A 114285-nucleotide genomic window follows, 5' to 3' on the forward strand; every position below is an offset into this window, starting at 1 on the left:
CCCTCGTCGTTCTCGATCAGCGTGCTGGAGCCATCCGACTCACCCGGGGGCTTCACCCAGACGTACGCGTCGATGCCCGTCTCCGGGGCGGCCTTCGGCCGCTCCCCCAGGCCCGCGCCGGACTGGTTGCACCAGTTGCCGGCGTGGATCCGGCGGTCGATCCGACCACCGTTGACGTAGGTGTCCACGTTGGTCGTCGCGCCCGGGCCGGTGGGCCGGGCGGTGCCGCCCCAGCCGTTGCGGGAGGTGTCGATCAGCATGCCGATGCCGGACTCGAAGCCGACCGAGACCAGCTTCTGCCGGAACGCCTGCGCGAACGAGAGCTCGTCGACGTACTGGTTCCAGTCGATCCACTTGGACTGCCGGACGGTCTGGCCGTTCACCGAGTCGGTGACCTTGACGTACGGCTCGCGCAGCGCCGAGTAGTTGGCCGTGTTGACGATGAAGCCGTGCACGTTGCGCACCGTGCTGCCGGAGGCGACGGCGGCGGACTTCAGCATGTCGGCGGTCGGGCCGAAGTTGCTGTCCCAGCCGATCCAGCCGTGGTGCGCGGCGTCGATGTAGTTGTAGACGTTGCCGATCGCGCCCAGCTTGGCCAGGGCGTAGCCGACGCCGTTGACGTAGGCGCCGTTCGCCTTGACCGTGTCGCACATCGTCGTGCCGCCCGGCTGGCCGGAGGTGTTGGTGACCAGATTCGGCAGTGAGTCGATCTCGATGATGTTGATGATCCGCAGGCTGGCGTACTTCGGGTCGGCCTGGATGGCGGCGATCGGGTCGATGTACTGGGCCTTGTACCTCGGCAGCTCGTCGGGGCCGAGCTCACCGTTGCTGGCGAGCGCGGCGCAGTCCCGGCCCGGCAGGTTGTAGATCACGAACTGGATGTAGCCGGCACCCTGCCGCAGCGCCTCGTCCAGGTGGTCGCGGACCCCGAACGCTCCGTTGGAGCTGCTGTCCGGAGTGCCGTTGATGGCGGCGATCCGGTCCAGCCAGACCGCGGTCGGGTTGCTGGAGATCCGGCTGCCGCCGGGCTCCGCGTCCGCCTTGGCCTTCCACTCCGGGTTCACGTAGCCCCGCGCCCCGGCGTACGGGTTGTCGACCTTGGTGCCCGGCGGCGGGTTCGTGGGTGGCGGGTCGGTGGGCGGCGGGTCGGTGGGCGGCGTGCCGCCGTTGCACGTCACCCCGTTGAGCGTGAACGAGGTGGGCTTCGGGTTGCTGCCGCTCCAGGCGCCGTTGAACCCGAGGCTGGTCGAGGCGCCGGTGGCCAGGCTGCCGTTGTACGACAGGCTACGGGCGGTGACCTGGCTGCCGGTCTGGGTGAACTCGGCGGACCAGCCCTGCTGCACCCGCTGGCCGGAGTTCGGGAACGTCCAGCCCAGCGTCCAGCCGTTGATCGGATCGCCGATGTTCTTGATGGTGATGCTCGCGGTGAAGCCACCCGGCCAGTCGTTCGTCGAGTAGGCGACGTCGCACTGGGTCGCCGCGTGCGCCACGGTGACCGGAATGGTCACCAACCCGCCGGCGACCAGGGCGCCCGCGCCGGCGAGCGCGAGTGCCCGGCGGGGGCCGGACAGTCTTCTCCACACATTCATGCCACTGATCTCCTTGGGCGAGACCGGGCCCGCGAACGGCCCGGCGGGTGGCCCGGTGGACGCCCTGGGGGCGGCCGCCGGTGCCAACGGGATGTTTCGGGGGGTGCCCGACCCGGACGGGCTGTGGTGGTGGTGCGAGCGACCGCCGGAGACAGCGCCGGTCGGTCGGTGGCGGGATGTCGTCCGGCGGGACCGGATGCCCTCGACACCTGCCTGCGCGGTGTGGCTCCCCGAACCGCGTGCAGCGATTCTCGCATGGGAGCGCTTCCATGGCAATGCCTCGATGCCTTGCGGTCGGCCGGCCGCCCTGGATCCGCGGGGCCGCCGGGGCGTCGCGGGACCGGGGTGACCGCTGGGACGGCCGCTACCCGGACGATGCCGGCCGACCGGTCCGAGTACGGCAGCGACTTACCGAGCCGGCGGCAACCCGGCGTCCGGGCGGGAACGCCACGGCCAGCAGTTAAAGACGCGTACCAGGTCTAACGGGCTTAATACCGATGAACGTAGAAACACGAATCTTTCCCTGCATAGGTCGTGAAACGGTCTAACGTCGGCCTTAGCTCGGGTGTCGCCGAGTAGAGGACAACAGGGATGGAGTGACGCAGGTCATGGCTAAGAAGATGCTCGGAAAGGTTGTCGCGGGCGCCGCCCTCGGTGGCGCGTCCCTCCTGGTGTTCGCGCCGGGGATCGCGTTCGCGGACGGCCACCACGACGGCAAGGACCGCGACGGCAAGGTCCTGGCCAAGCCGCACGTCGTGAAGGCCGGCGAGAAGGTCAAGATCCTGGAGATCTGCTCCGAGGAGCAGGAGCACGCCTTCGTCTGGTCGAAGGTCACCGGCAAGGTCAAGCTCAAGCCGGTGGACGACCGCGGCGACGACCGCAAGGACTGGCGGGGCGAGGAAGACTCCCACGACCGTGACGGCAAGGACGAGCACGGCAAGGACGACAAGGGCAAGGACGAGCACGGCAAGGACGACAAGGGCCGTGACCACGAGGGCAAGGACGAGCACGGCAAGGACGAGCACGGCAAGGACGACAAGGGCAAGGACGAGCACGGCAAGGACGACAAGGGCCGCGACCACGAGGGCAAGGACAACAACGGCAAGGACGAGAACGGCGAGAACGGCGAGAACGGCGAGAACGGCCAGCCCCCGGCCTACGACGGACAGCCGAACGGCCAGGGCGGCGGCCTGCTCGCCGACGGCGGCAAGGACGAGGACCGCAAGGACTGGAAGGGCGAGGAGCACGACCAGGCCGGCGACCGTGGCGACAAGGGCCACAAGGACGACGAGAAGGGCCACGACGAGAACGGCTCGTGGGACTCCAAGGACCGCGAGAACGGCCGCGAGGACGAGAACGGCTCCGACGAGTACGGCTCGGACTCGAAGAAGGACGAGAAGGGCCACGACGAGTACGGCTCGGACGAGAACGGCTCGTGGGAGTCGAAGGACCACGAGAACGGCTACGGCTCGGACTCGAAGGACGAGTACGGCTCGGACGAGAACGGCTCGTGGGACTCCAAGGACCGCGAGAACGGCCGCGAGGACGAGAAGTCCCGCGACCACGGCAAGGACGAAGACCGCTGGGAGCACAAGCGTGACTTCGTCTACCTCGGCGAGGCCAAGGTCGACAAGGACGCCAAGCCGGGCCGCTACGAGCTCAAGGGCTCGTGCGGCGAGGGCGAACTGGTCGTCCTGCCCCGGGGTGGGGTCGACGGTGGTGACGGTGGCGCCAGCACCGGCGCCGACCGGAACCTGGCCGCCGGTGGGGCCAGCCTGCTGGGCGCCGCGGCGCTGGGCGGGATCGTGCTGATGCGTCGCCGGCGGACCAATGAGTCCCTCGTCTGACGAGACGGCGACACGGGCCGGCGGCCGTCACGGGAAACCGTGGCGCGCCGCCGGCGCCGCCGTCGTCGTACTCCTCGCCCTGGCCGGCGCCGGGATGATCGGCGTATCCCTGCAGACCGACCCCGCTCCCCGCCCCCCGCAGCCCCTGGCCCAGGCCGGCCCCGAGGGCACCGGGCCCGCCGAGGCGGACCAGCCGGCCGAGGACGCGCCGGCCCCGGCCGCGCTCCCCCGGTCCGTACCCAGCACCATCACGATCCCCCGGATCGGGGTCGAGGCGAAGATCATGTCTCTCGGCACGAACCCGGACGGCACGGTCCAGGTGCCCCCGCTGGACCAGGCCCAGCTGGCCGGCTGGTACGAACCGGGACCCAGCCCCGGCGAGGTCGGCAACGCCGTCATCGTCGGGCACGTGGACTCGGCCAAGCTCGGCCCGGCGGTCTTCTTCGACCTCGGAGCGATGCAACCGGGAGACACTGTGACGGTGAACCGGGCGGACGGCCGGGCGGCGACCTTCCGGGTCGACTCGGTGAAGTCGTACCCGAAGGACTCGTTCCCCACCGAGCTGGTGTACGGCCCGAGTGACCGGCCGAGCCTGCGGGTGGTCACCTGCGGGGGCCAATTCGACGAGGCCGCGCGCAGCTACCTGAACAACGTCATCGTCTTCGCCAGCCTGGTCGGCTGAGCAGACCGACGCGGTCCGGCCGATCGGGGTCTCCCGATCGGCCGGACCGCGTCCGGCGTCGTCGATCAGGCCGCGGCGGAGGTCCGCACCAGGGTGCGGATCTGGCGCAGCAGCACCGACAGCGCGGCGAGGTCCGCCCGGGACTCGTCGAACTCGCCCATCGCCCGTTGTGCGCGGTGGATCGAGGTCTCGTTCGACTGCTCCCACTGCTGCACCCGCTCCTGCGGCCGCAGGCTGTCCGGCGTGGAGCCCAACACCTCCGCGGTGAGCGCGGCCAGCGCGGCGTACAGGTCGTAGCGCAGCGCCATCCGGGCCAGCGTCTGCCACCGGTCCTCGCGGGGCAGCAGGGAGATCTTCGACAGCAGCGAGTCCACCCGGAACAGGTCGGAGAGCACGAAGTAGACCGAAGCCACCTCGCCTACGTCCCGACCCGTGCTCGTCGCGGTCTCCACCACGTCCATCAGACCGAAGCTGTACATCAGCCGGGTCGCCTGCTCGGCCAGCTCGCGCGGCAGCCCCCGCTCGGTCATCGAGTCGATGTGCGCCGTGATGGACTCCCGTTCGCTGCCGTAGAAGAGGCTCTCCAGCCCCGGCAGCAGCCGCGCCACCCCGTCGCGCAGGCGGGTGATCTCCGCCGGCACGTCGATCGGCGAGCGGCGGTTCGTCACCAGCCACCGCACGGCCCGGTCGAGCAGCCGGCGAGTGTCCAGGTAGACGGTGGTCTGCAGCTCCGGCGAGACCTTGTTGTCCAGGGCCTCCACCGCGTCCCACAGCTCGCGCAGCCCGAAGACCTCGCGGACCACCACGTACGCTCGGATCACGTCCGCCGCGGAGGCGGCCGTCTCCTCCATCACCCGGAACACGAACGAGATGCCGCCCCGGTTGATCGCCTCGTTCACCAGCACCGTGGTGACGATGTCCCGGCGCAGCCGGTGCCGCGACATCCGGTCGGCGAAGCGCTCGCGCATCGGCGTCGGGAAGTAGTTGACCAGCACGTCGCTGGTCCACTCCTCGTCGGCCAGCCCCTCGGCGAGGATGTCCCGCTCCAGGACGATCTTGACGTACGCGAGCAGCACCGCGAATTCCGGCGCGGTGAGGCCGGACTCGATCCGGACCGCCAACTCCTCGTCCGGCGGCAGCGCCTCCAGCGACCGGTCCAGCGCGCCGGACCGCTCCAGGTCGTTGATCATCCGTCGGTGCACCGGGAGCAACGAGGCGGCCTGCGCCTGGGCGTTGTTGATCGCGCGGGCCTGGTCGTAGTTGTCCCGCAGCACCAGCTCGGCGACCTCGTCGGTCATCTCAGCCAGCAGCTCGTCCCGCGCCTCGGTCGTCAGCTCCCCGTCGCCGACCGCGGTGTTCAGCAGGATCTTGATGTTCACCTCGTGGTCGGAGGTGTCCACCCCGGCCGCGTTGTCGATGAAGTCGGTGTAGATCCGGCCGCCGGTCAGCGCGTACTCGATCCGGCCCAGCTGGGTGAAGCCCAGGTTGCCGCCCTCGCCGACCACCCGGCACCGCAGGCTCTTGCCGTCCACCCGGATCGCGTCGTTGGACTTGTCGCCCACCTCCGCGTTGGTCTGGCTGGACGCCTTGACGTAGGTGCCGATGCCGCCGTTCCAGAACAGGTCCACCGGCGCGGTCAGGATCGCCCGCATCAGCTCCTGCGGAGAGAGCTGGGTGGCGTCGTCGTCCAGGCCGAGCGCCGCCCGGACCTGCGGCGTGATCGGGATGGACTTGGCGGTACGCGGGAACACGCCGCCGCCGGCCGAGATCAGCTCGGTGTTGTAGTCCTCCCACGACGAGCGCGGCAGGTCGAAGAGCCGCTTCCGCTCGGCGTACGAGGTGGCGGCGTCCGGGTCCGGGTCGAGGATGATGTGCCGGTGGTCGAAGGCGGCCACCAGCCGGATGTGCTCGGAGAGCAGCATGCCGTTACCGAAGACGTCGCCGGACATGTCGCCGACGCCGACCACGGTGAAGTCCTCGCTCTGGGTGTCGTGCCCCAGCTCGCGGAAGTGCCGCTTGACCGACTCCCAGGCGCCCCGGGCGGTGATCCCCATCTTCTTGTGGTCGTAGCCGGCCGAGCCGCCGGAGGCGAACGCGTCGCCGAGCCAGAAGCCGTGCGCCGTGGAGATCTCGTTGGCGATGTCGGAGAAGGTGGCGGTGCCCTTGTCCGCCGCGACCACCATGTACGGGTCGTCGGTGTCGTGCCGGACCACGTCGTCCGGCGGCACGATCTGACCGCTGACGATGTTGTCCGTGACGTCGAGCAGCGCCGAGACGAACTCCTTGTAGCAGGCGACCGCCTCGTCCCGGTCCCCCGGCTTCTGCTTGAGCACGAAGCCGCCCTTGGCGCCCACCGGCACGATGACGGTGTTCTTCACCATCTGTGCCTTGACCAGGCCGAGCACCTCGGTACGGAAATCCTCCCGCCGGTCGGACCAGCGCAGCCCACCCCGGGCCACCGGCCCGAACCGCAGGTGCACACCCTCGAACCGCGGCGAGTAGACGAAGATCTCGAACTTCGGCCGCGGCGCCGGCAGGTCCGGGATGGCCTGCGGGTCGAGCTTGAACGCCACGTACGACTTCGGCCGCCCGTCGGAACGCCGCTGGTAGAAGCTGGTCCGCAGGGTGGCCTGCATCAGCGTCAGGTACGAGCGCAGGATCCGGTCCTGGTCGAGGCTGGCCACGTCGTCCAACTGATCGCGGATGGTCTCCACCAGCTCGGCGCTGCGCCGCTGCCGCTGCTCGGCGTCGGCCGAGCCCGGCGCGAACCGGGTCTCGAAGAGCTGCACCAGCAGCTCGGCGATCCGCGGGTAGGCGATGAAGGTCTGCTCCATGTAGTCCTGCGAGAAGACCGTGCCGGCCTGCCGCAGGTACTTCGCGTAGGCGCGGAGCACCACCACCTGCCGCCAGGTCAGCCCGGCGCGCAACACCAGCTCGTTGAAGCCGTCCACCTCGGCCTCGCCCCGCCACGCCGCCGCGAAGGCGTTCTCCACGTGCGGGCGCACCTCGGCCAGCTCCTGGTGCGCCTCGGGCAGTCGCAGCCCGAAGTCGTAGAGGAAGACCCGACCGTCGATCCGGTCCACCTCGTACGGGTGCTCGTCGACCACCCGGACGCCGAGCGAGTGCAGCACCGGCAGCACCGCCGAGAGCATCATCGGCTCGCCGTACCGGTAGACCTTGAACCGGACGTCCATCGTCTCGTCCAGGTCGGCGCCCGGCATCCGCGCCCCCGCCCGGGGGGCGAGCTGCTTGCGGAACAGGTGCATCTCCAGCTGGCCGGGCTCCTCGAGCAGCTCCAGCTTGGCCAGGTCCTTCATCGCCTCGTACGGCGTGTGCCCGTCCTTGTAGCCCTCCGGGAACGCGTCGGCGTACCGGGCGAAGAGATGCTTGGCCTGCTCGTCGCCGAGCTTGCGCTCCAGCACCAGCCGGTAGTCGTCGTCCCAGAGCCGGGTCGCGTCGGCCAGCTCCTCGGCGAGCAGGTCGGCGTCGATGTCACCCGGCGGCTTGGTCGGGTCGGTCCGGACGATGAAGTGCACCCGGGCGAGCATCGACTCGGTGACCCGGGTCGTGTAGTCCACCCCGACCCCGTTCAGCTCGCGCAGCAGGATGTCCTGCATGCGCAGCCGGTTCTGAGTGGTGAACCGGTCCCGGGGCAGGTAGATCAGGCAGGAGATGAACCGCCCGTACGCGTCCTTGCGCAGGAAGACCCGCAGCTGCCGGCGGCCCGCCATGCGCAGCACGCCGATCACCGCGTGGTAGAGGTCGTCTGTCTTGATCTGGAAGAGCTCGTCGCGCGGGTAGGTCTCCAGGATCTGCAGCAGGTCCTTGCCGGAGTGGCTGCGCTGGCTCAGCCCGGAGCGGTCCAGCACCTCGGCGACCTTGCGGCGGACCACCGGCAGTTCCCGAACACTGGTGCGGTACGCGGCGGTCGAGAAGAGACCCAGGAACCGCCGCTCGCCGATCACCTCGCCGGCCTCGTTGAAGATCTTGAACCCGATGTAGTCCAGGTAGGCCGAGCGGTGCACGGTGGCCCGCGAGTTGGCCTTCGTGATGATCAACAGGCGCTTCTCCAGCACCTTCTCGTGCGCCTCGGGGGGCATCGACGACAGCGCCCGCGCCTCCGGCGCGTCCTGCCGCAGGATGCCCAGCCCGGTGCCGAGCACCGCCTCCAGCGCCTGGCCGCCCTCGGGCGCCCCGACCAGCCGGTACTCCCGGTAGCCGAGGAAGGTGAAGTGGTCGTGGGCGAGCCAGCGCAGCAGTTCGACCGAGTCGGTGATGTCCTTCTCCGGCACCGGCGGACGGTTGTCGCTGGTGCGGGCGGCGGCCAGCTCGTCGGCGAGCGACAGGGCACGCTGGCGCATCTTCGGCCAGTCCTCCACCGCCTCCCGCACGTCGGTGAGGACCCGCTGGAGTTCGCGGCGCAGGCGGTCCCGTTCGGCGGCGTCGCGGACCGGATCGATCTCGATCCGCATCCAACTCTCCACCAGGTCACCGGAGATGGCGTCGTCCGGCTCCACATCGGCGGCCACCTCGGTCAACCGCCCCAACGGCTCCCGCCGGACCACCACCAGCGGGTGCACCAGCAGGTGCACGTCGAGGTGGTGCGAGTTGAGCAACGCGGTCACCGAGTCGACCAGGAAGGGCATGTCGTCGACGACGATCTCGATCACGCTGTGGTGCTGCTCGGCGTCCGGCTCGTGGATGCGCAGCTTCAGCTCGCCCGGCACCCGCTGTTGGGCCAGATCCCGGTGCGCCCGGGCCGCCTCGATCATCTCCTCGGCGGTGAAGCCGATCAGCTCCTCGTCCGGCGCGAATCGCCAGAAGCGGCTGACCAGGGTCGCCGCGTCGTGGTCCTCCCCGGCGAGCGCGACCGCCTGAGCCACCAGGCGCTCCGCGTTGGGTACCGGCTCGTCGAGCTCGGCGTCCTCCGCGTCGTCAGCCAACGCCTCGGTCGGAAGACCGAGATCGTAGATGGTGTCGATACTCGACCCGGTCAATCCGGTGACCCCGGTGTCGAGTCGGCCGTAGCCGTCACCGTCGGTCACCGAATCGAAGCTGTCATCGTCCCGGCCGGTGTCATCCTGCCGGAGGTCGGGTTCCGGTTTGATCGCCGGACGCCGGTCCATCGGTGCCACTCCCCTCGACCCACCGCGTTGTGGGTCACTCTGCCGCCCAGCCTAGGCCTGCCGCCCTGCGCCGTTCTCGGCGGACCACCGGCCGGACGTCCGGATCGGGACTCTGTCCTTTCACCCGTTGCGGGTCCGAGGTTGGCCGCTTGCCGAGTACCCCGCCCCGCGATGTTCATCACACTGTCGCGGGTCCGTCTTTACGCACGTCGGCTCCCGTTCGGGGACGATAGGGACGGCGTTCGCGTACTACCGTGCAGGGCAGCCCGAAATCGGAGGGAACTCGCTCCATGCACCTGTCGTACCCACCGCGCCGCCACCGCTACTCATTCCGGCGTCCGCTCGCCGCCCTCGCCGCCACCGTCCTCGCCGCCGGCGCGCTCGCCGGCTGCTCGGGCGAGGACGGCCCGGAGCGCAGCGTCGACACCTTCCTGGCCGGCTGGCGGACGGGAGACCTCCAAGCCGTGGGCTTCGTCGACGCGACCGGCGCCAAGATCCCGGCCGCCGACGTGGCCCAGCAGCTCAAGGAGCTCTCCGGCGAGCTGGCGGCCACCCCGCCCAAGCTGACCCGGCAGGGCGACCCGAAGATCACCGCCAACACCGCCACCGCAGCCATCCGGGTGGAGTGGGCCCTGCCCGGCGACACCCGCTGGGCGTACGACCGGCAGGTGCGGCTGAGCCGGGGCGGCGACGACCAGTGGCAGGTGATCTGGGAGCCGCGGCTGGTGCAGGAGAATCTCACCAAGGGTGACCGGCTGGGTCTGCGCCGGGACGCCGGCCCTCGGGCGGCGGTGCTCGACGGCGCCGGCCAGCCGATCGTGGCGCCCCGGCCGGTGGTCCGGGTGGGCATCCAGCCCAACCAGGTGCCTGACGTCAGGGGGCTGGTCGAGAAGCTCGACGCGGCGTTCCGGGCGATCCGGCCGGCGCTGGTGCCCGCCGTCGACCTCGCCGACCTGCCCAAGCGGCTCGCCGAGGCCGACCCGGGCGCGTTCGTCGAGGTGGTGACGTTGCGCGAGGAGGCCTACCGGCAGATCAAGCCGCGCATCTACGACCTGCCGGGCACGAAGTTCCAATCCGAGAAGCTGGACCTGGCGCCCACCCGCGAGTTCGCCCGGGCGCTGCTCGGCTCGGTCGACCCCGCGCAGGCCGACGACCTGGCCGCGCACCCGGACCGGTACGCCGCCGGTGACCTGGTCGGCCACGGCGGCCTGCAGGGCCGCTACGACGACCGGCTACGCGGAAAGCCCGGGCTGACCGTGCTCATCGAGCGGCCGGGCGAGGACGGCAAGCTGGTGCCGACCGGCACCGAGGTGTTCCACCACGCCCCCGAGCCCGGGCAGGCGGTGAAGACCACCCTCGACGTGGCCGTCCAGAACGCGGCCGACTCGGCGCTGCGTGCCGAGAAGCGGCGGGCCGCACTGGTGGCGGTGCGGATCAGCGACGGCGCCGTGCTCGCCGCCGCGAACGGCCCCGGCCCGGCCGGCGAGAACCTGGCCTTCACCGCCCAGGTCCCGCCCGGCTCGACGTTCAAGATGGTGAGCGCGCTCGGCCTGCTGGACAAGGGCGCGGTGACGCCGGACGCGACCGTTGACTGCCCGAAGACCTTCACGGTGGAGGGTCGGTCGTTCAAGAATTCCGACAACTTCGCACTCGGTCGGGTGCCGTTCCGCACCGACTTCGCCAAGTCCTGCAACACCGCCTTCGCCGCCCTCGCGCCGAAGCTGGGCGGCGACGGGCTGGCCGTCGCCGGCCGCTCGCTGGGCCTGGAGGCGAAGTGGGACGTCGGCGTCGACGCGTTCAGCGGCAAGGTCTCGGTGAACGGGTCCGCGGCCGAACAGGCCGCCGCGGCGTTCGGGCAGGGCACCACCGTGGTCAGCCCGCTGGCCATGGCCGGCGCCACCGCGGCCGTCGCCCGGGGGCGCTTCGAGCAGCCGAAGCTGCTGCTGGACCCGGCCCCGGCCGCGCCGGCCGCCGCCGGACCGGACCTCAAGCCGGAGTCGGTCGAGGCGGTACGGGCGATGATGCGCGAGGTGGTCACGGCCGGCACCGGCAGCGCGTTGAAGGACGTCCCCGGCGACCCCGTCCACGGCAAGACCGGCACCGCCGAGTACGACAACAACCCGGCGCACACCCACGCCTGGTTCGTCGGCTGGCGGGGCGACGTGGCCTTTGCCGTCTTCGTCGAGCAGGGCGGCTCCAGCACCGCCTCCGCTGTCCCGATCAGCGAGCGCTTCCTCCGCGCCCTGCCCCGCTGAAGGCTCGGGAGCTGAGTCGTTGGTGACATCAGCTCCAGACGGACCGACGATCCACCGCAGGGCCGCCGGCCACGACTCGCCGCACTGTCGAACTGCCCCACTTATGGGACACGGCAGTCCGGGAAACAGCTGGCCGAGGTACCGGAGATGGTGGTGGGCGCGAGCGCCGTGCTCACCCCGGAGCAGGCCGCCGAGGCGGGTGAGGCCGGGGCCGGCGGCACGGCGCTACGGCTCCGCGTCCAGCGGCGGTCTCAAATATGGGGCAGTTCGACAGGGTTCGGCGGCACCCATCGGTTCGGGCCACCCGGCCGGAGGTGGTCAGGCGATGCCGGCGGCGGTGCGGGGAGTGTCGTCGTCGTCATCCGCCGGCGGAAGCGGCGCTTCCGACTCGCTTCCCTGAGCGGGAACCGGGCCGGGCGTGGCGGCCGCGGCGGCGGCGGCCGGAGCCCGACGCAGCAGGCCCGGACCGGCCGCGGCCGGCGGGCCGACCGGCTCCAGCCCGACCGGCTCCCCGGTCAGCACGCCGAGGGCACCGCGCGGAACCGCCGGCGCCACGGCTCCGGGGCTGTCCGCGTCCCGCTCGTCCGCCTCAACGGTGGGGCGCACGGTGGCCGGAACCGGCGGGATCGCGGCGGGAACGGCCGGGCGGCCGTTGCCACGACGCGGTCCGGGCGCGGCCGACGGGCCCGGGAGCAGCCGGGGCGGCACCGCCTCCGGGGCGGTCACCGGGGCCAGGCCGGCCACGACGGTGTTGACGATCTCGGCGGCGTAGGTGCCGTCGGGGTCGTAATCGGGGTCGAAGACGGTCAGCTCCACGCCGAGGCAGTGCGGGGTGTCCACCAGCCCGGCGAGCAGGATCTCCAGCTCGGCGAAGGCGATGCCGCCCGGGTCGGGGGCGTCCACCGCCGGCATCACCGCCGGGTCCAGCACGTCCACGTCGATGTGCACCCAGTAGCCGGCGCAGTCGGCGAGCTGCTCGTGCGCCCACTGAGCGGTGCGCGCGGCGCCCTCGGCGCGCAGCGCCGGCACCGGCCGGGTGGTGATCCCGGCGGCCTGCAGGTCGAGGCGGTACTCGTCCTGTGCGCGGATGCCGAGCACCACCACGTCGATGTCCCGGAAGTATGGCCGGCGCCCCTCGATCGCGGCCAGGTCGGCCTGCCCCCGGCCGGTGACCAGGGCGAGGTCCTCGCCGGCGGCCGCACCCACGTACGAGGCGTTGCCCGGGTGCCGGAAGTCGGAGTGTCCGTCGACGAAGACCAGCCCGATCCGGCCGCCGACCGCCTCACCGAGCCGGTGCATGGCCAGCGCCGAACCGATCAGGACGGAGCAGTCGCCCCCGAGCACCAGCGGAAACTCGCCACGGTCGATGATCGATCCGATCCGCTCGGCGAGCGCCGCGGAGTAGTCCGCGATCTCCCGGGCGTGGCAGACGCCGTCGCCGGGTCGCCAGTCGCCCGGGTCGTACCGTGGCGCGGTGACGCAGCCCGCGTCGCGGGCCCGCAACCGGGCCAGCAGGTCCTGGTCACGCAGCGCGCCGGGCGCCTTGGCGCAGCCGGGCACGGAGCTGGGCGTGGGTGGGCGCAGACCAAGGTTTGTCGGCGCGTCGAGGACGGCGATCCGGCGCATCATGGGCTCCCGTCCTCGGTGGTCGGGCGGGCCGGCCGGAACGCCGGCCCGCGCTGGCGTGCTACGTGCTCGGAACCGTGTCGTTGCTCAGAACAGGGCGCTGGCGAGGGCCCGCCGGGCCGAGGCGACCGCCGGGTCGTCCGGACCGGCCATGGTGAAGAGGCCGACGAGGTGCTGACGTACCTTCTCGCGCTCGTCGCCGGCGGTGCGGCGGACCACGCCGACCAGGCGCTTGTAGGCCTGCTCGGCAAGGCCGCTGAGCACCTCGATGTCGGCGGCCAGCAGCTGGGCGTCGACGTCGTCGGGGTTGGCCTCGGCGGCGGCCAGCGCCGCCCGCGGGTCGGCGCCGGAGACCCGGCGGGCCAGGCCGACCTGGGCCAGGCCGGCCTCGGCCGCGGCGTCCGCCGGGGCGTCGGCCAGGATCTTCCGGTACGCCCGCTCGGCGGCGTCCAGGTCGCCGCTCATCAGGGCGTCGTCGGCCTCGTCGAGACGCGGGTCGACCGGCTCGGCGACGCTGACGCCGCCGGCCTTCAGCACCGCCTGGATCCACTGCCGCAGCTGCGCCTCGGGCACCACCCCGGAGAAGGCGTCGACCGGCTGGCCGCCGACCACCGCGTAGACCATCGGGATGCCCTGCACCCGGAACATCTGAGCGATTCGCGGGTTGGCGTCCACGTCGATCTTGGCGAGCACCCAGGCCCCGCCGCCCTCGACCGCCAGCCGCTCCAGCACCGGGGAGAGCTGCTTGCACGGCTCGCACCACTCGGCCCAGAAGTCGATCACGACCGGTGTCGTCAGCGACCGTTCCAGCACCTCGGACTGGAAGGTCGCCTCGGTCACGTCGATGACCGTGGCGCCGCCGCCGACGGCGCCCCCCGGCGCGCCGGCGGGCGGACCGGCCTGGGCCGGGGTGGAGGACGGGGCAGGGGTGCGCAGCGCGCTGAGGTCGACCGCGCCGCGGGTGAAGATCGACGAGGTGATCCGTGGGTCGCTCATGGTTACCTAGTCTCGCACGGACCCCGCCGAACTCAGATCAACCGCGACGGCGACAGTTGCAGTTCTCACCCTGCTCACCGGCCCCCTCCGGCCCCGCCCCGATCAGAAGCGGGCGGGCTCGCGGTAGGTGCCCCACTCGGCACGCAGCGCGTCGCAGATCTCGCCCAGGGTCGCCTCGGCCCGGACGGCGTCGAGCATCGCCGGGATCATGTTCCCGTCGGTGCGGCTGACCTCGACCATCCGGGCGACAGCGGCCTTGACCGCGGCGTCGTCCCGGCCGGCCTTCCGCTCGGCCAGCACCCGCCGCTGCTCCAGCTCCACCTCGTGCGAGATGCGCAGGATCTCCAGGTCCTTGGCGACCGTGCCGGTGTGACAGTTCACCCCGACGATCTTCTTGTCGCCCTTCTCCAGCGCCTGCTGGTAGACGAACGCGGACTCGGCGATGTGGCCGGTGAACCAGCCGTCCTCGATGCCGCGCAGGATGCCGGAGGTCATCGGGCCGATCTGGTGCGGGCCCTCGCCGCCGAGCTGGCGGATCCGGGCGAAGATCTCCTCGGCCTCGGCCTCGATCTTGTCGGTGAGCGCCTCGACGTACCAGGAGCCGCCGAGCGGGTCGGCCACGTTGACCACCCCGGTCTCCTCCATCAGCACCTGCTGGGTACGCAGGGCGATCTCGGCGGACTCGTCGGTCGGCAGCGCGAGGGTCTCGTCCAGCGCGTTGGTGTGCAGCGAGTTGGTGCCGCCGAGCACGGCCGCCAGGGCCTCGACGGCGGTCCGCACCACGTTGTTGACCGGCTGCTGGGCGGTCAGCGACACCCCGGCGGTCTGGGTGTGGAACCGCAGCCAGAGTGCCTTCTCGCTGGTGGCGCCGTAGACGTCGCGCAGCCAGCGGGCCCAGATCCGGCGGGCGGCCCGGAACTTGGCGATCTCCTCGAAGAAGTCGACGTGCGAGTCGAAGAAGAAGCTGAGGCCCGGGGCGAAGACGTTGACGTCCAGCCCGCGCGAGAGGCCCAGCTCGACGTAGCCGAAGCCGTCCGCGAGGGTGTACGCCAGCTCCTGCGCGGCGGTCGAGCCGGCCTCGCGGATGTGGTAGCCGGAGACCGACAGCGGCTTGTAGCGCGGGATCTCCCCGGCGCAGTACTCCATCAGGTCGCCGATCAGGCGCAGGTGCGGCTCGGGGTCGAAGAGCCACTCCTTCTGCGCGATGTACTCCTTGAAGATGTCGGTCTGCAGCGTCCCGTCCAGGGTGGACAGGTCGGCGCCCTGCCGCTCGGCGGCGACGAGGTACATGCAGAAGACCGGCACCGCCGGACCGGAGATGGTCATGGAGGTGGTGACGCCGGCCAGGTCGATGCCGTCGAAGAGTGCCTCCATGTCGGCGGCGGTGTCGATGGCGACGCCGCAGTGCCCCACCTCGCCGAGCGCCTGCGGGTCGTCCGAGTCGCGGCCCATCAGGGTCGGCATGTCGAACGCCACGGAGAGACCGCCGCCGCCGGCGCCCAGGATCATCTTGTAGCGCTCGTTGGTCTGCTGGGCGTTGCCGAAGCCGGCGAACTGCCGGATGGTCCAGGTCCGGCCCCGGTAGCCGGTCGGGTACAGCCCCCGGGTGTACGGGTACTCGCCCGGCCAGCCGATCCGCTCGAAGCCCGGGTAGGCGACCCCCTCGGGCGGCCCGTAGACCGGGTCCACGCTCATCCCCGAGAGGGTGGTGAAGTCCGCGTCCCGCTTGCGCGCGGCGTCGTACCGGGCCTGCCAGCGGGCCCGTCCGGCGGCGATCTCGTCGGCGTTCATAGCGGGGCTCCTCCTCGAGTCCTCGACTGCACGTCGAGTGTAGAGCCCCTGCCTGAACGATCGCTAAGTAAGCTGGTACCGGCGGGTAACCTGATCAGGCCGTCGGCGCGGCCGGGCCACCCAGCGCCACGTCGTCGACCCGCAGGTTGACCTCGTCCACCCGCAGCCCGTACGCCTCGACCGCCGCGGTCACCGCCACCCGGACCGCCTCGGTCACCTCGGGCACCGTCCGGCCGGCCTCGATCACGATGACCAGGTTGATCACCGCGGCGCCGTTGGTGACGTGCGCCGAGCAGCCGCGCCGGGCGTCGCCGACCTGGTCCAGGCCGACCTTGTCGAGGACCGCGTTGAAGAACCGCGCCACGTCGCCACCCAGCTCGGTCACCCCGGGCACCGACCGGGCGGCGGCGACCGCGATCTTCTCCACCACCTCGTCGGAGACGGACGTCGTACCGCCCGCCACCGCCTGCGGCGTCACCGACAGCTCCTGCGTCGCCTCGTCAGCCATGGTCTCCCCAAAACCGTCGCACCGCCCCACGGGTCCGTGGCGCGGTGCGAGCGTACTAGGCGGGCGGGTCCGCAGTGGACCGGTCAGGCGCCGAGCTGGGCGAGCAGTTCGTCGGCCGCCGCGTACGGGTCGATCGCCCCCTCGGCCACCTTGGCGGCGAGCGACGGCAGCTCCGTACCGTCGCGCAACGAGCCGATCCGGTCGCGGAGCACGCCGAGCGCGATCGCCTCGATCTCGGCGGCGGCCCGCGCCTCCTGGCGGCGGCGCAGCTCGCCGTGCTCGACCAGCCAACCGCGGTGCTTGTCGATGGCCGCGGCGATGTCGTCGATCCCCTCGCCGCGGGCCGCGACCGACCGCACCACCTGCGGTCGCCACTGCCCCGGCGCGCGCTCGCCAAGGGCGATCATGCCCTGGATGTCGCGGACGGTGGCGTCGGCGCCGTCCCGGTCGGCCTTGTTGATCACGAAGACGTCCGCGATCTCCAGGATGCCGGCCTTGACCGCCTGGATGGCGTCGCCCATGCCCGGGGCGAGCAGCACCAGCGTGGTGTCCGCCAGCGAGGCCACCTCGACCTCGGCCTGACCGACCCCGACGGTCTCCACCAGCACCACGTCGCAGCCGGCGCCCTCCAGCACCCGTACCGCCTGCGGGGTGGTCGCGGCCAGCCCGCCGAGGTGGCCCCGGCTGGACATCGAGCGGATGTAGACGCCCGGGTCGGTGGCGTGGTCCTGCATCCGCACCCGGTCGCCGAGGATCGCGCCGCCGGTGAACGGGCTGGACGGGTCGACCGCCAGCACGCCGACCCGGTGCCCGCGCGCCCGCAGCGCCCGGACCAGCTCGTTGGTGGTCGTGGACTTGCCCACCCCGGGTGAGCCGGTCAGCCCGACCACCTGGGCCTGACCGGCGTACGGCGCCAGCGCCGCGGCGACGTCACGTAGCACCTCGTCGCCGTTCTCCACCAGGGTGATCAGCCGGGCCACCGCGCGGGGATCCCCCGCGCGGGCCCGCTCGACCAGCATGGGTACGTCCCGGCTGCGCCGCACCGAGCCGGTGGCCGCAACCGGGGCGTTCGCCACGACTTCGCTCACTCGCCGGCTGCCGGAACGTGGATGACCAGCGCGTCGCCCTGCCCGCCGCCGCCGCAGAGCGCGGCCGCGCCGGTGCCGCCGCCGCGGCGCTTGAGCTCCAGCGCGAGGGTGAGCACCAGCCGCGCGCCGGACATGCCGATCGGGTGGCCCAGCGCGATGGCCCCACCGTTGACGTTGACCTTCTCCGGACTGATCCCCAGCTCCCGGGTGGACTGGATGCCGACCTGGGCGAACGCCTCGTTGATCTCGATGAGGTCGAGGTCGGCGACACCCAGCCCGGCCTTGCGCAGGGCGTGCAGGATCGCGTTCGACGGCTGCGAGTGCAGGGAGTTGTCCGGGCCCGCGACGTTGCCGTGCGCGCCGACCTCGGCCAGCCAGGTCAGCCCCAGCTCCTTCGCCTTGGCCTTGCTCATCACCACCACGGCGGCGGCGCCGTCCGAGATCGGCGAGGAGCTGCCGGCGGTGATGGTGCCGTCCTTGGTGAACGCCGGGCGCAGCTTGGCCAGCGACTCGGCGGTGGTGTCCGGCCGGATCCCCTCGTCCTCGCTGATCACCAGCGGGTCGCCCTTGCGCTGCGGAATGACCACCGGGGTGATCTCGTCGGCGAAGTGGCCGTTCTTCTGCGCGGCGGCGGCGCGCTGGTGGCTGGCCGCGGCGAAGGCGTCCTGCTCCTCGCGGCTGATGCCGTGCTTCGCGCCGAGCCGCTCGGTGGACTCGCCCATCGAGCAGCAGTCCCAGGCGTCGGTGAGCCCGTCCAGCGCCATGTGGTCCTTGATCACCACGTCGCCGTACTTGTAGCCGGCGCGCTGGCCGAGCAGCAGGTGCGGGGCGTTGGTCATCGACTCCATGCCGCCGGCCACGACGATGTCGAACTCGCCGGCCCGGATCAACTGGTCGGCGAGGGCGATCGCGTCCAGGCCGGAGAGGCAGACCTTGTTGATGGTCAACGCCGGCACGGACATCGGCACGCCCGCCTCGACGGCCGCCTGGCGGGCCGGGATCTGGCCGGCGCCGGCCTGCAGCACCTGTCCCATGATCACGTACTGCACCTGGTCGGGGCTGACGCCGGCCCGCTCCAGCGCCGCCTTGATGGCGATGCCGCCGAGCTTCGTGGCCGGGAGGTCCTTGAGGTTGCCCAGCAGCCGCCCCATCGGGGTCCGTGCGCCGCTGACGATCACCGAAGCCATACCTGCCTCCGAGGGGGGTGCCGACCTGTACGCCTTAACGATTATTCGGCCAGACTAGCGCCATGACCGAGAACTCCCCCGCCGAGCCCGCTGCGGAACACGTCACAGACATCGGGTTGCGCCGAATCGACCACGTCGGCATCGCCGTGGCCGACCTGGACGCCGCGATCGACTTCTACCAGCGGACGTTCGGCATGCGCTGCGTGCACACCGAGACGAACACCGAACAGGGCGTCCGGGAGGCGATGCTGGCCGTCGGCCCGAGCACCGACGGCGGCTGCCTGCAACTGCTCGCCCCGCTCACCCCGGAGAGCACCATCGCGAAGTTCCTGGACCGCAACGGCCCCGGCGTGCAGCAGGTCGCGTACACCGTCGTGGACATCGACGCGGCCTGCGCGGCGCTGCGGGAGCGCGGGATGCGGCTGCTCTACGAGACGCCACGGCGCGGCACCGCGAACTCCCGGATCAACTTCGTGCACCCGAAGGACGCCGGCGGCGTCCTGGTCGAGTTGGTCGAGCCGGCCGCCGGGCACTGAGACATCGGCCGGTGCGCACGTCGGTGCGCGGTTCAACGTTCACCCGGGCACCTTCACGCATCGGCCGATGCAGTTTTTCACAGAGGACTTCCCGCCCTAGCTACCGTTCAGTAACGTCCGCGCAACAGGAGCCCGACCGGCGCCCGATGTGTCGGTTGCCGACATGGCGGCCGGTCGCACCGGCACCGACGATGGCAGCACCCAGACCCGTACGCGCGGGTGCCGACGAACGGGAGGTCACCGTGCAGGACATCCTCGAAGCGATCATGGCGGCGGACGAGTCGAGCGACCCCGACCGCGAACTCGCCCGGCTCGCCGACCTGCCGGTTCCGGAGAGCTACCGGGGCGTGGTCGTGCGCGCCGAGGAGGCCCGGATGTTCGACGGGATGGCGACCCGGGACAAGGACCCGCGCAAGGCGCTGCACGTCCAGGAGGTCCCGACGCCGGAACTCGGCCCGGGCGAGGCGCTGGTCGCGGTGATGGCCAGCGCGATCAACTACAACACCGTCTGGACCAGCATCTTCGAGCCGCTGCCCACCTTCAAGTTCCTCCAGCGTTACGGCCGGCTCTCCGAGCTGACCCGCCGGCACGACCTGCCGTACCACGTGGTCGGCTCGGACGCGGCCGGCGTGGTGCTGCGTACCGGCCCCGGGGTGACCCGGTGGCAGGCCGGCGACGAGGTAGTCGCGCACTGCCTCTCGGTGGAGCTGGAGGACGCGGCCGGGCACGACGACACGATGCTCGACCCGCAACAGCGGATCTGGGGCTTCGAGACCAACTTCGGCGGCCTCGCCGAGCTGGCCGTGGTCAAGGCCAACCAGCTGATGCCGAAGCCGCGGCACCTCAGCTGGGAGGAGGCGGCCAGTCCCGGGTTGGTCAACTCGACCGCGTACCGGCAGCTCGTGTCGCACCACGGGGCGAACATGAAGCAGGGCGACGTGGTGCTGATCTGGGGCGCCTCCGGTGGGCTGGGCGGCTACGCCACCCAGATGGCGCTGAACGGCGGGGCCATCCCGGTCTGTGTGGTCTCCTCGCCCGAGAAGGCCGAGCTGTGCCGCCAGATGGGGGCCGAGCTGGTCATCGACCGGGCGGCCGAGGGGTTCCGCTTCTGGTCCGACGAGCAGACCCAGGATCAGGACGAGTGGCGGCGCTTCGGTGAGCGGATCCGCGAGCTGACCGGCGGCGAGGACCCGGACATCGTCTTCGAGCACCCCGGGCGGGAGACCTTCGGTGCCAGCGTCTACGTCGCCCGGCGCGGCGGCACCATCGTCACCTGCGCCTCCACCAGCGGCTTCCAGCACCAGTACGACAACCGCTACCTCTGGATGCACCTGAAGCGGATCGTCGGCAGCCACTTCGCCAACTACCACGAGGCGTGGCAGGCCAACCGGCTAGTGGCGCTGGGCAAGGTGCACCCGACCGTGTCCCGGACGTATCCGCTGGAGCAGACCGGCCAGGCCGCGTACGAGGTGCACCGCAACGCCCACCAGGGCAAGGTGGGCGTCCGCTGCCTCGCGCCGCGCGACGGCCTGGGGGTACGCGACCCGGAGCTGCGGGCCCGGCACGAGACGGCGATCAACCGGTTCCGCGGTCACTGACCACCGTCCGCCCCGGCGCCGGCGAACGTCCGGGCTGGACAGCCCGCCGGGGTGGCGGGCTGTCCACGCCGGGGCGCGCTCAGGCGGCCGGCGCCGGGCGGGCCGTCCGGAGGAGCGCCGGATGACCAATCCGGTGAACCCGATTGCCTTTCGCACGGGTCGCCGAAGGCCCATTCGAGTGATCTCCACCGGAGCCGGACAAAGGGCCGCGAGCTGCTCTCGCGGCCCTTTTTCGTGCCGCACTCGGCACCGTCCGGCCTGCACCGGGAGCTGCCAAGATCGGCGTTTGGTCCGGCGAACCGACCCGACGAAGTTGACCATGTAAAGAGGACCCGAAAGCTGCGCACCGCTCTTGCGAAGCACCCTGGGGCGTCTGCCAGTATGTCCCAATGCCCCAGCAGCAGTCCTCCCCTCTCGCGTTCTTCGATAACGCGAACTCGCAACCCGACTTCACCGTTGGCCTGCGCGGCTACAACGTCGGGCAGGTCGATGACTTCATCGGTCGGCTGACCGCCGCGCTGACCCAGTCCGAGCAGGCCCGTGCCGAGGCCGAACAGCGGATGAACGACGCACAGCGTCGGCTCCGCCAGGCCGAGCAGCGCATGAGCGCGCTGGAGCAGAAGCTCGCCGAGACCAACAAGCAGCTCGAGGAGAACAGCCGGCCGACCCTCTCCGGCCTCGGCACCCGCGTCGAGCAGATCCTCCGGCTGGCCGAGGAGCAGGCCAACGACCACCGCAACGAGGCGAAGCGCGAGTCGGAGGGCATCCTCTCCGCCGCCCGCCTCGAGGCGCGTGAGATCACCGACAAGGCCCGCGCCGAGGCCGCCGCGATGAAGGCCACCGCCGAGCGGGAGGCGGGCAACCTGCGCACCGCCGCCGAGCGGGAGGCGGCCGAGGTCCGGGTCCAGGCCCGACGGGAGGCCGACACGCTGCGCGCCGACGCTGACCGCGAGACCAAGCAGCTGCGTACGGTCACCGCGCACGAGGTGGCCGAGCTGAAGTCCACCGTCGAGCGGGAGGTGGCCACCCTCCGGGCCACCGCCGAGCGTGAGATCACCCAGCAGCGGGCCAAGGCCGCTCGCGAGGCCGAGGAGAAGCGCGCCGAGGCGACGAAGCTGCTCACCGACGCCCGCGACAAGCGCGACAAGGACCTCCAGGCCCTGGAGCTGCAGCTCGCCGAGCGCCGCGAGAAGGCCGAGCGCGAGGAGTCCGAGCGGCACGCCGCGCAGGTGTCGCAGACCCAGAAGCTGGTCAGCGAGGCCGAGCAGCGGGCCCGGGCCGCCCAGGAGCGGGCGAAGGAGATCGAGCAGCGCGCCGAGGCCCGCCGGGTCGAGTCGGAGCGCACCGCCGCCGAGACGGTGGAGAAGGCCAAGGCGCTCTCGGAGAAGACCCTCAACGAGGCGAAGAGCGAGTCGCAGCGCCTGCTCAACGAGGCGCGCACCGAGGCGGAGCTGACCACGCAGGCGGCCCGCCGCGAGGTCGAGGACCTCACCCGGCAGAAGGACGCCGTCACCTCGCAGCTCGGCCAGATGCTCTCCGGGCTCGCCGGCATCGTGCCGGGCGTGCCGCCCGCGCAGGCCGCCACCGCCGCGGCCGCCAAGCCGGCGGCCGACAAGGCCGACGGCGGCAAGGTGGCCGCGGAGACGGCCAGCTGACCCATCGCCAGGCCGGGGCATGACACGGCGCGGGGCGGCACCGGGCGACCGGTGCCGCCCCGCGCTGTACGCGTTTCCCGACAGTCCGTAGCCGTCGGCGCGACCGGAGTGAAGTAGCTCCCAAGAGGGGCGTCCGTATCGCCCCAGCAGAGGCCGATGCGTGTGAGGATGGGGGCATGTCGCACGGCGAGGAACTGTTCGCACTCGGCGGGGACGTGGCAACGGAGCCCAGCTTCGAGTCCGCTCTGCGGGGATACGAGAAGAAGCAGGTTGACCGCTACGTCGCCCGCGCGGAGCACGAGATCACAACCCTCGCGGCGGAACGGGAACAGGCGTACACACAGATCCACAAGCTGGCCGGCCAGGTCGAGGTGCTCCAGCGGGATCTCGCCCAGGTGCGCAAGCAGATCGGGGTGGTGGACCGCGCCTCGTTCCGGCACCTCGGCCCCCGCGTCGAGCAGATCCTCACCATGGCCGAGGAGCAGGCCGACGAGATCGTCAGCGCCGCCAACCAGGAGATCGAGTCTCGCCGGGCCGCCGCCGAGCACATCATCGAGGATGCTCGCGAGCAGGCCGCGAAGGCGCTGAAGGACTTCGAGATCGCCCTCGCCGCCCGACGCGCGGAGGAGGAGCGGCAGAGCGCCGCCCGCCGGGCCGAGTCGGAGGCCACGCTGCGGTCGGCCAAGGAGGAGGCCGCGAAGCTGCGCCGGACCGCGCAGGACGAGTTGGCTCGGGCCCAGCAGGAGGCCACTCAGCTGCGGGAGACCGCCAAGGAGATCCACACTCGCGCCCAGCAGGAGTCCACGAAGCTGCGCGAGGCCGCCCGGGAGGCGCTGGCCAAGGCGCAGCAGGAGGCGACCCAGCTGCGCGACGCCGCCAAGGAGGTGCACGCCAACGCCCAGCAGGAAGCCAAGCGACTCGTCGACCAGGCGACCGAGGCCGGGCGGGCCACCCACGCCAAGGCGCAGCGGGAGGCCAAGCAGATCATCGACGACGCGTCGATGGCCGGCCGGGCCACCCGGGCGAAGGCGCAGCAGGAAGCGGAGCGGCTCACCACCCAGGCGGCCGAGTCGGCCAAGCGCAACCGCACCGAGACCGAGGCGTACGTCCAGCGGATGCGCACCGAGACCGAGGCGTACGTGCAGCAGGCGCGGGCGCAGACCCAGCAGGAGCTGGGCGCCTGGCGGGCCGGGGTGGAGCAGGAGGTGAACTCCCGCCGGGAGGCCGCCGACCGCGAGCTGGCTCAGCGCCGCGCTGCCGCCGAGCAGGAGTTCGCCAAGCGCCGCGACGAGTTGGAGAAGAAGTACACCGCCCGCCAGCAGGAGTTGGAGACCAGCTTCACCGGCCGGCAGAAGGAGCTGGAGACGGGTTACGCCAGCCGGAAGCAGGAGCTGGAGTCCAGCTTCACCTCCCGGCGGGACCAGCTGGAGGCCGAGTACACGGCCCGCAAGAACGAGATCGAGCAGGGCGCCGACCAGATCCGGCAGACCGCCGAGCGGGACGCCGCCACGCTGCGGCAGCAGGCCGAGGAGCAGTCCACCGAGCTGCTGCGCCAGGCCGAGACGGAGTCGGCCGAGAAGCGCCGCACGGCCGACGAGCACGTCGCCACCTCCCGGCGGCAGTTCGAGGAGTACGCGGCGACGACCCAGCAGCACCTGGCCACCACCCAGCAGCACCTCGCCGCGACCCAGCAGGAGGCCGCGGCCGGCCGGCAGCAGCTCGCCCAGGTGATGCTGGAGATCGCCCAGGCCCAGCAGCAGCTCGCCGACCTGCGGCAGGAGACCTGGAAGTCCCGGCAGGAGTTCGACGACGTCCAGCGGCAGCTCACCGAGGTGCGGATGCAGGCCGCCACCGGGCCGGGCGGCACCGACGGGCCGACGTCACCCGCCCCGGCGGGAACCGTCGGCCCCGCGTCGGCCGCCGGACCGGCCGTGGCGGCCCGGCCGGTCGAACCCGGGCGGGGTAAGAGCGCCGACCCGACGGCCAAGCCGGCCGGCACCCGACCGGGCGACCCGAAGGCGGAGCCGGGCGCCGGCCAGCCGGTCGGCGCGACGGCGAAGTCCGCCGACAGCAAGGCCCAGCCGGTCGGCGCGACGGCGAAGTCCCCCGACAGCAAGGCCCAGCCGGTCGGGGCGAAGGTTCAGTCCACCGACAGCAAGGCCCAGCCGGGCGCCACGACGGCGCAGCCCGGCGGCGCCAGCACCGCCGGCGCGACGGCGGAGCCGGCCACCGCCGAGAGCGAACCGGCACCGGAGGCAGCCGGCGAGTCGAAGGCCCGGCCGGTGGCGGAGCCGGTGACCACGGTGGACGACGGCGCCTCCGGCGCGGCCGTGGACGGCGAGCCGACGGTGGCCGCGGTGCCCGGCGAGGGCGGTCGGGGCGCCACCCCCACGAAGATCACCAGCACCGGCGAGAACGGTAAGCGGCCGAGCAAGCCGACCACCGACGAACGCGCCGCCAAGCCCAGCACGGTCACCGTCGAGAAGGACTGACCGCGCGCGGCCCGCTCCGGTAAGAGCAGCTTCGTTGTCTCCGAGCGTGATACCGCTGAGTCATATTGATGCCTCAGCGGTATCACGCTCAAGATGACATCCGGTGCCCCGCCGAAACTCCAGGTTCGGCGTGCGGCGAGGCGAAAGCGGGTCGGCTGGCTGGGCGGGCGGCCAGTAGTCTCCCGGGCAGGGCCGGAAGGCCGGCCAGGGCCGGCTGGACGGGATGGGGCGGCCAGGCCGCCGGACTCGCCGGAGGACGTGGTGACGCAGGACGGGCCGACGACCGACGGACCGGGCCCGGAGCACGCTGGCCCACCGGACCCCGCCGACGCGGAGCCGGCCGGGACGCATCGGCACACCCCCGACCCGCGCACCCAGGACCCACCGCACCCGGTGGCGACGACGCCCGCCGGCGGGTCGGCGGACGATCCGGTCGACCCGCCACCGGCCACCGGTTCAGGCCGGTTCGGGCCACCGGGGCGACCCCTGCGCCGCAGCAGCTTCCTGGTCGGCTTCACCGGGGCGCTCGGCGTGCTGCTGGCGTACACCCTCTATCTCGGCGTGCGCAACGCCGCCGGCATCCTGGTCCTGGTGGTGATCGCGCTCTTCCTCGCGGTCGGCCTCTACCCGGCGGTGGCCCGGCTGCGCTCCTGGGGCCTGCCGCACGGGCTGGCCGTGGCGCTGGTCACCACCGCCGTGGTGCTGCTGCTCTGCGGCGGGGTGGTGGCGCTGGTGCCGCCGATCGTCACCCAGTCCGGTCAGTTCGTCGAGCAACTCCCGAGCTACGTCGAGGACCTGCGCCGCAGCGAGACGGTCAACGACCTGGTCGAGCGGTACGACCTGGTGCAACGGGTGCAGGGCGCGGTGAACGCGGACACCCTGAGCCGGGCCCTCGGTGGGGTGCTCGGCGGGGCGCAACTGATCTTCGGCACCATCTTCCGGATCCTGACCGTGCTGGTGCTGACCATCTACTTCCTGGCCTACTTCAACCGGCTGCGGTCCCTGGGCTACGCCCTGGTGCCCCAGTCCCGGCGGGAGCGGGTGCAGCTGATCGGCGACGAGATCCTGGCCAAGGTCGGCGCCTACATGGTCGGCGCGCTGAGCATCGCGGTGCTGGCCGGCGTGAGCACGTTCATCTTCGCGCTGATCGTCGGGCTGGCGTACCCGATCGCGCTGGCCGTGGTGGTCGCGGTGACCGACCTGATCCCGCAGATCGGTGCCACCCTCGGCGCGGTGATCGTGAGCCTGGTCGGCTTCGCCACCGACCTCCCGGCCGGCATCGCCTGCGTGGTCTTCTTCCTGATCTACCAGCAGGTGGAGAACTACCTCATCTACCCGAAGGTGATGCGCCGCTCGGTCGAGGTCAACGAGGTGGCCGCCCTGCTCGCGGCGCTGCTCGGGGTGGCGCTGATCGGCGTGGTGGGCGCGCTCATCGCCATTCCCACGGTGGCCGCCATCCAGCTCATCCTGCGCGAGGTGGTGCTGCCCCGGCAGCAGGCGCGGTGACGTCGGTCAGCCGGCCTGCGCCTGCGGCGGGCCGGGCACCGGCCGGTCCGCGAACGACGCGACCGTCCGGTCCGCGTACGCGCTGACGTCGCCGGTCTCCATCGGGCCGTCCCAGGTGGTGGGCAGCGGCACCGCTGCGGCCGGGTTCACCCGGCGGACCACCTCGTCGAGCACCCGCTCGGCGTCACCGACCCAGAGGTGCTTCGCCCCCGGCACGCCCACCACCTCGGCCTGCGGCACCGCCGCGAACCGCTCCCGGGCCTCGTCCGGGCGCAGGTAGTCGTCGAACTCGGGCACCAGCGCCACCAGCGGGCGACCGGAGTTCGCCCAGCTCGTCAGGTCCTCGGGGGCCGAGTAGCGCAGCGGCGGCGAGAGCAGGATCGCGCCGGAGATGGCCGGGTCACAGCCGTACTTCAGGGCCAGATCGGTGCCGAACGACCAGCCGAGCAGCCAGATGTTCGGCAGCTCGTGGAACTCGGCGTACTCGATCGCGGCGGCCACGTCGTAGCGCTCGCCGACCGCGTTGTCGAACGCGCCCTCGCTGGTCCCACGCATGCTGCTGGTGCCCCGGGTGTTGAACCGGAGCACCGCGAGGTCGGCCAGCGCGGGCAGCCGCCAGGCCGCCTTGCGGAAGACGTGGCTGTCCATCATCCCGCCGTGCGTGGGCAGCGGGTGCAGGCAGACCAGGGTGGCCACCGGCGCCCGGTCGACCGGGCGGGCCAGCTCGCCGACGAGCCGGAGCCCGTCCGCGGTGTGCAGCTCGATGTCCTCCCGGTGCCCGGGCAGGATGGACGACGCGCGGATCGGTGTACTCACCGCTCAAGTCTGGCGCGAAGTCGCCGCTGCCGCCCCGCCGGGGAGCGAACAGGGTGATCCAGATCGCTCAGCCGTAGCGCGGGGCGCTACGCCCGCGCTGGATCGCCGGGCCACGCCGGTCCCGGGCCCGCCAGCAGCCGCTGTGCCAGTGCCGGCGGTCGGTCAGGTCACCCCGACCGTCCGCCGGCCAGGCGACCAGGTGCGCCACCCCGGGACGGATCTCCTGCTCACAGCCGGGGCAGCGGTACGTCTTCACCGACGCACCGCCGCTGATCCCGCGTACCTGCCACTCGCCGTCGCGCCACTGCTGGACCGACTCGACGCCCTGGCGGGCCCGGTCGGCGTCCAGGTGGGCGGCGTCGTCCCGGCGGGGACGGTTACGACGAGGACTCACGTAGCCAAGGTTACGGTCACTGCCAGGTGGTCGGCTCGCCAAGGTCGTCGGCCACCCGGAGCCCCCCGATCAGCGTCTCGACCTCCGCGTCGGTGGGGGGTCGCTGCCAGCGGTTCTCGTGCCCCAACGACAGGTCGGTGTGCGGTATGCCGAGCACAGACCAGAAGTCGCCCATGTCGAACACCGGCCGGCCGGCGATGGTGCGATTGGCCTTCTGCCGATCGTCGACCGGACGCGGCGAGTACCGCAGGCGCACCGGCATGCTGGCCTTGGCGTCGAGCGCGACCGTCAGCGTCGCCGTGGTCTGGTCCACGGCCCGGGCGGGCATCGGCGTCGGAGTCGGTGACTGCGCCCTGGTCAGGACCCCGGGCCAGGCCAGCTCCCGCGTCGCCACCTCGCACCCGGTGATCCGGGCGCCCTGGGGCAGGGCGGTCAGCCGGATCGGCGCGACGCAGCGGCGCGTCTCGTCGAACCGCAACGCGGCCGCCGCCCGGCGTACCTCGGCGTCGGTGTCGCCCAACGTGGCGACCCGGGCGTAGAGGCCGGGGACCGGCTGCCAACGGAGCACCCAGCCGTTCGTGACCCGGTCGAGCCGGTGCGCCAGCCCGTTGAACGCCGAGGCTTTCGCCAGACCGCCACCGATTTCGAACAGCTGGCTGGAGTCGCCGATCTCGGCCACCTCCGGGTCGGCAGCGAGAACGACCATGGCCTGGCGGCCGCCGCCGAGGTCCAGCCGCATGCTCTCGACGCGGGCCGCGGAGCGCCAGGCCACCACCTCGGCCGCCGCCGGGTCGACCCCGAAGTGCAGCAGCCCCGGATCGGTGCCGACCAGGTCGGGCCGGGCGGCCGCCCCCGGCACCCCCGGCGCCCGGGGCGGGGTGACCACGGTCGGGCTGGGCGTCACGGCCGGCGTCGGCGGGGCCGGCGAGGGCGTGCGCAGGGCCACACCGGCGCCCAGCGCGACCGCGACACCGAGCGCGGCGCCCAGCACCGTCCGCCGACGGCGCCGACGGGCCCGTCCCCCGTTCACCGCGGCCGACATCAGCCGATTGGTGTCCACGGGCCCGTCGGCGTGGTCCCGCAGCACCCGGGCGATCCGCTCGTCGAGGTCGGTCACGACCGGCTCCCGTTCGTCATCGGGAGGCCGTGGCGCTCCCGCAGCTGGCTGAGCGCCCGCATTGCGTGGGTGCGGACGGTGACCGGGGAGCAGCCCAGGATCTGGGCGATGGTGGCGTCGTCGAGGTCCTCGTAGTAGCGGAGCACGAGCACCGCCCGCTGGCGGTCGGGCAGGCCGAGGATCAGCCGCCACATCTCGTCCCGGTCGGCGGTCTCGCCGCCCAGGTCGCCCCGGCCGGGCCGTTCGGCGAACTCGGCGGTGGCCAGTTCTCGACTGGACCGGCGGCGCCACCAGGAGGTGTTGGCGTTGACCAGCATCCGGCGCACGTACACGTCCGGCCGGTCGGCCCGGCCGATCCGCCGCCAGTGCACGTAGGCACGCGCCAGCACGTCCTGGGTGAGGTCCTCGGCCCGGTGCTCGTCACCGGTCAGCAGCCGGGCCAGCCGGACGAGCGCCGGCCCGCGGCTGCTGACGTACTCCTCGAAGGTCACACCAGTCAGACGCCGTCACCGGTGCCGGCTGTTGACACCGGTCAGCGGTGGGTGTGGTCCCGGAAGCCGCGGCCGGTCTTGCGGCCCAGGTAGCCGGCGGTGACCAGGTGCTCCAGTAGCGGCGCGGGGGCGAAGCCGGGCTCGCGCAGCTCCAGGTAGAGCTCCCGCTGGATGGCCAGCGAGACGTCCAGGCCGACCACGTCCAGCAGCTCGAACGGGCCCATCGGGTAGCCGCAGCCGAGCTTCATCGCGTGGTCGATGTCGTCCGCGGTCGAGTAGCTCGCCTCCAGCATCTTCACCGCGTCGTTCAGGTACGGGAAGAGCAGGGCGTTGACGATGAACCCGGAGCGGTCCCCGCAGACCACGGCGGTCTTGCCGAGCGCGGCGCAGACCGCGCGGGCGGTGGCGGTGGCCTCCGGCGAGGTACGGATGGTCCGCACCACCTCGACCAGCGGCATGATCGGGGCCGGGTTGAAGAAGTGCAGCCCGACCACGTCGGCCGGCCGCTGGGTGGCCATCGCCACGTCGATCACGGGCAGCGAGGACGTCGTGGTGGCGAGCACGACACCCGGCTTGCAGATCTCGTCCAGGCTGGCGAAGAGCGCCTTCTTCACGCTCAGCTCCTCGACCACCGCCTCGACCACCAGGTCGACGTCGGCGAGGTGGTCGAGCGTCGCCGACCAGGTGATCCGGCCGAGCGCGGCGTCCCGGTCGTCCTCGCTGAGCTTGCCGCGCACCACACCCTTGTTGAGCGAGGTCTTCACCGCCTCACAGACCCGCCCGGACTTCTCCGCGCCCCGGGTCACCGAGACCACCTCGTAGCCGGCCTTGGCGAAGACCTCGATGATGCCGGTGGCCATCGTTCCGGAGCCGACCACACCCACCTTCGCGATGGCGCGGGCGCCGTCGGCGAGTGCGGCCCCGGTGGCGACCGGCGTGGCCTCGTCCGGCACGACCACCGGGGAGCCGGGCCGCTCGTAGGTGTAGAAGCCCCGGCCGGACTTACGGCCGAGCAGCCCGGCGGTGACCATCTGCTTGATCAGCGGCACCGGTGCGTGCCGGCGGTCCCGCCCGCCGCGCCGGTACATGGTGTCCAGGATCTCGTACGCGGTGTCCAGGCCGATCAGGTCCATCAGCGCCAGCGGGCCCATCGGCAGGCCGCAGCCGAGCTTCATCGCGGCGTCGATGTCCTCCCGGCTGGCGTAGTGCGACTCGAACATGCCGACCGCGTGGTTGAGATAGCCGAAGAGCAGCGCGTTGGCGATGAAGCCGGCGCGGTCGTTGATGGTGACGTCGACCTTGCCGAGCCGGGCGCAGAGCGCCTCCACGTCGGCGACCACCTCGGCCGAGGTGACCACGGTCCGGACCACCTCGACCAGCTTCATCACCGGCGCCGGGTTGAAGAAGTGGATGCCGATGACCTGGTTGGGCCGGTGCGTGGCGACGGAGATCTCGGTGACGCTCAACGAGGAGGTGTTGGTGGCCAGGATCGCCTCGGGCTTGCAGACCCGGTCCAGCTCGGCGAAGATCCGCTGCTTCAGGTCGAGGTGCTCGGGCACCGCCTCGATCACCAGGTCGACCGAGTGCAGGGCGTCCAGCCCGACCGCGAAGTGCACCCGGCTGAGCAGCGCGTCGCGGTCCGCCGGGTCGAGCTTGCCCTTGGCGACCGCCCGGTCGGTGGAGCCGGTCAGGGTGACCCGGCCGCGCTCCACGGCCGGCTCGGAGATCTCCACCGCGACGACGTCGATGCCGTTGCGGGCGAAGACCTCGACGATGCCGGCACCCATGGTGCCCAGTCCCACCACACCGATGGTGTTGAACTCGCGCGCCACGACCGGCCTCCCCAAAGGCTCCGCACGGCCACATGAACGGCCGCTAAGGTTATGCGCGCGAGTCTGCCACGTGACGCTCGGTTGTCGAGACGCCGTGGCATATTTCACCCACCGCGCCCGCGCCCGGCCATGCCACCCGGCCACGGCCCCTCCGGGGTCGGGCCGCCCGGCTTCGGGTGGGCTCGGGCGGCCCGGGTCCGGGGGCGGTCAGACGGCCGGGACGGCGGTCAGCGCCAGCAGCTCGGCCACGAACTCGGCGGGCCGCTCCAGGTGCGGGCTGTGCCCACAGCCCGGGAGCACCACCTCGCGGTACGCGCCACCGGCGGCCGCGTACCGGTCCAGCACCGCCCGGGTCTGGCCGATCATCGGCTGCGGCGGGCACTGGGCCTCGCCGGGCCAGCCGGGCAGCACGCCCAGCGAGCCGAGGTAGGCCAGGTCGAAGAGCGAGGTGTCCGAGACGATCACGTCGGAGTCGCCGCGTACCCAGGTGACCGGCGGCTTCCCGACGACCTCGACCAGCTCGTCGGCGACCCGGAAGTACGTCGGCGCGAGAGCGTTGAGCACCCCGCGCTCGCCGGGCGCGGTGCCCGGCCAGTTCGCCGAGGCGACCGCGGTGCCGGGGTAGTTGTCGTCCCCGGTCGCCGTGGACAGCACGGTGTCCAGCAGCAGCTCCTCGTCCGCACCGAGCGAGGCCGGGTCCGCGACATAGGTGGCCCGAAGCACGTTGCGGGGGCTGGCCTGGGCGTCGTCGCCGCGGTCCTGGGCGGCCAGCCGGGCGACGAAGTCGGGGTTGGCGGTGCCCGCCCCGGTACCGGCGAAGTCCGGTGTGGTCGGGGTGCCGGTCACGTCGCGGGTGCCGCCGAAGCCGTACGGGGAGACCGGGGCGGCGAGCAGCAGCCCGGCCACCCGGTGCGGGTGGTCGACGAGCAGCTGCATCGCCACTCCACCGCCGAGCGAGTGCCCGACCACCACCGGGCGGGCGTCGGCGGCGAAGAGGCCCGGTTCGTCGAGCAGGGCGGCGACGTCGTCGGCGAAGTCGCGCAGGCCCCGGGTGGCGTCCACCGGGGCGGTCTGCGTGTCGCCGTAACCGCGCAGGTCGGGAGCGACCACCCGGAGCGTGTGCGGCAGCCGCCGTACCAGCGGCTCCCAGAAGGCGGCCGACGAGCAGTTGCCGTGCACCAGCAGCACCGGCACGCCGTCCGGCGGCCCGGCCACCCGTACCGCCTGGGTGATGCCGTTCGCCGTGACGATCCGCTGCTCGGTCTCCATCGGGCGCATGCTGCCAGCTCGCCGGAGGCTGGTCCATGTGGCCCGCCCCCACCCCGCGGCGACCCCTGGTGTGGCGGGCCGCCGGGTCGGTGCCCGGCTCAGCGCAGCCTGGTCGGCGGCGTCGCCAGCGGCAGCGGCAACGTGGGCCGGTGGTCCCGGCGGGGCGGGCCGAAGCTGATCCCGACCGGGTCGGTACGCGCCACACCCGGGTCGAAGAAGCGCAGCTCGGTGCGGCCGAGGCGGATCACGTCGCCGTCGGCGAGCCGGGTCACCTCGCTGATCCGCTGGTCGTTCAGCCAGGTGCCGTTGGTCGAGTCGAGGTCGCGCAGTGCGGCGCCGTCGGGCGCCAGCCAGACCTCGGCGTGCCGCCGGCTCAGATGCGGGTCGTGGACGACCACGTCGACCGTCGGGGCCCGGCCGATCACCTGTGGATGGAGGCCCAGCCGGAAGCTCGCCCCGCGCATCGGGCCGCCGGCGACCGTCAGCAACGGCAACAGTTCGGAACGCTCCTCCATGGACCCCTCAGCCCTCCACCCGGCACCGTCACTCCGCGCGTCAGCCTGCCATCAGACGGTAGTCGCCATCCACCGCCGCGCGGCCACCTCCGCGTCGCCGGCCGGACACCTTCCGTTCCCCGATTCGGGCGGCCGGGCTGGTCACCTCCATCCTGTCGCCGCCGCGGCCCCGCGCCCGTCGGACGCGCCGCGGGATGCCACATTTCGGCCGTTCGTCGCCCTACCAGCGAGTAATCTTCGGGTCTAGACTTCCGCCATGACGGCTGTGCATGTCCCGGGCGCCCCGGTCATCTCCGACGGCATGCTGGTCTCCACCAGCCCGGCCACCGGCGCCGAGGCCGGGCGGTTCCCGGTCGCCACCGCCGCCGAGGTTGCGGCGACGGTCGAGCGGGCCCGCGTCGCCGGGCAGTGGTGGGCCGGGCTCGGCTTCGCCGGCCGCCGGACGCGGCTGCTGCGTTGGCGGGCTCTGCTCGCCCAGCGGATCGAGCAGCTCGCCGAACTGGTGCACGTCGAGGGTGGCAAGCCGGTCGCCGACGCCATCGTCGAGATCGTCACCGCGATCGAGCACATCGACTGGGCCGCCCGCAACGCCCGCCGGGTGCTCGGCCCGCGTCGGGTCCGCTCCCGGCTGATCCTCGCCGAGTTCTCCGGCCACCTGGAATACCAGCCGCACGGGGTGGTCGGCGTGATCGGCCCGTGGAACTATCCGGTCTTCACCCCGATCGGCTCGACCGCCTACGCGCTGGCGGCCGGCAACGCGGTGGTCTTCAAACCCAGCGAGTACACGCCGACCGTCGGCCAGTGGCTGGTGGACAGCTTCGCCGAGGTGGTGCCGGAGCAGCCGGTCCTCGTCGCGGTGCACGGTCTCGGCGACGTCGGGGCGGCGCTCTGCCGCTCCGGGGTCGGCAAGGTGGCCTTCACCGGCTCCACGGCCACCGCGAAGAAGGTGATGGCCGCCTGCGCCGAGTCGCTGACGCCGGTGCTGCTGGAGGCGGGCGGCAAGGACGCGATGATCGTCGACGCGGACGCCGACCTGGACGCCGCCGCCGAGGCCTGCGTCTGGGGCGGGTTGACCAACGCCGGGCAGACCTGCATCGGCATCGAGCGGGTCTACGCGGTCGAGCCGGTCTTCGACGCCTTCGTCGAGAAGGTGGTCGCCCGGGCCGGCCGGCTGACCGTCGGCCCGGACGGCGCCGACCTCGGCCCGATCACCATGCCCGACCAGCTCGCGGTGATCCGCCGGCACATCGACGACGCGCTGGCCCGGGGTGGGCGGGCGGTGCTGGGCGGCGCGGACGCGGTGCAGCCGCCCTACGTACGGCCGACGGTGCTCGTCGACGTTCCGGAGGATTCGGCCGCCGTCCGGGAGGAGACGTTCGGCCCGACGCTGACCATCAACCGGGTCCGCGACGCCGACGAGGCCGTCGCCAAGGCCAACGCCCTGCCGTACGGCCTGGGCGGCTCGGTCTTCGGCCGGCGGCAGGCGGTGGCGATCGCCCGGCGGCTGCGCTCGGGGATGGCCTCGGTCAACTCGACCCTCACCTTCGCCGGAATGTCCACGCTGCCGTTCGGCGGGGTGGGCGACTCGGGCTTCGGCCGGATCCACGGCGAGGACGGGCTGCGCGAGTTCGGCCGGGCCAAGGCGATCACCCGGCGGCGGGCCCGTTCGCTGCTGCCCTCGATGACCTTCGAACGCACCCCGGCCGACGTGGCCCGACTCGTCAAGGCGATCAAGGTGATGTACGGCAGGTGAGCGCCGGACCGCCGATCAGAACAGCGTCAGCTCGTCGCGCTCGATGCCGCGCAGCTTGTCGTAGTCGACGACCACGCAGCGGATCCCCCGGTCGGTGGCGAGCACCCGCGCCTGTGGCTTGATCTCCTGCGCGGCGAAGACCCCGGCGACCGGGGCGAGCAGCGGATCACGGTTCATCAGTTCGAGGTAGCGGGTGAGCTGCTCCACCCCGTCGATCTCGCCGCGCCGCTTCACCTCGACGGCGACCGCCCGGGAGTCGCCGTCCCGGCAGAGCAGGTCCACCGGGCCGATCGCGGTCATGTACTCGCGACGCACCAGCGTGAACCCCTCGCCGAGGGTGCCCGGGTTGGCGGCCAGCAGTTCCTGGAGGTGCGCCTCCACGCCGTCCTTGCGCAGCCCCGGGTCGATGCCCAACTCGTACGAGGTGTCCTGGAAGATCTCCTCGAGGGTGATCCGCAGCTCCTCGCCGGCCTTGTTGACCACCCGCCACACTCCCGGCGCCTCTTCCAGCCGGCAGGGCGGACTCATCCAGTTGAGCGGCTTGTACGCACGGTCGTCGGCGTGGATGGAGACCGACCCGTCGGCCTTCACCATGAGCAACCGGGTCGCCGGCGGCAGGTGCGCCGAGAGTCGTCCGACATAGTCCACCGAGCACTTCGCAATGACCAACCGCACCCGACGAGGGTAGCGGAGGGACCGGCGATCGCCACCGAGCGGCACTGGCGCGCCGATGGGATGCTGAGACCGTGCTCGAACTCCTCACCGGAACCGGCCTCGCCGCCTCGGCGGGACTGAACGCCTACATCCCGCTGCTCATCATGGGTCTGCTCGCCCGGTACACCGATCTGGTCGACCTGCCGGGCGGCTGGTCCTGGCTCGGGAACGGCTGGGTCATCGCCATCCTGGCGGTGCTGCTCGCCGTCGAGGTGGTCGCCGACAAGGTGCCGGTGGTCGACCACGTCAACGACGTGGTGCAGACCGTGGTCCGGCCGACCGCGGGAGGCCTGGCCTTCGGCGCGGGCTCGACCGCGGAGACGGTCACGGTGAGCGACCCGGGCAGCTTCTTCTCCTCGCACCAGTGGGTGCCGGTGGCGACCGGCGTGCTCATCGCCTTCGGCGTGCACCTGCTCAAGTCGGCAGCCCGGCCGGTCATCAACGCGACCACCGCCGGGGTCGGCGCCCCGGTGGCCAGCACCGCCGAGGACGCGACCAGCGCGCTGATGTCGGTCGTCGCGATCCTGCTGCCGGTGCTGGTGCTGCTCTTCCTGGCCGGACTGGTGGTCTTCGTCTTCTGGTTCCGGCGCCGCCGGGGCGACCGCCGCCGGGAACGGCAGGCGGCCCGGGCTGCCGGTTTCCGCGTCTGACTCGGACGGCCGCCGTCGACCCGTCGCCTGGTCGGCCACGACACGCGAAGACGCCGCTGGCCGGCACCCCGGGTGGGGTGCCGGCCAGCGATCAGATCGCTTTGCGGTTGTCAGCTGTTCCAGTACTGCGCGACCAGGTCAGCGGCCTGCTGCTCCCACTGGGCGTAGGCGTCCGGGTAGGCCGACACCTGCACCGTCTGCGCGGCCTCGGTCAGCGGCATGTCCTGCCAACCATCAACCTGCTTCAGACCCTTCTGGAACGCCATCGTCGAGTACTCAGGATCCGTGATCTGCTCCGGCGTACCCCAACCACTGGACGGGCGCTGCTGGAACAGACCCAGCGAATCATGGTCGTTCATGTCGCCGAGGTGGCCCAGGTTCTCCAGCTTCGACTCCTGCAGCGACGTGGCGATCGAGATGACCGCGGCCCGCTCGTCCAGACCCGACTTCTTCGTCGCCGCGATGATCGCCTTCACATTCTTGGTCTGCTCGTCGTTCAGGTCGATGTGGGACTGCTCGCCCTGCACGCCGTGCGGGATCAGCTTGGCCTTGTCCACACCCGGCTTGTCGACCTGCAGCACCGCGACGGGCTTGCTGTCGACCGGCTGCGCGTCGTGCGCCGCGATCGGACCACCGATCACACCACCGGCGAAAGCCAGACCAGCAAGACCGATAACACTCTTACGCATGATCGTGTTCATCGGGAAAGCTCCAATTCGGGGGTAGACACCCACACCACCGACGGGGGTCGGGGTTCACGCGCGGGTGTGAAGCACCTCGACAGGGCGCTCATGAATCAAAGGGGGAAAAGTCTTCCGGCCGGGCCACACCAGCAGGGCGGCTCATCGGCCATCCGGCGTGCGAGGCCGGGGGGCCTCACGGTGCCGGGTCCAGATGTAACGACCGGGGGCCCGCCATCATTCCGGGGGGCCGGGCCACCGGCCGGGACCAGATGTAACGACCGGCAGCCCGCCATCATTCCGGGGGGCCGGGCCCGCGCCGCCGACCGGCTGACGGGGCTGCTACCTCGGCCGTCGCGGATATTCAACGACGCCCGGCCACCCATCATTCCGGCCCCCGGATGCCCCCGGTCACACCGCAGACGTGCGCAATCCGCCCAGGTCACACCGGATGGCACAGCGACCCGCGCCGCGGAACCGGACAGTCACCCCAGACGTGTCGCCCGCCGACTCGGCCAAGAGCCAGACTTGCTCGATCTTCTCGGGTTCAAGGAGGTCGGCGTATCCCGGCGACCCGGACACCCCGACATTCATCGGACCCGGGTCGGATCGGGGCCGGCGCGGACATCGGGGCCACCACGGGACGGGCGGCGCTGCGATCATCTCCCGGTGCCCGTGAAGAAACTCCGCGTTCCGCTCACCGCGATGCTGGCCGCTCTGGCCGGCGTGGCGGCCCTGCTGACCGGCCCACTCCCCCGCCACGAGCCGGTGAACGCAAGCCTGGCCCGACTGCCCGGCACCGACCGGGCCGAACACGGCGCACCCGGCACGGGTTACCTCCCGGACGGCCCGGGCCCGACCGGGACAGTTGGGGCGGGCGGCCCGGGTACGCCGGCGTCACCCGAGCCGGCCACCGCCTCGCCGCCGGCAGCCGGGGCGAGCTTCGGAGCACCGCCCGGCGCGACCCGACCCGGCATCCGGCCGCCCGTGGTCGACCACGGGCCGCGTACCGGCAACAAGGTGGCACTCACCTTCGACGCCGACATGACCGACGCGATGCGGCGGCAACTGCGCAGCGGCGCGGTGCGGTCGTACGCGAACCTGGCGATCATCGACCTGCTGGAGCGGGAGCAGGTGCCCGCGACGTTCTTTCTCACCGGCAAGTGGGTCGAGCAGTACCCGCAGGTGACCCGGCGATTGGCCGGCAACCCGCGCTTCGAACTGGCCAACCACACCTACGGACACCTGGCCTTCACCCCGGACTGCTATCAACTGCCCCGGATCCGGGAGCGGGAGATGACCGCCGACGTGGCCCGGACGTTCGACGTGATCGCGCCGTACGGGGGCCGGCAGACCCGGTACTTCCGCTTCCCCGGCCTCTGCCACGACCGCACCGCACTGGCCGCCCTGGCACCACTCGGCGTCACCGTGGTGGACGGCGACGTGGTGAGCGGCGACCCGTTCGCGACCTCGTGGCGGCCACTCGTCCGGGCGGTCCTGTCGCAGGCGCGTCCCGGTTCGGTGATCATCATGCACGTCACCGAGGCGAACGCGCCGATGACCGACGAGGCGCTGCCGCACATCCTGGCCGGCCTGGCCGAGCGGGGGCTGCAACCGGCGCCGCTCTCCGAGGTGCTCGCCGACCCGCTGCGGTGACGGCGGTCGGGCAGCCCGGCGGGGCGGGCGATCCACAGCCAGCGGCCTGGCAAAAGCCTAAAATTTAGGCAAAAGCCCGAGGAGGCCGGCATGACCACAGCGATGCAGATGCCCCGCGTCGAGGAGTGCGTCGTAGCGGCGTGCGCGTACAACCAGACCGGCGACTGGCACGCCTTCGCCATCACCATCGGCAGCGCCGACCACGCGCACTGCCACACCTTCGTGGAGCTGCCGGTGCGCGCGGGTGTGGCCGACCTGATCGCCCAGGTCGGAGCCTGCCAGCGGGCCGACTGCCGGCACAACGCGCAGTTGGAGTGCCGGGCTCCGGCGATCCGGGTCGGCCCGGACAACGACCTCGCCGACTGCATGACCTACGACGAGCGCTGACCCCGGCGCGGGCCGGTGCGATCTCGGTCGGCTCAGGCCAGGCCGTTGGCCTCGCGGATCACCGTGACCAGCTCGTCGATGATGCCGGTGAGGGCGAAGTCCTTCGGGGTGAAGACCCGGGCCACGCCGGCGGCGCGGAGCTGGTCGGCGTCCCCGGCCGGGATGATGCCGCCGACCACCACCGGCAGGTCGCTCCGGCCGGCGGCGCGCAGCCCGTCCAGCACCGCCGGCACCGCCGCCAGGTGCGAACCGGAGAGCACGGAGAGCCCGACCAGGTCGACGTCCTCCTCGACGGCGGCCGCGACGATCTGCCCGGCGGTCAGCCGGATGCCCTGATAAACCACCTCGAAGCCGGCGTCCCGGGCCCGCACCGCGATCTGCTCGGCGCCGTTGGAGTGCCCGTCCAGGCCAGGCTTGCCGACCAGCAACCGCAGCCGGCCGCTGCCCAGCTCCCGGGCGGTGGCGGTGACCCGGTCCCGCACGTCGACGAGCCCCGCGTCGGCGCCGGCGCCGGCACCCCCGGTCAGCCCGGTAGGCGCCCGGTACTCGCCGAAGATCTGGCGCAGCGCGCCCGCCCACTCGCCGGTGGTCACCCCGGCCCGTACACATTCCAGCGTCGCCGGCATCAGGTTCGCGCTGGTCGCCGCGTCGGCGCGGAGCCGGGCCAGCGCCGCGTCGACCGCCGCGCCGTCGCGCCCGGCCCGCCACCGGCGTACGCCGTCCGAGGCGGCGGCCTCCACCGCCGGGTCCACCTGCTCGACCGCCTCCGCGCCGGCCGCGGTCAGCGGTGACTCCTCGGTCTCGGTGAACCGGTTGACCCCGACCACCACGTCCGAGCCGGCCTCCATCCGGCGCCGCCGGTCGGCCAGCGAGGCGACCAACGCGCTCTTCAGGTAGCCGGTCTCCACCGCGGCGACCACGCCGCCCATCTCCAGCACCGCGTCCAGCTCGGTCCGGGCCCCGGTGACGATCTCGTCCACCAGCGCGGTCATCACGTGTGAGCCGGCGAAGAGGTCGGGGTATTCGAGCAGGTCCGACTCGTACGCGAGCACCTGCTGCATCCGCAGCGACCACTGCTGGTCCCAGGGCCGGGGCAGGCCGAGCGCCTCGTTCCAGGCGGGCAGTTGCACCGCGCGGGCCCGGGCGTCGCGGGAGAGGGTGACCCCGAGCATCTCCAGCACGATGCGCTGGATGTTGTTCTCCGGCTGGGCCTCGGTCAGCCCCAGCGAGTTGACCTGCACCCCGTAGCGGAACCGGCGCTGCTTGGACTCGGTCACGCCGTACCGGTCCCGGGTGATCTCGTCCCAGAGCGCGCCGAAGGCGCGCATCTTGGCGATCTCCTCGACGAAGCGCACCCCGGCGTTGACGAAGAACGAGATCCGCTGCACCACCTCGCCCATTCGCTCGGCGGGCACCTGGCCGGAGTCGCGGACCGTGTCGAGCACGGCGACCGCGGTGGCCAGCGCGAAGCCGACCTCCTGCACCGGGGTCGCGCCCGCCTCCTGCAGGTGGTACGAGCAAATGTTGACCGGGTTCCACCGCGGCATCTCGCGCAGCGTGTAGGCGATGACGTCGGCGGTCAGCCGCAGCGACGCCGCCGGCGGAAAGATGTGCGTCCCCCGGGACAGGTACTCCTTGATGATGTCGTTCTGGGTCGTCCCGGCGAAGCGGGTCGGCTCGGCGCCCTGTTCCTGGCCGACCGTGGCGTAGAGGGCGAGAAGCCACATCGCCGGCGCGTTGATGGTCATCGAGGTGTTCATCTCGCCGAGCGGGATGCCGTCGAAGAGGGCCCGCATGTCGCCGAGATGGGCGACCGGCACACCGACCCGGCCCACCTCGCCGGCGGCCAGCTCGTGGTCCGGGTCGTACCCGGTCTGGGTGGGCAGATCGAAGGCGACCGACAGGCCGGTCTGCCCCTTGGCGAGATTGCGACGGAAGAGGGCGTTGGTCGCGGCGGCCGAGCTGTGCCCGGCGTAGGTGCGCATCACCCAGGGGCGGTCGCGCTCCGGCAGCCGCCCCGGGAGGGCCTTCTCGTCCATGGCCGGAGTCTAAGTTACCGTTCAGTCACCTGGGCTGTGGAAAACCACACAGGTCCATGGAGGGGACGTCCGGGCGCGAAGGGCGCGACATGGCGGCGACCACCACACCCCGCCCAGCTCACCGCCGTGGTCAGGCCGCACACTTGACCCATGGATGACGAGCTCGCGATCTCGGTGCGAGGGCTGCGCAAGGCGTACGGCGACAACGTCGCGGTGGCCGGCCTGGACCTCGACGTCCGTCGCGGTGAGGTGTTCGCCCTGCTCGGCCCGAACGGCGCAGGCAAGACCACCACGGTGGAGATCCTGGAGGGTTATCGCCGCCGGGACGCCGGCGAGGTCACCGTGCTGGGCAGCGATCCGGCGGCGCCGGCTGCCGACTGGCGGTCCCGGGTGGGCATCGTGCTCCAGGGCACCGGCGAGTTCGACGAGCTGACCGTCGCCGAGGTGGTCCGGCACTTCGCCGGCTTCTATCCCGACGCCGACGACCCGGACAAGGTGATCGAGCGCGTCGGGCTGGCGGCCAAGGCCCGGGCCCGTACGCACACCCTCTCCGGCGGGCAGAAGCGCCGCCTCGACGTGGCGCTGGGCATCGTCGGCCGGCCCGAACTGCTCTTCCTGGACGAGCCGACCACCGGCTTCGACCCGGAGGCGCGCCGGGAGTTCTGGGAGCTGATCCGCGACCTGGCCGCCGCCGGCACCACCATCGTGCTCACCACCCACTACCTCGACGAGGCGGAGGCGCTGGCCGACCGGGTCGGCGTGATCGCCGGTGGCCGGCTGGTCGAGGTGGCCGCGCCGGACCAGCTCGGCAACCGTCGGGAGGCGCTGGCGACCGTCTCCTGGCGTACCCCGGAGGGTGCGGTGCAGAGCACGCAGAGCGCGACGCCGACGGCGCTGGTGGCGGAGCTGGCCGCGCGCCACGGCGGCGAGGTGCCCGGGCTGACCGTGACCCGGCCGACCCTGGAAGACATCTATCTCACGATGATCGGACACCGATGACCACCACCACGAAGCCGGCGGCTCCGGTCGCCGCCAGCCCGGGCCGGCGGCCCGGTCCGGTCGCTCTCGGGCTGCGGCAGGGCCGGCTGGAGATCACCCAGTTCCTGCGCAGCCGGGAATCCGTCGTCTTCACGATGGGCTTCCCGGTCATCATGATCCTGATCTTCGCGGCGATCTTCAGCGACGAGATCGCCCCCGGGGTCAGCTACACGCAGTACTTCATCACCGGCATGATCGCCACCGGCCTGATGACGGTGAGCTTCCAGAACCTCGGCATCTGGATCCCGATCGAGCGGGATCGCGGGGTGTTGAAGCGCTACCGGGGCACGCCGATGCCGAAGTGGGTCTACTTCGCCGGCAAGGTGCTCATGGTGGTGGCGATCGGCGTCGCGGAGACGCTGCTGCTGCTCGCCGTCTCGGTGGCGTTCTTCGACCTGGACCTGCCGGGCAGCTCCGGGCGGTGGCTCACCTTCGGCTGGGTCTCCCTGCTCGGGGTGACGGCCTGCACGCTCTGCGGCATCGCCATCTCCTCGCTGGCCCGCACCGCGCGCAGCGGCTCCGCGGTGGTCACCCCGGTCGCGTTGGTGCTCCAGTTCATCTCCGGGGTGTTCTTCGTCTTCACCGAGCTGCCGAGCTGGATGCAGCAGGTGGCCGCGCTCTTCCCACTCAAGTGGATGTGCCAGGGGCTGCGCTCGGTCTTCCTGCCGGAGAGCTTCGGCGGCCAGGAGCCCGGCGGCTCGTTCGAGCTGGGCCGGGTCGCCCTGGTCCTCGGCGCCTGGTGCGTGATCGGCCTGGTGCTCTGCCTGACCACGTTCCGCTGGACCACCAAGCGGGACGGCTGATCCACCGCAGCGGTTCCGGCGCCGCCGGTCGAGCCTCCCCGCTCACCCGCCGGCGGCGAGCGCGGCACCGAGCGGCGTACGCCAGTAGAGCACCTCGCGCCCGGACCGCCGTTTGCTGACGGCGCCCGCGTCGAGCAGCACCCGCAGGTGGTCACTCACCGTCCCGAGGGACAGCCCGGTCACCACCACCAGTTGCGAGGTGCTCAGCGGCGCGTCCAGCCGGGCCAGGATGTTGGCCCGGTTCGCGCCGATCAGCCGGGCGAGCCCGTCGGGCGCCGGTGAGACGGGATCCACCAGGATGCCGCGCACCGGATAGACCATCCCGAACCGGGCGGGCAGGTCCCACACCACCCAGCCGCGCCGGCAGTGCGCCGGCAGAAAGACCAGCTGCTCGGCCCGCTCCAGCGACAGGGGCGGCTCCGGATAGTCGTTGATCTGGAGCCGACCGTCGCCCAGCCAGCGCATGTCGCGGTTGAGGCCGGCGACCACCCCCGCCCAGCCGCCCGTGCTCAACGCGCTGGTGCGGGCGACGATGTCCGCCCGCAACCGGCGTTCCCGCTCCGGCCACTCCGGCTCGACGGTGTGCGTCCAGACCCAGTCGAGCAGCTCCACCACCTGACCGGTGAGGCCGGCCGCCAGCAGCTCGGTGGCGAGCGGATCCGGGCGGGTGGCCCGCAGGTCGGCCCGGATCTCGTCGTCGGACAACCGGCCGACGGCCGACAACTCGGCCGGGAAGGTCGGTTCCGGCTGGGCGGGCGCGATGGTGAAGAAGTCGGCGATCCAGCGGGGATTGAACGACGCGGACAGCACCGCGCGGGCCACCGGCCGGGCGGCCAGCATCCCCCGGAACGCCTCGGCGTGCGGCCCTGCCCAGGCCCGCTGCCAGGGCGTACGCGGGTTGTACAGCGCGCGCAGCGCGGCGACCGTCTCGACCATGGGCGAGACCGTGAAGCGGCTGCGCGCGAGCAGATCCGACGGCACCTGCCAGACGCCCATGTTTCGCCTCCAGACGTAACTCTAGGAGACGCGCCCGGCACCCCGGACGATCGTCCCGTGAGGACGTACGCAGACCTGTTCGCCGCCCGCGAGTTCCGCAACCTGTTCCTGGCCAACTGCGCGGGGATCGCCGCGCACACCACCTCGGCGCTGGCGCTGGGCGCGTTGACCTACGCGTCGACCGGCTCGGCGCTGCTCACCGCCCTGAGCATGTTCGGCGCACCGCTGGCCGGCGTGCTCGGCAGCCTGACACTGCTGTCGGCCGCGGACAGCCTGCCGCCCCGCCGGGCGCTGACCCTCACCGCGCTGCTGGTCGCCGCCGGGGCGGCGGTGCAGGCGATACCCGGGCTGCCGCTGTGGGCCCGCTTCGCGATCATCTTCGTCAGCGCGTACCTCGGCTCGATCACCGGTGGGGCCCGGTGGGCGCTGCTCACCGACATCGTCCCCGCCAACGCCTACGTACTGGCCCGGGCCACCATGAACACGAGCGTCGGGGTGATGCAGATCGCCGGGTTCGGGTTGGCCGGCGCCCTGCTCGTCTGGCTGAGCCCGTACCAGGTGTTCCTGCTCGCCGCTGCGCTGCGGGCGGTGTCCGCCGCGGTGGGCTGGTTCGGGCTGGCCGAACGCCCGGTCCGGGTCACCGAGCGGACGACGATCACGCGCACCCTCCGGGTGAACCGGGAGCTGTGGGCACACCCGGGCCGTCGGTCGCTGCTGTTGAACCTCTGGGTGCCCAACGGTCTGATCGTCGGGTGCGAGGCGCTCTTCGTGCCGTACGCCGGCGACCGCGCCGGCTTCCTCTTCGCCGCCGCCGCCCTCGGCATGCTGACCGGGGACGTGGTGGTCGGGCGGTTCCTGACCGCGACCCGCCGGGAGCGGTGGATTCCCGGCCTGCGGTTGCTGCTCGCCGTCCCCTACCTGGTGTTCCTGCTGTCGCCACCGCTACCGGTGGCCATGCTCGTCGCGCTGGTCGCCTCGGTCGGCTTCGCCGCCGCGCTGCCGCTGCAGGAGCGGCTGATCGCCCACTCGCCACCGGAGGCCCGAGGTCAGGTGCTCGGCCTGCACCAGAACGGCATGATGGCCGGGCAGGCGGTGTGCGCCGCGCTCGCCGGCACGGTCGCGGACCTGGTCCCGACGTACTGGGCCGTCGCGCTGCTGGCCGGGGCATCGCTGGCCGCCACCGTCGCGCTCACCTCGGGGCTGCGGCGGACCACCCCCGAACCCGTCCCGGCGATACCGGCACCGTCGGCCTGAGCACGGCGCCGGGCGCCGGCGACCACCCGCCCCACCCGGGGCGAGCGCCGCCGGCGCCGCCGGCGATGTCGGCTCAGTACGTGTAGAAGCCCTTGCCGGTCTTGCGGCCGAGGTCGCCCGCGGTCGCCATCCGCTGGAGCAGCTCCGGCGGGAAGAACTTCTCGTCCGCCGTGTCGGTGTAGATGTTCTTCGCCGCGTGCAGCAGCACGTCGACCCCGGTCAGGTCGGTGGTGGCCAGCGGGCCCATGGCGTGGCCGAAGCCGAGCCGGCAGGCGGTGTCCAGGTCCTCGGCCGACACCACGCCGGACTCGACCAGCTTGACCGCCTCGACCACCAGCGCGGCGATCAGCCGGGTGGTGACGAACCCGGCGATGTCCCGGTTGACCACCACCACCGTCTTGCCGATCTCCTCGGCGAACGCCTTGGCGGTGGCCAGCGTGGCGTCGCTGGTCTTGTAGCCCCGGACCAGCTCGCAGAGCTGCATCATCGGCACCGGCGAGAAGAAGTGAGTGCCGACCACGGACTCGGGGCGCTCGGTCACCGCGGCGATCTGGGTCACCGGGATGGCCGACGTGTTGGTCGCGAGGATCGCGTCTGACTTGCAGATCTTGTCCAGCGCCCGGAACACCTCGTGCTTGATCTCCAACCGTTCGAAGACCGCCTCCACCACGATGTCCGCGTCAGCGGCGGCCTCCAGATCGGTGGTCGGGGTGATCCGGCCCAGCACCGTCTCGACCTCGGAAGCCTCGATCTTGCCCTTCTCGGCGAACTTCTCCAGCGACTTCCGGATGCCGGCGACGCCCCGGCCGGTGGCCGTGTCATCCAGGTCCCGCAGCGTCACCTGCCAGCCCGCCTGCGCCGCCACCTGGGCGATCCCGGAGCCCATCAGCCCCGCCCCGACGACTGCGAGTCGACCCGCCATCTGCTTCTCCCTCGCCTGATTGAGTGTCTGCCAGCACCCTAGTCGGCGAGCCTGAACGACCGCTAAGCCGTCTCCGAGGTCAGATGGTCAGCTCGGGCTCCTCCGGGGCGGTGCCGCGCTCGACCTCCACGCCCAGCGCCCGCAGATCGGCGACGAAGTCCGGGTAGCCGCGGTCGACGTGGTGCACGTGCGAGACCTCGGTGACCCCGTCCGCGCAGAGGCCCGCGATGATCAGCCCCGCTCCGGCCCGGATGTCGGTGGCCCGCACCGGCGCCCCGGAGAGGCTGTCCCGGCCCCGTACCACCGCGTGGTGCCCGTCGGTCTTGATGTCGGCGCCGAGGCGCATCATCTCGTTGGCGAACATGAACCGGCCGTCGAAGATGTTCTCCGTGATCAGCGACGCGCCGTCGCTCACCGCGGCCAGCCCGATCGCCATCGGCAGCAGGTCGGTGGCGAAGCCGGGGAACGGAAGGGTCACCACGTCCACCGCGACCGGCCGCTCGTCCATCCGGATCCGGAAGGCGTCCCCCCGGGTCTCCACCAGCCCGCCGGCGGCGACCAGCTTGTCCAGCGCGACCTCCAGGAAAGCCGGGTCGGCCCCGGTCACCGTCACGTCGCCCCGGGTCATCGCCGCGCCGAACGCCCAGGTGCCGGCGACGATCCGGTCCCCCACCGTGGCGTGCCGCACCGGCCGCAGCGCGGGCACCCCCTCGATGTGCAGGGTGGACGTGCCGGCGCCGGAGATCTGCGCGCCCATCTGCTGGAGCATCGTGCAGATGTCCACGATCTCCGGTTCCCGGGCCGCGTTGTCGATCACCGTGGCGCCGCGCGCCAGCACCGCCGCCATCACCAGGTTCTCGGTGGCACCCACGCTCGGGAAGTCCAGCATGATCTCGGCGCCGTGCAGGCCGTGCGGCGCGGAGGCGATGACGAAGCCGTGCTCGCCGGAGATCTCGGCGCCCATCCGGGTCAGACCGGAGATGTGCATGTCCAGGCCGCGCGAGCCGATGGCGTCGCCGCCCGGGTGGGCCACCCGCACGTACCCCCGACGGGCCAGCAGCGGGCCGAGCACACAGATCGAGGCCCGCAGCCGGCGGACCAGGTCGTAGTCGGCGTCCGCGCCCGGTTGCTCGGGCACGTCGATGGAGACCGACCGGGAACGGGCCACCCCGCCCCGGGCCACCATCGGGTCCACCGGGTCGTCCGCGTCGAACCGGACGTCACAGCCGAGCCGGCGCAGTACCTCGCCCATGATCGCGATGTCGGTGATCCGGGGGACGTTGGTGATCACGCTGCGTCCGGGCGCGAGCAGCGCGGCGGCCATCAGCTTCAAAGCCGAGTTCTTGGCCCCGACGACGTGCACCGTGCCGGCCAGCCGGGCGCCGCCGGCGACCCGGATGACGTCGATGTCGTTGACCGCGGTATCACCGGCGTCACCCGGACCGACCGTTGCCGGCCAGCCGGCGACGGCATCCGGCCGCGCCGGGATGGTCAGGTCCGGTATCCGTAGGCTGTGCGTCATGGCCGTCCACCTCACGCGCATCTACACCAAGGCCGGCGATGCCGGCATGACAAGGCTGAGCAACAACGAGCAGGTGCCGAAGACCGATCCACGGATCGCCGCGTACGCCGACGTCGACGAGTGCAACGCGGCGATCGGCGTCGCGCTCGCCCTGGGGCAGCTCGACGACGAGCTGCGGGTGGTCCTCGGGTCGATCCAGAACGACATGTTCGACGTGGGCGCCGACCTGTCCACGCCCGTCGAACCGGAGCCGAAGTATCCGCCGCTGCGCGTCACCGAGGAGTACGTCGAGCGCCTCGAGGGCTGGTGCGACGAGTACAACGCGCGCCTGAGCAAGCTCGACTCCTTCATCCTCCCCGGCGGCACCGCGGGTGCGGCACTGCTGCACGTGGCGCGGACCACCGCCCGGCGTGCCGAGCGTGCGGCATGGGCGCTGGTCAGCCACGACCCGGAGCGGACCAGCACTCTCCCGGCAAAGTATCTCAACCGACTCTCTGATCTGCTCTTTATCCTGGCAAGAACGGCAAATCCGGCCGGAGATGTGCTATGGGTCCCGGGCGGGACGCGCTGACGGTCGGCGCGCTGCACCACGTCGAGCTCTGGATCCCCGACCTGGCCGCCGCCACACGCAGTTGGGGCTGGCTCCTCGGCGAGCTGGGCTGGACGCCGTTCCAGGAGTGGCCGGCCGGGCGGTCCTGGCGGCTCGGCCCGACGTACCTGGTGCTGGAGCAGTCGCCGGCGATGCGGGACAGGCGGCACGACCGGCTCGCGCCGGGGCTCAACCACCTCGCCTTCCACGCAGGCCCGCCGGCCGCCGTGGACCGGCTGGTCGAGGCGGCCCCGGGGTACGGCTGGACGCTGCTCTTCCCGGACCGGCACCCGCACGCCGGAGGCCCGCAGACCTACGCCGGCTACCTCAGCGACGGTCAGGGCTACGAGGTGGAGCTGGTCGCCGGGTGATCCCGGGACCAGCGTCGGCTCGGTGCTCGGTGTTCAGTGCTCGTTGCCGTCCAGCGCGCCGCGCCGGCCGCACGCCCCTCGGGCGGGCGGTTCGGCGGGGCCGGGCGGCTCAGGCCGCCGGCCAGTCCTGGGAGGCCAGACGCGGCGAGACCGCCCCGGGTGGGGCGGCCTCGAGCCAGGAGAGGAAGCCGGTGACCGTGGATCGCGCCATGGCGATCTCCACCGGTGCGTGGTGACTGGTACAGCGGAGGATCACCCAGTCGGCCGGCATGGAGAGCCGTTCCTGCCCCTCGGGCAGCCGCCGTCGCTCGACCGCCAACCCCTTGCGGGAGAGCACCCGCTTGGGCCGCAGCGCGAAGCTGAACATCCGGTACCAGCGAAGCTCGTCGCCGGCGAACCGGCCGAAGCCGGGCGACCAGCCCCGGCCGTCGAGCATCGTGGAGACCCGGACGCTGAGCCGGATGATGCCACCGCTACGGGTGACCAGGGCTCGCCGGACGAAGAGGAACAGGATCGCGCCGAGAAGGACAGCGAAGCCGATTCCGATCCCTTCGACGATCTCCATCGACGGTGGGGCTCAGCGACTCTGCGCGGAGTCGACCGGGGTGGCGCTCTCGGCGAGGACGGTGACACCCTCGGCGCTCACCGAAAGGAAGCCACCGGCCACCTCGTAGGAGACCTGCTGACCGCCGGCGAGCTTGATCCGGACCTGACCGGGCTCGGCGAGCTGGCCGAGCAGAGGCGCGTGCCCGGGCAGCACGCCCAGCTCACCCTCGGTCGTCCGGGCAACCACCATCTCGGCGTCGCCGGACCAGACCTTCTCCTCGACGGCTACCAGCTCGACGTGAAGCTGCTGTGCCACGCTGTCTCCTTGCTGCGGCGGCGGATTGGGCAAAGTCTAGTCCGGCCGCCGCGGCGTCCCCAACGCGGGTGGCGAGAGCTGGGCCACGACTCACTTGGTCTTGTTCTGAAACTCCGGGTGCTCCAGCAGGAACGGGTCGAGCTGCTCGTTGTGCAGGGCGGTGAAGAAGTCGTCCACACCGGCTTGGAACTGCTCACCCTTGTACTTCTTGCCCTCGTAGACCCCACCGCCGGGCAGCTTGACCATCTGGATGGTGTTGGGGCGGATGTTCTTCAGCGCGATGGCGAAGTCGACCACGCTGCTCCCCCGACCGTTGAAGATCAGCGACTGGCCGGCGGCGCGGAGCACCCGGTCCAGCTTGATCGGGTTGGTCACCACGTCCGCGCTGAACGCCTGGCCCACCATCGCCTTGACGAACTGCTGCTGGTGGCGCTGCCGCCCGTAGTCGGCGTCCGGGACGCCGTTCACCGGGTAGCGCTGCCGGACGTAGTCCAGCGCCTGCCAGCCGCTGAGGTGACGGTTGCCCTTCTTGTACACCGCCTGCGGCCCGATGTAGCCCCCACCGCCCGGCTTGCCTTCCCGATGTTTGCCGCTCGGCTCGCGGTGCTCGGACCTCACGTCCCGCTCGATGTACATGTCGACGCCACCCATCGCGTCGACGATCTTCTGGAAACCGGTGAAGTTGATGATGGCGCCGGCGTCGAAGCGCTTGATGCCGGTGACCTTCTGCACGGTCATGGCCAGCAGCTCGAAGCCGCGGGCCGCGTCCGGGTTCTCCCCGGGGACCCGGCTGCCGAAGGCCATCGCGGCGTTCAGCTTGGTGGTCTCGCCACTGAAGTTCGCCTTGCTGAACTTGGGGATGTCGACGACGAGGTCCCGGGGCAGCGAGAAGAGGTAGGCCCGGTCCATCTCGGCGGGCACGTGCAGCACCATGATCGAGTCGGCCAGCGGCGGAGTCTCCGGGTTGCGCGGGTCGATACCGACCAGCAGGATGTTGAGCGGGCCCTTGATGTCGCTCTTGCGCTCCTGGGCACCGGCGGCCTGGTCGCCGAAGAGGTCCGCCTTGCCGACCGCGCCCTCGTAGCGGGCCATCAGCACCTCGGTGCCGACCAGCACCGCGCCGCTGAGCACCATCAGCACGGTGCCGAAGACGGTGCAGATCCGGGCCCACCGCGGCACACCCCGCCAGATGGACTTCCTGCGGCCGTTCTTGCCGGCCTTACCCACGAGCATCTCCGATCGTCACGCCTATAAAGACGGCGCGCGTAGCCGAAACAGTTGCACGAATCAGCGCCCGATCCCGGCGAGCGCGCGTTGAACCGTACCGTGACGGCCACGCCGCTGCCGACCGCGACGAGTCGGGCAGCGGCGATGATAGGTCCCGAAGATGAACAAAAGGCCGCCCCGGCATTGCCGGGGCGGCCTTTTTCCGGGCATGGTCAGCCCTTCATCAGCTCCTGCGCCTTGCGCTCCAGGTCCTCGAGACCGCCGCACATGAAGAACGCCTGCTCGGGGAAGTGATCGTACTCACCCTCGCTGATCTTCCGGAACGCCTCGATGGTCTCCTTGATCGGGACCGTCGAACCCGGCACGCCGGTGAACTGCTCCGCCGCGTAGGTGTTCTGGGACAGGAAGCGCTCGATCCGGCGGGCCCGGCCGACCGTGACCTTGTCCTCCTCGGAGAGCTCCTCGATGCCGAGGATGGCGATGATGTCCTGCAGGTCCTTGTAGCGCTGCAGGATCCGCTTCACCTCGGTGGCCACCTGGAAGTGCTCGGCGCCGACGAACTCCGGGGCGAGGATCCGGGACGAGGACGCCAGCGGGTCCACGGCCGGGTAGATGCCCTTGTCGGAGATCGACCGCTCCAGGTTGGTGGTCGCGTCCAGGTGGGCGAACGTGGTGGCCGGGGCGGGGTCGGTGTAGTCGTCCGCCGGCACGTAGATCGCCTGCATCGAGGTGATGGCCTGGCCCCGGACGGAGGTGATCCGCTCCTGGAGCTCGCCCATCTCGTCGGCCAGGGTCGGCTGGTAACCCACCGCGCTCGGCATCCGGCCGAGCAGGGTGGAGACCTCGGAACCGGCCTGGGTGAAGCGGAAGATGTTGTCGATGAAGAGCAGCACCTCCTGCTTCTTCACGTCGCGGAAGTACTCGGCCATGGTCAGCGCCGAGAGCGCCACCCGCAGCCGGGTGCCCGGCGGCTCGTCCATCTGGCCGTAGACCAGCGCGGTCTTGTCGATGACGCCGGACTCGGTCATCTCGGCGATGAGGTCGTTGCCCTCGCGGGTGCGCTCACCCACGCCGGCGAAGACCGAGGTACCACCGAAGTTGCGGGCCACTCGGGTGATCATCTCCTGGATGAGCACCGTCTTGCCCACGCCCGCGCCGCCGAACAGGCCGATCTTGCCGCCCTTGACGTACGGGGCGAGCAGGTCGATCACCTTGATGCCGGTCTCCAGCATCTCGGTCTTCGGCTCCAGGTCCGCGAAGGCCGGGGCCTTGCGGTGGATACCCCAGTGGTCGTCCGGGGTGAGCGTCTCGCCCTCGGTGAGGTTGAGGACCTCGCCGATCGCGTTGAACACGTGACCCTTGACCGCGTCGCCCACCGGCACGGTGATCGGCGAGCCGGAGTCGCGCACCTCCGCGCCGCGGACGAGGCCGTCCGTCGGCTGCATCGAGATGGCGCGGACCATGTTGTCACCCAGGTGCTGGGCGACCTCCAGGGTCAGCGTCTTCTCACCGCCGGACAGGTTCACGTCGACGTTCAGGGCGTTGAACAGGGCCGGCATGGCGTCGCGCGGGAACTCGGCGTCGACGACCGGGCCGATGACCCGGACCACGCGACCCGTGGCCGTCTTGGTCTCTACTGGGGCAGTCATCACACTTCACTTCCCGACGCGGCAAGCGCGTTCGCGCCGCCGACGATCTCGCTGATCTCCTGGGTGATCCCGGCCTGGCGGGCCGTGTTCATCTCACGCGTGTACTTCTCGATCATCTCTTCGGCGTTGTCGGTGGCGCTCTTCATCGCCCGCCGCCGGGCCGCCGACTCGCTCGCCGCCGACTCGATCAACGCCGCGTAGATCCGCGTGTTGATGTACTTCGGCAGCAGCGCGTCGAGCAGCGCCTCCGCCTCCGGCTCGAACTCGTACGCCGGCAGCAGCCCCTCGGAGCGCGGCCGGTCCTCGACCTGCATCGGACCGATGATCTTGGCGACCGGGGTCTGGGTCATCAGCGAGTGGAACTCGGTGTAGACGATGTGCAGCTCGTCGATGCCGAGCACCCCGTCCACCCCGGAGCCGCCGTCGACGTCGTCCGCACCGGCCGTGAACGCCTTGATCAGCGTCTCGCCCACCGTGCGGGCGTCGGCGAACGCCGGCTGCTCGCTGAACCCGGTCCAGCTCTCCTCGATCGGCCGTTCGCGGAACCGGTAGAACCCGACACCCTTGCGCCCGACGACGTAGAGCACCGGCTCCTTGCCGTCGGCCCGGAGCCGGGCGATCAGCGACTCGGCCGTCTTGATCGCGTTGGAGCTGTAGCCGCCGGCCAGCCCACGGTCGCTGGTGACCAGCAGGACGCCCGCCCGCCGCACCCGCTCGCGCGGAGTGAGCAGCGGGTGGTCGATCCGTGCGTTGGACGCCAGCGCCGTGAGCACACCGGTGATGGCCTGGGCGTACGGCAGGGACGCCTCCACCCGGGCCTGGGCCTTGGCGATCCGGCTCGTCGCCACGAGCTCCATCGCCTTGGTGATCTTCTTCATCGACTTCGCCGAGCGGATTCGTTGACGAAGAACGCGTACCTGGGCCGCCATGGGATCAGCTCTCGGCCGGGCGGTCGGTCGCGCCGTCGCGGAAGCGGGTCACCGTCTCGCGGGTCTCGTCACCCTCCAGCGGCGCGGCCGGCGCGTCGTTGACCCGACGCTCGTCCTCCTTGCCGAGGAAGACCTGCTTGAACTCGGTGATCGCCGCGTCCAGGGAGCCGATGATGTCGTCGTCCCACTGGTTGTCGGCGATCCCGGCCAGCACACCCTCGTGCTTGTGCCGCAGGTACTGGAGGAACTCCGACTCGAAGCGCCGGACCTCACCCACCGGGATGTCGTCCAGCTTGCCCTCGGTGCCGGCCCAGACCGAGACGACCTGCTCCTGCACCGGGTACGGCGAGTAGTTCGACTGCTTGAGCAGCTCGACCAGGCGGGAACCGCGGTCCAGCTGGGCCCGGGAGGCCTTGTCCAGGTCGGAGGCGAAGGCGGCGAACGCCTCCAACTCGCGGTACTGGGCCAGGTTGAGCCGCAGCGAGCCGGCGACCTTCTTCATCGGCTTCACCTGCGCGGCGCCACCGACCCGGGAAACCGAGGTGCCGACGTTGATGGCCGGCCGGACGCCCTGGTTGAACAGGTCGGTCTCGAGGAAGATCTGGCCGTCGGTGATCGAGATGACGTTGGTCGGGATGAAGGCCGAGATGTCGCTGGCCTTCGTCTCGATGATCGGCAGACCGGTCATCGAACCGCCACCCAGCTCGTCGGAGAGCTTCGCGCAGCGCTCCAGCAGGCGGGAGTGCAGGTAGAAGACGTCACCCGGGTAGGCCTCACGGCCCGGCGGGCGGCGCAGCAGCAGCGACACGGCGCGGTACGCCTCGGCCTGCTTGCTCAGGTCGTCGAAGACGATCAGGACGTGCTTGCCGCCGTACATCCAGTGCTGCCCGATGGACGAGCCGGTGTAGGGGGCGATGTACTTGAAGCCGGCCGGGTCCGACGCCGGGGAGGCCACGATGGTGGTGTACTCCATCGCGCCCGCCTCTTCCAGCTGGCCCTTGATCGAGGCGATCGTGGAGGCCTTCTGGCCGATGGCGACGTAGATGCAGCGGACCTGCTTCTTCGGGTCGCCGGAGCGCCAGTTCTCCCGCTGATTGAGGATGGCGTCCAGGGCGACCGTGGTCTTGCCGGTCTTCCGGTCACCGATGATCAGCTGCCGCTGGCCCCGGCCGATCGGCGTCATCGCGTCGATCGCCTTGATGCCGGTCTGCAGCGGCTCGAACACCGACTGCCGGGCCATCACGTTCGGAGCCTGCAGCTCCAGCTCGCGGTAGCCCTCGTCGGCGATGTCGCCGAGGCCGTCGATCGGCTGGCCGAGCGCGTTGACCACGCGGCCGAGGAAGGCGTCGCCGACCGGCACGGAGAGCACCCGGTCGGTGCGCTTGACCCGCTGCCCCTCCTCCAGCTTGGCGGAGTCACCGAGAACGACGACACCGATCTCCCGGACGTCGAGGTTCAGCGCCACGCCGAGCGTGCCGTCCTCGAACTCCAGCAGCTCGTTGGTCTTGGTCGAAGGCAGGCCCTCGACGTGGGCGATGCCGTCGCCGGTGTCGGAGACGGTGCCGACCTCCTCGCGGGAGACGTCGGTCGAGTAGGACGAGACGTAGCGCTCCAGGGCGCTGCGGATCTCGTCCGTCGAGATGGTCAGCTCGGCCATCCTCTGCTTCCTTAAGTATCAGGGGCCCGGGATACCTAGTACCGACCGGTCCGAATGGCGTGTGTCATTCCGGGCGCTGCGCGGCGGAGCCGGTCAGCGCTTCGCGAGCGCGTTGCGGGTCTCGTTGAGGCGGCGCAGGATGGTGCCGTCGTACAGGTCGGAGCCGACCCGCACGCTCACGCCACCCAGGACGTCGGGGTTCACCGTCTGTCGAACGGATACCTCCCGACCGTATATGGCGGAGAGCCGAGCGCCCAGCCGCTGCTCCTCCTCGTCACTCAACGGGGCCGCCACGGTGACGTACGCCACCTGCCGGTCCCGCCGCTCGGCGGCGAGTTCGACCAGCCGGGTGAGCGCGCCCGCGAAGGAGCGTCCGCCGAAGCCGGTCAGCGCGAAGCCGACGAGATAGCTGGTGACGGGCCGGGCCTTGTCCGCGAGCAGCTGGTCGACCAGGGTCGCCCGCTGTTCGGCGGGGGCCATCGGGTCGGAGAGCACGCTGGACAGCTGCGGGGAGCTGGCGACGACCTGCCCGAAGCGGAACAGCTCGTCCTCGACCTCGCCGAGGTCGCCGGCGGAGTCGGCGCTGGCCAGCAGCGCCGCCACGCCCAGCCGCTCGGTGGCGTCGAGCAGCTCCGACGGCGTCGACCACCGGCCGGAGACCAGCGCGCCGAGCAGGTCGAGCGCGTCCGCGCCGACCTTGCCGCGGAGCATCCCGTCGAGCAGGCCGGCCCGGTCCTCGCCGGAGCGGGCCGAGTCGGCGAGCGCCCGGCGCAGCCGCGGCTCCCGCCGCAGCAGGGCGGCGACGGAGAGGATGTCGTCGGCGGTGGTGGCCACCGCCGACGGCTCCGCGCCGCGGACGTACGCGTCGAGGCGCTCGGCCGCGATCTTGTACGACTCCCGGCTGGCGGCCTGCATCAGCGGGCCCCCGCGCTCTCGAGGCCGCTCAGGAACCGGTCGACGGTGCCCTTGCGCCGCGCCTCGTCGGCGAGCGACTCACCGACGATCTTGCTGGCCAGGTCCACCGCGATGGTGCCGACCTCGGTGCGCAGCTCGCGCACGATGGTGGCCCGCTCGGCGGCGAGCTGGTCCTTGCCCGCTGCGATGATCCGGTCGGACTCCTCCCGCGCCTTGGCGAGGATGTCCTGGCGGATGCCCTCGGCGTCGGCCCGGGCGTCGTCCCGGATCTTGGCGGCGTCGGTACGCGCCTCGGCGAGCTGCGCGCGGTACTGCTCAAGCAGCTGGTTGGCCTCGGCCTGGGCGGCCTCGGCCCGCTTGATGCCACCCTCGATCGCGTCGACCCGCGCCTGGAACGTCTGCTCCATCCGGGGGAAGACGAACTTCATCAGCACGAAGCAGAGCACGATGAAGGCGATGCCACCGACCACGATCTCCTGCCAGAGCGGAAGGATCGGGTTGTGGCTGGTCTCACCGCCTTCTGCGGCGATCAGGAACATGGAGACCTCCCGGTCAACTCAGACGGGATCAGGCGCCAGACCAGACGAAGCCGAACGCGACGCCCAGCAGGGCCAGCGCCTCGATGACGGCGAAGCCGATCCAGACGTACGGCAGGGTCATCCGGGACGACTCGGGCTGGCGGGCGGTCGACTGGATGTAGGCGGCGAAGACCAGGCCGACGCCGATGCCCGGGCCGATGGCCGCGAGGCCGTAGCCGATGGCGGCGGTGCTGCCCTCTACCGCGGCGAGAACGCTAGCGTCCATTGGTGTGGTTCCTCCTGGTTATCACGCGTGACTCTCACGCGGGACGACAACGGTTGGTGCGAGGTGGATCAGTGTTCGTCGGCGAGCGCGCCCTGCACGTAGCTGGCGGTCAGCACCGTGAAGACGTAGGCCTGCAGGACGATCACCAGGAACTCAAGGAAGGTGAGCGCCACGGTCATCACCCAGGAGAGCACCGAGATCGGCGCCAGCAGGGCGTTGGCGTTGAGCATCGCGAAGCCGCCGAGGGTGAACACCAGCAGGAGCATGTGGCCGGCGAACATGTTCGCGAAGAGACGGACGGCGAGCGAGAACGGCCGGACGAGGAACGTCGAGAACGCCTCGATCGGGACCAGGATCGGCAGGATGTACCACGGCGCCGGCGGGATCAGTGAGTTCTTGAAGAACTTGCCCGCACCGTGGTGCTTGATGCCGGCGTAGATGAAGAGCACGTAGCTGATCGCCGCGAGGAACGCCGGGAAGGCGATGTGCGAGTTCGGCGAGATCTGGAACAGCGGCACGATCGCGAAGAAGTTGGTCACCAGGATGAAGCAGAAGAGCGTGGTGAAGTACGGCGCGAATCGCACACCCGCATGCCCGATCATGTCGACCGCGATGTTGTTCCGCACGAAGCCGTAGATCGACTCGGCGAACCACTGCTTCTTGGTCGGCACCAGCTGCGGCTTGCGGTAGCTCACCAGGAAGAACAGGATCAGGAGCCCGACCGCCAGCCACACCATGAACGTGATCTTGGTGAACCAGTAAGAGTTGTGCGCACCCCAGGGCAGGATGCTGGGCAGGTAGAAGTCCTCCACGCTGGGTGGGAATGTGACCTCGCCCTGTGCCAGGACGTTCGCCTGTCCGAACACCGCGTCCCTTCCTATTGAGGCGTGCCGAGCTTACGGATGACCAGGACGATTCCCCCGGCCATACCGAGCACGATGCCGATTCCGGTGGCGACACCACCGGTGTCGAGCCACCGGTCGACCAGCCAGCCAACGAAGCCCCAGACGAGCATCCCCGCGATCAGGTAGCTGAGCGCGGTCCAACCCTGGCCGGCACCGGACGGAACGTCGCCCGAGCCGCCAGTGTTGGGGGGTTTCTGGTCACCGGCCATGACGGGGCGAACGATATCAGTCGGGTGGACGAGGCTGTGCCTCACCCCCCGCACAACCTGGTTGTGTGGGACACGGGTGGGCGAAGTCTTCTCCGGGGCACGCTACTCCCCTTCGGGCAGCGAGAGAATGACCGATCGAGGACACATCGGCGGCGTGCCCGAAAGGTGGGACGGGCGGTGTCCGTCCAGCTAGCTCAGCCGCGGACGCGTCGAGCGTGGACCGTGGTCAGCCACCAGATGTGCACCCCGGTCCAGACCACCACGCCGGCGGCGATGCCCAGGCAGAGCGGGATCAGGCCGGGCCAGCCGGTCGCGGCCACCGCGACCATCACGGCGCCGAGCAGGGTGAACTTGGCGACGTAGAGGCCCAGGCCGAACGGCAGCACCAGCTGCGTGTCGCGGGCGTCGGCCCAGGCCAGCACCACGGTGGTGAGCGTGTAGCTGAGCGCGGTGACGGCCACCCCGACGGCGGCGCCGAGCGCCGCGTCGGCGGAGCCGACGACCCCGCCGACCACCGCCGCGACCGCCGCCATGACCGCCGAGGCGATCAGCAGCACCGGCAGGTGACGCAGTCGCCAGCCCCGGTCCTCGGCCGCCTCCGCCGCGCGGGCCCCCGGCTCAGCCACGGGGGTACGCCGGGAACGTCGCGACCAGGTCGGCCACCTCGGCGCCGACCCGGGCCAGCTCGTCGGCGCCACCGGGCGCCGCGGGGTCGGCCCGGACCGCTCGGGCGATCAGCGCGGCGATCTGGCGCATCTCCCCCTGCCGCATGCCCTGGGTGGTGACGCTCGGCGTGCCCACCCGGATGCCGGAGGCGACCATCGGCTTCTGCGGGTCGTACGGGATGGCGTTCTTGTTCAGGGTGATCGCGGCGGCGTCGCAGCGCGCCTCGGCGTCCGCCCCGGTCACCCCGGTCCCGGTCAGGTCGATCAGGGCCAGGTGGGTGTCGGTGCCGCCGGAGACCGGCCGCATCCCCTCGGCCGCCAGCCCGGCGGCGAGCGCCTGCGCGTTGCCGATCACCTGGGCGGCGTAGGACCGGAACTCGGGCTGGGCGGCCTCGCGCAGGGCCACCGCCTTGGCCGCCACCGCGTGCATCAACGGCCCGCCCTGGGTGAACGGGAAGACCGCCTTGTCGATCCGCTGGGCCAGCGACTCGCGGCAGAGGATCATGCCGCCGCGCGGCCCGCGGAGCACCTTGTGGGTGGTGAAGCAGACCACGTCGGCGTACGGCACCGGCGACGGGATGGCCCCACCGGCGACCAGTCCGATGAAGTGTGCCGCGTCCACCATGAGGTAGGCGTCGACCTCGTCGGCGATCTCCCGGAACCGGGCGAAGTCGATCAGTCGCGGATAGGCGGTCGCGCCACAGATGATCATCTTGGGCCGGTGGGCGCGGGCCAGGTCCCGGACCTCGTCGTAGTCGATCAGCTCGGTGTCCCGCCGGACCGTGTAGCCCACCGTGTCGAACCACTTGCCGGAGAAGTTCACCCGGCTGCCGTGGGTGAGGTGGCCGCCGTGCGGCAGCTCCATCGCCAGCACCGTGTCACCCGGCTGCACCAGGGCGGCGTACGCGGCCAGATTGGCGCTCGCGCCGGAGTGCGGCTGGAGGTTGGCGTGCTCGGCGCCGAACAGGTCCCGGGCCCGGGCGATGCCGATCTCCTCGGCCCGGTCCACCTCGGCGCACCCGCCGTAGTAGCGCCGGCCCGGATAGCCCTCGGCGTACTTGTTGGTCAGCGTCGAGCCGAGCGCGGCCAGCACCGCGGGCGAGGTGAGGTTCTCGCTGGCGATCAGCTGCAACCCGCCGCGCAGCCGGTCCAGCTCGCCGAGCACCACCCCGGCGATCTCGGGATCGGTCGCCCGGAGCTGGTCGAAATCCGGCCCCCAGAAGGTGCTCGTCACGGTGTCCACGACGAAGGAGTCTATGGGGCCGCAGACTGGGAACCATGAGATGCCTCGTCACGGGCGCGACGGGTTACATCGGCGGGCGGCTGACGCCCCGGCTGCTGGCCGACGGTCACCAGGTGCGCTGCCTGGCCCGACACGCCGGCCGGCTGCGGGATGTGCCCTGGGCCGCGGCGGTCGACATCGTCGAGGGTGACCTGCGTCGGCCGGAGACCCTGCCGGCCGCGTTCGCCGACGTCGACGTGGCGTACTACCTGGTGCACTCGCTCGGCCAGGCCGGGTTCGAGTCGGCCGACCGGGAGGCGGCGGAGTCCTTCGCGGCCGCGGCCAGGGCCGCCGGCGTACGCCGGATCGTCTACCTCGGCGGGCCGCAGCCGGCGGCGGACGACGAGCCCTCGGCGCACCTGCGCTCCCGGGCCGAGGTGGCGCGGATCCTGCTGGCGAGCGGGGTGCCGACCGCGGTGCTCCGGGCGGCGGTGATCATCGGGTCCGGCTCGGCCTCGTTCGAGATGCTGCGCTACCTGACCGAGCGGCTGCCGGTCATGGTGACCCCGCGCTGGGTGAGCAACCGGATCCAACCGATCGCGGTGCGCGACGTGCTGCGCTACCTGGTCGGCTGCGCCAACCTGCCGCCCGAGGTCAACCGGGGGTTCGACATCGGCGGGCCGGACGTGCTCACCTTCCGCGACATGATGCAGCGCTACGCCCGGGTCGCCGGGCTGCCCCGACGGATCATCGTGCCGGTACGGCCGCTGACCCCGTCGCTCTCCTCGCACTGGGTCGGGCTGGTCACCCCGGTACCGAACGCGATCGCCCGGCCGCTGGTGGAGAGCCTGATCCACGAGGCGGTCGCCACGGAGCACGACATCGCCCGGTACATCCCCGACCCGCCGGGCGGGCTGACCGGCTTCGACCAGGCGGTCGAGCTGGCCCTGAAAATGGTGCGCGACGCCCAGGTGGAGACCCGCTGGTCGAACGCGAGCGGCCCGGACGCGCCGGCCGAACCGCTGCCGAGCGACCCGGCGTGGTCGGGCGGCACCGCCTACACCGACCACCGGGAGCGGGCGGTGGACGCGTCACCGGAGGCGCTCTGGCGGGTCATCGAGGGGGTCGGCGGCGAGCACGGCTGGTACTCCTTCCCGCTGGCCTGGTCCGTCCGGGGCTGGCTGGACCGGCTGATCGGCGGGGTGGGGCTGCGCCGGGGCCGGCGCGACCCGCACCGGCTCCAGGTCGGCGAGGCGCTGGACTTCTGGCGGGTGGAGGAGATCGTCCCGGGTGAGCTGCTGCGGCTACGCGCGGAGATGCGGCTGCCCGGCCGGGCCTGGCTGGAGATGCGGGCACTGCCCGCCGACGGCGGTCGCAGCCGGTACCAGCAGCGCGCGGTGTTCCTGCCGCGCGGGCTGGCCGGGCACGCCTACTGGGGCGCGGTGGCCCCGTTCCACGCGGCGATCTTCGGCGGCATGGCCCGCAACATCGCGCGCGGCGCGGAGCAGGACGCGGGGGTCGTCAGTTCCCCGTCCGAGCGCCGGTGACCTGCAGGGCGGTCCGCTCACTGGGCGGTACGAAGTCGCGCACCGGCTGATCCCGGAGGCCGAACGAGAGCACCTCGCCGACCACCTGCACCAGCTGATCCTGCACCGCCCGACCGACCGCGTCCCGCGGGTCGTCCGGGTTGGCCGCCAGCGAGGCGACCGCCAACTGCGGGGTGAAGGCGACCACGGTCTCCGTCTCGTACCGCTCGGAGCTGCCCGTCTTGCCGGCCACCGGCCGGCCGAGCCGCTTGCGTAGCCCCTCCGCGGTGCCGCCCTCGCACCGGTGGTACATCGACTGGTCGCCGACCGGGCAGCGGGCCGCGTCGGCAGCCGCCCTGGCCACGTCGGTGTCGAGCACCTGGCGGCAGTCCGGCTGGGCGGCCTCCACCGGCCGGCCCGCCGCGTCGTTGATCGACACCACCGGGGACGGCGCGCACCAGGTCCCCTCCGCCGCCACCGTGGCGTACGCGGTGGCCAGGTCGAGCGGGGTGGTGGCGGAGACGCCGAGGGTGAACGGGCCCCAGTTCTTCGCGCCGTACCGGGCCAGCCGGGCGTCGGCGTCGGACCGGAACACGATGCCGAGCCGCTCGGCCATCTCCACCACCCGGTCCGCGCCGACCCGCTCGGTGAGCCAGGCGAAGTAGGTGTTCACCGAGCGGCCGAAGGCGCTCCACATGGTCTGCCGCCCGTCCATCGACGCGGAGGAGTTCTCCGGGCACCAGCGGCCGTCGCAGCTCGCCGGCCCGGTCACCGGATACTCGGTGAGCAGCCGGCCCGGGGCGTCGTACTCGGTCTGCAACGGCAGGCCGGCCTCCAGCGCGGCCAGCATGGTGAAGAGCTTGAACGTCGACCCGCCCTGGTAGCCCTCGATCGTGCCGCCGCCGGCGACCAGCTGGTTGACCGTGTTCGGGTGGTTCTTCTGCCCGGCCGGGTTCTCGGCCACGCTGTAGTTGCGGTTCACCGCCATGGCGAGCACCCGACCGGTGCCGGGCTGGACCACCGCGGTCGGCGCCGCCCGCCGGTCGTTCACCGGGTAGACCCGCCGCACCTGCTCGACGGTGGTCCGCTGCACCGCCGGGTCCAGCGACGAGACGATCGTGAAGCCGCCGCGGCGCAGGGTGCGCTGCCGCTCGTCCGCCGTCGCGCCGAAGGCCGGCTGCGCCGCCCACCACCGCGTGAACCAGTCGCAGAAATAGCCCCAGTCGTTGCGCTCCTCGGGCACGGCGGTGCAGTCGTTCGGGGTGGCGCTCGGGCGCAGCTTCAGCGGCTCGGTCTTGGCCGCCGCCGCCTGCTCGGCCGGGACCTGGCCGGACTCCACCAGCCGGTCCAGCACGTACGCCCGCCGGTCGAGCGCCGCGTCGGCGTCGCCGTTGATCGGGTCGTCGGTGTGCGGCGAGCGCACCAGCCCGGCCAGCAGCGCCGCGTCGGCGAGGGTGAGCTCCTTTGGCGTCTTCGAGAGGTACCGCTTGCTCGCCGCCGCGATCCCGTACGCCCCGGCGCCGAAGTAGGCGATGTTCAGATACCGGGTGAGGATCTCCTCCTTGTTCAGCTCCCGCTCCAGGGCGAGCGCGTAGCGCATCTCCTGGACCTTGCGGGCGGTGGTCACCTCGGTGGCCGCCTCGCGCTGCTGCTCGGTGAGCCGGGCATCGCTGCGCAGCACGTTGCGGACGTACTGCATGGTCAGCGTCGAGGCGCCCTGCCGGGTCTCGCCGTCGCGCTGGTTGACGGTGAACGCGCGCGCCACGCCGCGCAGGTCGACGCCGCTGTGCTGGTAGAAGCGGACGTCCTCGGCGGCCACGATCGCCTGGCGCATCACCGGCGCGACGTCGTGCAGCGGCACGTCCACCCGGTCCTCCTGGTAGAAGGAGGTGATCAGGGTGGTGCCGTCGTTGGCGTAGAGGTTGGAGCGCTGGGCGGTGGGCGGCGTTCGCAGCGTGTTCGGCAGCTCCGAGTAGGGCGTGGAGAGCGCGCTGAAGCCGATCCCGAACACCAGCGCGACCGGCAGGGCGGCCGCCGCCAGCACCACTCCGGCCAGCACGCCGGCGATCAGTACGGTCAGCACTTTGTCGAGATGGGCCCGGGTCATCAGCTCTCCCCGCAGGAGCCGGTCACGCTAGGACCCGTTCAGAATGACCCCGAAAGTCCTGTTAGCCGCCGGTTTTCCGCAAACCCGGAGGAAATTCGCGAGGCGGACAGTCAGGGCAGAAGGGCAGCCGCGAGCGGCTGTACCGTCTCCTCGATCTCGTCCGCCACCCGGCTGAAACACTGGTCGCCGCGACCCCACGGGTCGTCCAGGTCGTCGGTGGACAGCACCGCCGAACCCCGGCGGCCGGCGTGCGCCGCCGCCACCAGCGCCACGCCCCGGGCGTACACCGCCTCCGGGGTCGCCTCGCCCGGCGGCAGCCCGGCGGTGTCCACCGACCCCAGCAACCGGCCGAACTCGCCCAGCACGAAGGTGCGCTCGGCGGCGTCGGGGCGCAGCGCCAGCACGTACTCCTGCTGGTCGGCGGTGGCGGTGAGGACGAGGTCCGCGGCGTCGATGTGCTCCGAGCGGAGCTTGCGGGCGGCGAACCCGGCGACGTCACCGCCACGGGTGGTGACCTGCCGGGCCGCCGGCGGATTCATCTCCTCACCCGCGTGCCAGCCGCCGGTGCCGGCGCTGTGGCTGTGCAGCAGGTCGTCACCGCCGGCCGGGTCCAGACCGCGCCGGGCCATCCGCTCGCGCACCGCCACAGCGAGCAGCCGCTCGGCCATCGGCGACCGGCAGATGTTGCCCATGCAGACGTGCAGGACGGTGAACGGCGGCACCTAGGCCCCCTCGACGATGTCCGGCACCACGTCGCGAAGCTTCTCCAGGGGGATCGCGCCCTGACGCAGCAGCCGCGGCACCTCGCCGGTGAGGTCCACGATCGTGCTCGGCACCGGGTCCGGGCAGGGGCCCGCCTCCAGATAGGCGCGGACCGAGTAGCCGAGCTGGTCCCGCGCCTCCTCGGCGGTGACCGCGGCCGGCTGGCCGGTCTTGTTGGCTGAGGAGACGGCCATCGGGCCGGTCTCCCGCAGCACCTCCAGCGCCACCGGGTGCAGCGGCATCCGTACCGCCACCGTGCCGGTCTTGTCGCCGAGGTCCCACTGCAGGGTCGGCGAGTGCTCGACGACGATGGTCAGCGCGCCCGGCCAGAACGCCTCGACCAGGTCGCGGGCCGCCCGGGGCAGCGAGAAAACCAGACCGTCGAGGGTGTGCCGGGAGCCGATCAGCACCGGTGGCGGCATCTGCCGGTCCCGGCCCTTCGCGTCGAGCAGCGCCTTGACGGCGTACGGGGTGAAAGCGTCCGCGCCGATGCCGTAGACCGTGTCTGTCGGCAGGACGACCAGTTCGCCGTTCTTTACCGCCTCGATGGCCGCAGCGATGCCGCGGTCGCGATCTGCGGGTGACCGGCAGTCGTAGAGCATCACGAGGAGCCAGTCTGCCACGCCGGGCCGAGGTCGGGGCGGCGGCCGTCCGACCGGCGGGACGCGGTGGTGAAGCGGGGCCGCCCGGCCAGGTCCCGATGCGCGGTTACGGCGGTGAACCGGCCGTCCGCGACGAGCAGCGCCGGCACGTCCGCGCCGTGCGTGTCGTCGTGCTCGATGCCGAGCCACCCGCCGGGGCGCAGCAGCACCGCGGCGCGGGCGGCCACCGGGCGGATCACCGCCAGCCCGTCCACGCCGCCGAAGACCGCCTCCGCCGGGTCGTGCCCGGCCACCTCGGGCGGCACGACCGTGTCGGCCGGCACGTACGGCGGGTTGCAGAGCAGCACGTCCACCCGGCCGACCAGGTCGTCCAGCAGGTCCGGCGCGGTGACGTCCGCCTCGACCACCTCGATCGGCCGGTCCCCCGCCGTGGCCCGGTCCGCCGCGTTGCGGCGCAGCCAGCGCAGCGCCGCCGGGGAGCGTTCCACCGCCACGACCCGCGCCCCGGGCACCTCCTGGGCCGCCGCGAGCGCGATCGCACCGGAACCGCTGCACAGGTCGACCACCAGCGGCGCGTTCCCACCCGACCCGGCCCGCCGGGCCTGTTCGATCCCCCAACCGGCGAGCAGCTCGGTCTCCGGCCGGGGCACGAAGACGCCCGGCCCGACGGCCAGCTCCAGGTGCCGGAAGGCGGCCTCGCCGGTCAGGTGCTGCAACGGCTCCCGGTCGGCCCGCCGGGCGACCAGCGCGTCGAACGTGGCGAGCTGGTCGTCGTCGAACCCCTCGGCCAGCGCCAGCCGCCCCCGGGACACCCCCAGCACGTGCCCGGCCAGCAACTCGGCCTCGGCCCGGGCCGATTCCACGCCGGCCGTGGCGAGAATCCGGGTCGCCCGGGCGACCGCGACCGAGGGCCGGACCCGTTTGGTCCCTTCGGGGGGGTGTTGCGGCAAGGTGGTCACGACATAATCATGAAGCGTCGCGGGTCGCGTCACGCGCGGGTGCGTCCAGGCGCACATCGACAGGAGGTCGCTGGTGGGTTGGCTCGACCGGGTCGATGACCAGGTTGACGCGCTGAGGCAGGCGCGGGCGTTGCAGGAGGCCAGCCGGTCCGCCGAGGCGTACGCGGTGCTGGAGCGGGTGCTCCGTGGCACCACCGACCCGCGCACCCGGGCCGACGCCCTCGTCCAGCGTCTCTCCGCTCTGATCAATCTCGGACGCACGGCGGAGTTCACCCGGGCCATCGAGGAAGCCTCGACGGCCGTGCGTGACCTCGCCGAGCCCTACCTGCACGGGCACCTCAACGCGCTGGCCGCGCTCGCCGCACACCACCAGGGCGCGCTCGACCGCTGCGTCACCCACCTGGTCAGGGCCGCCCGGGCGCTGGGCGCGGTGGAGGACCCCGACCGGGACACCGCCTGGGGTTGGCACGACCTGGCGATGGCCTACTCCTACCTCAGCTTCCACGGCTACGCGTTGGGCGCGATCGAACGCGCCCGCCAGCTCGGCCTGACCGCCGGGATCCCCGAGGAGACCTTCGCCGCGCCGGGCATCCGGCTGCGCAACGCCGTCGCGCTGGACCACAACGGCGACAGCGACGGCTGCCTGCGGGTGCTGCGCGACGTGGCGAGCGACCTCGGCCGCTTCCTCCGCGCCGGTCGGGCCGGCCAGCTGCGCCCGAGCAGCCTCGCCGCGTACGGCTACGCCGCCGCCCGCCGGGCCGCCCTCGGCGACCGGATCGAGTCCGGCACCGACGCCGACCCGGCCCGGTTGATCTCGCACGGCGGGGACAGCGCCCGCGCGCGGGACATGCGCGATCTCGGCCAGGTCTGCCTCGCCATCGCCGCCGGCCGGCCGATCGAGGCGGTCGCCCGGCTGGACACCGTCCACGTCGCCAACGAGACGCTGGGCGGGGCCGAGCCGGCCCGGCTGCGCAGCATCGCGCTGGCCCGGGCCGGCGATCACGCGGCGGCGCACCGGGCCGACCGGCTGGCCTTCCGGCTCGCCGCGCAACGCAACGACCGGCTGCGCGACGTCTACATCGACGGCATCGCGGCCCGGATCGACCACGAGGAGATGCGCCGGGAGGCCGCCCGCTACGAGGGTGAGGCGCTGACCGACCCGCTGACCGGGCTGCCCAACCGGCGCCGGCTGGAGCGCTACATCGCCGCGGTGGTGGCCCGGGGCGAACGCGTCGTGATCGGGGTCTGCGACCTGGACGGCTTCAAGGCGGTCAACACCCGGCACGGGCACCACTCCGGCGACCTGGTGCTCCAGCGCATCGCCGGCGTGATCAACAGGGTGATGCGCCGGGGCGACTTCGTGGCCCGCTACGGCGGCGACGAGTTCGTGGTGGTGCTGCCCGAGGCCGGAATGGCCGAGGCGGCCGAGGTGGCCCGGCGGATCGGCGCGGCGGTGGCCGGCGAGGACTGGGAGTCACTGGTCCCCGGCACCCCGGTCGGGGTCAGCGTCGGCTTCGCCGAGGTCGCCGGTGGCGGGCCGACGCTGCGCGACGCGCTGAGCACCGCCTTCGAGGTCGCCGACCGGGAGATGCTGAAGGCAAAGTCCCGCGCAAAGGCGTCCTGACGTCGCCGGCGGGCGACGTCAGCGCCGGGCAAGTTCGGTGTCGCCGGCCAGGCGGGCGGCGCGGTCGGCCTCGCCGAGGGCGTCCAGCACCCCGTCCAGGTCACCGGCGAGCGCCAGGTCGAGGTTGTACGCGGTGTAGCCGATCCGGTGGTCGGTGATCCGGTTCTGCGGGAAGTTGTAGGTGCGGATCCGCTCCGAGCGGTCCACCGTGCGCACCTGCGCCTTGCGCGCGTCCGAGGCGGCCGCGTCGGCCTGCTCCTGGGCCGCGGCCAGCAGCCGGGCCCGCAGGATCCGCATCGCCTGCTCACGGTTCTGCAGCTGCGACTTCTCGTTCTGGCAGGAGACCACGATGCCGGTCGGCAGGTGGGTGATCCGCACCGCCGAGTCGGTGGTGTTCACCGACTGCCCACCGGGCCCGGACGAGCGGAAAACGTCGATCCGCAGCTCGTTCGGGTCGATCGTGACGTCGACGTCCTCGGCCTCCGGCAGCACCAGGACACCGGCAGCGCTGGTGTGGATCCGGCCCTGCGACTCGGTGACCGGGACGCGCTGCACCCGGTGCACGCCGCCCTCCCACTTGAGCCGGGACCAGACCCCGTTGCCGCCCTCCGGCACGCCCTTGGTCTTGATCGCCAGTGAGACGTCCTTGACCCCGCCGAGGTCGGAGTCCTGGGCGTCGATCACCTCGGTGAGCCAGCCCCGCCGCTCGGCGTAGCGGGTGTACATCCGCAGCAGGTCGCCGGCGAAGAGCGCGGACTCCTCACCGCCCTCACCCGCCTTGATCTCGACGATCACGTCCTTGGCGTCGTGCGGGTCGCGCGGGATCAGCAGCTCGGCCAGGCGCTCCTCGAGCGCCGGCAGGGACGCCGCGATCGACTCGGCCTCGGCGGCGAAGGAGGCATCCTCGGCGGCCAGTTCCCGGGCCGCGGCCAGGTCGGCGCGCGCCTGGGCCAGCTCACCGGCCGCCTTGTGCAGCGGGACCAACTCTGCGTACCGGCGGCCGACCCGGCGCGCGGTGCCCTGGTCGGCGTGGATGGCCGGGTCGGCCAGCCGCTTCTCCAGGTCCGCGTACTCGTCGAGGAGCTTGGCCAGACGCTCGCTGCTCATGCTGCGGATGCTCCTTCGACGGCGGGGACACCGGTGGACGCCCGACGGGCGGGTATACGGACGACGCCCGCGCCCGGCACAAGACCGGACGCGGGCGCCGAACGAGCAGTTACTTGGCCTTCTTGGCCTGAACCTTGGCGTACTTCTGCTGGAACTTCGCGACCCGGCCGGCGGTGTCCAGCACGCGCTGCTTACCGGTGTAGAAAGGGTGGCAGGCGCTGCAGGTCTCGACGCTGATCGCGCCGCCCTTGGCGGTGCTGCGGGTCGTGAAGGTGTTGCCGCAGGAGCAGCGGACCTCGGTGGTCACGTACTCCGGGTGGATGTTGGGCTTCATGTCGCCTCGGTCCTCTCGTTGGTGGTCGCCGGGTCGCCGCTGATCTCCCCGCCGCGACTACGCGACGGACTCGGGCGTGAACCGGAACCGGTGGCCGATTGACCAGTGTGCCATGGGCGTCAGCCGGACCCGTAATCGGGCGGCACAGCAGGTCCAGCTCCGACAACGCCCGGCATCCGTCTTGCATTCCCGCCGCCCGACGGGGCATTCACCGCCCGTGGCGTTGCCCCGTCGTACCCCGTGCGGGGCACGCCTGGCGCGCGAGTTGGGCACGGCGCATCGGAGGTGAGCGGATGCCACGCCTGATCGTGACCCGGGGCCTGCCCGCCTCGGGAAAGACCACCTTCGCCCGGACGCTGCAACCCTCCGTGGTCCGGGTCAACCGGGACGACCTGCGCCGGATGTTGCACGGCGAGCGGCTCTTCACCCAGTGGGCTGAGGCGCAGGTGACGACCGTCCAGCGGGCCCAGGTCGAGGCACTGCTGCGGGCCCGGGCCGACGTCTGCGTCGACGACACCAACCTGCGCTCCCGGACGCTGCGGGACTGGGCCGAACTGGCCGCCCGCCACGGCGCCGAGTTCGAGGTGCACGACTTCACCGACGTGCCGCTGGAGGAGTGCCTGCGCCGCGACGCCGAGCGGTCGGCGGTCGACCGGGTCGGCGAGGCCGCCATCCGCCGGCTGCACGAGCGCTATCTGGCCGGACGGATCCTGCCGCTGCCCGTGCCGGAGGCCCGCCCCGGCCGGCCTGCCCAGGTGCACGAACCGTCGGCCGGGGCGCCGGAGATCGTCCTGGTGGACATCGACGGCACCGTCGCGCTGAACGTCTCGCGCAGCCCGTACGACATGACCCGGGTCGGCGAGGACCAGCCGAACGAGGCGGTGATCGCCGCGGTCCGGGCGATGCACGCCGCCGGGTACGCGGTGGTCTTCTGCTCGGGCCGGGACGCCTCGGCCCGGGTTGACACGGAGGCCTGGCTGCAGCGACACGTCCGGGTGCCGTATCTCGCGCTACACCTGCGGGCGGTCGGCGACCGGCGCAAGGACTCGGTGGTCAAGCGGGAGATCTACGAGCGGGAGATCCGCGGCCGCTACCGGGTGGTCGGGGTCTTCGACGACCGGATGCAGGTGGTGCGGATGTGGCGGGCGCTCGGGCTCACCGTCTTCCAGGTCGCCGACGGCGACTTCTGACGGCGGCCGGCCGGCGCCCACCGGCTGGCCGGTGGGAGGGGCCCCGGCCGAGGCGCGGGGCCCCTCCCGGGCTCAGGCGGCCGGGGCGACCGCCCGGGCGGCGGTGGTGACGCTGGCTTCGGCGCGGACGCCGTTCACGGTCACCGCCAGCACCAGCGACGCGCCGGGACGCAGCGCGGTCAGCGTCCCGGTGGCCGGATCGAACCGGGCCACGTGCCACGGACGCAACCCGCTCGCCGACCCGATGTGCACGCCAGGCGAGGCAGACCAGTCGGCGCTCACCGGCGCGGCCACCGGGACGGCCCGCCCGCCCGGCTGGGTGATCGTGGCGGTGACCGCCGCCGGGGCGCCGACCCGTACAGCGGCCGGGGCCCCGATGGCGAGCTGGTCGGTGTGCGCGTGCATCTCGGCGTCCACCCAGCGCGGCCCCTCGGCCAGCGGGTCCCGCCGGGCCCGGTCGGCCTCGGCCGGGCTCACCGGGTCGACACCGAACTCGGTCCAGCCGGTGAAACCGCCGCGGTCCGCCGGGGTGGACGGTGTCTTGCCGGAGTTCCCGTTGATCACGTAGGGCACCCCGTCGACCCGCTCGGCGTGGAAGGTGCCGACGTGCCCGCCGACGAAGAGCGCGCCCTTGCCGGTGCGGTGCTGGAAGTCGGCCAGCCACTGCTCCAGCAACGCCGCCTCCTTGCGGTCGCCGAGCTGGCTGGCCTCGGCCGGGCTCGGGTCGCGCGGCGGGTGGTGGTGCAGCACGACGACCGAGCCGACCGCCGGATCGTCGGCCGCCGCGTCCAGAGCCTGGCGCAGCATCCGCACCTGGTCGAACCCGCCGCCGCGCAATGATCCGGTGGACGAGTTCAGCGTGACGAACCGGGTGCCCTTGTGGTCGAAGACCCGCGAGGTGTCCCCGAAGACGGCCTGGAAGTTGCTGATCGGCGCGCCCATGATCTCGTGGTTGCCCGGCACGTAGTACCAGGGCAGCTCGTCACCCAACTCCTCGTCCAGGATCCGTCGGGCCAGCGCGAAGTCCGCCGGGTACGCGGTGTCCACGAAGTCGCCGTTGATCACCAGGAAGTCCGGCTTCGCCGCCCTGACCTCGCGCAACGTCCGGCGGGCCTGGGCGACCAGATCGCTGTCCGGGTCGGCCGCGACGAACTGGGCGTCGGAGAGCACCGCGAAGCGCCAGGGCGCACGGTCGACCGTCCCGTCGCGGACCACCACCCGGTCGGTGGCCGACGGCTCGGCCGGCACGTCCACCGAGGGCGGCACCTTGGCCACCAGGTCGTCGATGACGATCTCGCTGGTGTACTGGGCCGCGGCGTTGGTCTCCGCGACGTAGAAGCGCCGGACCCGCACCGGGTACTGCACCCCGGCCGGCACGGCGAACTCGACGTACTTCCAGCCGGTCCAGGTGATGTAGGGGCCGCGCAGCACGTGCTGGGTGTCCTGCGCGTCGTGCAGGTGCAGGCTGGGCCACTCCCCCTTGCCGTTGCCGTGGATCCACATGCCGAACGCCTGTGGCTGCCCGGGCACCTCGATCCAGGCCGGCGGGTCGGCGTACGCGGCCCGGGTGCCGGTGGACTGGCTGAAGTCGTACGTCAGCTTCAGGCCGGTGCCGGTGTGTCCCGGCGCCGGCGCGACCGATCCGCTCGCCCGGGCCTGGCTGAACTTCCAGGCCGCCGCGTCGTCGAAGCTGGCCACCGGCTGGTCGGTCAGCCCGACGGTCACCGGCACCACCGTGCTGCGCCCGCCGACCTCGACGGTGACCAGGCCGGCGCCGGAGTCCTTCAGCGCGGTCACGTTGAGCGCGCCGTCAGCGTTCGGGGCGATCCGCAGCAGGTCGTGGTCGTACGTCAGGCGCAGGTCCGCGGGCTCGATCGGGGCGGTGTTCCCCTCGGCGTCGGCGCCGACCACGCCGAGGAGCGCACTGCCGTCCCGCCCGGTGAGGCCTACGCGTTCCACTGTGGAGTCGATCCGGGCGAGCGGCCCGAGCACGGTGAGGTCGAGGTGTCCGGTGGCCTGGCCACGGCCGGCGGTGACCCGGGTGGGCCCGGGCCGCAGGGCGCGGAACACCCCGTCGGCGCTCACCCGACCACCCGCCGCCGGTTCGGCTCGCCAGCTCGGCCTGCCGGCCGCCGGGCCGTACGTCTCGTCGTAACCGGCCGCGGTGAGCCGCCGGGTCAGCCCGGGGAAGACCCGGTCCGGCCGGCCACCCCGGACCGGGGAGACCCCCGGCGCGGCGCTCGGATCGCTGGCCGTCTCCACCCAGTACCCCCTGAGCCGGCCGCTGCCCTGCGGCGCGTAGAGGGCGAGCCCGTTGGGCACGGCGCGTTCGGAGCCGTCCGAGGGGCTGTTCTCCACCTGGACCGCCGCCGCGCCCGGCTCCCGGGCGAGCAGCGTCGACGAGCCGCCGCCGTCGAGGTTCAGCGCGTGGTGCGCGCCCAACTCGACCATCATCCGGCCCATCTCGGTCTGGGTCACGCCCCGGCTGTCGACCTGCCGTCCGTCCACCGTCAACATGATCATTTTGCGTCCGTCGGCGGTGAAGCCGACCGCCGTACGCGGGGCCAGCGACGCGTCCGCGATGCTCTGCACCGCGCCGTCGCGGACCAGCACGTTGCCGCCGCCGACCGCGGCGTGCAGGTCGCTGCCGTCGGACGGCTTCGGCCGCCAGGTCACATCGACCGGATCACCGGGCCGCAGCCCGGCCAGCGCGTCGGCGCCGGCGTCCCGGCCGAGCAGGATGGTGGTGCCGGCGGCGATGGGTCCGCTGCCGGCCACCGGGTTCACACCGGCCACCCGGCCGCCGACCAGGGCGACCTCGGTGACGCGGGCCGCGCCGACCACGGCCCGCTCCCGGGTGTACGTCCCCCAGAGCGCGGTGAACGCGCCGATGCCGTCGGCCTGGATCATGTTGTTGAACTGGGTGAGCGGGACCGGGCCGGTGGGCAGGGTGGCGTTGCCGTCGAAGTTGACCTCGATCACCCGGCCGACCCCCTCGGTGGTCACCGCGACCGCGTTGTGGTGCCCGCTGACCGGCGACTGGATCAGTTCGCCGTCGCGGATGCCGACGCCCTGCGCCGCGCCGGAGTTGTTGATGTCGAAGAAATCGCCGTTGACCGCGGCGACCGCGCGGGTCCGGTCCACCGCGCCGCGCAGCGGCTCGGCCCGGCTCACCGCGCCCGAGTTGACATAGTCGACGGTGACCCCGCCGGTGAGGTCGGCGGTCAGCGCGTCGGCGCGCAGCCACCCGTCCGCGTCGTACCGGTCGAACGAGGTGAGCCGGACGCCAGGGGCGACCGGCCGGCTGGTCTTCACGGTCTCCAGGCCGTCGGCCGGCTCGACACCGACGGGAGCCGCGGTGCCCGGACTCGTGACGGGGCTCGCGGTGGTGGGGCTGGCGGCGGCCGGGCCCGACGCCGGGGCGACCAGGGTGAGCAGCGGCGTCAACAGCAGGACGCCGGCGAGGTGGGCGGATCGTCTGCGGGTACGCATGGACGACAGTCAACCGGAGTTCGAATAGAACTTTCAATACTTGCCGATCAACACGAAGGAAAACTTCAGTCTCCTCGGGATGTCTCGCGCCTGCGGGCCGCCCTTGTCCCGCCGCCGGTCGCCGGTCGCCGGTCGCCGGTCCGACGCTGTCGAACTGCTCCAAATATGGACCACCGGCCCGGCGGCGACCGATGGCCGGCGCGGCGACGGCCAGGCGGCCCTAGCTGCGCGGCAACTCAAGGCCACACGGCGGGTCATCTGCACGAGCCTGAAGCCATAGCGCCACCGCACGACACCGCACGACACCGCGGCGCAGCCGTGGTCCATATCTGGGGCAGTTCGACAGGCTCCGCAGCTGGTGGGTCCAGCTCGGATGGCGTGGCGGACAACGAGCGGTCGGAGGTGGGGAGAACGACACGAGGGGCACGGCCGGACGGCCGTGCCCCTCGTCGAATCCTCAACCGGGGAGGGTTACTCCCCCGGCGTCGACTTCGCGATCTGCATCAGGAACTCGATGTTGGTGCGGGACTGCTTGAGCCGGTCGAGCAGCAGGTCCAGCGCCGCCTGCGAGTCCAGCGAGTGCAGGACCTTGCGGAGCTTGTGGATGATGGCCAGCTCCTCCGGCGCGAGCAGGACCTCCTCCTTACGCGTACCGGATGGGTTGATGTCGATGGCCGGGAAGGTCCGCTTGTCGGCGATCTTCCGGTCCAGCTTCAGCTCCGCGTTACCGGTGCCCTTGAACTCCTCGAAGATGACCGTGTCCGCCATGGACCCGGTCTCCACCAGTGCGGTGGCGAGGATGGTCAGCGACCCGCCGTTCTCGATGTTGCGGGCCGCGCCGAGGAAGCGCTTCGGCGGGTAGAGCGCGGTGGAGTCGATACCACCCGACATGATCCGGCCGCTGGCCGGCGCCGCCAGGTTGTACGACCGACCGAGCCGGGTCACCGAGTCGAGCAGCACGACCACGTCGTGCCCCAGCTCGACCAGGCGCTTCGCCCGCTCGATCGCCAGCTCCGCCACCGTGGTGTGGTCCTGCGGCGGCCGGTCGAACGTGGCCGCGATGACCTCGCCCTTCACCGAACGCTGCATGTCGGTGACCTCTTCGGGCCGCTCGTCCACCAGCACCACCATCAGGTGGCACTCCGGGTTGTTGCGGGTGATCGCGTTCGCGATCGCCTGCAGCACCATCGTCTTACCGGCCTTCGGCGGCGAGACGATGAGCGCCCGCTGGCCCTTGCCGATCGGCATGACCAGGTCGATCACCCGGGTGGTCAGGATGTGCGGCTCGGTCTCGAGCCGCAGCCGCTCCTGCGGGTAGAGCGGAGTGAGCTTGTAGAACTCGGGACGACGCTTCGCCTCGTCCGGCTCCATGCCGTTGATGGTGTCCAGGCGGACCAGCGGGTTGTACTTGTCCCGCCGCTGTTCGCTGCCACTGTCGCGGGCCGCCCGCACCGCACCGGTGATCGCGTCACCGCGGCGCAGGCCGTACTTCTTGATCTGGGACATCGACACGTAGACGTCGTTCGGGCCGGCCAGGTAGCCGGTGGTCCGGACGAAGGCGTAGTTGTCGAGCACGTCGATGATGCCGGCCACCGGGACGAGCACGTCGTCCTCGCCGACCTGCGGCTCACGGCCGCCACCCTCGCCGCCCTCGGGGCGCTCGCCCCGGCCACGGCGACGGTCCCGGAAGCGGCTGCGCCGGCCCCGCCGGCCGCCGCCCTCGCCGTCGTCGTCACCGTCGCTGTCCCGCTCCGCGCGCTGGCCCCGGTCACCCCGGTCGCCCCGCTCGTTGCGGTCACCGCGGTCGTTGCGGTCACCCCGGTCGTTGCGGTCGCCCCGGTCGTTGCGCTCGGCCCGCTCGTTGCGGTCGCCGCGCTCGGCCCGCTCGTTGCGGTCGCCACGCTCGGCACGCTCGGCACGATCGCCACGCTCGGCACGGTCACCGCGCTCGGCACGATCGCCACGCTCGGCACGGTCGCCACGCTCACCGCGCTCGGCACGGTCAGCACGCTCACCGCGCTGCTCGGCACGTTCGTTGCGGTCGCGACCGCCGCGACCCTCGGTGCGCTCGCCGGTCTCGGCCTCTTCGGTGCGCGCCTCGGCGCTCCGCGCCTCAGCACCCCGACGCCGGCTCCGGCTGCGACCCTCGGTCTCGGCCGCGGCCGGCTCGGCCGGCGCCTGGTCTGCGGTACGCCGCTCGGCCTCCGGCCGCTCGGCGGTCTCCCGGACCTCGGCGTGCACCTCTTCACGGGCGGGAGCGGCCGCGGCCGCGACTTCGGCCCGCGGACGAGGGGTCCCGGCGGCGGCGCCGCCCTGCCGCTCGGAGATGGCGCTGATCAGCTCGCCCTTGCGCATGCGAGCCGTGCCGGAGATGCCGAGCGACGCGGCCAGGCTCTGCAGCTCTGGCAGCAGCATCGCCGACAGACCGGTGCCGCTACGCCGACGACGGGCGGGAGCGGCGGTGGTGGCATCGCCAGCGACGTTGGAAACATCCGACGTCACGTCGGTGGTGTCGCTCAATGGATTCCTTCCCTCGATAGGCCGGGACTGCCCGGAGTCGACAAGCAGGTGGCCGGGCGGCCTCGGTGCACCCGCCTCGCATGAATGCGTCGCGGGAGTCTGTGACACAGCAGCCGGTGGTTTCCCGACTCACCACCATCGGTGAGCAGGTCTCGCCGTCTGCGGCGACCTGTGGAAACTGCGGTGCGGCGTGGGCCTTGGCAGGGGTGACGGGCTGACCGCCGAGAGCTTCGGGGGTGCGCCGACCCGCAGGAAGATCGCGTGCTTCGCGGCTGTGCTAAGTCTAGAGCGTAATCAACTCTTCCGACCTGCGGCAACAGGGTCCCGCTCGGCGTGTCCAAGTCTACCCCGGGCAACCCGGGCGCCGCTGACATCTATCGGTAACTGCCAGACCTGCCAGTCTGTTCCCGGGTCGAAGCCCTCGGGCAGGTCGTTGAGCGCCAGCACGGTCGGGCCCGCCCCGCTGACCACAGCCGCCACATCCGCCGCACGCAATGCGCTGACCAGCGCAGCCGTCCCCGGCATCCCCGGTGCGCGGTAGTCCTGGTGCAGCCGGTCGACGGTCGCCGGCAGCAGCAGCGTCGGGTCTGCGGTCAGCGCGTGCACGAGCAGCGCGGCCCGCCCCGCGGTCAACGCGGCGTCGCCGTGCGGCACGGTGGCCGGCAGCGCCGCCCGGGCGGCCGCGGTCAGCCCCCGCTCCGCGGGCACGAAGACGGTCGGGCGGACACCCTCGGCGACCGGCCGGGAGATCGCCCGGGCACCGGTCGGCTCCGTCCAGGCGAGCGTGAAGCCACCGAGCAGGCAGGGCGCCACATTGTCGGGGTGACCCTCCAACTCGCCGGTCAGCCGGAGCACGGCGGCGGTGTCCAGGCGGCGTTCGCCGTCGGTCACCAGCGCCCGGGCCAGCAGCACGCCGGCCACGATCGCCGCGGACGAGGAGCCCAGCCCGCGGGCCTGCGGGATGCGGTTGACGCACTCCACGACCAGCCCCGCCGGCTCCGCGCCGAGCCGCGCGAAGGCGGCCCGCATGGCCCGGACCACCAGGTGCCGATCGTCGGCGGGAAGCTCGCCCGCGCCCTGGCCGGTCACCGTCACCCGGACACCCGCCGGCACCACTTCGGCGGCCACGTCGTCGTAGAGCCCGAGGGCGAGCCCCAGCGCGTCGAAACCCGGACCCAGGTTGGCGCTGGTGGCGGGAACGCGGACCCGGACCGGCCCGGCGGTGAAGTTCGTCGGCACGGGGTCATGCTAGGGCGCGGGACCGACGATCCGGGCCGCCGCCCGCACGCTGGGACCGCTACCGCGCCGCGCCCGGGGCCGGCTCGAGGACCGGATCGGTGAGGGAGAGCCGGCGGGTGGCGATCCGCCAGCCGATCGCGTAGACCAGGGTGACCAGGCCGCAGCCCGCCAGCACCACCCGAGCGTCCACCACGTCGACCACGGCGGCCACCGCGAGCTGACTGATCGAGATGGCCAGCGTCGCCAGCATCATGTCGGTGGCGAAGACCCGCCCGCGCAGCCGGTCCGGGACCTCGCCCTGCAGGGCGAAGTTCGACATCACCCAGTTGCTGCCGCCTGCGAAGTGGGCGACGAAGACCAGCAGCAGCACGAGGGGGAACCAGGACACCACCGCGGTGCCGATGTAGGCCAGCCCGTAGAGCGACATCGAGACGGCCAGCCCGGGCAGCAGCCAGCGCCGGTTGGTCAGCACCCGGCGGCTGAGGATCGGCCCGACCAGCGCGCCCGCACCGCGGACCGCGAAGAGCAGCCCGGTACCGGCCGGCCCGGCCAGCAGCGGGAAGACCGTCAGCACCCCGTTGCCGAGGCCCACCGCCGACTTCACGGTGACAAGCGCCAGCACCCGCGGCCGGTGCCCGATGTAGCGCAGCGCCTCGACGATCGCCGGCCAGGCCCGCTGCGGCGGCAGGTCCTGATCCCGGGGCGCCTGCAGCGGCCGGCGGATGATCGCGGCCAGGCCCGCGGCGCAGGCCAGGCCCACCGCGGCGATCCAGAAGCAGGCGTACGGCCCGACCTGCTGGCTGAGCACGCCACCGAGCGAGGCGCCGACGACCGTCATGGTGCCCCAGGCGGAGCCGGCGATCGCATTGCCGGCGGCCAGCTGGTCCGGTTCGAGCACGTTGGGCAGCGCGGCCTGGGCCGCGGGCGAGTACAGGCCCTTGGCCACCGCGACCACACCGATCGCGGCCAGCGCCAGCCAGGCGGTGCCCGCGCTGCGTACGCCGAGCAGCAGCAGCACCCCGAGCAGGGCCCCGACGTTCGCCACCATCATGATCTTTCGCCGGTCGAACCGGTCGGCGATGGTGCCGGTGAACGGCAGCAGCAGCGCCACGATCCCGGTGTCGACGGCCAGCACCAGCGCGCCCCACACCCCGCTGCCGGTCAACTCCGGCAGCAGCACCAGCAGCGGCACCATGACGAACCAGTCGGCACCGAAGACCACCAGCTCGGCCAGGAAGAGGTTGCGGAAGTCCCGGTTGCGGGTGAGGACCGACAGGGTGGACGCCACGGAGCAGGACCCTACCCGGCGGCCGGCGTCCCGCCGCGTGCCGTCGGTGATCCGACCGGTGGGCCGGCCGGACACGGAACGCCCCCGGCGGGTCGGAACCCGCCGGGGGCGTACGCGGTGGGCCGCTACTCGGTCGGCGGTAGCGGCGAGGTGCGGCTCTTCGGCAGCCGGAGCACCTCGAACTGGTCCGTGCCGTCGACCAGCGCGGCGGACGGCGCGGGCCGCGGCGGCGTCGCCGGCTTCCCCGCCTCGTCGGCCGTCCGAGCGGGCGTGCCGGCGGCCACCGTGGCGGGCTCCGGCTCGCCCGTCGCGTCCGCCGGACCGGCCGGCTCCGTCGACGCCGGCGCGGCGCCCGAGCGCCGCCGACGCCGCTCGCGCAGCGACTCCTTGGTGTTCTCGACCATGGTGTAGAGCGTCGGCACCAGGATCAGGGTCAGCAGCGTGGAGCTGAGCAGACCACCGATCACCACGACCGCCAGCGGCTGCGAGATGAAGCCGCCCTCGCCGGTGAGCCCGAACGCCATCGGCAGCAGCGCGAAGATCGTCGCGACCGCGGTCATCAGGATCGGCCGCAGCCGGCGCCGGCCACCCTCGACCACCGCCTCCCGGACGCTCCGGCCCTGCGCGCGGTACTGGTTGATCAGATCCAGCAGCACGATCGCGTTGGTCACCACGATGCCGACCAGCATCAGCACGCCGATCAGCGCCGGGACGCCGAGCGGGGTGCCGGTGACCAGCAGCAGGCCGATCGCGCCGGTCGCCGCGAACGGGATGGAGATCAGCAGGATCAGCGCCTGGGTCAGGCTGCGGAAGGTGGCCACCATGATCAGGAAGACGATCGCGATCGCGACCAGCACCGCGAGGCCGAGGTCGGCGAAGGCGTCCTCCTGGTCGGCGCTGACCCCGCCGATGGTGAACGTCGCCCCGGGGACGTCGAGCGCGTCGAGCCGCGTACGCAGCTCCTGGGTGGTCGCGCCGAGGTTCGAGCCGGTGGCCGTACCGGTCACCGAGACGCTGCGCTCGCCGTCGATCCGGGTCACCTGCTGCGGGCCCTCGGCCCGGGTGACCGTGGCGATGTCGCCCAGCTTCACCGGCCCGACCGGCAGCGCCTTCAGCTGCTCGACGCTGACCGGGGGCTGGGCGGCCAACCGCAGCACCACGTCCTGCTGCGCGCCGTCGAGGGTGACCTGACCGAGCGGGGAGCCCCGGAACGTCTGCGCGACCAGCTGGCCGACGGAGGCCTCGGTGAGCCCGGCCCGGCCGGCCTTCACCCGGTCGACCGTGACGTCGACCCGCGGCACCCGGTCGGCCAGGCTGGTGGTGACGTCCGCGACGTCCGGCGTACCGGCCAGGGCCTCCTTCGCCGCGTCCGCGGCCCGGCTCAGCACGGCCGGGTCGGCGGCCTGGACGACCACCTCCAGCTGGCTGGCCGCGGCGTCCTGCCCGCCGCCGAAGGTGAACTCGCCGGCGTCCAGGTCGTCGAGCTGATCGCGCAGCACCTCGCGCATCTGCTTGGCGTCGGTGTCGCCGCCCAGCGCCAGCGACCAGGAGGCGATGTTGTTCCCGCCGCCACCCATCCACGGCGAGTCACCGCCACCGGCCGTCACCTGGTACGTCTCGACACCGTCGGTGCGCTCCAGCAGCGCCTCGACCTTGCGGGCCGCCTCGTCGGTGGCCGCCAGGCTGGTGCCCGCCGGCAGCTCCTGGCTGATGTTCAGGGTGTCCTGGCCGGAGTCGTCCAGGAAGTTGGTGTCGAGCTGCCGGGAGAGGCCGAACGTGCCGAAGAGCAGCAGGATGCCGAGCCCGAGGGTCACCCAGCGGGTGCGCCGGCTCCCGGTGGCGAACCCGATCACCGGCAGGTACGCCCGCTGCAACGGGCTGCGCAGCTCCTTCTCCTCCGCCGCCCGGCGCACCGCCTCGTCGTCCGGCGTGCCGGACGGCTTGAGGAACCAGTAGGCCAGCACCGGGATGACGGTGAGCGAGACCAGCAGCGAGGCGAGCAGCGCCACCGTGACGGTGATCGCGAACGGCGCGAAGAGCTGCCCGACGAAGCCGCCGACCAGGGCGATCGGCGCGAACACGGCGACCGTGGTGAGAGTGGACGCGGTGACCGCGCCGGCCACCTCGCGGACCGCGGTGAGGATCGCGTCCCGCTTGCCCTCGCCGTACTCCAGGTGTCGTTTGATGTTCTCCAGCACGACGATCGAGTCGTCGACCACCCGGCCCACCGCGATGGTCAGCGCGCCGAGGGTGAGCAGGTTGAGCGAGTAGTCACCGATCCACAGCGCGATCAACGCGACCAGCACGGAGAGCGGGATGGAGACCGCGGTGACGACGGTCGAGCGGATCGACAGCAGGAAGACCAGGATGACGATGACCGCCATGACCAGGCCCAGCAGACCTTCGGTGGTCAGGCTCTCGATGGACTTCTCGACGAACGGGGCCTGGTCGAAGACCACGGTCAGCTGGGCGCCGGAGGCGTCCTTCAGCGCGTCGAGCCGGTCGCGGATCTCGTGCGAGATCTGCACCGCGTTGCCGTCCGGCGAGGCGGTGACCGCGATACCCAGGCTGTTCTGGCCGTTGGTGCGGGTGATCGCGGTGGCCGGGGCGAGCATCTCCTCGACGGTGGCGACGTCTCCGAGCCGGACCGGGACCGGCCCGGGGGCGAGGACGATGCCGCGCAGCTCGTCGAGGCTGGCGACCGGGGTGCCGACCTGGACCGGGAGCGCCTGGGTGCCGTCGGCCACCGCGCCGGCGGGGATCGCCACGCCGTTGGTCTTCAACGCCGCGCCGATCGCGGTCGGCGGGAGCTTCGCGGCGGCGAGCTTCTGAAGGTTCGGGGTGACCACCACGGTGTCGTCCCGGGTGCCGGTCAGCTCGACCGAGCGGACGCCCTCGATCCCCTCCAACTCGGGCAGCACGGCCGAGCGCAGCTTCTCCGCGAGCGCGCGCTCGGATTCGGCCGAGCCGGGCTGCACGCCGCTGTCGCCGCCGGCCGCGGCCAGCACCACCGCGGGCAGATCGTCGGTGCTACCCGCGATGACCTGCGGGTCCACGCTCTCCGGCAGCTGCGCGTCGATCCGGTTCAGCGCGGTCTGCATCTTGTTGACCATGTCGTCCAGGTCGATGCCGAACTCGTACTGCACCTGGACGGTGGCCAGACCCTCCCGGGAGGTCGAGGTGACCTTGTCCAGCCCCGGGATGCCCTGGAGGCTGTTCTCGATCGGCTCGGCGACCTGCGATTCGACGATCTCCGGGGCCGCGCCGGGGTACGGGGCCACGATGAACGCGGCCGGGAACTCCAGCGAGGGCAGCAGTTGCTGCTTCAGCGACGGCACGGCGAACGCTCCGAACGCCGTGGTCACCAGCGCGATGAGGGCGACCAGCCCTCGGTTGGCGAGGCTGAATCTGGCGAGCAGCGACATCGGCTGGGCTCACTCCTAGAAGAGTCTGCGGGGTAGCAGAAGTGTGCCCGACCCGATCACGACACCCCACGCCGGGTGCCGAACCCCTACCCCCTCCCCCACCGACCCCACCTGAGACCCGGTTGATCATGAAGTTGTTGCCCTGACACGCCGAGGCGAGCGGCAACAACTTCATGATCAACCACGGCCCGACGGGGTTGAGGGTGGTCCGGGGGGGTGGGGGTGGGGGTGGGGGTGGGGGGGGGGGGGGGGGGGGTGGGGTCAGGCTAGGTCGAGGGAGCGGGCGGCGGCCAGCGGGTCGTTCGGGATGGTGAGCGGGGCCGGGGCGGTGGAGATGGCCCACTCCGGGTCCTTCAGGCCGTGCCCGGTGACCGTGCAGACGACCGTGGCGCCGGCCGGGATCCGCCCCGCCGCCGCCTGCTGGAGCAGCCCGGCCACGCTGGCCGCGCTGCCCAGCTCGACGAAGATGCCGACCTCCCGGGCCAGCATCCGGTACGCGGCCAGGATCTCCCGGTCGGTGACCGCCGCGATCAGTCCGCCGGAGGCGTCCCGGGCGTCGATCGCCCTGGTCCAGCTGGCCGGGTTGCCGATCCGGATCGCGGTGGCGATCGTCGACGGCTCGCGGACCACCTCGCCGCTCACCAGCGGCGCCGCACCGGAGGCCTGGAAGCCGTAAAGCTTCGGGGCGCGGGTGGTCCGCCCGTCGGCCAGCTCCTCGGAGTAGCCCAGCCAGTAGGCCGAGATGTTGCCGGCATTGCCAACCGGCATGCAGTGGATGTCCGGCGCGTCGCCGAGCGCCTCGACGATCTCGAAGGCGGCGGTCTTCTGGCCGTGCAGTCGGTCGATGTTGACCGAGTTGACCAGCGCCACCGGGTAGTCCTGGGCGAGCTTGGCGGCGAGCGCGAGACAGTCGTCGAAGTTGCCGGTCACCTGGAGCAGCTTCGCGCCGTGCACCAGCGCCTGGGCCAACTTGCCCAGCGCGATCTTGCCCTGCGGCACCAGCACCGCGCAGGTCAACCCGGCGCGGGCCGCGTACGCCGCGGCGGAGGCGCTGGTGTTGCCGGTGGAGGCGCAGATGATCGCCTTGTTGCCCGCCTCGACCGCCTTGGAGACCGCGACCGTCATGCCGCGGTCCTTGAACGAGCCGGTCGGGTTGGCGCCCTCCACCTTGAGGTGCACGTCGCAGCCGAGCCGGGCGGAGAGCACCGGTGCGGGCAGCAGCGGGGTGTTCCCCTCGTGAAGGGTGACGACGGGCGTGGCGTCGGTGACCGGCAGCCGGTCGCGGTACGCCTCGATCAGACCCCGCCACATGTCGCTCTCCTCGCCTCTACCGCGCCGCTGAGCTGGGACCACGTCCAGCTGGACCACCCTGCCGGACCAGCCCCGGCCGCGTCGCCGGTTAACCACCTGGCGGGACACCCGCCGAGCCCCCTACCCGGGGCGCGTCGCCGTCACCCGGGACAACGACTCAGAGCCCGCCCTCGACCCGGAGCACGCTGGTCACCGACCGGACGATCGCCAGGCCGCGCAGCTCCCGGACGGTCGCGGCGAGCGCGGCGTCCGGCGCCACATGGGTGACGATCACCAACTCGGCGTCGTCGCCCCGACCGGGCGTGCCGGTGGAGCCCGCCGAGCCCTGCCGCACCGTCGCGATGGACACCTCGTGCCGGGCGAAGACGCCGGCCACCGCGGCCAGCACGCCGGGACGGTCGGCCACGTCGAGGCTGACGTGGTAGCGGGTCAGCGCCTCCCCCATCGGCCGCACCGGAAGGTCGGCGTAGGCGCTCTCGCTGGCCGCGCGCACCCCGGCGAGCCGGTTGCGGGCGACCGCCACCACGTCGCCGAGCACCGCGCTCGCGGTCGGCGCGCCGCCCGCGCCCCGGCCGTAGAACATCAGCTGCCCGGCCGCCTCCGCCTCGACGAAGACCGCGTTGAACGCGTCGCCGACGCTGGCCAACGGGTGGGTCAGCGGGATCATCGCCGGGTGCACCCGGACGTTGACGGTCTCCCGGCCGGCGGGGTCCACCCCGCGTGCCGCGATGCAGAGCAGCTTGATGGTGCAGCCCATCGCCTTGGCGCTGGCCACGTCGGCCGCGGTCACCTCGGTGATGCCCTCCCGGTGCACGTCGGCCGCGGCGACCCGGGTGTGGAACGCCAGCGAGGCGAGGATCGCGGCCTTCGCCGCCGCGTCGAAACCCTCGACGTCGGCGGTCGGATCAGCCTCGGCGTAGCCCAGCTCGGTCGCCTCCTCCAGCGCTTCGGCGAAGCCGGCGCCGGTGGCGTCCATGGCGGAGAGGATGAAGTTGGTGGTGCCGTTGACGATGCCGGTGACCCGGTTGATCCGGTCGCCGTGCAGCGACTCGCGCAGCGGGCGCAGCAGCGGGATCGCCCCGGCGACGGAGGCCTCGTAGTAGAGGTCGCCCCCGCCCTCGGCGGCGGCCTCGTGCAACGCCACGCCGTCCTCGGCGAGCAGCGCCTTGTTGGCGGTGACCACGCTCTTGCCGGCGCGCAGCGCCTCGACCAGCCAGCCGCGGGCCGGCTCGATGCCGCCGACCACCTCGACCACCACGTCCACGTCATCCCGCTTGATCAGGCCGAGCGCGTCGGTGGTGAAGATCGTCGGGTCGACCGGCAGGTCGCCACGGTCCCGGCCGAGGCGGCGCACGGCGATGCCGGCGATCTCCAGCGGGGCGCCGATCCGGGCGGCGAGGTCGGCCGACTGCTCGTGCAGCAGCCGGACCACCTCGGCGCCGACCGTGCCACAGCCGAGCAGCGCCAGGCGCACAGGTGACGTCATCCAACATCCAATGCGAGCAGGTCCTCTTCGGTCTCCCGTCGGACGATCACGCGCGCCTGGCCGTCGCGCACCGCGACCACCGGGGGCCGCGGTACGTGGTTGTAGTTGCTGGCCATGCTCCGGCAGTAGGCGCCGGTGCCGGGCACCGCGACAAGATCTCCGGGCTGCACGTCGGCGGGCAGGAATTCATCCTTCACCACGATGTCCCCGGACTCACAGTGCTTTCCCACCACGCGGGCGAGCATCGGCTGGGCGGTCGACGCCCGGGAGGCCACCGTCGCCGAGTACGACGCGTCGTAGAGCGCGGTGCGGATGTTGTCGCTCATCCCGCCGTCGACGCTGACGTAGGTGCGGATGCCGTCCACGTCCTTGACCGTGCCGACCTCGTAGAGGGTGAACACGGCCGGGCCGACGATCGCCCGACCGGGCTCGATGGAGAGGCGCGGCACGGCCAACCGCTCCGCGTCGCACTCCGAGTCGACGATCTTGCGCAGCCGCTTGGCCAGGTCCTGCGGCGCGGCCGGGTCGTCCTGGGTGGTGTACGCGATGCCGAAGCCGCCGCCGAGGTCGAGCTCGGGCAGCTCGACGCCGCGGGCGTCGCGGATCTGCGCCTGCAGGGCGAGCACCCGGCGGGCGGAGACCTCGAAGCCGCTGGCGTCGAAGATCTGCGAGCCGATGTGCGAGTGCAGGCCGCGCAGCTCCAGCACGTCCTCGTCGAGGATCTTGAAGGCGGCCGCGGCGGCCGCCCCGCCGGCCAGCGAGAAGCCGAACTTCTGGTCCTCGTGCGCGGTGGCGATGAACTCGTGGGTGTGCGCCTCGACGCCGACCGTGACCCGGACCAGCACCTTCGGCCGGACGCCGCGCTCGCGGGCCAGCGCGGTGAGCCGGTCGATCTCCGTGAACGAGTCGACGATGATCCGCCCCACCCCGGCGTCCACCGCGCGGGTCAGCTCGGCGACCGACTTGTTGTTGCCGTGGAAGCCGATCCGCTCCGGCGGCATCCCGGCGGCCAGCGCGGTGGCCAGCTCACCCCCGCTGCACACGTCGAGGTGCAGGCCCTCCTCGTTGATCATCCGCACCACGGCCCGGCAGAGGAACGCCTTGCCGGCGTAGTAGACGTCCACGTCCGGGAAGGCGGCCCGGAAGTCCCGGCAGCGCGAGCGCAGGTCGTCCTCGTCCAGCACGTACACCGCGGTGCCGAACTCGGCGGCCAGGTCGTGGACGCTGAGGCCGGCCACGTTCAACGCCCCGTCCCCGGTCCGCGTCACGTTGCGCGGCCAGAGCTGCGGCACCAGCGCGTTGACGTCGACCGGGGACCGGAGCCAGGCCGGGCCGGTCTTGCCGATGTCGCCGTGCAGCGCGCCGGCCTCATGAGCCCGCATGGGGTTACATCCTCTCCGGGGCGGTGACGCCGAGCAGGTGCAGACCGTTGGCGACCACCGTGCGAGTGGCGTCGTTCAGCCAGAGCCGGGCCCGGTGCAGGTCGGTGACCTGCTCGTCACCACGCGGCAGGATCCGGCAGTTGTCGTAGAACCGGTGGTACGCCTGCGCGACGTCCTCCAGGTAGTGGGCGAGCCGGTGCGGGGCGCGCAGCTCGGCGGCGGTCGCCACCACGGCCGGGAACTCGGCCAGCGCCTTGAGCAGCTCGTTCTCCTTCTCGTGGTCGAGCAGGTCGGCGCGGAAGGCGTCCGCCTCGCCCCGGGTCAGCCCGACCTCGGCGGCGTTGCGGGCCACGCTGGCCGTCCGCGCGGCCACGTACTGCACGTAGTAGACCGGGTTGTCGCGGGTGGCCCGGGTCCACAGCTCCACGTCGATGTCGATCGGCGAGTCGCTCGAGTAGCGGGCCAGCGCGTAGCGGGAGGCGTCCACGCCGATCGCGTCGACCAGGTCCTCCAGGGTGACCACCGTGCCGGCCCGCTTGCTCATCCGCACCGGAGCGCCGTCGCGGAGCAGGTTCACCAGCTGGCCGATCAGGATCTCCAGGTTCTGCGCCGGATCGTCGCCGAAGCACGCCGCCATCGCCTTCATCCGGCCGATGTAGCCGTGGTGGTCGGCGCCCAGCATGATCACGACCCGGTCGAAGCCCCGCTCCCGCTTGTCCAGGTAGTAGGCGCAGTCGGCGGCGAAGTAGGTCCACTCGCCGTTGGACTTGCGCAGCACCCGGTCCTTGTCGTCACCGAACTCGGTGGTGCGCAGCCACGTCGCGCCCTCGGCCTCGAAGACGTGGCCCTGCTCCCGCAGTCGGGTCAGGGCGAGATCCAGCTCGCCCCGGTCGTGCAGGTCCTTCTCGTTGAAGTAGGTGTCGAACTCGACCCCGAAGTCGCGCAGCGAGGAACGGATCTCGTCGAACATCAGCGCGACGCCCTCGACCCGGAAGACCTCCTGGGCCGCCGCGTCGTCGAGCGTGAGCACGTCGGGGCGGCGGGCCTGGACGTCGGCGGCGATCTCCGCGATGTACGCCCCGCCGTAGCCGTCCTCCGGCGCGGGCTCGCCCTTCGCGGCGGCCAGCAGCGAACGGGCGAACCGGTCGATCTGCGAGCCGGCGTCGTTGAAGTAGTACTCCGTGCCCACCTCGGCGCCGGTGGCCCGCAGCAGCCGGCTCAGCGCGTCGCCGACCGCGGCCCACCGGACCCCGCCGATGTGCACCGGACCGGTCGGGTTGGCGGAGACGAACTCGAGGTTGAGCCGCTGCCCGGCGAGCCGCTCGCTGCGCCCGTACGCCGGGCCGGCCTCGACGATCACCCGGGCGAGCTGGCCGGCGGCGGCCGCGTCCAGCCGGATGTTGAGGAAGCCGGGGCCGGCGATCTCCACCGACTTGATCCCGGGCGCCCGGCCGAGCTGCTCGGCGAGCGCGCCCGCCAGATCCCGCGGCGGCAGCCCGACCTTCTTGCTCAGCTGCAACGCCAGCGTCGAGGCGTAGTCGCCGTGCTCGGGGTTGCGCGGTCGCTCGACCGTGGTCTGCCCGGGCAGCGCGGAGCTGTCCAGGCCCCGTTCGGTGAAGACGGCGTGGGCTGCGGCGAGGACGACCTCGGCGAGTTCTGCGGGAGTCACCGAACCATGTTATCGGGGGTAGACTCGGTCCCCGCGGCGGCGACCCATCTGCGCACCGGCCCGCCCGCTCCCCTGACCGACCGACCTGACGAGGCACGATGAGCATCAGCACCCCGGGCGGCCCAGAGCGCCGCCCGACCGTGGTCAGCACCGGCAAGAAGCCGGCAGCGGGCCGGCCCGCGTCCGGCGCGAAGGCCGGTTCCGGCAAGCCCGCGGGCACCCCACGGGCCGGCGGCAAGGGCCCCCGCAAGCCGATCGCCCCGGTCAAGGTCAGCCAGGGCCGGGCGTGGGGGCCGATCGCGCTCTTCGTGGCCGTCGGCGTGCTCGCCGTCGGGATCATCGGCGTCGGCGCCTGGGCCACCTTCCAGGGCTCCAAGCCGTGGGAGGACCGGGCCGACTCGATCAGCGGCATCGTGAACTACCGCGAGAAGGACAAGGAACTGGTCAAGGGCAGCAACCACCAGGCTGGCCCGATCCAGTACGGCATCCTCCCGCCGGTCGCCGGCCCCCACAACGGCGCGTGGCAGAACTGCATGGGCGACGTCTACGACGCCCCGATCGCCAACGAGCACGCGGTGCACAGCCTGGAGCACGGCGCGGTCTGGATCACCTACCGTCCCGACCTGCCGGCCGACCAGGTCAGCGAGCTCGCCGGCAAGGTGCGCGGCAACGAGAAGCTGCTGATGAGCCCGTTCGAGGGGCTGGACAAGCCGATCTCCCTGCAGGCGTGGGGCTTCCAGCTCAAGGTCGACAACGCCGACGACAAGCGGATCGACGAGTTCATCAAGACGCTGCGGGTGAACGCCTCGATCGAGGGCCCGACGGCGCTCTGCAACCAGGGCATCACCGCCACCGGCACCACGCCGCGCGACGACATCCAGGCGCCGACCCAGTAAGGATCTCGATGACGGCTCCCGCGACGCTCGACAGCTCGCCCGAGACCCCGGCCGCCGACGGCGGCCGGGGCTCCGGCCGTCGGTTCGGCCTGGTGGCGGTGGCGGTCGCCGTCGTGGTCGGCCTGCTGCTCGGCTACGCCGGCGGCCTGCTGACGCCGCGGCTGACCCGCCCGGGCGACGACTCGGTCGAGGCCGGCTTCGCCCGCGACATGACCGCCCACCACGCCCAGGCGGTGGAGATGGGGCTGATCGCCTTCCAGCGCGCCACCGACCCCGAGGTACGCACCATGGGCGGCGACATCGCCAGCGGTCAGCAGGGTGAGATCGGCACCATGCAGACCTGGCTCCGCCTGTGGGGGCTCGACCCGACCGGCTCGCAGCCGCGGATGGCCTGGATGTCCGACGGTGCGTCGTTGGTGAAGGACGGGCTGATGCCGGGCATGGCCACCCCGGCGGAGATGACCAAGCTGCGGGCCGCCCAGGGGCGGGAGTTCGACCTGCTCTTCCTGAACATGATGGTCACCCACCACCTGGGCGGCATCCACATGATCGACGGCCTGCTCGACGCGAGCGACGAGCAGGACGTGGTCCGGACGGCGCAGACCATGAAGAACACGCAGCAGACCGACCTGACCAACATGCGGAACGCCCTCAAGCGTCTCGGCGGCTGACCGCGCCGGGCGGATTCCTCGCCCACCTCTGACGAACGACCAAGAGGTCCGCGTCCACCGGTGAACCGGTAGGACGCGGACCTCTCGGTCGTTTCCGGCCACCGTCGCCGAGCCCTGAGTAGTTTGGGTGGTTTGGGCGGTGCGACCCATTGCGCTGCTTAGGGAGTTTTCTCCCCACATATCGTGACCAGATGCGATTCGGGCTCGTTGCGCAAGACGTGGGGGTTGCACTCAGAGACGCGCGGCGTTCGGTCACCAGCTGGTGCCGACGCCACACCATCGGCGGTGACGGGGCGGTGGCAGCCGTCCGTCGCGGACAGCGGCAGAGCGAGTCGGGAATGCTCAGCCGCGAACAGGAACTCGAACTGATCGACACCCTGCGGGGCGTCCACCCGGACGAGTTCGACCTGGACGAGGAGCTGTGGACGCGGCAGAGCCTGACCGCCCTCATCCAGAGCCGTTTCGACGTACCGCTGGACGCCGGCGCGGTCGGGGCGTACCTGCGGGCCTGGGGGTTGGGTCCGCGGGAGCCCCGCGAGCGCGCCTGCGGGCTCTGCGTCGGCGCGGTCGAGCGGTGGGTACGCAGCGAGTACCCGGCGATCACCCGGGCGGCCCAGGAGCACCTCGCGGAGGTCTACTGGCTCGGCCGGGTACGGCTGCGGGGCACCATGCCGACGGCCGACGTGATCTCCGCGGTCTCGTCCCGCGGCCGCGTCCGGTTCATGATCACCACACCGAACGTCGACCCACCGCTCCCCCGCGACTTCGTGTTGCGGCTCAGCGGCGAGGAGCAGCGCACGGTGCACCTGATCGTGGACGGCTCCTGGGCTCGGAACGAGTGGCCGCGCCGGCTGCCGCGCCGGATCGTGCTGCACCCGCTGCCCAGCTGTGGCCGCGCCGTGGCGGCCTGACCGGGCGCTCGCCGCTTCCGAACAGGGGCGCCGGCCATCGCTGGCGCCCCACCGCGGCCGGACCGGCGGGTCACACAGCCGGTCCGCCGGCGAGCAGGACGAACCGCGGCACGGGATACCGGTTCGGCGTTCCGGGGGGAGGTTTGCTAGTCTTCTCCAGTCGCTGAGCCCCCGTAGCTCAGGGGATAGAGCACCGCCCTCCGGAGGCGGGGGCGCAGGTTCGAATCCTGCCGGGGGCACACAGACACATGCCGGGCACGGGGCCAATCACCCCCACTGCCCGGCATTCGTGTTTCTCGGACCGCCCTACCGCCGGACGCCGATCGCGTCAAGCTGGGCGCCCCGCCGGTGTCGCAAGCGGCTTCTCACCCCGCTGGCCGCCCGGCGAAGCGCGGGCCCGAACCCGCCGAGCGCCCGGCCCGAACCCGCTCAGCGCCCGGCCCGAACCGCCGCGTCAGTCGGCCTGGCGGCGGGCGCGGGCTCGGCGCTTGCCCTCGTGCATCGCCTGCACCCGGGCGATCGGGATGGCCCGTCCCTCCTGGACCAGGTCGGCCGGGAGCCGCTGCGGTTCCGGCATCAGCTCCAGCCAGGGATCACGGTCGGCGACCAGCTCCGGAACGTTGTGCACGGTGAAGTCGGCGGGGCGTACGTCGCCCAGGTCGGCCCAGTCGACCGGGAAGGAGACCGGCAGCCCGGGCCGCAGTCGCGGGCTGTACGCCGCGACCACGGTCGCCCCGCCAGCCCGGGTGGAGTCGACGAAGACCTTCCCGCCCCGGTCCTCACGGATGAAGGCGGTGGTGGCGAGGGCCGGGTCCAGCCGCTCGGCGCGGGCGGCGATCGCCCGGGTGGCCGCCGCCATCTCCTCCGCGTCGGCGCCCGGGGCGACCGGCACGAACACGTGCACACCCTTGGCGCCGCTGGTCTTCACCGCGCCGGCCAGGCCGGAGTCGGCGAGCGCCTGCCGCACCAGCAGCGCGGCGGCCACCGCGGCGGGGAACGAGTCGCCCTCGGGCGGGTCGAGGTCGAGCACCAGGTGGGTGGGGCGGTCCAGGTGGTCGACCCGGGCCAGGGTGGGGTGGTACTCGATGGCCCGCTGGTTGGCGAACCAGAGCAGGGTGCGGCGGTCGTCGCAGAGCGCGTAGGAGACCTCCCGGTGCGACGCCTCGGCCCAGACCGGCACCCTGCGTACCCACTCCGGGGTGTACTTCGGCAGGTTCTTCTGCATGAACGGCGACTGACCGCGCAGCGCCCGGATCACCGACAGCGGCCGGTCCCGCAACTGCGGGAGGATCCGGTCGCGGACCCCGTCGAGGTAGTCGACCAGGTCGCGCTTGGTGGCCCCGGCGCCGTCGAAGAGCGCCTGGTCCAGATTGGTCAGCGACACCCCGTCGCGCGTCTGCTCCGCCCCGCTCATCAGCCCACCTTCCCGGCCCGGCGGCCGGTGGTCAACTGGACGCGGCGGACCGGCTCGCGGCGGCCGGCTCGGCCTGCGGCGTGCTGGCGGAGCGGCGCAGGGTCAACACGGCGACCAGCAGCGCGGCGGTGACCAGACCGGCGGCCACGGCGAAGGCGGTGCGGTAGCCGGCGGCCAGCGCCGCCGTCTCGGCCCAGCCCCGGGTGCGCAGGTCGCCGGCGCGGCCGGCGGCCAGGGTGGCGAGCGCGGCCAGGCCGAACGCCCCGCCGACCTGCTGGGTGGTGTTGGCCAGCCCGGAGGCGAGCCCGGCGTCGGCGTCACTCGCACCGGCCATGGCCAGCGTGGTCACCGCGGGCAGCGTCAGGCCACCGGCCACGCCGAAGACCAGCATCGCCGGGAGCACGTCGGCCAGGTATCCGCCGTCGGCCGGCAGCCGGGCGAGCAGCAGGAACCCGACGATCGCGAGCGCGAGCCCGGCGAGCAGCATGCGGCGGGCGCCGTACCGGGCGATGAGCCGGCCGGTGACGCCGAGCGAGACCACCGCGATCACCACGGGGGTGGGCAGGAAGGCCCAGCCGGTCGCCGCCGCGTCGAGCCCGAGCACCAACTGGAGTTCCAGCGCGAGCAGGAACTGGAAGCCGAAGAAGGCGGCGACCGCGAGGAACTGCACGACGTTGGCGGCGAGCAGGTCGGGCGTACCCAGCACCCGGGGCGGGAGCAGCGGGACGGCGGTGACCCGTTGGCGCAGCGCGAACGCGCCGAGCAGGGTCGCCGCCACGGCCGCGGCCCCGATCGTGCGCGCCGAGGTCCAGCCGTGCTCACCGGTGCCGACGATCGCCAGCACCGCCGCCATCAGGCCGGCGGTGGCCAGCGCCGCGCCGAGCGCGTCCAGCCCGGCGCGCAGGCCCGCGCCCCGGTCGGCGGCGATCCGGCGTACGGCCGCGATGGCGATCACCGACCCGATCGGCAGGTTGATCAGGAAGATCGAACGCCAGCCGGCGAGGTCGGTGAGCAGGCCACCGGCCACCGTGCCGACCGAGGCGCCGGCGGCGCCGGTAAAGCTGAAGACCGCGATGGCGCGGGCCCGCTCGGCGGGCTCCGGATAGAGCCGGACGATCATGCCGAGGCTGACCGCCATGGTCAGCGCCCCGCCGACCCCCTGGAGGAAGCGCGCGCCGACCAGCCACGCCGGTCCGGTGGCGACGGCGCAGAGCAGCGAAGCCGCTGTGAAGAGCGCGACCCCGGCGAGGAAGACCTGCCGCCGGCCGAGCAGGTCGCCGAGGCGGCCGGCGAGCAGCAGCAGCCCGCCGAAGGCGACCAGATACGCGTTGACCACCCAGGCCAGCCCGGTGGCGGTGAAGCCGAGATCGCGCTGGACGGCGGGTAGCGCCACGGCCACGATGGTGCCGTCCAGGATGATCATCAGGCTGCCGGCGCAGAGTACGAGCAACGCCGGCCAGCGGGACGGCCCGGTATCAGCGGACATGGAAACGCCTCCTTGGTGCACGGTTTGTTACCGACTCCATCGTCTGTGACCATGGGGCGAGGCGGAAGGAGGCACTTTGATGTCCCAGGGGAACAGCGATGTGTCCTCGCAGCTCAGCGCGTTGACGGGCTGCGCTGCGGGGGCCGAGACGCCCTTCACTCCCGGGCAGGCCAAGGCCTGCACGGTCCGCGAGGTGCTCGACCGGGTGGGCGGCAAGTGGAGCATCGGCATCCTGGTGGCCGCCTCCCAGGGTCCGGTGCGCTTCACCGAGCTGGAGCGGCACATCGAGGGGATCAGCCGCCGAATGCTCACCCTGACCCTGCGCAACCTGGAGCGCGACGGCCTGCTGCACCGCGAGGTCTATCCGACCGTCCCGCCCAAGGTCGAGTACACCGCCACCCCGATCGCGCTGGAGCTCTACGAGTCCCTCGTCGCCCTGACCAGTTGGGCGGAGCGGCACCGCAACACGATCGCCGCCGCCCGGGCCGAGTACGACGGCGCGCACGGCACGCTCTGACTGTCGGCGACGTAAACCTGCCCCTCCTGTGGGGAAGGCCACGCAATTCCTCTGACCGATCGGTCAGGCTCTGACCGATCGGTCAGGCATGCTGGTTCGCAGGGGGTGACCAGCGTGCGACGTGCGGAACCGGAGACCCGCGGCGAGATCCTGGCCGCGGCGACACGACGGTTCGCGGTGACCGGCTACCGAGGGACCTCGCTGCAGGACATCGCCAACGAGGTCGGCTGCTCGAAGGCCACCGTGCTCTACCACTTCGCCAACAAGGAAGCCCTGCTCACCGAGCTGATGGCCCCGGCGATCGCGGTGCTCCAGGCCCTCGACGAGACACTCACCGGGCTGATCGGCGCCGCGGCGCAGCAGGCCGCGGCCGAGGGCTTCGTCGACCTCGCGGTCCGCTTCCGGCGGGAGATCGCGCTGCTCCGCGGCGAGTTCCCCCAGCTGCTGCAACGACCGGCGTTCGCGCACGTCCAGCGGATCTCCGAACGACTGCGCGACGCCCTCGCCGGGCACACCGGCCGACCCAGCGCCCAGGTCGCGGCCCTGGTGCTGCTCGCCGGCATCTCCGAGACGTGCGCCGAGTTCGTCGAGATGCCCGACGCCGAACTGCGTCCCGCCCTGCTCGCCTTCGCGCGGCGGGCCCTCGAACCCGTCCCTGACCCATCTTTGACCCAGGACAAGGACAAGGAATCCTGATGGCGACCCTGCTCTACCGGCTCGGCCGGGGCTCGTTCCGCCGGCGGCGACTCGTCGTCGCGGTCTGGCTCGTCGTACTCGTCGGTCTCGGTCTGGCCGCGGCGACCCTGCGCGGCCCGACGGCGAGCAACTTCACCATGCCCGGCACCGAGTCCCAGCGCGCCCTCGACCTGCTGGCCACCCAGTTCCCGGCGGCCAGCGGCGCCACCGGCACCATCGCGCTGAAGGCGCCCGCGGACGGCCAACTGGCCACCCCGCAGGGCCAGGCCGTGGTGAAGGAGATCGTCCAGGAGGCCGGGACGCTGCCCGGCGTGGTCGGCGCGGTCGACCCGATGACGGTGGGCGCGGTCTCCCCGGACGGCCGGTACGCGTTGGTCCAGGTCCAGTTCGCCACCGGCGCCGACGAGGTCGACGACGCCCAGCGCGCCGCGTACGAGCGGGTCGGCGCGGCGGCCGAGGCGCAGGGCTGGCAGGTGGCCCCCGGCGGTGAGGTGCTCGGCGGCGAACCGGAGGTCGGCTCGACCGAGGCACTCGGTGTGGCGGTCGCGGCGATCGTCCTGATCATCACCTTCGGTTCGCTGGTCGCCGCCGGAATGACCATGCTGAACGCGTTGATCGGGGTCGGCGTCGGCATGGCCGGGCTCTTCGCGCTCAGCAGTGTCGTCGAGCTGACCAGCACCGCGCCGATCCTCGCGCTGATGCTCGGCCTGGCGGTCGGCATCGACTACTCGCTCTTCATCACCTCGCGGCACCGGCAGAACCTGCGGGAGGGGCTGCCACCGGACGAGGCGGTCGGCCGGGCTGTCGGCACCGCCGGCTCCGCCGTCCTCTTCGCCGGCGCCACCGTGGTCATCGCGCTGGCCGGGCTGGCCGTGGTCAACATCCCGTTCCTGACCGTGATGGGTCTGGCCGCGGCGGGCACGGTCACCGTGGCGGTGCTGGTCGCGCTGACCCTCCAGCCGGCGCTGCTCGGCTTCGCCGGCCGCAAGGTGCTCCCCCGCCGGCTGCGCTCGGCGCTGCCCGACCCGACGGCCGAGGACGCCTCGACGCCGGCCGACCCGACGCCCGCCGAGGACCGCTCCGCGTTCGGCTTCCGCTGGGCCCGGCTGATCACCCGGTTCCGGGTGCCGGTCATCCTGGTCGGGCTGCTCGGCCTCGGACTGCTCGCGCTGCCGACGCCGGACATGCGGCTGGCCCTGCCGGACGCCGGCTCGGCGGCGGTAGGCTCGCCGGCCCGGGTCTCCAACGACCTGGTCACCGAGGGCTTCGGGGCGGGCTTCACCGGCCGGCTGGCCGTCGTCGTGGCGGGCGACGACCCGCAGGCCACGGCGGCCGCCGTACCGCAGGTCACCGCGCTGATCCAGCGCACCGACAACGTCCTCGCGGTGGCGCCGCCGCAGCTCAGCCCGGACGGACGGACCGCCCTGCTCGGCGTGGTGCCGAAGACCGGCCCCACCGACGCGGCCACCGAGACGCTGGTACACGACATCCGGGGCGCGGTCGGCGGGATCCGGAACGCGGACGTGCTGCTGACCGGTGCCACCGCCATCGGCATCGACGTCTCGGAGAAGCTCTCCGACGCGCTCCCGATCTACCTGCTGCTGGTCGTCGGGCTCTCGGTGCTGCTGCTCATGCTGGTGTTCCGCTCGCTGGTGGTGCCGGTCAAGGCGGCGCTGGGCTTCCTGCTCACCGTCGCGGCGACGTTCGGCATCACGGTCGCGGTCTTCCAGCAGGGGCATCTGGCCGACCTGGTCGGCCTGGACACTCCGAGCCCGCTGGTCAGCTTCCTGCCGATCCTGCTGATCGGCATCCTGTTCGGCCTGGCCATGGACTACGAGGTCTTCCTGGTCTCCCGGATGCGGGAGGACTTCGTACACGGCGACACGGCCCAGCAGGCGACCATCAACGGAACGGGGCACGGGGCACGGGTGGTCACTGCGGCCGCGCTGATCATGATCTCGGTCTTCGGCGGCTTCGTCTTCCTGGAAGACCCGGTGATCAAGTCGATGGGCTTCGCGCTCGCCGTCGGCGTTGCCATCGACGCCTTCGTGGTCCGGATGACCATCGTGCCGGCGGTGATGTCCCTGCTCGGCGCCCGCGCCTGGTGGCTCCCCCGCTGGCTCGACCGGGCCCTGCCCAACGTCGACATCGAGGGCGAGGGCCTGCGCGCCCACCTCACCGACAAGACGCCCACCCCGGTCTGACCGGGGTCGATCATGCAGTTGTGGTGCCTCGCGAACCCGGCAGGACCGGGCGAGCCGGGCACCACAACTGCATGATCGCCGGGAACAGGGGGCGGTCAGACGCCGGCGGGGTAGGTCTCCATCTCGCCGGGCGTGGTCGTGGCGGGCAGCGGGTGCAGGGCGGTCGTCTCGTCGCACCAGATGAAGGCGTCGTACCGCTCGGCCAGGCGCGTCGGCACGTAGTTGCCCCAGGACTCGAACGACGGGTCGTAGACCACCCCCACCGCCCGGTGGTCGGCGGTGTCGGTGACCCAACCCGGCTGGTCCTCCCCGCCGAAGACCAGCACCGCCCGCTCCGGCATCAGCTCGTGCAGCCGCCGCTCGATCGAGCCCGGCCGGGCCGGCGGCACCGTCATCACCTCGGCCGGTGACCCCCAGCGCGGCGCGGCGACCACGTTCCCCCGGTAACAGCCGAAGCCGACCAGGGTGACCGCGTCGGCGCCGTGCCGTTCCCGGGCCAGCTGACCAATGTTGATCATCCCGTCCGCGGTCATGTCGGTGGCCCGCGCGTCGCCGACGTGGGTGTTGTGCGCCCACACCACGCCGCGCGCCTGCGGGCCGTACCGCTCGAGCAGCCGGTCCAGGGTGTCCTGCATGTGGATGTCCCGGATGTTCCAGGACTCCGGGCCGCCGGCCACCATCGCCCGGTAGTACCGCTCCGCGCCGGCCACCACCTCCGCGTTCTGCCAGGCCGAGAAGCGGTCCGGCCCGTCGGTCAGGGCCTGCTCCCGGGTCCGGGCCAGCAGCCGGACCACCTCCTCCTCGCAGCGCGCGGAGACGAACCGGCTGGCCGCGCCGTACTCCTCGACCCGCTTGCCGTACGGCTCGAAGCAGCGGTACGCGTCCTGCGCGGCCTCCAGCGACGTCGGGTCCTCCTCGCCGAGGTAGTCGAAGATGGCCTGCATCGACTCCCAGAGGCTGTACACGTCCAGCCCGTGGAACCCGGCCCGCTCCCCCTCCGGCCGCTCCACGTTCCAGGCCCGCAGCCAGCTGCAGAACCGGGCCACCTCGGCGTTCGCCCACATCCAGGTCGGCCAGCGCTCGAAACGCTGCAACGCCAGCTGCGGCTCGGTCGCGCCGCCCGGCGCGCCCGTCACCGAGCGGTGCACCCGGTCGCAGTCGGGCCAGTCCCCCTCCACCGCGACGAACGAGAACCCGCACTCGGCGATGAGCCGTCGGGTGAGCTGTTCGCGCAATCGGTAGTAGTCGTAGCTGCCGTGGGTGGACTCGCCGATCATCACCACCCGGGCGTCCCGGACGCGCTCCAGCAGGGGATCGAAGTCGCTCGGCGCGCCGAGCCGCTGAACCAGCATGCCAGCGGCTACCCGGCCGGTCGGCGGGCAAACAGCCGGCGCGTCGGCCGCGACACGCCGGCCGGCCGGTCCACCGGTGTGCCGCCAGGCTGAGCGGGTAGCCGCCGGACATGACCGTTACCGGGGTGCAGTGGCAGGAGTACCTGGCCGGGCTCGACTACCCGGTCTCCCGCGAGGACCTGGTCCGGTGGGCCCAGGAGAACGGGGCGAGCACCGAGATGTTGCAGATGTTGCGGGCGTTGCCGGCGGAACAGTTCGACGCCCCCGCCGAGCTGCACGAGGCGCTCGGCACCCTCGCCTGAGGGCCGGCGCGGGCGGGCCGGTCGACCCGCCCGCGCCGGTGTGTTCAGCGGGCGTGCAGCAACCGGAACAGCACCAGCCACTGCTCCGGCCAGACGTGCCCGACCGGGGTGGCCGGGTCCAGCCGGGTGGCCCGCAGCGCCGCCGCCACCCGGGCCGGCGGATACCGCCGGCGCAGCGAGGCCGCGAGCGACCCGCCGACGCCGCCGAAGCCCAGCTCCACCATCCGGCGGTACGCGGGCAGCGCGGCCGGGGAGAGCAGCGGTTCGCCCCGGCGGTCGATGCGCAGGATGCCCGCGTCCACCCGAGGCACCGGGCGGAACGCGGTGCGGGGCACCCGCCCGGCCAGCTGCCAGGAGAACTCCGGCCAGGTCGACACGGTCAGCCGCGTCCACCGGCCGTAGTCGCCGCTGCGGCGGCGGGCGTACTCCAGTTGGGTGAGCAGGGTCGCCGCGCGCAGCCCGGGAGCGGCCAGGCACCACCGGACCACCGCCGAGGTCAGCGACCAGGGGATGTTGCCGACCACCGCGAACGGTTCGGCCGGCGGTTCGGCGGTGAGGAAGTCGGCCTGGCGGTGCCGGACGTGCGGCAGCGCCGCGCAGACCACGGCCAGCTCGGCGGCGGCGGCCGGGGCGACCTCGTAGGCCACCAGCCGGCCGCAGTGGGCGGCGAGCGGCCGGGTCAGCTGACCGCGACCGGCGCCGACCTCCAGCAGGAGGCCAGCCGGATCCGACCGGGCCGACCGGACGACCCGGTCGATGGCGGCCGGGTCGGTGAGGAAGTTCTGGGAGAGTACGCGACGGGACCGGTCGCGTTCGGTTGCTCGGGTACGGCGGGGCGCCACGTGTCGTCGTCCTGTCTGTCGCCGTTCGGCGACGGGGCGGACAGGCAGCCCGAAGCGGGGCCTGTCCGAGTGGATCGGGACTCGGACGGCCCTGGAGATGGCGCGGGAGTGCGCCTGCGGTCAGTCGCGGGTCGCGTCCCGGCCGGCCAGGGCCGGACGCCGGACTCGCGGACGGGACACCAGCAGGGGGCCCCGGGCGGCCGGCGTGCCGACCACCTCGATCAGGGCATGCGTGAACATGCCCGCCACGCTAACCCCCACGGCCCCATCCCACGACCCATTTCCTCCCGGCCAACCCCGCAGGCAATCCCCGTTGATCATGAAGTTGTTGCCACGACACGCCGGTGCGCAGGACAACAACTTCATGATCGACGAGGCGAGAGAAGGGAAGCGCAGGTTCGGGGTCAGTCCGGGAGGGGGACGGTGACGGTGCGGGACTCGGTGCGGGCGGTCTCAGCGGCGGCCAGCACGGCGACCACCTCGCGGCCGAAGCGCACGTCGCAGCGGTGGTCCCGGGTGCCCGCCTCGATCTCCTCCAGCAGCTGGTCGATCGCCACCGAGAAGGCGGTCGCCGGGCTGGTCTGCGGCTCCGGCGCGGTCTCGATGCCGTTCTCGCCGAAATAGACGATCTCCCGGGCCATCGCCTCGGTCGGGGCGTCCAGGGTCAGCGAGGCGCTGCTGGTGGCGCCCCCGTCGTGCGTGAGCAGCAGGTGCACGATGCCGCTCGGGCCGTTCATCGCCGCCACCCGGGTGACCCGGCCCATCACCGGCAGCAGCAGCGAGAGCGCGTGCGGGCCGATGTCCCACAGCGCGCCGTGCTCCCGTCGCCACTGCGACTCGCCGTAGGGGTTCCCCGGCTGGTAGATCGACGCGAACATCGTCGCCCTGGCGTGCTGCCAGCCGCCCGCGGCGGCGGTGGCGGCGAGGAACGCGGTGACGTTCGGCTGGTAGCGCTGGGTGAAGAAGACCACCGACGCGACCCCGGAGCCCTGCGCGGCGGCCACCACCCGGTCGGCGTCCGCGACGTCGAGCGCGAGCGGCTTGTCCAGCAGCAGATGCCGGCCGGCGGTGGCGGCCCGGACCGCGATGTCCGCCTGGATGTCGGGGGGCAGGGCGACAGCGACCGCGTCGCAGGCGTCGATCAACGCGTCGGCGTCGTCGAAGGCCGGCACGTTGTACCGGTCGGCCAGGGCGCCGGCCCGCTCCGGATTCCGCCCCCACACCCCGACCAGCTCGGCACGGGGGTGCGCGTCGAGCGCCGCCCCGTGCGTCTCCGTCGCCCAGTGACCGGTGCCGAACAAACCGAACCGCAGCACGACCATCCCCCGCCGTTGTCGTCCACCGCGGCGACGCCGCAGCCCGTGATCCACGCTAGCCTCCCGGCCACGACGGTGCAGGCGGCGGGGCCGGACGTCACCGTCGACCCGGCCGGTGCCCGCGTGGCGGGGCGGGGCCGAGGGGCGGTTACTACGACGGTTAGTAGGCTGTGCCGGTGACCGAGCCAAGGACCGGGTGGTCCCGATGACCGCCACCGCGGCGGGTTCGCCGGTGGACGGCGTCCTCGCCACCGTGTCGATCGTGCTGTCGCTCGTACTCGCGCTGTGGGCCCTGGTGTGCGCGGCGCGCAACCGGCCGCCGGACCGCGCGCAGTTGATCGGGCTGGCCCTGCTGGAGCTGGCGCTGCTCGCGCTGGCCGTGGTGGCGCTGGTCGCGCTCGGCGGCGGCGAGCGGCCGGGCGAGCCGGGCGCCTTCTTCGGCTACCTGGTGACGCTGGTCTGCCTGCCGCCGCTGGCCTGGGTGCTGGCCCGGATGGAGCCGACCCGCTGGGGCTCGGGGATCGTCTGCGCGGTCTGCCTGGTGACCCCGGTGGTCGTGGTCCGGCTCCAGCAGACCTGGGAGGTGCTCGGTGGTTGAGACCTCCGCGACCCGGCGCGGGACCAACAAGGGACCGGGCCGGCTGCTGATCGCCGTCTACATCCTCTTCGCCATCGCCGCGACCTCGCGGGCCGGGCTGCAACTCGCCACGAAGTTCGACGAGGCGCCGGTGGCCTACCTGCTCTCCGCGCTGGCCGCGGTGATCTACATCGTCGCTGCGGTGGGGTTGGCCCGCGCCGGGCACACCGGCCGGCGGATCGCGCTGGCCTGCTGCTCGGTGGAGCTGGTCGGCGTGCTCGCGGTGGGCGTGCTCAGCCTGGTGGACGCCGAGCTCTTCCCCGACGAGACGGTCTGGTCGGAGTTCGGCAGCGGGTACGGCTACATCCCGCTGGTCCTCCCGATCCTGGGGCTCTACTGGCTCTGGCGCACCCGCCGCTCCCCCGCCTGACACCCGGCCGGGAGACCGCGATGGCCGCCCCGTGCGGAGCGGCCATCGGGCGGGCTGGCGCGGCCGGTCAGTCCTTGGGGCCGCCGGCGACGTAGATGACCTGGCCGGAGACGAAGGACGCGCCCTCGCTGACCAGGAACGAGATGGTGTGCGCGACGTCCTCCGGCCGGCCGGTGCGGCGGACCGGGATCTCCGCGGCGGCGTGCTGCTGGAGCGCCTCGAATTCGACCTTCATCCGGGCGGCAGTCGCCGCGGTCATGTCGGTGACGATGAAGCCGGGCGCGACCGCGTTCACGGTGACCCCGAACGGGCCCAGCTCGATGGCGAGGGTCTTGGTCAGCCCCTGCAGGCCGGCCTTGGCGGTGGAGTAGTTGGCCTGGCCGCGGTTGCCCAGCGCCGAGGTGCTGGACAGGTTGACGATCCGACCCCACTTCCGCTCGACCATGTGCTTCTGGGTGGCCTGGCTGAACAGGAAGGCGCCGCGCAGGTGCACGCCCAGCACGGTGTCCCAGTCGGCGTCGGTCATCTTGAACAGCAGGTTGTCGCGGAGCACGCCGGCGTTGTTGACCAGCACGGTCGGCGCGCCCAGCTCGGCGGCGACCCGCTCGACCGCCGCCTCGACCTGATCCCGCTGGGCGACGTCGGCGCCGACGCCGAGCGCCCGACCGCCGGCGGCGGCGATCGCGTCGACGGTTTCCTTCGTCGCCGACTCCTCGATGTCGACCACGGCGACCGCCAGGCCGTCAGCGGCGAGCCGGCGAGCGGTGGCCGCGCCGATTCCGCGCGCGGCTCCGGTGACGATGGCGACGCGGGGCTCCTCCGACATGATTACCTCCCGGTAACTTGGGGTCGATCGAAGGAGCTTAACCCAGCGGTACGCGCCGGATCAGTGCCCGCCGGACGGCCCGACGGCCGCCGCGCATCCTCAGAAGGACCGGCTGCGGCAGAGCCGGATCCACCGGTAGCCGTGGCCCGCGAGCTTGAGGCGGTCCAGCTTGCCGACCTCGTCGTAGCCCCGGTCGGTGAGCACGTCGATCGGCAGGTCCGCCTCCGGTTCCAGCGTGCTCAGGTCTACCTCCACGTCCTCGGTGCCGAGGTTGTGCAGGAAGACCATGGTCCCGCTCGGGCCGTCGGCGCGGTGCGCGAGCACGCCCGGCGGCATCGGCACGTCGATGTGGGTGGTCGAGCCGGACCCGATCTCCGGGGCCTCGCGCAGCGTCCGGATCATCCGCTCGAACCAGCTGAGCAGGGAGCGCGGGTCCCTGCGCTGGGCGGTCACGTTCACCTTGTCGTACGCGTAGTCGCCCTTGTCGATCACCGGGCGGACCAGCTTCTCCGGCTCGGCGCTGGAGAACCCGCCGTTGGGCTGGTACGACCACTGCATCGGGGTACGGATCGCGTCGCGCCCCGGTAGCGACAGGTCCTCCCCCATGCCGATCTCCTCGCCGTAGCGCAGCACCGGCGTGCCGCGCAGCGAGAACTGCAGGGCGTACGCCAGCTCGATGTGCCGCCGGTCGTTGCCGAGCATCGGGGCGAGCCGGCGCCGGATGCCCCGGCCGTAGAGCTGCATCTCCTCGTCCGGGCCGAACTTCGCCAACACGTCGTTGCGCTGGTCGGCGGTGAGCCGGGACAGGTCGATCTCGTCGTGGTTGCGCAGGAAGGTCGCCCACTGGCCGCCCACGGGCAGCGTCGGGGTGTCGCGCAGCGCGTCGATGATCGCCTCCGGGTCCTCCCTGGCGAGAGCGAGCATCAGCCGGCCGTTGAGCATGAAGTCGAAGAGCATGTGGATCCGGTTGCCCGACCCGTTTCCGTCACCGAAGTAGACCGGCAGCTGATCCGGCTCGACGTTCGCCTCGGCCAGCAGGACCGCGTCGCCGCGCCGCCACTGCACGTGCTGGCGCAGGTCGGTGAGGAAGTCGAAGTCCTTCGGGGAGTTCGGGTTGCCCGGCTCGGTCTGCTCGATGATGAACGGCACCGCGTCCATCCGGAAGCCGGATACGCCGAGCTGGAGCCAGAACGAGGTGATCTTCTTGATCTCCTCGCGCACCTTCGGGTTCTCGATGTTGAGGTCCGGCTGGAACTTGTAGAACCGGTGGTAGTACCACGCCTTGGCGGTCCGGTCGTAGCTCCACGTCTCGTGCTGCTCGCCCGGGAAGACCATGCCCTGGTGACGGTCCTCCGGCTCCTGGTCGGCCCAGACGTACCAGTCCCGGTACGGCGAGTCCGGCGAGGAGCGGGCCGACTGGAACCACGGGTGCTGGTCGGAGGTGTGGTTGACCACCAGGTCGATGATCACCCGGATGCCCCGGTTCTGCGCCTGGTGCAGCAGCTCGGCGAAGTCACCGAGCGTCCCGAAGCGCGGGTCGACGTTGTAGAAGTCGGTCGCGTCGTAGCCGTCGTCCTTGTTGGGCGACGGGTGGATCGGGTTGAGCCAGAGGCAGGTCACCCCGAGCCGGGCCAGGTAGTCCAGCCGTCCGATCAGGCCCCGGATGTCGCCGACCCCGTCGCCGTCGGAGTCCACGTACGTGTCGATGTCGAGGCAGTAGACGACGGCCTCGGAGTACCACCTGTCACCCATGCCCGGTTACCTTCTCCGATCCGCCGGCCCGGCAAACGCCTGCGGCACGACGCCGGCCCGGCAAACGCCTGCGGCGCGACGCCGGTACGGTGCCGGTCATGCGCGACACGACCGACACCGAGCCGATCGACTGGTCCTCCGGGAGCTGGCTGCACCGACCGGTCCGGGCCGACGGCACGCCGGAGGGGCACCTGGTGGTCGAGCCGGCGGCCGGCAGCGACTTCTGGCGACACACCAGCTACGGCTTCGTGCACGACGACGGGCCGGCCCTGCTCGCCGCGTTCGGCGCCGGCACGGCCGTCGAGGTGAGCTTCCGGCTGGCCTTCACCGAGCAGTTCGACCAGGCCGGCGTGTTGGTCCGCACCGACGAGCGGAACTGGATCAAGGCCGGCGTGGAGGTCAGCGACGGCCAGCCGCAGCTCGGCGCGGTGGTCACCCGGGAGGTCTCGGACTGGTCGGTCGCCCCGGTGCCGGAGTGGGCCGGGCGGGAGGTGACCGTCCGGGCCAGCCGTTCGGGCGACGCGCTGACCGTCCGGGCCCGGGTGGCCGGTGAGCCGTGGCGGCTGGTCCGGCTCGCCCCGCTGGCGCCCGACGCCGAGGTGTTCGCCGGCCCGTTCTGCTGCTCGCCCACCCGGGGCGGGCTGGCGGTCCACTTCACCGGTTGGCGGGTGGGACCGGCCGACGCGGCCCTGCATCCGTCGGACTGAGCCGGCAGGTGTGCCCGGCGCGCGGCGGGGTACAGATATCCGATCCCCTCCGCCGTGGAAAGGATCGCCATGCCGCTCGCCGAGAACGTCGACCCGAGCCGACTCGGCGGGCTGACCGGCTGGGTGGCCGGGGTGATCGACTCTGCCGGCGCCCTGGGCGTCGCCCTGCTGGTCGCCCTGGAGAGCATCGTCCCGCCGATCCCGAGTGAGATCGTCCTGGCGATGGCCGGTTACCTGGCCGGCGAGGGGCGGTTCAACGTCTTCGTGGTGGCGCTCGCGGCGACCGCCGGCTCACTGATCGGCGCGCTGGTCCTCTACTGGTTGGGCGCGGTGGTCGGTGAGGACCGGCTGAAGCGCTGGCTGGACCGGCTGCCCCTGGTCGACCTGGACGACCTGGAGCGCGCCGACCGCTGGTTCGAGCGGTACGGCCGCTGGGCGGTCTTCTTCGGTCGGATGATGCCGGTGGTACGCAGCCTGGTCTCGATCCCCGCCGGCACGAACCGCATGCCGCTGCCCGAGTTCGTCGTGCTGACCACGCTGGGCAGCGGGATCTGGAACGCGATCTTGGTCGGCGGCGGCTACGCCCTCGGCTCCCGGTGGCAGCAGTTGGAGCAGTACAGCAGCTGGTTCGACTACGGCATCATCGCCCTCTTCGCGATCCTGATCGGGTGGTGGGTGGTGAAGAAGATCCGCCGCCGCGGCCGGCGGCGCGACCGGCAGTCGGTGACCGCCGGTCGCTGACCGCGTACGGCCCGGCCGTGGCGAGCGCTCAGGGCAGGGTGTCGAGGTGCGGGGCGACGGTGCGGGCGAAGCCGTTGCCGTTGCTGACGTCCCAGTTGACCGACCAGGTCATCGCGCCCCGGATGCCGGGGTAGGTGCGCGGCGGGCGGAAGCTGCCGCAGTTGGTGCCCCGGGCCAGACAGTCCAGGGCGGCGTTGACCACGCTGGGTGCGACGATGCCCCCACCGGCCGCGCCGGGCCCGGCGGGCAGCCCGAGCCCGACCTGGTCGGGGCGCAACCCGGCCTCCAACTGGATGCAGGCCAGCGCGACGATGAAGTTCACCGTGCCCTGGGCGTACGCGGCGTTGTTGTCGCAGCCGAGCATCGCGCCCGAGTTGTAGAACTGGGTGTTGACCACGGTGAGGATGTCCTTGATGTCGAGTGCCAGCTTGAAGTAGCTGCCGGCCGGTGACTGCATGTCGATGGTCTGTGGCGCCATCGCGATGATCAGGCCGGTGCCGACCTTCGCCCGCAACGAGCGCAGCGCCTGCGCCATGTAGGTCGGGTTGAGCCCGTTCTCCAGGTCGATGTCGACCCCGTCGAAGCCGTACCGTTGGATCAGCGCGTGGACGGTGTCGCTGAACGCGGCGGCGGAGGCGGGGTCGTTGACCGCCACCCGGCCGGTCTCGCCACCCACCGAGATGATCACCTTCTTGCCCCGGCTCTGCAGGGTCCGGACGTCCGCGGCGAAGTCGGCGTCGGTGTAGCCGCCCAGCGCGGCCGAGAGCCCGGGGTCGACGGCGAAGGTGACCGCGCCCGGAGTCGAGGTGGCCTCGGCGAAGGCGACCGCCACCAGGTCGTACTCGGCCGGCACGTCGCGCAACCGCAGCTCGACGGCCGGGTTGTCGAAGTTGTGCCAGTACCCGGTGAGCAGGTGCTTCGGCAGGCTGCCGGTGGGCGGCGGGGTGGTCGGCGGTGGGGTGGTCGGCGGCGGCGTGGTCGGGGGTGGGGTCGTCGGCGGGGTGCCGCCGCCGCACGGGGCACCGTTGAGCTGGCAGTTGGCCGGGCTGCCGGGGCCGCTGCCCAGGAAGCCGAAGGAGACCGAGGCGCCCGGCGCGATGCTGCCGTTCCAGGACCGGTTGGTGAAGGTGTGCCGCTGGCCGGCGGTGGTGAGCAGCGCGTCCCAGTAGCTGCCGACGGTGGTGCCGGCCGGCAGGTCGAAGGTGACGTTCCAACCGTTGACGGTCGACCCGCCGCCGTTGGTGATGGTGTACTTCCCCTCCCAACCGGAGCCCCAGTCGGAGGTCTTGACGAAGGTCGCGGTGGCTCCGGCGGCGAATGCGGGCAGCGCCACCCAGGCCGCGCCGACCGTGGCGGCCAGCAGGGTGACCAGGGACAGGACAAGGGATCTGGAACGCTTCATACGACCCTCCGCATCCGGGCGGACATCCACGGACATCAACGTTGGCGCCTATTATTAAGACTGTTAACTGTTTCTGTCCAGAGGCGGCTGCCCGCCGGGGCCGGCCGGGCCCCCGCACGGCGGTCACGGGGGCCCGACCGGGGTCAGCGGCGGAAGGTGAACCAGTTGACGTTGACGAAGTCGTTCGGCTGGCCGCTGGAGAAGGTCAGGTAGACGGTCTGCCGGCCGGTGGCCGCGGCGACGTTGCCGGGCACCGAGCGCCAGCTCTGCCAGCCGCCGGTGTTGCCGATCGCGAAGCTGCCGATCGTCGCACCGGTCGGGCTGCCCAACCGCACCTCGACCAGGCCGCTCACACCCCCACCCGCGCCGGACGCGACCCTCGCCACGAAGTCGCGGGGCGGGGTGGAGCCGAACTCGACGTTGTCGAAGCGGACCCAGTCACCGTTGCGCAGCGCGCCGATGTTCTGCCCGCCCTCGCTGCACGCCTCGACGATCACGCCGTTCTGGCCGTTGAACGACTCGGCCTGGATGGTCGCGTAGGCGTCACGCACGCCGGACGGCGGCGGGTCGGTCGGCGGCGGGGTGCTGCCGCCACCGCGGCTGTAGACCGCGACGTAGTCGACCAGCATCGGTCGGCCCGGCACGGTCGAGGCGGTCGGCGTGGTGGAGCCGGCCACCCCGTTCGGGAAGCCCCCGCCCATCGCCACGTTGAGCAGGAGGAAGTAGCCGGCGTGCGAGGTCATCTGGCTCCAGTACGTCGCGCCGACCTGGGACTGGGTGACGGTGTGGTAGACCTGCCCGTCGACGTACCAGCGCAGCTGCTGCGGGCTGGCCGCGGCGTCCCACTCGAAGCGGTAGGTGTGGAACGCCGACTGGCAGGTGCTGCCCGGGCAGGCGCGGGAGGCGCCGAGCCCGTTGAACTCGTTGCACGGCCCGCCGGGCGCGACACCGCAGTGCAGCACTCCCCAGACCGAGTTGATCCCGTTGACGTTCTCCATCACGTCGAACTCGCCGATGCCCGGCCAGTTCTGGTAGTTGCCCCGGTAGGGCGCGCCGAGCGCCCAGAACGCCGGCCAGTAGCCGGCAGCCTGCGCGCCGGTCACGTTCGGCATCTGGATCCGGCCCTCGATGGCCAGCACTCCGCCGGACGGGGGCTTGAAGTTGCTCCGGACCGTCTCGATGCGGGACGAGGTCCAGCGGCCGGAGCCGTCGCGCAACGGCGTGATGCGCAGGTTGCCGCCACCGTCGTGGCTGACGTTGGCGGTGCTGTTGGTGTAGGTCTGGATCTCCCCGGTGCCCCAGTTCGGCGGGCCACCGGGATAGCTGGTGCCGGTGTCGATGATCCAGTTGGCCGAGGACGGCAACGTGCCGGCCGCGCCGGTGAAGTCGTCGCTCCAGACCAGGCTCCAGCCGGAGGGCGGCGGGGGCACCGCGGCGTGCGCGGTCATGGTGATCCCGGCCAGGGCGGTGGTGGCGGTGGCGAGCAGGGCGAACGCCAGCCGCAGCCGGCGTCGTGCGGACGGGGCGGCGGACGCCGCCGGGGCAGTTCTCATGACTGTGCCTCTCTGCGGGGACGGGCGAGAGAGCGCTCTCTCACGAGTTGTACGTCCCCTCGGGACAGTTGTCAACGTCGATCGATGTCCGCACCGGCCGGCACCGCCCGCGGCCGGCGCAGGACGGCCTGCTCCAGCGCCGACCAGGCCGTCGTGGTGACCAGGTAGAGCACCGCGGCCAGCGGCAGGACCAGCGCCACCAGCACCGTGGCGTAGGGCAGCAGCGGCAGCAACCGCGCCAGCGCCGCGCCCACGCCCTCGGCCGACGCGTCGCGCTCGGCCCCGCCGGTCCGGGCCACCGGGCCGATGGCGGCCGTTCCGGTCGGCGGCGTCGCGTCGGCGGCGGCCGAGGCCCGGCGCATCCGCCGGGACGTCCACCAGGCGAGCGCCAGCAGGGCCGCCAGCAGTACGGCGAAGAGCGGCCCGGCCGCGCCGGCCAACCCGTCGCCGAGATGGTGGCCGAGCGGCACCCCGGCCAGCCGCTCGTCGAGCAGCCCGGTGCCGCCCTCGGTGGTGCTGAACAGCCGATACATCACCAGCAGGAAGGGCGCCTGGAGCAGCACCGGCAGGCAGCCGGCGACCGGGTTGGCGCCGGCCGACCGGTAGAGCGCGAAGAGTTCGCTCTGCAACCGGGCCGGGTCGTCCGCACACCGCCGCTGCAGGTCGCGTACCTGCGGGGCGAGCGCCGCGCGGCGGCGCTCCCCGCGGACCTGCGCGACGGTGAGCGGGGAGATCAGCAGGCGGACGGCGACGGTGAAGAGCACGATCGCGGCGGCCGTGGCCGCGCCACCGGCGAGCGGTTCGAGCAGGGTGGTGAGGGCGGAGAGCGCGGAGCCGGCGGCGCCGACCGCGGCGTGCAGTGGTGCGAAGGCGAGCATGGGTGTCCCTCGGTTGCGATTCCGGGTGGTCCCGACCGGGCGCGCAGGCCCAGGTGGGACGGATGACGGCGGAATCGGCCGCGCGGCCTGACGGTGCTACGCGGCCGAGGGGCGGGCGCCGGGAGCCCGGGGACGCGCTCGACCGGGGGCGTCCGGGTCGACCTGACGGGGCACCCGGCGGCGCCGGGCACGAGCCCGCAGCGCGGCGGCCCGACGGATGGTGCGCGGCGCGGCGCCGAGGACGAGGGCGCGTGCCGCGAGCAGGCTCGCGAGCAGCACCGCCGCGCCGAGCGCGGCACCGGCGAGCAGGGCCGCCGGCCGGTCCGCGAGGAGGGTCAGCTGGGTGAGGGCGTACGCCCAGAGCCCCAGCGCGATCCCCCACGGTCCTGACACGGCGCCCAGCCTAGGACCCGCTGTCACGCCTGCACTTGAGCGCGACACGCGGCCGACGCGCCGGCAGCGCGTTTCCAGCGATCGCCACGGTGGGTAACCATCCGAACGACCGGCGCGGACGGACCGCAGCCGGCAGGAACGGACGGTGATGGCGATGACCGGCCAGCTGGCGGAGGCGCCGAGCGGGACGGCCGACGGGACCGACCTGCTCACGGTGGGCGTCGAGGAGGAGTTCCTGCTCGTCGACCCGCACACCGGTGCCGCGGTGCCCGCCGTCGACCTCGTCATGGAGCAGGTGCCGGCGGAGCTGCGCGGCCAGGTGGAGCGCGAGTTCCAGACCAGCCAGATCGAGATCGGCAGCCCGCCCGGGCTGGAACTCTCCTCGATCCGGCACTCACTCGGCGTGCTGCGGGGCGCGCTCGCCGACGCGGCCGAGCGGGCCGGCGTACGGCTGCTCGCCATCGGCACCGGCCCGGTGGACGGTCCGGTGCCGCCGGTGGTCGACAAGCCCCGCTTCGACCGGATGATCGAGCGGTTCCGGCTGTTGGTGCCCGGGCCGGGCAACAACGGCATGCACGTGCACGTCGGCATCCCCGACCCGGAGACCGGCGTGCAGGTGCTCAACCACGTCCGGCCGTGGCTGCCCATCCTGCACGCGGTGACCACGAACTCCCCGTTCGCCCGGGGCGAGGACACCGGCTACGCGAGCTGGCGCTCGGTGGAGTGGGAGCGCTGGCCGTCGGTGGCGCCGACGCCGTACCTGGAGTCGCACGAGCACTACGAGCGGCTGATCCGGCAGCTGATCGCCAGCGGGGTGATGCTCGACGAGGGGATGCTCTACTGGTACGCCCGGCTCTCCGCGAAGTACCCCACGGTCGAGCTGCGGATCGGCGACGTCTGCCCGTCGGTGGACGACGCGGTGCTGGTCGCCGCGCTGGTACGGGCCCTGGTGGCGACCGCCATCGACGACATCGCCAGCGGCCGTCCGGCGATCCGGACCGACCATCACCTGCTGGTCGCCGCGCACTGGCGGGCGGCCCACGACGGGCTGGAGGGCGACGGGGTCGACATGACCACCGGCGAGGTCCGGCCGGCCTGGGAGCTGCTGGACCGCCTCGTCGAGCGGGTCCGGCCGGCGATCGAGCAGCACGGCGACTGGGCCCAGGTGACCGACCTGCTCGGTGCGCTGCGCCGGCACGGCAGCGGCGCGGCACGCCAGCGCGCCGTGTTCGCCCGCAGCGGGCGGCTCACCGACGTGGTGCAGGACGTGGCACGCCAGACCCGCGGTTGATCGCAGCGTGACAGGATGAACTCGTGGCGCAACGGTTGATCGTCATCGGCGGGGACGCCGCCGGCATGGCGGCGGCGTCCCAGGCACGCCGCCGCCGCGACCGCTCCGACCTGGAGATCATCGCGTTCGAGCGGGGGCACTTCACCTCCTACTCGGCCTGTGGCATCCCGTACTGGATCAGCGGACTGGTGCCCGAGCCGGAGGCCCTGATCGCCCGCGATCCGCCGACCTTCCGCACCGAGTTCGACATCGACGTGCGGATGCGGCATGAGGTGACCGCGATCGACCTGGAACGCCGCGAGGTGCTGGCCCGCGACCTGGAGGGCGGTGGCGAGGTCCGGGAGCGCTTCGACGAGGTGGTCTACGCCGCCGGCGCGCTGCCGGTCAAGCCGCCCTGGGCGAAGACCAGCGCCGGGGGCGTCTTCGGGATGCAGACCCTGGACGACGGCTCGGCGCTGCGCGACTGGCTGGAGAGCGACCCGAGACCGCGGCGGGCGGTGGTGGTCGGTGGTGGCTACATTGGCGTGGAGCTGGCCGAGGCGCTGATCCTGCGGGGCCTCTCGGTGACCCTGGTCGAACAGGCCGATCAGCCGATGTCCACCGTGGACGGCGACATGGCCGAGCTGGTCGCGGACGCGATGACCGGGCTGGGCATCCACATCCGCACCGGGCTCCCGGTGGAGGAGATCGAGGAGCGCGACGGCCGCGTCAGCGCGGTGGTCACCGCAGAGGGGCCGATCCCGGCCGACGTGGTGGTGCTCGGCCTGGGCGTACGCCCGAACACGCAGCTCGCCGAGGCTGCCGGCGTGCCGCTCGGGCCGACCGGCGCGATCCGGGTGGACCGGCGGATGCGGGTACCGGGGCTGCCCGGGGTCTGGGCTGCCGGCGACTGCGTGGAGACCCTGCACCGGGTCAGCGGGATGCCGGTGCACGTGCCGCTCGGCACGCACGCCAACAAGCAGGGCCGGGTCGCCGGGATCAACATCGGCGGCGGCTACGCCACCTTCGCCGGGGTGATCGGCACGGCGGTGACCAAGGTCTGCGACCTGGAGGTCGGTCGGACCGGCCTGCGGGAGCGGGACGCGAGCGAGGCCGGCTTCGAGTTCGTCTCGGTGGTCGCCAAGTCGACCAGCCGGGCCGGCTACTACCCGGGCGCCCGGCCGATGACGGTCAAGCTGATCGCCGAGAAGCCGAGCGGGCGGCTGCTCGGCGCGCAGATCGTCGGCTGGTCCGAGGCGGCCAAGCGGATCGACACCCTGGCGGTGGCGCTCTGGAACGGCATGACGGTGGACGAGATGACCGCGCTCGACCTCGGCTACGCCCCGCCGTACTCCCCGGTGTGGGATCCGGTGCTGATCGCCGCCCGCAAGGCCGTCGACGCGCTGCACGCCTCCGGCCGCTGAGTCCTCGCGCCGTCGCCCTCGGGCGCGGTGGTCGTCGGCAGGAGGCCGACCTCGGCGCCCGGATTCTGTCGGGGGCGGTGGTTAGCGTTCTCGCGTTGTCACGCCGGCGATCCCTCGGTCGCCCACCCCACCCGGAGGCACCCCCATGTCCCAGGAGACGACCTACCTCGAACTGTCCGAAGTGGACGGTGGCGCGCACAAGTTCTACGAGGTGGTGGTCGAGGACGCCGCCCTCACCGTCCGCTACGGCCGGATCGGCGACCAGGGCCAGGTCAAGACCGCCAGCTACGCGGACAACGCCCGCGCCCGCGCGGCGGCGGCGAAGAAGATCGGTGAGAAGATCCGCAAGGGGTACGCCCCGGCGGTGCCCGGCGTCCGGCAGAAGCGGTCGGTCTCCCGGCGGCAGATCGTCAGCACCCGCTCGACCGCGCGGACCGCGCCGGTGCTCTGGCGCTACGACTCGGGAGCGCCCGCGTTCGGCATCTTCGTCGACGGTCAGAACTGCATGGTCGGCAACGAGCACGGCGTGATCACCACGCTCGGCCACGACGCCCGGGTGCTCGGGCAGGTCCGCCTCCCCGACGGGGTGAAGTGCATCGTCGCCGACGACGACTGGATCTACGCCGGCTGCGACGACGGCAACGTCTACGACCTCTCCGGCAAGGTGCCCCGGGTGGCGTACGCCATCGCCCCCGAGATCGACATCTACTGGCTGGACATCCACGACGGCGTGCTCGGCGTGTCCGACGCCGACGGCGGGATCGCCGCGATCGACCACGAGGACGAGTTCCTCTGGCGCCGGCCGGGCCGTGGCCGGTCCGCCTGGATGGTGCGCTGCGACGACGACGCGCTCTACCACGGCCACTCGCAGGGCGTCACCGGCTACGACTGGCGCACCGGCAAGGAGCTGTGGCACACCCGCACCGGTTCGGTGCTCTTCGGCTGGCAGGAGCGCGACGCGGTGTTCGCCGGCACCGGCTCCCGGGAGGTGGTCCGGTTGGCGAAGGACGGCCGCGCCGAGCGGACCTACCGGTGCGACGGTCCGGTCTTCTCCTGCGCCACCGCCGCGGGCGGCCGGTACGTCTTCGCGGGCGACAGCCAGTCCTCGATCTACTGCTTCGACGCGGCGGGCACCCGGCTGTGGAAGCTCGGCACCGGCTGCGGCTCGGCCTACTCGATGCAGTACCACGAGGAGCGCCTCTACGTGGTCACCACCGGCGGCTACCTCGCCTGCATCGACGCCAGCGAGCCGGCGATCCGGGCCGCCGAGGCGGGCACCGTGCCGGACGTGGTCGACGTCAAGGCCCCGGCCCGGCTGCCGGAGCCGGCGGCCTGGTCCACCGTCGAGGTGACCAGCGACGTCGACGGCGGCGTGGTGGTGCAGTGCGTCCAGGACCGGGGCCGGCTGCGCGTGCAGGTCGTCTCCGGCGGCTACCGGCGCGACTGGTCGGTGCAGTTCCCGAAGGGCATCCGTGAGCCCGGGGTCCGCTACCTGGTCAGCGAGGTCCGGGAGTCCGGCCGGGGCGGCTTCTACCGGGCGTACGGCGACATCCGCCGGCTGCGCTGACGCCGGCCGTCCCGCCCCGCGCGCCCGCTGCGCCGATCCGGGTCGTCCGGACCGGCGCAGCGGGGGCGGTCAGCGGCAGCTCCAGCGGATCGCCCGCATCACCAGGCCCTTCTGGCCCGGCTCGACGTCGAGCTGGCCGCCGATCACCCCTGCGTCGTCGCTCACGCTCACCGCGAGGGCCGCGTACCGGCCGGTGCGTCCGTCCAGGTCGGGCAGGCGCAGCGTGCCGGCGTCGGTGACCAGCCCGGCGTCCATCCGGTCCACCGGGCCGACCACCCAGCCTCGCCCGTTGCCGGCGCTGGGGCTGACGCCGCTCGGCAGCGGCTCGTAGCGGCCGGTGGGCAGGTGGTAGCGGGCCGGGTAGATCCGCCGCACCTTTCCCTCGTCCCGGAAGGCGACCCCGGTGATCCAGCCGCCGCGCAGCGAGTGCGCCACGAACTCGCTGGCCGGGCCGCCCTCGACGGACGGCGCCGGCAGCAGTTCCGGACCCGCGCCGCCGGCGCGCCAGACGGCGGTACGGGTCACCCCGCTCGGACCGTCGTGGATCTTCCCGACCACCGTGCCGGCGGAGTCGACGCCGATGGCCGTCCCCTCCCACCTCGGGCCCGGCAGCGGGAGGTCGACGGCTGCGGTGTCGGGGTCGGACCAGAGCACCGGGCGCTGCCGGTCGCCGACCTGCCGCGCGCCGACGATCCGGCCGTCGGCGCTGACCGCGGTCGCTTCGCCGGAGGCCAGGCCGGGCAGCCGGGCGGGGCGGCCGTTCCGGATGACGTACGGCTGCGGCCGGTCGTCGAGGTAGAC

At 72.5% G+C, this 114285-nt stretch carries 95 protein-coding genes and 1 tRNA gene (2 of these 96 running past the window's edge); 35 read left to right on the top strand and 61 right to left on the bottom strand.

Annotated elements, in window-relative coordinates:
* Positions 1 to 1589 carry the 5' portion of a glycoside hydrolase family 6 protein gene (locus ACIBBA_RS20350; RefSeq protein WP_396699268.1) on the bottom strand. The gene continues 154 nt to the left of window position 1, outside the view, so only the first 1589 of its 1743 coding nucleotides appear in the window; the start codon lies at positions 1587 to 1589; its stop codon lies beyond the left edge, outside the window.
* 608 nt (positions 1590 to 2197) lie between these two features.
* Between ACIBBA_RS20350 and ACIBBA_RS20355 the strand changes: the two genes are divergently transcribed.
* On the top strand, positions 2198 to 3436 hold the full coding sequence (locus ACIBBA_RS20355; RefSeq protein ID WP_396699270.1) for a hypothetical protein: 1239 nt from the start codon (positions 2198 to 2200) through the stop codon (positions 3434 to 3436).
* Positions 3420 to 4118, top strand: coding sequence for a class F sortase (locus tag ACIBBA_RS20360; protein ID WP_396699272.1), 699 nt, complete (start codon positions 3420 to 3422; stop codon positions 4116 to 4118). The genes ACIBBA_RS20355 and ACIBBA_RS20360 overlap by 17 nt, the downstream gene beginning before the upstream one ends.
* Before the next feature lie 65 nt (positions 4119 to 4183).
* Here ACIBBA_RS20360 and ACIBBA_RS20365 read toward each other — a convergent pair whose 3' ends face one another.
* Positions 4184 to 9244, bottom strand: a complete 5061-nt coding sequence (locus ACIBBA_RS20365) for an NAD-glutamate dehydrogenase (protein WP_396699274.1) — start codon at positions 9242 to 9244, stop codon at positions 4184 to 4186.
* A gap of 290 nt (positions 9245 to 9534) precedes the next feature.
* Between ACIBBA_RS20365 and ACIBBA_RS20370 the strand changes: the two genes are divergently transcribed.
* Complete coding sequence (locus ACIBBA_RS20370; protein WP_396699277.1) at positions 9535 to 11499, top strand: penicillin-binding transpeptidase domain-containing protein; 1965 nt, start codon at positions 9535 to 9537, stop codon at positions 11497 to 11499.
* Positions 11500 to 11817: 318 nt separating this feature from the next.
* Here ACIBBA_RS20370 and ACIBBA_RS20375 read toward each other — a convergent pair whose 3' ends face one another.
* The 6 genes from ACIBBA_RS20375 to ACIBBA_RS20400 all read right to left on the bottom strand — a co-directional run bounded on the left by ACIBBA_RS20375 (position 11818) and on the right by ACIBBA_RS20400 (position 18695).
* The gene (locus ACIBBA_RS20375) at positions 11818 to 13128 is read right to left on the bottom strand and encodes an arginase family protein (RefSeq protein ID WP_396699279.1); all 1311 of its coding nucleotides are present in this window, start codon (positions 13126 to 13128) and stop codon (positions 11818 to 11820) included.
* 84 nt (positions 13129 to 13212) lie between these two features.
* Entirely contained in the window at positions 13213 to 14121 is a 909-nt protein-coding gene (locus ACIBBA_RS20380) for a tetratricopeptide repeat protein (protein WP_396699281.1), read from the bottom strand.
* Between the two features lie 102 nt (positions 14122 to 14223).
* On the bottom strand, positions 14224 to 15912 hold the full coding sequence (locus ACIBBA_RS20385; protein ID WP_396699283.1) for a methylmalonyl-CoA mutase: 1689 nt from the start codon (positions 15910 to 15912) through the stop codon (positions 14224 to 14226).
* Positions 15913 to 16006: 94 nt separating this feature from the next.
* Positions 16007 to 16420: an Asp23/Gls24 family envelope stress response protein gene (locus ACIBBA_RS20390; RefSeq protein WP_350871868.1), complete on the bottom strand. Its 414-nt coding sequence runs from the start codon at positions 16418 to 16420 to the stop codon at positions 16007 to 16009.
* Positions 16421 to 16503: 83 nt separating this feature from the next.
* Positions 16504 to 17439 carry a methylmalonyl Co-A mutase-associated GTPase MeaB gene (meaB, locus tag ACIBBA_RS20395; protein WP_350872154.1) on the bottom strand — a complete coding sequence of 312 codons (936 nt, stop codon included), beginning with the start codon at positions 17437 to 17439 and terminating at the stop codon, positions 16504 to 16506.
* A gap of 65 nt (positions 17440 to 17504) precedes the next feature.
* A complete protein-coding gene (locus ACIBBA_RS20400; RefSeq protein WP_350871866.1) occupies positions 17505 to 18695 on the bottom strand; it encodes an acetyl-CoA C-acetyltransferase in 1191 nt (396 codons plus the stop codon).
* Between the two features lie 62 nt (positions 18696 to 18757).
* Between ACIBBA_RS20400 and mce the strand changes: the two genes are divergently transcribed.
* From mce to ACIBBA_RS20425, 5 genes are all read left to right on the top strand, one after another.
* Complete coding sequence (gene mce / locus ACIBBA_RS20405) at positions 18758 to 19231, top strand: methylmalonyl-CoA epimerase (protein WP_350871864.1); 474 nt, start codon at positions 18758 to 18760, stop codon at positions 19229 to 19231.
* A gap of 242 nt (positions 19232 to 19473) precedes the next feature.
* Positions 19474 to 20829, top strand: coding sequence for a crotonyl-CoA carboxylase/reductase (gene ccrA / locus ACIBBA_RS20410; protein WP_396699432.1), 1356 nt, complete (start codon positions 19474 to 19476; stop codon positions 20827 to 20829).
* 389 nt (positions 20830 to 21218) lie between these two features.
* The gene (locus tag ACIBBA_RS20415) at positions 21219 to 22484 is read left to right on the top strand and encodes a cell division protein DivIVA (protein ID WP_396699286.1); all 1266 of its coding nucleotides are present in this window, start codon (positions 21219 to 21221) and stop codon (positions 22482 to 22484) included.
* 176 nt (positions 22485 to 22660) lie between these two features.
* A complete protein-coding gene (locus tag ACIBBA_RS20420; protein ID WP_396699288.1) occupies positions 22661 to 24976 on the top strand; it encodes a hypothetical protein in 2316 nt (771 codons plus the stop codon).
* A gap of 393 nt (positions 24977 to 25369) precedes the next feature.
* Positions 25370 to 26482 (top strand): AI-2E family transporter, encoded by a 1113-nt coding sequence (locus ACIBBA_RS20425; protein ID WP_396699434.1) that lies wholly within the window; start codon positions 25370 to 25372, stop codon positions 26480 to 26482.
* 6 nt (positions 26483 to 26488) lie between these two features.
* On the opposite strand, the gene ACIBBA_RS20430 is transcribed toward ACIBBA_RS20425, so the two are convergent.
* From ACIBBA_RS20430 to ACIBBA_RS20460, 7 genes are all read right to left on the bottom strand, one after another.
* A complete protein-coding gene (locus ACIBBA_RS20430) occupies positions 26489 to 27298 on the bottom strand; it encodes an alpha/beta hydrolase (RefSeq protein ID WP_396699291.1) in 810 nt (269 codons plus the stop codon).
* A gap of 67 nt (positions 27299 to 27365) precedes the next feature.
* The gene (locus ACIBBA_RS20435; protein ID WP_357051788.1) at positions 27366 to 27692 is read right to left on the bottom strand and encodes a hypothetical protein; all 327 of its coding nucleotides are present in this window, start codon (positions 27690 to 27692) and stop codon (positions 27366 to 27368) included.
* A 16-nt stretch (positions 27693 to 27708) separates the two neighbouring features.
* Complete coding sequence (locus ACIBBA_RS20440) at positions 27709 to 28809, bottom strand: hypothetical protein (protein WP_396699293.1); 1101 nt, start codon at positions 28807 to 28809, stop codon at positions 27709 to 27711.
* The gene (locus ACIBBA_RS20445; RefSeq protein WP_396699295.1) at positions 28806 to 29300 is read right to left on the bottom strand and encodes a SigE family RNA polymerase sigma factor; all 495 of its coding nucleotides are present in this window, start codon (positions 29298 to 29300) and stop codon (positions 28806 to 28808) included. Before ACIBBA_RS20445 ends, ACIBBA_RS20440 begins: the two co-directional genes overlap by 4 nt.
* A 41-nt stretch (positions 29301 to 29341) precedes the next feature.
* Complete coding sequence (locus tag ACIBBA_RS20450; RefSeq protein ID WP_396699297.1) at positions 29342 to 31132, bottom strand: 3-hydroxyacyl-CoA dehydrogenase family protein; 1791 nt, start codon at positions 31130 to 31132, stop codon at positions 29342 to 29344.
* A 207-nt stretch (positions 31133 to 31339) separates the two neighbouring features.
* Positions 31340 to 32410, bottom strand: coding sequence for an alpha/beta hydrolase (locus tag ACIBBA_RS20455; RefSeq protein WP_396699299.1), 1071 nt, complete (start codon positions 32408 to 32410; stop codon positions 31340 to 31342).
* Between the two features lie 89 nt (positions 32411 to 32499).
* The gene (locus ACIBBA_RS20460; RefSeq protein WP_396699301.1) at positions 32500 to 32916 is read right to left on the bottom strand and encodes an FHA domain-containing protein; all 417 of its coding nucleotides are present in this window, start codon (positions 32914 to 32916) and stop codon (positions 32500 to 32502) included.
* Between the two features lie 256 nt (positions 32917 to 33172).
* Between ACIBBA_RS20460 and ACIBBA_RS20465 the strand changes: the two genes are divergently transcribed.
* Complete coding sequence (locus ACIBBA_RS20465) at positions 33173 to 34669, top strand: aldehyde dehydrogenase family protein (RefSeq protein ID WP_396699303.1); 1497 nt, start codon at positions 33173 to 33175, stop codon at positions 34667 to 34669.
* A gap of 15 nt (positions 34670 to 34684) precedes the next feature.
* On the opposite strand, the gene nucS is transcribed toward ACIBBA_RS20465, so the two are convergent.
* On the bottom strand, positions 34685 to 35344 hold the full coding sequence (gene nucS / locus ACIBBA_RS20470; protein WP_396699305.1) for an endonuclease NucS: 660 nt from the start codon (positions 35342 to 35344) through the stop codon (positions 34685 to 34687).
* A gap of 71 nt (positions 35345 to 35415) precedes the next feature.
* Here nucS and ACIBBA_RS20475 point away from each other — a divergent pair, with 71 nt between their 5' ends.
* The gene (locus tag ACIBBA_RS20475) at positions 35416 to 36033 is read left to right on the top strand and encodes a DUF4126 domain-containing protein (RefSeq protein WP_396699307.1); all 618 of its coding nucleotides are present in this window, start codon (positions 35416 to 35418) and stop codon (positions 36031 to 36033) included.
* A gap of 110 nt (positions 36034 to 36143) precedes the next feature.
* Here the strand turns inward: ACIBBA_RS20475 and ACIBBA_RS20480 are convergent, their stop codons facing one another.
* Complete coding sequence (locus ACIBBA_RS20480) at positions 36144 to 36734, bottom strand: hypothetical protein (protein ID WP_396699309.1); 591 nt, start codon at positions 36732 to 36734, stop codon at positions 36144 to 36146.
* A gap of 648 nt (positions 36735 to 37382) precedes the next feature.
* On the opposite strand from ACIBBA_RS20480, the gene ACIBBA_RS20485 reads away from it, so the two are divergent.
* Together ACIBBA_RS20485 and ACIBBA_RS20490 are read left to right on the top strand one after the other, a co-directional pair.
* Positions 37383 to 38369 (top strand): polysaccharide deacetylase family protein, encoded by a 987-nt coding sequence (locus ACIBBA_RS20485; RefSeq protein WP_396699311.1) that lies wholly within the window; start codon positions 37383 to 37385, stop codon positions 38367 to 38369.
* Between the two features lie 90 nt (positions 38370 to 38459).
* Entirely contained in the window at positions 38460 to 38756 is a 297-nt protein-coding gene (locus ACIBBA_RS20490) for a DUF1540 domain-containing protein (RefSeq protein WP_396699313.1), read from the top strand.
* 32 nt (positions 38757 to 38788) lie between these two features.
* Here the strand turns inward: ACIBBA_RS20490 and ACIBBA_RS20495 are convergent, their stop codons facing one another.
* Positions 38789 to 40795, bottom strand: a complete 2007-nt coding sequence (locus ACIBBA_RS20495; protein WP_396699315.1) for a protein meaA — start codon at positions 40793 to 40795, stop codon at positions 38789 to 38791.
* Positions 40796 to 40945: 150 nt separating this feature from the next.
* Between ACIBBA_RS20495 and ACIBBA_RS20500 the strand changes: the two genes are divergently transcribed.
* Together ACIBBA_RS20500 and ACIBBA_RS20505 are read left to right on the top strand one after the other, a co-directional pair.
* On the top strand, positions 40946 to 41794 hold the full coding sequence (locus tag ACIBBA_RS20500) for an ABC transporter ATP-binding protein (RefSeq protein WP_396699317.1): 849 nt from the start codon (positions 40946 to 40948) through the stop codon (positions 41792 to 41794).
* Positions 41791 to 42636, top strand: a complete 846-nt coding sequence (locus ACIBBA_RS20505) for an ABC transporter permease (RefSeq protein WP_357051752.1) — start codon at positions 41791 to 41793, stop codon at positions 42634 to 42636. Before ACIBBA_RS20500 ends, ACIBBA_RS20505 begins: the two co-directional genes overlap by 4 nt.
* A gap of 42 nt (positions 42637 to 42678) precedes the next feature.
* Here ACIBBA_RS20505 and ACIBBA_RS20510 read toward each other — a convergent pair whose 3' ends face one another.
* On the bottom strand, positions 42679 to 43632 hold the full coding sequence (locus tag ACIBBA_RS20510; protein ID WP_396699320.1) for a helix-turn-helix domain-containing protein: 954 nt from the start codon (positions 43630 to 43632) through the stop codon (positions 42679 to 42681).
* A gap of 57 nt (positions 43633 to 43689) precedes the next feature.
* Here ACIBBA_RS20510 and ACIBBA_RS20515 point away from each other — a divergent pair, with 57 nt between their 5' ends.
* Positions 43690 to 44886: an MFS transporter gene (locus ACIBBA_RS20515; protein WP_396699322.1), complete on the top strand. Its 1197-nt coding sequence runs from the start codon at positions 43690 to 43692 to the stop codon at positions 44884 to 44886.
* A gap of 73 nt (positions 44887 to 44959) precedes the next feature.
* Here the strand turns inward: ACIBBA_RS20515 and ACIBBA_RS20520 are convergent, their stop codons facing one another.
* Both ACIBBA_RS20520 and murA read right to left on the bottom strand, forming a co-directional pair.
* Positions 44960 to 45808: a 3-hydroxyacyl-CoA dehydrogenase family protein gene (locus tag ACIBBA_RS20520; protein WP_396699324.1), complete on the bottom strand. Its 849-nt coding sequence runs from the start codon at positions 45806 to 45808 to the stop codon at positions 44960 to 44962.
* A 79-nt stretch (positions 45809 to 45887) separates the two neighbouring features.
* On the bottom strand, positions 45888 to 47330 hold the full coding sequence (gene murA / locus ACIBBA_RS20525; RefSeq protein ID WP_350871826.1) for a UDP-N-acetylglucosamine 1-carboxyvinyltransferase: 1443 nt from the start codon (positions 47328 to 47330) through the stop codon (positions 45888 to 45890).
* Between murA and ACIBBA_RS20530 the strand changes: the two genes are divergently transcribed.
* Both ACIBBA_RS20530 and ACIBBA_RS20535 read left to right on the top strand, forming a co-directional pair.
* Entirely contained in the window at positions 47329 to 47901 is a 573-nt protein-coding gene (locus tag ACIBBA_RS20530) for a cob(I)yrinic acid a,c-diamide adenosyltransferase (protein ID WP_350871824.1), read from the top strand. The two genes, murA and ACIBBA_RS20530, sit on opposite strands and share 2 nt — an antisense overlap.
* Positions 47877 to 48290 carry a VOC family protein gene (locus ACIBBA_RS20535; RefSeq protein WP_396699327.1) on the top strand — a complete coding sequence of 138 codons (414 nt, stop codon included), beginning with the start codon at positions 47877 to 47879 and terminating at the stop codon, positions 48288 to 48290. Before ACIBBA_RS20530 ends, ACIBBA_RS20535 begins: the two co-directional genes overlap by 25 nt.
* A 109-nt stretch (positions 48291 to 48399) precedes the next feature.
* On the opposite strand, the gene ACIBBA_RS20540 is transcribed toward ACIBBA_RS20535, so the two are convergent.
* The 13 genes from ACIBBA_RS20540 to glyA form a co-directional block, all read right to left on the bottom strand.
* Complete coding sequence (locus ACIBBA_RS20540; RefSeq protein WP_350871820.1) at positions 48400 to 48855, bottom strand: DUF2550 domain-containing protein; 456 nt, start codon at positions 48853 to 48855, stop codon at positions 48400 to 48402.
* 12 nt (positions 48856 to 48867) lie between these two features.
* Positions 48868 to 49152 carry a F0F1 ATP synthase subunit epsilon gene (locus tag ACIBBA_RS20545; RefSeq protein WP_350871818.1) on the bottom strand — a complete coding sequence of 95 codons (285 nt, stop codon included), beginning with the start codon at positions 49150 to 49152 and terminating at the stop codon, positions 48868 to 48870.
* A 90-nt stretch (positions 49153 to 49242) separates the two neighbouring features.
* On the bottom strand, positions 49243 to 50385 hold the full coding sequence (locus ACIBBA_RS20550) for an LCP family protein (RefSeq protein ID WP_396699329.1): 1143 nt from the start codon (positions 50383 to 50385) through the stop codon (positions 49243 to 49245).
* Positions 50386 to 50591: 206 nt separating this feature from the next.
* The gene (gene atpD / locus ACIBBA_RS20555; RefSeq protein WP_350871814.1) at positions 50592 to 52028 is read right to left on the bottom strand and encodes a F0F1 ATP synthase subunit beta; all 1437 of its coding nucleotides are present in this window, start codon (positions 52026 to 52028) and stop codon (positions 50592 to 50594) included.
* Entirely contained in the window at positions 52028 to 52957 is a 930-nt protein-coding gene (locus ACIBBA_RS20560) for a F0F1 ATP synthase subunit gamma (RefSeq protein ID WP_396699332.1), read from the bottom strand. The genes atpD and ACIBBA_RS20560 overlap by 1 nt, the downstream gene beginning before the upstream one ends.
* 4 nt (positions 52958 to 52961) lie before the next feature.
* On the bottom strand, positions 52962 to 54614 hold the full coding sequence (gene atpA, locus ACIBBA_RS20565; RefSeq protein ID WP_396699334.1) for a F0F1 ATP synthase subunit alpha: 1653 nt from the start codon (positions 54612 to 54614) through the stop codon (positions 52962 to 52964).
* Between the two features lie 93 nt (positions 54615 to 54707).
* Positions 54708 to 55529 carry a F0F1 ATP synthase subunit delta gene (locus tag ACIBBA_RS20570; protein ID WP_396699336.1) on the bottom strand — a complete coding sequence of 274 codons (822 nt, stop codon included), beginning with the start codon at positions 55527 to 55529 and terminating at the stop codon, positions 54708 to 54710.
* Positions 55529 to 56068 carry a F0F1 ATP synthase subunit B gene (locus ACIBBA_RS20575; RefSeq protein WP_357051710.1) on the bottom strand — a complete coding sequence of 180 codons (540 nt, stop codon included), beginning with the start codon at positions 56066 to 56068 and terminating at the stop codon, positions 55529 to 55531. Before ACIBBA_RS20575 ends, ACIBBA_RS20570 begins: the two co-directional genes overlap by 1 nt.
* A gap of 28 nt (positions 56069 to 56096) precedes the next feature.
* Positions 56097 to 56333, bottom strand: a complete 237-nt coding sequence (locus tag ACIBBA_RS20580; protein WP_091595532.1) for an ATP synthase F0 subunit C — start codon at positions 56331 to 56333, stop codon at positions 56097 to 56099.
* Between the two features lie 68 nt (positions 56334 to 56401).
* Positions 56402 to 57199: a F0F1 ATP synthase subunit A gene (atpB, locus tag ACIBBA_RS20585; RefSeq protein ID WP_350871804.1), complete on the bottom strand. Its 798-nt coding sequence runs from the start codon at positions 57197 to 57199 to the stop codon at positions 56402 to 56404.
* An 11-nt stretch (positions 57200 to 57210) separates the two neighbouring features.
* On the bottom strand, positions 57211 to 57447 hold the full coding sequence (locus ACIBBA_RS20590; protein WP_396699339.1) for an AtpZ/AtpI family protein: 237 nt from the start codon (positions 57445 to 57447) through the stop codon (positions 57211 to 57213).
* A 194-nt stretch (positions 57448 to 57641) separates the two neighbouring features.
* Entirely contained in the window at positions 57642 to 58073 is a 432-nt protein-coding gene (locus tag ACIBBA_RS20595; RefSeq protein ID WP_350871800.1) for a hypothetical protein, read from the bottom strand.
* Positions 58066 to 59355, bottom strand: coding sequence for a serine hydroxymethyltransferase (glyA, locus tag ACIBBA_RS20600; protein WP_396699341.1), 1290 nt, complete (start codon positions 59353 to 59355; stop codon positions 58066 to 58068). The genes ACIBBA_RS20595 and glyA overlap by 8 nt, the downstream gene beginning before the upstream one ends.
* Before the next feature lie 35 nt (positions 59356 to 59390).
* On the opposite strand from glyA, the gene ACIBBA_RS20605 reads away from it, so the two are divergent.
* A complete protein-coding gene (locus ACIBBA_RS20605; protein WP_396699343.1) occupies positions 59391 to 60881 on the top strand; it encodes an SDR family oxidoreductase in 1491 nt (496 codons plus the stop codon).
* On the opposite strand, the gene ACIBBA_RS20610 is transcribed toward ACIBBA_RS20605, so the two are convergent.
* From ACIBBA_RS20610 to prmC, 4 genes are all read right to left on the bottom strand, one after another.
* Positions 60856 to 62967, bottom strand: coding sequence for a transglycosylase domain-containing protein (locus ACIBBA_RS20610; protein WP_396699345.1), 2112 nt, complete (start codon positions 62965 to 62967; stop codon positions 60856 to 60858). The two genes, ACIBBA_RS20605 and ACIBBA_RS20610, sit on opposite strands and share 26 nt — an antisense overlap.
* Positions 62968 to 63077: 110 nt before the next feature.
* Entirely contained in the window at positions 63078 to 63689 is a 612-nt protein-coding gene (locus ACIBBA_RS20615; protein WP_396699347.1) for a phosphotyrosine protein phosphatase, read from the bottom strand.
* Positions 63690 to 64331, bottom strand: coding sequence for an L-threonylcarbamoyladenylate synthase (locus ACIBBA_RS20620; RefSeq protein WP_357052250.1), 642 nt, complete (start codon positions 64329 to 64331; stop codon positions 63690 to 63692). It lies immediately after the preceding gene.
* A complete protein-coding gene (prmC, locus tag ACIBBA_RS20625) occupies positions 64331 to 65290 on the bottom strand; it encodes a peptide chain release factor N(5)-glutamine methyltransferase (RefSeq protein WP_396699349.1) in 960 nt (319 codons plus the stop codon). Before prmC ends, ACIBBA_RS20620 begins: the two co-directional genes overlap by 1 nt.
* A 73-nt stretch (positions 65291 to 65363) precedes the next feature.
* Between prmC and ACIBBA_RS20630 the strand changes: the two genes are divergently transcribed.
* Complete coding sequence (locus ACIBBA_RS20630) at positions 65364 to 66914, top strand: diguanylate cyclase domain-containing protein (RefSeq protein WP_396699352.1); 1551 nt, start codon at positions 65364 to 65366, stop codon at positions 66912 to 66914.
* Positions 66915 to 66932: 18 nt separating this feature from the next.
* On the opposite strand, the gene prfA is transcribed toward ACIBBA_RS20630, so the two are convergent.
* Together prfA and rpmE are read right to left on the bottom strand one after the other, a co-directional pair.
* Entirely contained in the window at positions 66933 to 68021 is a 1089-nt protein-coding gene (gene prfA / locus ACIBBA_RS20635; RefSeq protein ID WP_357051682.1) for a peptide chain release factor 1, read from the bottom strand.
* Positions 68022 to 68130: 109 nt separating this feature from the next.
* Complete coding sequence (rpmE, locus tag ACIBBA_RS20640) at positions 68131 to 68355, bottom strand: 50S ribosomal protein L31 (RefSeq protein ID WP_013288272.1); 225 nt, start codon at positions 68353 to 68355, stop codon at positions 68131 to 68133.
* 293 nt (positions 68356 to 68648) lie between these two features.
* On the opposite strand from rpmE, the gene ACIBBA_RS20645 reads away from it, so the two are divergent.
* Positions 68649 to 69545, top strand: a complete 897-nt coding sequence (locus ACIBBA_RS20645) for an AAA family ATPase (RefSeq protein ID WP_396699355.1) — start codon at positions 68649 to 68651, stop codon at positions 69543 to 69545.
* 72 nt (positions 69546 to 69617) lie between these two features.
* Here the strand turns inward: ACIBBA_RS20645 and ACIBBA_RS20650 are convergent, their stop codons facing one another.
* From ACIBBA_RS20650 to argS, 9 genes are all read right to left on the bottom strand, one after another.
* Positions 69618 to 73037 (bottom strand): phosphodiester glycosidase family protein, encoded by a 3420-nt coding sequence (locus tag ACIBBA_RS20650; protein WP_396699357.1) that lies wholly within the window; start codon positions 73035 to 73037, stop codon positions 69618 to 69620.
* A gap of 471 nt (positions 73038 to 73508) precedes the next feature.
* Positions 73509 to 75557, bottom strand: a complete 2049-nt coding sequence (gene rho / locus ACIBBA_RS20655; RefSeq protein ID WP_396699359.1) for a transcription termination factor Rho — start codon at positions 75555 to 75557, stop codon at positions 73509 to 73511.
* A 294-nt stretch (positions 75558 to 75851) separates the two neighbouring features.
* Positions 75852 to 76796 (bottom strand): homoserine kinase, encoded by a 945-nt coding sequence (thrB, locus tag ACIBBA_RS20660; protein WP_396699361.1) that lies wholly within the window; start codon positions 76794 to 76796, stop codon positions 75852 to 75854.
* 58 nt (positions 76797 to 76854) lie between these two features.
* Complete coding sequence (locus tag ACIBBA_RS20665; protein WP_396699363.1) at positions 76855 to 78084, bottom strand: MFS transporter; 1230 nt, start codon at positions 78082 to 78084, stop codon at positions 76855 to 76857.
* Between the two features lie 125 nt (positions 78085 to 78209).
* Positions 78210 to 81509, bottom strand: coding sequence for an efflux RND transporter permease subunit (locus ACIBBA_RS20670; protein ID WP_396699365.1), 3300 nt, complete (start codon positions 81507 to 81509; stop codon positions 78210 to 78212).
* Positions 81510 to 81770: 261 nt separating this feature from the next.
* Positions 81771 to 82820 (bottom strand): threonine synthase, encoded by a 1050-nt coding sequence (thrC, locus tag ACIBBA_RS20675; RefSeq protein WP_396699367.1) that lies wholly within the window; start codon positions 82818 to 82820, stop codon positions 81771 to 81773.
* 157 nt (positions 82821 to 82977) lie between these two features.
* Positions 82978 to 84294 (bottom strand): homoserine dehydrogenase, encoded by a 1317-nt coding sequence (locus ACIBBA_RS20680; protein WP_396699437.1) that lies wholly within the window; start codon positions 84292 to 84294, stop codon positions 82978 to 82980.
* 8 nt (positions 84295 to 84302) lie between these two features.
* Complete coding sequence (gene lysA / locus ACIBBA_RS20685; RefSeq protein ID WP_396699369.1) at positions 84303 to 85688, bottom strand: diaminopimelate decarboxylase; 1386 nt, start codon at positions 85686 to 85688, stop codon at positions 84303 to 84305.
* Between the two features lie 4 nt (positions 85689 to 85692).
* Positions 85693 to 87357 carry an arginine--tRNA ligase gene (gene argS / locus ACIBBA_RS20690; RefSeq protein WP_396699371.1) on the bottom strand — a complete coding sequence of 555 codons (1665 nt, stop codon included), beginning with the start codon at positions 87355 to 87357 and terminating at the stop codon, positions 85693 to 85695.
* Between the two features lie 98 nt (positions 87358 to 87455).
* Between argS and ACIBBA_RS20695 the strand changes: the two genes are divergently transcribed.
* From ACIBBA_RS20695 to ACIBBA_RS20710, 4 genes are all read left to right on the top strand, one after another.
* Positions 87456 to 88253 (top strand): DUF3105 domain-containing protein, encoded by a 798-nt coding sequence (locus ACIBBA_RS20695; RefSeq protein ID WP_396699373.1) that lies wholly within the window; start codon positions 87456 to 87458, stop codon positions 88251 to 88253.
* Between the two features lie 8 nt (positions 88254 to 88261).
* Positions 88262 to 88924, top strand: a complete 663-nt coding sequence (locus tag ACIBBA_RS20700) for a DUF305 domain-containing protein (protein ID WP_396699375.1) — start codon at positions 88262 to 88264, stop codon at positions 88922 to 88924.
* A gap of 218 nt (positions 88925 to 89142) precedes the next feature.
* Positions 89143 to 89835: a winged helix-turn-helix domain-containing protein gene (locus ACIBBA_RS20705; RefSeq protein WP_350872146.1), complete on the top strand. Its 693-nt coding sequence runs from the start codon at positions 89143 to 89145 to the stop codon at positions 89833 to 89835.
* Positions 89836 to 90002: 167 nt separating this feature from the next.
* Positions 90003 to 90074, top strand: a tRNA-Arg gene (locus ACIBBA_RS20710).
* A 215-nt stretch (positions 90075 to 90289) separates the two neighbouring features.
* Here the strand turns inward: ACIBBA_RS20710 and ligD are convergent.
* Positions 90290 to 91249 carry a non-homologous end-joining DNA ligase gene (ligD, locus tag ACIBBA_RS20715; protein ID WP_396699377.1) on the bottom strand — a complete coding sequence of 320 codons (960 nt, stop codon included), beginning with the start codon at positions 91247 to 91249 and terminating at the stop codon, positions 90290 to 90292.
* Between the two features lie 31 nt (positions 91250 to 91280).
* Positions 91281 to 92735: an MFS transporter gene (locus ACIBBA_RS20720; RefSeq protein WP_396699379.1), complete on the bottom strand. Its 1455-nt coding sequence runs from the start codon at positions 92733 to 92735 to the stop codon at positions 91281 to 91283.
* Between the two features lie 79 nt (positions 92736 to 92814).
* Here ACIBBA_RS20720 and ACIBBA_RS20725 point away from each other — a divergent pair, with 79 nt between their 5' ends.
* From ACIBBA_RS20725 to ACIBBA_RS20735, 3 genes are all read left to right on the top strand, one after another.
* On the top strand, positions 92815 to 93252 hold the full coding sequence (locus tag ACIBBA_RS20725) for a winged helix-turn-helix transcriptional regulator (RefSeq protein ID WP_396699381.1): 438 nt from the start codon (positions 92815 to 92817) through the stop codon (positions 93250 to 93252).
* A gap of 114 nt (positions 93253 to 93366) precedes the next feature.
* Positions 93367 to 93948: a TetR/AcrR family transcriptional regulator gene (locus ACIBBA_RS20730; RefSeq protein WP_396699383.1), complete on the top strand. Its 582-nt coding sequence runs from the start codon at positions 93367 to 93369 to the stop codon at positions 93946 to 93948.
* Positions 93948 to 96152 (top strand): MMPL family transporter, encoded by a 2205-nt coding sequence (locus ACIBBA_RS20735; RefSeq protein WP_396699385.1) that lies wholly within the window; start codon positions 93948 to 93950, stop codon positions 96150 to 96152. Before ACIBBA_RS20730 ends, ACIBBA_RS20735 begins: the two co-directional genes overlap by 1 nt.
* 95 nt (positions 96153 to 96247) lie before the next feature.
* Here the strand turns inward: ACIBBA_RS20735 and ACIBBA_RS20740 are convergent, their stop codons facing one another.
* The gene (locus ACIBBA_RS20740; RefSeq protein ID WP_396699387.1) at positions 96248 to 97504 is read right to left on the bottom strand and encodes an erythromycin esterase family protein; all 1257 of its coding nucleotides are present in this window, start codon (positions 97502 to 97504) and stop codon (positions 96248 to 96250) included.
* 110 nt (positions 97505 to 97614) lie between these two features.
* On the opposite strand from ACIBBA_RS20740, the gene ACIBBA_RS20745 reads away from it, so the two are divergent.
* Positions 97615 to 97806 (top strand): DUF2795 domain-containing protein, encoded by a 192-nt coding sequence (locus ACIBBA_RS20745; RefSeq protein WP_357051622.1) that lies wholly within the window; start codon positions 97615 to 97617, stop codon positions 97804 to 97806.
* A 44-nt stretch (positions 97807 to 97850) separates the two neighbouring features.
* Here ACIBBA_RS20745 and erm read toward each other — a convergent pair whose 3' ends face one another.
* Both erm and ACIBBA_RS20755 read right to left on the bottom strand, forming a co-directional pair.
* Positions 97851 to 98648, bottom strand: a complete 798-nt coding sequence (erm, locus tag ACIBBA_RS20750; RefSeq protein WP_396699389.1) for an ErmE/ErmH/ErmO/ErmR family 23S rRNA (adenine(2058)-N(6))-methyltransferase — start codon at positions 98646 to 98648, stop codon at positions 97851 to 97853.
* Between the two features lie 404 nt (positions 98649 to 99052).
* Positions 99053 to 99964: a Gfo/Idh/MocA family protein gene (locus ACIBBA_RS20755; protein WP_396699391.1), complete on the bottom strand. Its 912-nt coding sequence runs from the start codon at positions 99962 to 99964 to the stop codon at positions 99053 to 99055.
* Positions 99965 to 100169: 205 nt separating this feature from the next.
* Between ACIBBA_RS20755 and ACIBBA_RS20760 the strand changes: the two genes are divergently transcribed.
* Together ACIBBA_RS20760 and ACIBBA_RS20765 are read left to right on the top strand one after the other, a co-directional pair.
* Positions 100170 to 100562: a hypothetical protein gene (locus ACIBBA_RS20760; RefSeq protein ID WP_350871749.1), complete on the top strand. Its 393-nt coding sequence runs from the start codon at positions 100170 to 100172 to the stop codon at positions 100560 to 100562.
* On the top strand, positions 100555 to 100971 hold the full coding sequence (locus ACIBBA_RS20765; RefSeq protein WP_350871747.1) for a hypothetical protein: 417 nt from the start codon (positions 100555 to 100557) through the stop codon (positions 100969 to 100971). Before ACIBBA_RS20760 ends, ACIBBA_RS20765 begins: the two co-directional genes overlap by 8 nt.
* Positions 100972 to 101038: 67 nt before the next feature.
* Here the strand turns inward: ACIBBA_RS20765 and fabG are convergent, their stop codons facing one another.
* Together fabG and ACIBBA_RS20775 are read right to left on the bottom strand one after the other, a co-directional pair.
* Positions 101039 to 101797, bottom strand: coding sequence for a 3-oxoacyl-ACP reductase FabG (fabG, locus tag ACIBBA_RS20770; protein WP_350871746.1), 759 nt, complete (start codon positions 101795 to 101797; stop codon positions 101039 to 101041).
* 99 nt (positions 101798 to 101896) lie between these two features.
* Entirely contained in the window at positions 101897 to 103549 is a 1653-nt protein-coding gene (locus ACIBBA_RS20775; protein WP_396699394.1) for an alpha-amylase family protein, read from the bottom strand.
* 98 nt (positions 103550 to 103647) lie between these two features.
* Here ACIBBA_RS20775 and ACIBBA_RS20780 point away from each other — a divergent pair, with 98 nt between their 5' ends.
* Entirely contained in the window at positions 103648 to 104256 is a 609-nt protein-coding gene (locus ACIBBA_RS20780) for a DUF1349 domain-containing protein (protein ID WP_396699396.1), read from the top strand.
* A gap of 69 nt (positions 104257 to 104325) precedes the next feature.
* Positions 104326 to 104997, top strand: a complete 672-nt coding sequence (locus ACIBBA_RS20785) for a DedA family protein (RefSeq protein WP_396699398.1) — start codon at positions 104326 to 104328, stop codon at positions 104995 to 104997.
* A gap of 28 nt (positions 104998 to 105025) precedes the next feature.
* Here ACIBBA_RS20785 and ACIBBA_RS20790 read toward each other — a convergent pair whose 3' ends face one another.
* The 4 genes from ACIBBA_RS20790 to ACIBBA_RS20805 form a co-directional block, all read right to left on the bottom strand.
* Entirely contained in the window at positions 105026 to 106399 is a 1374-nt protein-coding gene (locus tag ACIBBA_RS20790) for a chitinase (RefSeq protein ID WP_396699400.1), read from the bottom strand.
* A gap of 143 nt (positions 106400 to 106542) precedes the next feature.
* A complete protein-coding gene (locus tag ACIBBA_RS20795) occupies positions 106543 to 107952 on the bottom strand; it encodes a carbohydrate-binding protein (protein ID WP_396699402.1) in 1410 nt (469 codons plus the stop codon).
* Positions 107953 to 108023: 71 nt separating this feature from the next.
* Entirely contained in the window at positions 108024 to 108830 is an 807-nt protein-coding gene (locus ACIBBA_RS20800) for a YidC/Oxa1 family membrane protein insertase (protein ID WP_396699404.1), read from the bottom strand.
* 96 nt (positions 108831 to 108926) lie between these two features.
* Positions 108927 to 109223 (bottom strand): DUF6412 domain-containing protein, encoded by a 297-nt coding sequence (locus ACIBBA_RS20805; RefSeq protein WP_396699406.1) that lies wholly within the window; start codon positions 109221 to 109223, stop codon positions 108927 to 108929.
* A 154-nt stretch (positions 109224 to 109377) separates the two neighbouring features.
* Here ACIBBA_RS20805 and ACIBBA_RS20810 point away from each other — a divergent pair, with 154 nt between their 5' ends.
* The 3 genes from ACIBBA_RS20810 to ACIBBA_RS20820 all read left to right on the top strand — a co-directional run bounded on the left by ACIBBA_RS20810 (position 109378) and on the right by ACIBBA_RS20820 (position 113484).
* On the top strand, positions 109378 to 110514 hold the full coding sequence (locus tag ACIBBA_RS20810; protein WP_396699408.1) for a glutamate--cysteine ligase: 1137 nt from the start codon (positions 109378 to 109380) through the stop codon (positions 110512 to 110514).
* A gap of 23 nt (positions 110515 to 110537) precedes the next feature.
* A complete protein-coding gene (locus ACIBBA_RS20815) occupies positions 110538 to 111917 on the top strand; it encodes an FAD-dependent oxidoreductase (protein ID WP_396699410.1) in 1380 nt (459 codons plus the stop codon).
* A 145-nt stretch (positions 111918 to 112062) separates the two neighbouring features.
* Positions 112063 to 113484 carry a WGR domain-containing protein gene (locus ACIBBA_RS20820; protein ID WP_396699412.1) on the top strand — a complete coding sequence of 474 codons (1422 nt, stop codon included), beginning with the start codon at positions 112063 to 112065 and terminating at the stop codon, positions 113482 to 113484.
* Positions 113485 to 113553: 69 nt separating this feature from the next.
* Here the strand turns inward: ACIBBA_RS20820 and ACIBBA_RS20825 are convergent, their stop codons facing one another.
* Positions 113554 to 114285: the 3' portion of a hypothetical protein gene (locus ACIBBA_RS20825; protein WP_396699414.1), read on the bottom strand. It continues 528 nt past the right edge of the window; 732 of the gene's 1260 nt are visible here — the last part of the coding sequence; its start codon lies off the right edge, out of view; the stop codon is at positions 113554 to 113556.

Origin of the sequence: Micromonospora sp. NPDC051006 (assembly GCF_044456245.1) — a bacterium.
Lineage (GTDB): Bacteria > Actinomycetota > Actinomycetes > Mycobacteriales > Micromonosporaceae > Micromonospora.

What these genes read in the sequence shown, in the direction of transcription:
- ACIBBA_RS20355 (WP_396699270.1), top strand. Translation starts at nt 2,198, where the DNA reads ATGGCTAAGAAGATGCTCGGAAAGGTTGTCGCGGGCGCCGCCCTCGGT.
- ACIBBA_RS20360 (WP_396699272.1), top strand. Translation starts at nt 3,420, where the DNA reads ATGAGTCCCTCGTCTGACGAGACGGCGACACGGGCCGGCGGCCGTCAC.
- ACIBBA_RS20365 (WP_396699274.1), bottom strand. Translation starts at nt 9,244, where the DNA reads ATGGACCGGCGTCCGGCGATCAAACCGGAACCCGACCTCCGGCAGGAT.
- ACIBBA_RS20370 (WP_396699277.1), top strand. Translation starts at nt 9,535, where the DNA reads ATGCACCTGTCGTACCCACCGCGCCGCCACCGCTACTCATTCCGGCGT.
- ACIBBA_RS20375 (WP_396699279.1), bottom strand. Translation starts at nt 13,128, where the DNA reads ATGATGCGCCGGATCGCCGTCCTCGACGCGCCGACAAACCTTGGTCTG.
- ACIBBA_RS20380 (WP_396699281.1), bottom strand. Translation starts at nt 14,121, where the DNA reads ATGAGCGACCCACGGATCACCTCGTCGATCTTCACCCGCGGCGCGGTC.
- ACIBBA_RS20385 (WP_396699283.1), bottom strand. Translation starts at nt 15,912, where the DNA reads ATGAACGCCGACGAGATCGCCGCCGGACGGGCCCGCTGGCAGGCCCGG.
- ACIBBA_RS20390 (WP_350871868.1), bottom strand. Translation starts at nt 16,420, where the DNA reads ATGGCTGACGAGGCGACGCAGGAGCTGTCGGTGACGCCGCAGGCGGTG.
- meaB (WP_350872154.1), bottom strand. Translation starts at nt 17,439, where the DNA reads ATGCTGGTCGAGCGGGCCCGCGCGGGGGATCCCCGCGCGGTGGCCCGG.
- ACIBBA_RS20400 (WP_350871866.1), bottom strand. Translation starts at nt 18,695, where the DNA reads ATGGCTTCGGTGATCGTCAGCGGCGCACGGACCCCGATGGGGCGGCTG.
- mce (WP_350871864.1), top strand. Translation starts at nt 18,758, where the DNA reads ATGACCGAGAACTCCCCCGCCGAGCCCGCTGCGGAACACGTCACAGAC.
- ACIBBA_RS20415 (WP_396699286.1), top strand. Translation starts at nt 21,219, where the DNA reads ATGCCCCAGCAGCAGTCCTCCCCTCTCGCGTTCTTCGATAACGCGAAC.
- ACIBBA_RS20420 (WP_396699288.1), top strand. Translation starts at nt 22,661, where the DNA reads ATGTCGCACGGCGAGGAACTGTTCGCACTCGGCGGGGACGTGGCAACG.
- ACIBBA_RS20455 (WP_396699299.1), bottom strand. Translation starts at nt 32,410, where the DNA reads ATGCGCCCGATGGAGACCGAGCAGCGGATCGTCACGGCGAACGGCATC.
- ACIBBA_RS20460 (WP_396699301.1), bottom strand. Translation starts at nt 32,916, where the DNA reads ATGGAGGAGCGTTCCGAACTGTTGCCGTTGCTGACGGTCGCCGGCGGC.
- ACIBBA_RS20465 (WP_396699303.1), top strand. Translation starts at nt 33,173, where the DNA reads ATGACGGCTGTGCATGTCCCGGGCGCCCCGGTCATCTCCGACGGCATG.
- ACIBBA_RS20480 (WP_396699309.1), bottom strand. Translation starts at nt 36,734, where the DNA reads ATGAACACGATCATGCGTAAGAGTGTTATCGGTCTTGCTGGTCTGGCT.
- ACIBBA_RS20490 (WP_396699313.1), top strand. Translation starts at nt 38,460, where the DNA reads ATGACCACAGCGATGCAGATGCCCCGCGTCGAGGAGTGCGTCGTAGCG.
- ACIBBA_RS20495 (WP_396699315.1), bottom strand. Translation starts at nt 40,795, where the DNA reads ATGGACGAGAAGGCCCTCCCGGGGCGGCTGCCGGAGCGCGACCGCCCC.
- ACIBBA_RS20500 (WP_396699317.1), top strand. Translation starts at nt 40,946, where the DNA reads ATGGATGACGAGCTCGCGATCTCGGTGCGAGGGCTGCGCAAGGCGTAC.
- ACIBBA_RS20505 (WP_357051752.1), top strand. Translation starts at nt 41,791, where the DNA reads ATGACCACCACCACGAAGCCGGCGGCTCCGGTCGCCGCCAGCCCGGGC.
- ACIBBA_RS20510 (WP_396699320.1), bottom strand. Translation starts at nt 43,632, where the DNA reads ATGGGCGTCTGGCAGGTGCCGTCGGATCTGCTCGCGCGCAGCCGCTTC.
- ACIBBA_RS20520 (WP_396699324.1), bottom strand. Translation starts at nt 45,808, where the DNA reads ATGGCGGGTCGACTCGCAGTCGTCGGGGCGGGGCTGATGGGCTCCGGG.
- ACIBBA_RS20530 (WP_350871824.1), top strand. Translation starts at nt 47,329, where the DNA reads ATGGCCGTCCACCTCACGCGCATCTACACCAAGGCCGGCGATGCCGGC.
- murA (WP_350871826.1), bottom strand. Translation starts at nt 47,330, where the DNA reads ATGACGCACAGCCTACGGATACCGGACCTGACCATCCCGGCGCGGCCG.
- ACIBBA_RS20535 (WP_396699327.1), top strand. Translation starts at nt 47,877, where the DNA reads ATGGGTCCCGGGCGGGACGCGCTGACGGTCGGCGCGCTGCACCACGTC.
- ACIBBA_RS20540 (WP_350871820.1), bottom strand. Translation starts at nt 48,855, where the DNA reads ATGGAGATCGTCGAAGGGATCGGAATCGGCTTCGCTGTCCTTCTCGGC.
- ACIBBA_RS20550 (WP_396699329.1), bottom strand. Translation starts at nt 50,385, where the DNA reads ATGCTCGTGGGTAAGGCCGGCAAGAACGGCCGCAGGAAGTCCATCTGG.
- atpD (WP_350871814.1), bottom strand. Translation starts at nt 52,028, where the DNA reads ATGACTGCCCCAGTAGAGACCAAGACGGCCACGGGTCGCGTGGTCCGG.
- ACIBBA_RS20560 (WP_396699332.1), bottom strand. Translation starts at nt 52,957, where the DNA reads ATGGCGGCCCAGGTACGCGTTCTTCGTCAACGAATCCGCTCGGCGAAG.
- atpA (WP_396699334.1), bottom strand. Translation starts at nt 54,614, where the DNA reads ATGGCCGAGCTGACCATCTCGACGGACGAGATCCGCAGCGCCCTGGAG.
- ACIBBA_RS20570 (WP_396699336.1), bottom strand. Translation starts at nt 55,529, where the DNA reads ATGCAGGCCGCCAGCCGGGAGTCGTACAAGATCGCGGCCGAGCGCCTC.
- ACIBBA_RS20575 (WP_357051710.1), bottom strand. Translation starts at nt 56,068, where the DNA reads ATGTTCCTGATCGCCGCAGAAGGCGGTGAGACCAGCCACAACCCGATC.
- ACIBBA_RS20580 (WP_091595532.1), bottom strand. Translation starts at nt 56,333, where the DNA reads ATGGACGCTAGCGTTCTCGCCGCGGTAGAGGGCAGCACCGCCGCCATC.
- ACIBBA_RS20590 (WP_396699339.1), bottom strand. Translation starts at nt 57,447, where the DNA reads ATGGCCGGTGACCAGAAACCCCCCAACACTGGCGGCTCGGGCGACGTT.
- ACIBBA_RS20605 (WP_396699343.1), top strand. Translation starts at nt 59,391, where the DNA reads ATGAGATGCCTCGTCACGGGCGCGACGGGTTACATCGGCGGGCGGCTG.
- ACIBBA_RS20610 (WP_396699345.1), bottom strand. Translation starts at nt 62,967, where the DNA reads ATGACCCGGGCCCATCTCGACAAAGTGCTGACCGTACTGATCGCCGGC.
- ACIBBA_RS20620 (WP_357052250.1), bottom strand. Translation starts at nt 64,331, where the DNA reads ATGCTCTACGACTGCCGGTCACCCGCAGATCGCGACCGCGGCATCGCT.
- prfA (WP_357051682.1), bottom strand. Translation starts at nt 68,021, where the DNA reads ATGAGCAGCGAGCGTCTGGCCAAGCTCCTCGACGAGTACGCGGACCTG.
- rpmE (WP_013288272.1), bottom strand. Translation starts at nt 68,355, where the DNA reads ATGAAGCCCAACATCCACCCGGAGTACGTGACCACCGAGGTCCGCTGC.
- ACIBBA_RS20645 (WP_396699355.1), top strand. Translation starts at nt 68,649, where the DNA reads ATGCCACGCCTGATCGTGACCCGGGGCCTGCCCGCCTCGGGAAAGACC.
- ACIBBA_RS20650 (WP_396699357.1), bottom strand. Translation starts at nt 73,037, where the DNA reads ATGCGTACCCGCAGACGATCCGCCCACCTCGCCGGCGTCCTGCTGTTG.
- ACIBBA_RS20670 (WP_396699365.1), bottom strand. Translation starts at nt 81,509, where the DNA reads ATGTCGCTGCTCGCCAGATTCAGCCTCGCCAACCGAGGGCTGGTCGCC.
- thrC (WP_396699367.1), bottom strand. Translation starts at nt 82,820, where the DNA reads ATGTGGCGGGGTCTGATCGAGGCGTACCGCGACCGGCTGCCGGTCACC.
- lysA (WP_396699369.1), bottom strand. Translation starts at nt 85,688, where the DNA reads ATGCGGGCTCATGAGGCCGGCGCGCTGCACGGCGACATCGGCAAGACC.
- ACIBBA_RS20695 (WP_396699373.1), top strand. Translation starts at nt 87,456, where the DNA reads ATGAGCATCAGCACCCCGGGCGGCCCAGAGCGCCGCCCGACCGTGGTC.
- ACIBBA_RS20700 (WP_396699375.1), top strand. Translation starts at nt 88,262, where the DNA reads ATGACGGCTCCCGCGACGCTCGACAGCTCGCCCGAGACCCCGGCCGCC.
- ligD (WP_396699377.1), bottom strand. Translation starts at nt 91,249, where the DNA reads ATGAGCGGGGCGGAGCAGACGCGCGACGGGGTGTCGCTGACCAATCTG.
- ACIBBA_RS20720 (WP_396699379.1), bottom strand. Translation starts at nt 92,735, where the DNA reads ATGTCCGCTGATACCGGGCCGTCCCGCTGGCCGGCGTTGCTCGTACTC.
- ACIBBA_RS20725 (WP_396699381.1), top strand. Translation starts at nt 92,815, where the DNA reads ATGTCCCAGGGGAACAGCGATGTGTCCTCGCAGCTCAGCGCGTTGACG.
- ACIBBA_RS20735 (WP_396699385.1), top strand. Translation starts at nt 93,948, where the DNA reads ATGGCGACCCTGCTCTACCGGCTCGGCCGGGGCTCGTTCCGCCGGCGG.
- ACIBBA_RS20740 (WP_396699387.1), bottom strand. Translation starts at nt 97,504, where the DNA reads ATGCTGGTTCAGCGGCTCGGCGCGCCGAGCGACTTCGATCCCCTGCTG.
- ACIBBA_RS20745 (WP_357051622.1), top strand. Translation starts at nt 97,615, where the DNA reads ATGACCGTTACCGGGGTGCAGTGGCAGGAGTACCTGGCCGGGCTCGAC.
- ACIBBA_RS20760 (WP_350871749.1), top strand. Translation starts at nt 100,170, where the DNA reads ATGACCGCCACCGCGGCGGGTTCGCCGGTGGACGGCGTCCTCGCCACC.
- fabG (WP_350871746.1), bottom strand. Translation starts at nt 101,797, where the DNA reads ATGTCGGAGGAGCCCCGCGTCGCCATCGTCACCGGAGCCGCGCGCGGA.
- ACIBBA_RS20775 (WP_396699394.1), bottom strand. Translation starts at nt 103,549, where the DNA reads ATGGGTGACAGGTGGTACTCCGAGGCCGTCGTCTACTGCCTCGACATC.
- ACIBBA_RS20780 (WP_396699396.1), top strand. Translation starts at nt 103,648, where the DNA reads ATGCGCGACACGACCGACACCGAGCCGATCGACTGGTCCTCCGGGAGC.
- ACIBBA_RS20785 (WP_396699398.1), top strand. Translation starts at nt 104,326, where the DNA reads ATGCCGCTCGCCGAGAACGTCGACCCGAGCCGACTCGGCGGGCTGACC.
- ACIBBA_RS20790 (WP_396699400.1), bottom strand. Translation starts at nt 106,399, where the DNA reads ATGAAGCGTTCCAGATCCCTTGTCCTGTCCCTGGTCACCCTGCTGGCC.
- ACIBBA_RS20795 (WP_396699402.1), bottom strand. Translation starts at nt 107,952, where the DNA reads ATGAGAACTGCCCCGGCGGCGTCCGCCGCCCCGTCCGCACGACGCCGG.
- ACIBBA_RS20800 (WP_396699404.1), bottom strand. Translation starts at nt 108,830, where the DNA reads ATGCTCGCCTTCGCACCACTGCACGCCGCGGTCGGCGCCGCCGGCTCC.
- ACIBBA_RS20810 (WP_396699408.1), top strand. Translation starts at nt 109,378, where the DNA reads ATGACCGGCCAGCTGGCGGAGGCGCCGAGCGGGACGGCCGACGGGACC.
- ACIBBA_RS20820 (WP_396699412.1), top strand. Translation starts at nt 112,063, where the DNA reads ATGTCCCAGGAGACGACCTACCTCGAACTGTCCGAAGTGGACGGTGGC.